General features: G+C 49.8%; 105 protein-coding genes and 3 pseudogenes (2 of these 108 only partly in view). 56 read left to right on the top strand and 52 right to left on the bottom strand.

The window, feature by feature from the left end:
- The 3 genes in view from AB3G37_RS09600 to AB3G37_RS09590 are tightly spaced (at most 4 nt apart) and all read left to right on the top strand, a layout consistent with a single transcriptional unit that may run on beyond the window.
- Window positions 1-624, top strand: the 3' portion of a protein-coding gene (locus AB3G37_RS09600; RefSeq protein WP_369790492.1) for an ABC transporter permease. 306 nt of this gene lie to the left of the window's left edge; the window shows 624 of its 930 coding nt (coding positions 307-930); the start codon falls outside the window, past its left edge; the stop codon is at window positions 622-624.
- 2 nt (window positions 625-626) lie between these two features.
- A complete protein-coding gene (locus AB3G37_RS09595; RefSeq protein WP_369790491.1) occupies window positions 627-1,490 on the top strand; it encodes an ABC transporter permease in 864 nt (287 codons plus the stop codon).
- 4 nt (window positions 1,491-1,494) lie between these two features.
- Complete coding sequence (locus tag AB3G37_RS09590; protein ID WP_369790490.1) at window positions 1,495-3,195, top strand: dipeptide ABC transporter ATP-binding protein; 1,701 nt, start codon at window positions 1,495-1,497, stop codon at window positions 3,193-3,195.
- On the opposite strand, the gene AB3G37_RS09585 is transcribed toward AB3G37_RS09590, so the two are convergent.
- Complete coding sequence (locus AB3G37_RS09585) at window positions 3,162-3,299, bottom strand: hypothetical protein (protein ID WP_369790489.1); 138 nt, start codon at window positions 3,297-3,299, stop codon at window positions 3,162-3,164. The two genes, AB3G37_RS09590 and AB3G37_RS09585, sit on opposite strands and share 34 nt — an antisense overlap.
- A gap of 167 nt (window positions 3,300-3,466) precedes the next feature.
- Here AB3G37_RS09585 and AB3G37_RS09580 point away from each other — a divergent pair, with 167 nt between their 5' ends.
- Both AB3G37_RS09580 and AB3G37_RS09575 read left to right on the top strand, forming a co-directional pair.
- Window positions 3,467-4,180, top strand: a complete 714-nt coding sequence (locus AB3G37_RS09580) for an SDR family oxidoreductase (RefSeq protein WP_369790488.1) — start codon at window positions 3,467-3,469, stop codon at window positions 4,178-4,180.
- Between the two features lie 14 nt (window positions 4,181-4,194).
- Window positions 4,195-4,287 (top strand): annotated as a pseudogene (locus tag AB3G37_RS09575) (hypothetical protein); the annotation flags it as partial.
- A 292-nt stretch (window positions 4,288-4,579) separates the two neighbouring features.
- On the opposite strand, the gene AB3G37_RS09570 reads toward AB3G37_RS09575, so the two are convergent.
- From AB3G37_RS09570 to AB3G37_RS09560, 3 genes are all read right to left on the bottom strand, one after another.
- Window positions 4,580-4,783, bottom strand: a complete 204-nt coding sequence (locus AB3G37_RS09570; protein ID WP_369790487.1) for an acyltransferase family protein — start codon at window positions 4,781-4,783, stop codon at window positions 4,580-4,582.
- A gap of 26 nt (window positions 4,784-4,809) precedes the next feature.
- Window positions 4,810-4,932: a hypothetical protein gene (locus tag AB3G37_RS09565; RefSeq protein ID WP_369790486.1), complete on the bottom strand. Its 123-nt coding sequence runs from the start codon at window positions 4,930-4,932 to the stop codon at window positions 4,810-4,812.
- Between the two features lie 225 nt (window positions 4,933-5,157).
- Window positions 5,158-5,982 (bottom strand): SDR family oxidoreductase, encoded by an 825-nt coding sequence (locus AB3G37_RS09560; RefSeq protein ID WP_369790485.1) that lies wholly within the window; start codon window positions 5,980-5,982, stop codon window positions 5,158-5,160.
- Window positions 5,983-6,094: 112 nt separating this feature from the next.
- Here AB3G37_RS09560 and AB3G37_RS09555 point away from each other — a divergent pair, with 112 nt between their 5' ends.
- Together AB3G37_RS09555 and AB3G37_RS09550 are read left to right on the top strand one after the other, a co-directional pair.
- Window positions 6,095-7,009 (top strand): LysR family transcriptional regulator, encoded by a 915-nt coding sequence (locus AB3G37_RS09555; protein ID WP_369790484.1) that lies wholly within the window; start codon window positions 6,095-6,097, stop codon window positions 7,007-7,009.
- A 66-nt stretch (window positions 7,010-7,075) separates the two neighbouring features.
- The gene (locus AB3G37_RS09550; RefSeq protein WP_369790483.1) at window positions 7,076-7,834 is read left to right on the top strand and encodes a helix-turn-helix transcriptional regulator; all 759 of its coding nucleotides are present in this window, start codon (window positions 7,076-7,078) and stop codon (window positions 7,832-7,834) included.
- Here AB3G37_RS09550 and AB3G37_RS09545 read toward each other — a convergent pair.
- The 3 genes from AB3G37_RS09545 to AB3G37_RS09535 are packed head-to-tail and all read right to left on the bottom strand — an operon-like array spanning window position 7,831 to window position 11,982.
- On the bottom strand, window positions 7,831-9,399 hold the full coding sequence (locus AB3G37_RS09545; protein ID WP_369790482.1) for an MDR family MFS transporter: 1,569 nt from the start codon (window positions 9,397-9,399) through the stop codon (window positions 7,831-7,833). The genes AB3G37_RS09550 and AB3G37_RS09545 overlap by 4 nt on opposite strands.
- Window positions 9,392-10,510: an HlyD family secretion protein gene (locus AB3G37_RS09540; protein WP_369790481.1), complete on the bottom strand. Its 1,119-nt coding sequence runs from the start codon at window positions 10,508-10,510 to the stop codon at window positions 9,392-9,394. The genes AB3G37_RS09545 and AB3G37_RS09540 overlap by 8 nt, the downstream gene beginning before the upstream one ends.
- Window positions 10,510-11,982, bottom strand: coding sequence for an efflux transporter outer membrane subunit (locus AB3G37_RS09535; RefSeq protein WP_369790480.1), 1,473 nt, complete (start codon window positions 11,980-11,982; stop codon window positions 10,510-10,512). Before AB3G37_RS09535 ends, AB3G37_RS09540 begins: the two co-directional genes overlap by 1 nt.
- A 214-nt stretch (window positions 11,983-12,196) precedes the next feature.
- On the opposite strand from AB3G37_RS09535, the gene AB3G37_RS09530 reads away from it, so the two are divergent.
- On the top strand, window positions 12,197-12,631 hold the full coding sequence (locus tag AB3G37_RS09530) for a GNAT family N-acetyltransferase (protein ID WP_369790479.1): 435 nt from the start codon (window positions 12,197-12,199) through the stop codon (window positions 12,629-12,631).
- On the opposite strand, the gene AB3G37_RS09525 is transcribed toward AB3G37_RS09530, so the two are convergent.
- Window positions 12,628-13,530: an AraC family transcriptional regulator gene (locus AB3G37_RS09525; RefSeq protein ID WP_369790478.1), complete on the bottom strand. Its 903-nt coding sequence runs from the start codon at window positions 13,528-13,530 to the stop codon at window positions 12,628-12,630. The genes AB3G37_RS09530 and AB3G37_RS09525 overlap by 4 nt on opposite strands.
- Before the next feature lie 97 nt (window positions 13,531-13,627).
- On the opposite strand from AB3G37_RS09525, the gene AB3G37_RS09520 reads away from it, so the two are divergent.
- From AB3G37_RS09520 to AB3G37_RS09510, 3 genes are all read left to right on the top strand, one after another.
- A complete protein-coding gene (locus AB3G37_RS09520) occupies window positions 13,628-14,377 on the top strand; it encodes an SDR family oxidoreductase (RefSeq protein ID WP_369790477.1) in 750 nt (249 codons plus the stop codon).
- A gap of 534 nt (window positions 14,378-14,911) precedes the next feature.
- On the top strand, window positions 14,912-15,115 hold the full coding sequence (locus AB3G37_RS09515) for a hypothetical protein (protein WP_369790476.1): 204 nt from the start codon (window positions 14,912-14,914) through the stop codon (window positions 15,113-15,115).
- Window positions 15,039-16,109 carry a TonB-dependent receptor domain-containing protein gene (locus AB3G37_RS09510; RefSeq protein WP_369790475.1) on the top strand — a complete coding sequence of 357 codons (1,071 nt, stop codon included), beginning with the start codon at window positions 15,039-15,041 and terminating at the stop codon, window positions 16,107-16,109. Before AB3G37_RS09515 ends, AB3G37_RS09510 begins: the two co-directional genes overlap by 77 nt.
- On the opposite strand, the gene AB3G37_RS09505 is transcribed toward AB3G37_RS09510, so the two are convergent.
- Entirely contained in the window at window positions 16,110-17,933 is a 1,824-nt protein-coding gene (locus AB3G37_RS09505; RefSeq protein WP_369790474.1) for a glycoside hydrolase family 15 protein, read from the bottom strand.
- 348 nt (window positions 17,934-18,281) lie between these two features.
- On the opposite strand from AB3G37_RS09505, the gene AB3G37_RS09500 reads away from it, so the two are divergent.
- Window positions 18,282-19,313, top strand: coding sequence for an isocitrate/isopropylmalate dehydrogenase family protein (locus AB3G37_RS09500; RefSeq protein WP_369790473.1), 1,032 nt, complete (start codon window positions 18,282-18,284; stop codon window positions 19,311-19,313).
- A gap of 360 nt (window positions 19,314-19,673) precedes the next feature.
- Window positions 19,674-21,413 (top strand): cytochrome c biogenesis protein DipZ, encoded by a 1,740-nt coding sequence (locus tag AB3G37_RS09495; protein WP_369790472.1) that lies wholly within the window; start codon window positions 19,674-19,676, stop codon window positions 21,411-21,413.
- Here AB3G37_RS09495 and AB3G37_RS09490 read toward each other — a convergent pair.
- Window positions 21,410-22,438 carry a Gfo/Idh/MocA family protein gene (locus AB3G37_RS09490; protein WP_369790471.1) on the bottom strand — a complete coding sequence of 343 codons (1,029 nt, stop codon included), beginning with the start codon at window positions 22,436-22,438 and terminating at the stop codon, window positions 21,410-21,412. The two genes, AB3G37_RS09495 and AB3G37_RS09490, sit on opposite strands and share 4 nt — an antisense overlap.
- A 203-nt stretch (window positions 22,439-22,641) precedes the next feature.
- Here AB3G37_RS09490 and AB3G37_RS09485 point away from each other — a divergent pair, with 203 nt between their 5' ends.
- Window positions 22,642-23,463, top strand: a complete 822-nt coding sequence (locus tag AB3G37_RS09485) for a sugar phosphate isomerase/epimerase family protein (protein WP_369790470.1) — start codon at window positions 22,642-22,644, stop codon at window positions 23,461-23,463.
- A 149-nt stretch (window positions 23,464-23,612) separates the two neighbouring features.
- Here the strand turns inward: AB3G37_RS09485 and AB3G37_RS09480 are convergent, their stop codons facing one another.
- The 3 genes from AB3G37_RS09480 to AB3G37_RS09470 are packed head-to-tail and all read right to left on the bottom strand — an operon-like array spanning window position 23,613 to window position 27,453.
- Complete coding sequence (locus AB3G37_RS09480; RefSeq protein ID WP_009635052.1) at window positions 23,613-24,923, bottom strand: c-type cytochrome; 1,311 nt, start codon at window positions 24,921-24,923, stop codon at window positions 23,613-23,615.
- A gap of 1 nt (window position 24,924) precedes the next feature.
- Window positions 24,925-26,697, bottom strand: coding sequence for a GMC family oxidoreductase (locus AB3G37_RS09475; protein WP_009635053.1), 1,773 nt, complete (start codon window positions 26,695-26,697; stop codon window positions 24,925-24,927).
- 36 nt (window positions 26,698-26,733) lie between these two features.
- Window positions 26,734-27,453 (bottom strand): gluconate 2-dehydrogenase subunit 3 family protein, encoded by a 720-nt coding sequence (locus AB3G37_RS09470; RefSeq protein WP_009635054.1) that lies wholly within the window; start codon window positions 27,451-27,453, stop codon window positions 26,734-26,736.
- Window positions 27,454-27,836: 383 nt separating this feature from the next.
- On the opposite strand from AB3G37_RS09470, the gene AB3G37_RS09465 reads away from it, so the two are divergent.
- Window positions 27,837-28,856 (top strand): LacI family DNA-binding transcriptional regulator, encoded by a 1,020-nt coding sequence (locus tag AB3G37_RS09465; protein ID WP_009635055.1) that lies wholly within the window; start codon window positions 27,837-27,839, stop codon window positions 28,854-28,856.
- Window positions 28,857-29,030: 174 nt separating this feature from the next.
- On the opposite strand, the gene AB3G37_RS09460 is transcribed toward AB3G37_RS09465, so the two are convergent.
- Window positions 29,031-31,178 carry a glycoside hydrolase family 3 C-terminal domain-containing protein gene (locus AB3G37_RS09460; RefSeq protein WP_369790469.1) on the bottom strand — a complete coding sequence of 716 codons (2,148 nt, stop codon included), beginning with the start codon at window positions 31,176-31,178 and terminating at the stop codon, window positions 29,031-29,033.
- A gap of 165 nt (window positions 31,179-31,343) precedes the next feature.
- Entirely contained in the window at window positions 31,344-32,207 is an 864-nt protein-coding gene (locus AB3G37_RS09455) for an oxidoreductase (protein ID WP_369790468.1), read from the bottom strand.
- 97 nt (window positions 32,208-32,304) lie between these two features.
- Between AB3G37_RS09455 and AB3G37_RS09450 the strand changes: the two genes are divergently transcribed.
- Entirely contained in the window at window positions 32,305-33,237 is a 933-nt protein-coding gene (locus AB3G37_RS09450) for a LysR family transcriptional regulator (protein ID WP_009635058.1), read from the top strand.
- 58 nt (window positions 33,238-33,295) lie between these two features.
- Here the strand turns inward: AB3G37_RS09450 and AB3G37_RS09445 are convergent, their stop codons facing one another.
- Window positions 33,296-34,018 carry a sulfite exporter TauE/SafE family protein gene (locus AB3G37_RS09445; protein WP_369790925.1) on the bottom strand — a complete coding sequence of 241 codons (723 nt, stop codon included), beginning with the start codon at window positions 34,016-34,018 and terminating at the stop codon, window positions 33,296-33,298.
- A gap of 105 nt (window positions 34,019-34,123) precedes the next feature.
- Between AB3G37_RS09445 and AB3G37_RS09440 the strand changes: the two genes are divergently transcribed.
- Window positions 34,124-35,029: a LysR substrate-binding domain-containing protein gene (locus AB3G37_RS09440; RefSeq protein WP_369790467.1), complete on the top strand. Its 906-nt coding sequence runs from the start codon at window positions 34,124-34,126 to the stop codon at window positions 35,027-35,029.
- On the opposite strand, the gene AB3G37_RS09435 is transcribed toward AB3G37_RS09440, so the two are convergent.
- Window positions 35,004-36,440 carry an amino acid permease gene (locus AB3G37_RS09435; RefSeq protein WP_369790466.1) on the bottom strand — a complete coding sequence of 479 codons (1,437 nt, stop codon included), beginning with the start codon at window positions 36,438-36,440 and terminating at the stop codon, window positions 35,004-35,006. The two genes, AB3G37_RS09440 and AB3G37_RS09435, sit on opposite strands and share 26 nt — an antisense overlap.
- Before the next feature lie 381 nt (window positions 36,441-36,821).
- On the opposite strand from AB3G37_RS09435, the gene AB3G37_RS09430 reads away from it, so the two are divergent.
- The 3 genes from AB3G37_RS09430 to AB3G37_RS09420 all read left to right on the top strand — a co-directional run bounded on the left by AB3G37_RS09430 (window position 36,822) and on the right by AB3G37_RS09420 (window position 39,438).
- Window positions 36,822-38,096 (top strand): Glu/Leu/Phe/Val dehydrogenase, encoded by a 1,275-nt coding sequence (locus AB3G37_RS09430; protein ID WP_369790465.1) that lies wholly within the window; start codon window positions 36,822-36,824, stop codon window positions 38,094-38,096.
- 226 nt (window positions 38,097-38,322) lie between these two features.
- Window positions 38,323-38,748: a cupin domain-containing protein gene (locus AB3G37_RS09425; protein ID WP_009635063.1), complete on the top strand. Its 426-nt coding sequence runs from the start codon at window positions 38,323-38,325 to the stop codon at window positions 38,746-38,748.
- A 381-nt stretch (window positions 38,749-39,129) separates the two neighbouring features.
- A complete protein-coding gene (locus tag AB3G37_RS09420; RefSeq protein ID WP_009635065.1) occupies window positions 39,130-39,438 on the top strand; it encodes a hypothetical protein in 309 nt (102 codons plus the stop codon).
- 77 nt (window positions 39,439-39,515) lie between these two features.
- Here the strand turns inward: AB3G37_RS09420 and AB3G37_RS09415 are convergent, their stop codons facing one another.
- Window positions 39,516-40,157, bottom strand: coding sequence for a glutathione S-transferase family protein (locus AB3G37_RS09415; protein ID WP_369790464.1), 642 nt, complete (start codon window positions 40,155-40,157; stop codon window positions 39,516-39,518).
- 132 nt (window positions 40,158-40,289) lie between these two features.
- Between AB3G37_RS09415 and AB3G37_RS09410 the strand changes: the two genes are divergently transcribed.
- Window positions 40,290-40,826, top strand: a complete 537-nt coding sequence (locus AB3G37_RS09410) for a GNAT family N-acetyltransferase (protein ID WP_369790463.1) — start codon at window positions 40,290-40,292, stop codon at window positions 40,824-40,826.
- Between the two features lie 26 nt (window positions 40,827-40,852).
- Here AB3G37_RS09410 and AB3G37_RS09405 read toward each other — a convergent pair whose 3' ends face one another.
- Both AB3G37_RS09405 and gcvA read right to left on the bottom strand, forming a co-directional pair.
- Window positions 40,853-41,155 (bottom strand): putative quinol monooxygenase, encoded by a 303-nt coding sequence (locus AB3G37_RS09405; protein WP_369790462.1) that lies wholly within the window; start codon window positions 41,153-41,155, stop codon window positions 40,853-40,855.
- Window positions 41,156-41,183: 28 nt separating this feature from the next.
- Window positions 41,184-42,077 (bottom strand): transcriptional regulator GcvA, encoded by an 894-nt coding sequence (gene gcvA / locus AB3G37_RS09400; protein ID WP_369790461.1) that lies wholly within the window; start codon window positions 42,075-42,077, stop codon window positions 41,184-41,186.
- A 138-nt stretch (window positions 42,078-42,215) separates the two neighbouring features.
- Between gcvA and AB3G37_RS09395 the strand changes: the two genes are divergently transcribed.
- Entirely contained in the window at window positions 42,216-43,130 is a 915-nt protein-coding gene (locus AB3G37_RS09395) for a DMT family transporter (protein WP_369790460.1), read from the top strand.
- Window positions 43,131-43,205: 75 nt separating this feature from the next.
- On the opposite strand, the gene AB3G37_RS09390 is transcribed toward AB3G37_RS09395, so the two are convergent.
- Window positions 43,206-44,036 (bottom strand): MBL fold metallo-hydrolase, encoded by an 831-nt coding sequence (locus tag AB3G37_RS09390; protein WP_369790459.1) that lies wholly within the window; start codon window positions 44,034-44,036, stop codon window positions 43,206-43,208.
- 150 nt (window positions 44,037-44,186) lie between these two features.
- The gene (locus AB3G37_RS09385; RefSeq protein ID WP_369790458.1) at window positions 44,187-45,125 is read right to left on the bottom strand and encodes a LysR family transcriptional regulator; all 939 of its coding nucleotides are present in this window, start codon (window positions 45,123-45,125) and stop codon (window positions 44,187-44,189) included.
- 22 nt (window positions 45,126-45,147) lie between these two features.
- Here AB3G37_RS09385 and AB3G37_RS09380 point away from each other — a divergent pair, with 22 nt between their 5' ends.
- Window positions 45,148-46,560 carry an MFS transporter gene (locus tag AB3G37_RS09380; RefSeq protein WP_369790457.1) on the top strand — a complete coding sequence of 471 codons (1,413 nt, stop codon included), beginning with the start codon at window positions 45,148-45,150 and terminating at the stop codon, window positions 46,558-46,560.
- Window positions 46,561-46,831: 271 nt separating this feature from the next.
- On the opposite strand, the gene AB3G37_RS09375 is transcribed toward AB3G37_RS09380, so the two are convergent.
- The 3 genes from AB3G37_RS09375 to hpxO form a co-directional block, all read right to left on the bottom strand.
- Window positions 46,832-47,611: a hypothetical protein gene (locus AB3G37_RS09375; RefSeq protein ID WP_369790456.1), complete on the bottom strand. Its 780-nt coding sequence runs from the start codon at window positions 47,609-47,611 to the stop codon at window positions 46,832-46,834.
- Window positions 47,611-47,808 carry a hypothetical protein gene (locus AB3G37_RS09370; RefSeq protein ID WP_009635075.1) on the bottom strand — a complete coding sequence of 66 codons (198 nt, stop codon included), beginning with the start codon at window positions 47,806-47,808 and terminating at the stop codon, window positions 47,611-47,613. The genes AB3G37_RS09375 and AB3G37_RS09370 overlap by 1 nt, the downstream gene beginning before the upstream one ends.
- A gap of 148 nt (window positions 47,809-47,956) precedes the next feature.
- Window positions 47,957-49,114: an FAD-dependent urate hydroxylase HpxO gene (hpxO, locus tag AB3G37_RS09365; RefSeq protein WP_369790455.1), complete on the bottom strand. Its 1,158-nt coding sequence runs from the start codon at window positions 49,112-49,114 to the stop codon at window positions 47,957-47,959.
- A 356-nt stretch (window positions 49,115-49,470) separates the two neighbouring features.
- Between hpxO and AB3G37_RS09360 the strand changes: the two genes are divergently transcribed.
- A complete protein-coding gene (locus AB3G37_RS09360) occupies window positions 49,471-50,646 on the top strand; it encodes a cupin domain-containing protein (protein WP_369790454.1) in 1,176 nt (391 codons plus the stop codon).
- Window positions 50,647-50,704: 58 nt separating this feature from the next.
- On the opposite strand, the gene AB3G37_RS09355 is transcribed toward AB3G37_RS09360, so the two are convergent.
- Window positions 50,705-51,307, bottom strand: coding sequence for a TetR/AcrR family transcriptional regulator (locus tag AB3G37_RS09355; protein ID WP_369790453.1), 603 nt, complete (start codon window positions 51,305-51,307; stop codon window positions 50,705-50,707).
- 152 nt (window positions 51,308-51,459) lie between these two features.
- On the opposite strand from AB3G37_RS09355, the gene AB3G37_RS09350 reads away from it, so the two are divergent.
- Window positions 51,460-51,852, top strand: coding sequence for a RidA family protein (locus tag AB3G37_RS09350; RefSeq protein WP_009635079.1), 393 nt, complete (start codon window positions 51,460-51,462; stop codon window positions 51,850-51,852).
- 119 nt (window positions 51,853-51,971) lie between these two features.
- On the opposite strand, the gene AB3G37_RS09345 is transcribed toward AB3G37_RS09350, so the two are convergent.
- Window positions 51,972-52,877 carry a DapH/DapD/GlmU-related protein gene (locus tag AB3G37_RS09345; RefSeq protein ID WP_369790452.1) on the bottom strand — a complete coding sequence of 302 codons (906 nt, stop codon included), beginning with the start codon at window positions 52,875-52,877 and terminating at the stop codon, window positions 51,972-51,974.
- Between the two features lie 427 nt (window positions 52,878-53,304).
- Here AB3G37_RS09345 and AB3G37_RS09340 point away from each other — a divergent pair, with 427 nt between their 5' ends.
- A complete protein-coding gene (locus tag AB3G37_RS09340; RefSeq protein WP_369790451.1) occupies window positions 53,305-53,895 on the top strand; it encodes a TetR/AcrR family transcriptional regulator in 591 nt (196 codons plus the stop codon).
- 26 nt (window positions 53,896-53,921) lie between these two features.
- Entirely contained in the window at window positions 53,922-54,818 is an 897-nt protein-coding gene (locus AB3G37_RS09335; RefSeq protein ID WP_369790924.1) for a DMT family transporter, read from the top strand.
- 82 nt (window positions 54,819-54,900) lie between these two features.
- Here the strand turns inward: AB3G37_RS09335 and AB3G37_RS09330 are convergent.
- Window positions 54,901-55,428: pseudogene (locus AB3G37_RS09330) on the bottom strand (GTP-binding protein); the annotation flags it as partial.
- 91 nt (window positions 55,429-55,519) lie between these two features.
- On the opposite strand from AB3G37_RS09330, the gene AB3G37_RS09325 reads away from it, so the two are divergent.
- Window positions 55,520-56,821: an IS4 family transposase gene (locus AB3G37_RS09325; protein WP_369790450.1), complete on the top strand. Its 1,302-nt coding sequence runs from the start codon at window positions 55,520-55,522 to the stop codon at window positions 56,819-56,821.
- Window positions 56,822-56,831: 10 nt separating this feature from the next.
- On the opposite strand, the pseudogene AB3G37_RS09320 reads toward AB3G37_RS09325, so the two are convergent.
- Window positions 56,832-57,545 (bottom strand): annotated as a pseudogene (locus AB3G37_RS09320) (GTP-binding protein); the annotation flags it as partial.
- 321 nt (window positions 57,546-57,866) lie between these two features.
- Between AB3G37_RS09320 and AB3G37_RS09315 the strand changes: the two are divergent.
- The gene (locus AB3G37_RS09315) at window positions 57,867-58,346 is read left to right on the top strand and encodes a heme-degrading domain-containing protein (protein ID WP_369790449.1); all 480 of its coding nucleotides are present in this window, start codon (window positions 57,867-57,869) and stop codon (window positions 58,344-58,346) included.
- Between the two features lie 19 nt (window positions 58,347-58,365).
- Window positions 58,366-59,262 (top strand): myo-inosose-2 dehydratase, encoded by an 897-nt coding sequence (gene iolE, locus AB3G37_RS09310; RefSeq protein ID WP_369790448.1) that lies wholly within the window; start codon window positions 58,366-58,368, stop codon window positions 59,260-59,262.
- A 104-nt stretch (window positions 59,263-59,366) separates the two neighbouring features.
- Here the strand turns inward: iolE and AB3G37_RS09305 are convergent, their stop codons facing one another.
- The 7 genes from AB3G37_RS09305 to ssuD form a co-directional block, all read right to left on the bottom strand.
- On the bottom strand, window positions 59,367-60,044 hold the full coding sequence (locus tag AB3G37_RS09305) for an HAD family hydrolase (RefSeq protein ID WP_369790447.1): 678 nt from the start codon (window positions 60,042-60,044) through the stop codon (window positions 59,367-59,369).
- A 144-nt stretch (window positions 60,045-60,188) separates the two neighbouring features.
- The gene (locus AB3G37_RS09300) at window positions 60,189-61,403 is read right to left on the bottom strand and encodes an acyl-CoA dehydrogenase family protein (RefSeq protein WP_369790446.1); all 1,215 of its coding nucleotides are present in this window, start codon (window positions 61,401-61,403) and stop codon (window positions 60,189-60,191) included.
- Window positions 61,396-62,859 carry an MFS transporter gene (locus tag AB3G37_RS09295; RefSeq protein WP_369790445.1) on the bottom strand — a complete coding sequence of 488 codons (1,464 nt, stop codon included), beginning with the start codon at window positions 62,857-62,859 and terminating at the stop codon, window positions 61,396-61,398. The genes AB3G37_RS09300 and AB3G37_RS09295 overlap by 8 nt, the downstream gene beginning before the upstream one ends.
- Before the next feature lie 240 nt (window positions 62,860-63,099).
- Window positions 63,100-64,500: an LLM class flavin-dependent oxidoreductase gene (locus AB3G37_RS09290; protein WP_369790444.1), complete on the bottom strand. Its 1,401-nt coding sequence runs from the start codon at window positions 64,498-64,500 to the stop codon at window positions 63,100-63,102.
- A gap of 97 nt (window positions 64,501-64,597) precedes the next feature.
- On the bottom strand, window positions 64,598-66,013 hold the full coding sequence (locus AB3G37_RS09285) for an FAD/NAD(P)-binding protein (RefSeq protein ID WP_369790443.1): 1,416 nt from the start codon (window positions 66,011-66,013) through the stop codon (window positions 64,598-64,600).
- Window positions 66,006-67,109 (bottom strand): dimethylsulfone monooxygenase SfnG, encoded by a 1,104-nt coding sequence (gene sfnG, locus AB3G37_RS09280; protein WP_369790442.1) that lies wholly within the window; start codon window positions 67,107-67,109, stop codon window positions 66,006-66,008. The genes AB3G37_RS09285 and sfnG overlap by 8 nt, the downstream gene beginning before the upstream one ends.
- A 10-nt stretch (window positions 67,110-67,119) precedes the next feature.
- Window positions 67,120-68,292: an FMNH2-dependent alkanesulfonate monooxygenase gene (gene ssuD, locus AB3G37_RS09275; RefSeq protein WP_369790441.1), complete on the bottom strand. Its 1,173-nt coding sequence runs from the start codon at window positions 68,290-68,292 to the stop codon at window positions 67,120-67,122.
- Window positions 68,293-68,568: 276 nt separating this feature from the next.
- Between ssuD and AB3G37_RS09270 the strand changes: the two genes are divergently transcribed.
- Together AB3G37_RS09270 and AB3G37_RS09265 are read left to right on the top strand one after the other, a co-directional pair.
- Complete coding sequence (locus AB3G37_RS09270; protein ID WP_369790440.1) at window positions 68,569-70,458, top strand: aliphatic sulfonate ABC transporter substrate-binding protein; 1,890 nt, start codon at window positions 68,569-68,571, stop codon at window positions 70,456-70,458.
- Window positions 70,459-70,563: 105 nt separating this feature from the next.
- Window positions 70,564-71,511: an aliphatic sulfonate ABC transporter substrate-binding protein gene (locus AB3G37_RS09265; RefSeq protein ID WP_369790439.1), complete on the top strand. Its 948-nt coding sequence runs from the start codon at window positions 70,564-70,566 to the stop codon at window positions 71,509-71,511.
- Between the two features lie 150 nt (window positions 71,512-71,661).
- Here AB3G37_RS09265 and AB3G37_RS09260 read toward each other — a convergent pair whose 3' ends face one another.
- Window positions 71,662-72,702, bottom strand: coding sequence for a PLP-dependent cysteine synthase family protein (locus tag AB3G37_RS09260; RefSeq protein WP_369790438.1), 1,041 nt, complete (start codon window positions 72,700-72,702; stop codon window positions 71,662-71,664).
- A 500-nt stretch (window positions 72,703-73,202) separates the two neighbouring features.
- Between AB3G37_RS09260 and AB3G37_RS09255 the strand changes: the two genes are divergently transcribed.
- On the top strand, window positions 73,203-74,525 hold the full coding sequence (locus AB3G37_RS09255; RefSeq protein ID WP_369790437.1) for a cation:proton antiporter: 1,323 nt from the start codon (window positions 73,203-73,205) through the stop codon (window positions 74,523-74,525).
- A gap of 3 nt (window positions 74,526-74,528) precedes the next feature.
- Complete coding sequence (locus tag AB3G37_RS09250) at window positions 74,529-74,747, top strand: hypothetical protein (RefSeq protein ID WP_369790436.1); 219 nt, start codon at window positions 74,529-74,531, stop codon at window positions 74,745-74,747.
- A gap of 129 nt (window positions 74,748-74,876) precedes the next feature.
- Here AB3G37_RS09250 and AB3G37_RS09245 read toward each other — a convergent pair whose 3' ends face one another.
- Window positions 74,877-75,998, bottom strand: a complete 1,122-nt coding sequence (locus tag AB3G37_RS09245; protein WP_369790435.1) for an NADH:flavin oxidoreductase — start codon at window positions 75,996-75,998, stop codon at window positions 74,877-74,879.
- A gap of 102 nt (window positions 75,999-76,100) precedes the next feature.
- On the opposite strand from AB3G37_RS09245, the gene AB3G37_RS09240 reads away from it, so the two are divergent.
- The 3 genes from AB3G37_RS09240 (at window position 76,101) to mntP (ending at window position 78,333) form a co-directional block, all read left to right on the top strand.
- A complete protein-coding gene (locus AB3G37_RS09240) occupies window positions 76,101-76,472 on the top strand; it encodes a helix-turn-helix domain-containing protein (protein ID WP_009635099.1) in 372 nt (123 codons plus the stop codon).
- A 177-nt stretch (window positions 76,473-76,649) separates the two neighbouring features.
- The gene (locus AB3G37_RS09235) at window positions 76,650-77,369 is read left to right on the top strand and encodes an SDR family oxidoreductase (protein WP_369790434.1); all 720 of its coding nucleotides are present in this window, start codon (window positions 76,650-76,652) and stop codon (window positions 77,367-77,369) included.
- Between the two features lie 391 nt (window positions 77,370-77,760).
- A complete protein-coding gene (gene mntP / locus AB3G37_RS09230) occupies window positions 77,761-78,333 on the top strand; it encodes a manganese efflux pump MntP (protein ID WP_369790433.1) in 573 nt (190 codons plus the stop codon).
- A gap of 31 nt (window positions 78,334-78,364) precedes the next feature.
- Here the strand turns inward: mntP and AB3G37_RS09225 are convergent, their stop codons facing one another.
- Window positions 78,365-78,985, bottom strand: a complete 621-nt coding sequence (locus tag AB3G37_RS09225; protein WP_369790432.1) for a TetR/AcrR family transcriptional regulator — start codon at window positions 78,983-78,985, stop codon at window positions 78,365-78,367.
- Window positions 78,986-79,116: 131 nt separating this feature from the next.
- Between AB3G37_RS09225 and AB3G37_RS09220 the strand changes: the two genes are divergently transcribed.
- Complete coding sequence (locus AB3G37_RS09220) at window positions 79,117-80,523, top strand: MFS transporter (protein WP_369790431.1); 1,407 nt, start codon at window positions 79,117-79,119, stop codon at window positions 80,521-80,523.
- Between the two features lie 51 nt (window positions 80,524-80,574).
- Here the strand turns inward: AB3G37_RS09220 and AB3G37_RS09215 are convergent, their stop codons facing one another.
- On the bottom strand, window positions 80,575-81,513 hold the full coding sequence (locus AB3G37_RS09215) for a LysR family transcriptional regulator (protein WP_369790430.1): 939 nt from the start codon (window positions 81,511-81,513) through the stop codon (window positions 80,575-80,577).
- A 125-nt stretch (window positions 81,514-81,638) separates the two neighbouring features.
- Between AB3G37_RS09215 and AB3G37_RS09210 the strand changes: the two genes are divergently transcribed.
- Complete coding sequence (locus AB3G37_RS09210; RefSeq protein WP_369790429.1) at window positions 81,639-82,253, top strand: ester cyclase; 615 nt, start codon at window positions 81,639-81,641, stop codon at window positions 82,251-82,253.
- Window positions 82,254-82,335: 82 nt separating this feature from the next.
- The gene (locus AB3G37_RS09205) at window positions 82,336-83,439 is read left to right on the top strand and encodes an alkene reductase (protein ID WP_369790428.1); all 1,104 of its coding nucleotides are present in this window, start codon (window positions 82,336-82,338) and stop codon (window positions 83,437-83,439) included.
- 82 nt (window positions 83,440-83,521) lie between these two features.
- Here the strand turns inward: AB3G37_RS09205 and AB3G37_RS09200 are convergent, their stop codons facing one another.
- From AB3G37_RS09200 to AB3G37_RS09175, 6 genes are all read right to left on the bottom strand, one after another.
- Window positions 83,522-88,111: an autotransporter outer membrane beta-barrel domain-containing protein gene (locus tag AB3G37_RS09200; protein ID WP_369790427.1), complete on the bottom strand. Its 4,590-nt coding sequence runs from the start codon at window positions 88,109-88,111 to the stop codon at window positions 83,522-83,524.
- Between the two features lie 299 nt (window positions 88,112-88,410).
- Window positions 88,411-88,740, bottom strand: coding sequence for an SDR family oxidoreductase (locus tag AB3G37_RS09195; protein ID WP_369790426.1), 330 nt, complete (start codon window positions 88,738-88,740; stop codon window positions 88,411-88,413).
- Window positions 88,741-88,802: 62 nt separating this feature from the next.
- The gene (locus tag AB3G37_RS09190) at window positions 88,803-89,828 is read right to left on the bottom strand and encodes an aldo/keto reductase (RefSeq protein WP_369790425.1); all 1,026 of its coding nucleotides are present in this window, start codon (window positions 89,826-89,828) and stop codon (window positions 88,803-88,805) included.
- A 166-nt stretch (window positions 89,829-89,994) separates the two neighbouring features.
- Complete coding sequence (locus AB3G37_RS09185; protein ID WP_369790424.1) at window positions 89,995-91,320, bottom strand: amidohydrolase family protein; 1,326 nt, start codon at window positions 91,318-91,320, stop codon at window positions 89,995-89,997.
- Window positions 91,321-91,428: 108 nt separating this feature from the next.
- A complete protein-coding gene (locus AB3G37_RS09180) occupies window positions 91,429-92,208 on the bottom strand; it encodes an alpha/beta fold hydrolase (protein WP_369790423.1) in 780 nt (259 codons plus the stop codon).
- A complete protein-coding gene (locus AB3G37_RS09175) occupies window positions 92,205-93,086 on the bottom strand; it encodes a fumarylacetoacetate hydrolase family protein (protein ID WP_369790422.1) in 882 nt (293 codons plus the stop codon). The genes AB3G37_RS09180 and AB3G37_RS09175 overlap by 4 nt, the downstream gene beginning before the upstream one ends.
- Before the next feature lie 179 nt (window positions 93,087-93,265).
- Here AB3G37_RS09175 and AB3G37_RS09170 point away from each other — a divergent pair, with 179 nt between their 5' ends.
- On the top strand, window positions 93,266-93,973 hold the full coding sequence (locus tag AB3G37_RS09170) for a FadR/GntR family transcriptional regulator (protein WP_369790421.1): 708 nt from the start codon (window positions 93,266-93,268) through the stop codon (window positions 93,971-93,973).
- A 151-nt stretch (window positions 93,974-94,124) separates the two neighbouring features.
- The gene (gene fhuA / locus AB3G37_RS09165) at window positions 94,125-96,293 is read left to right on the top strand and encodes a ferrichrome porin FhuA (RefSeq protein WP_369790420.1); all 2,169 of its coding nucleotides are present in this window, start codon (window positions 94,125-94,127) and stop codon (window positions 96,291-96,293) included.
- An 81-nt stretch (window positions 96,294-96,374) separates the two neighbouring features.
- Here fhuA and AB3G37_RS09160 read toward each other — a convergent pair whose 3' ends face one another.
- The 3 genes from AB3G37_RS09160 to AB3G37_RS09150 form a co-directional block, all read right to left on the bottom strand.
- Window positions 96,375-97,622 (bottom strand): hypothetical protein, encoded by a 1,248-nt coding sequence (locus AB3G37_RS09160; RefSeq protein WP_369790419.1) that lies wholly within the window; start codon window positions 97,620-97,622, stop codon window positions 96,375-96,377.
- 94 nt (window positions 97,623-97,716) lie between these two features.
- The gene (locus AB3G37_RS09155; protein ID WP_369790418.1) at window positions 97,717-98,433 is read right to left on the bottom strand and encodes an SDR family oxidoreductase; all 717 of its coding nucleotides are present in this window, start codon (window positions 98,431-98,433) and stop codon (window positions 97,717-97,719) included.
- Between the two features lie 32 nt (window positions 98,434-98,465).
- Window positions 98,466-99,650: an MFS transporter gene (locus AB3G37_RS09150; protein WP_369790417.1), complete on the bottom strand. Its 1,185-nt coding sequence runs from the start codon at window positions 99,648-99,650 to the stop codon at window positions 98,466-98,468.
- A gap of 104 nt (window positions 99,651-99,754) precedes the next feature.
- Here AB3G37_RS09150 and AB3G37_RS09145 point away from each other — a divergent pair, with 104 nt between their 5' ends.
- Window positions 99,755-100,651, top strand: coding sequence for a LysR family transcriptional regulator (locus tag AB3G37_RS09145; protein ID WP_369790416.1), 897 nt, complete (start codon window positions 99,755-99,757; stop codon window positions 100,649-100,651).
- Here the strand turns inward: AB3G37_RS09145 and AB3G37_RS09140 are convergent.
- Complete coding sequence (locus tag AB3G37_RS09140; protein ID WP_369790415.1) at window positions 100,648-101,862, bottom strand: MFS transporter; 1,215 nt, start codon at window positions 101,860-101,862, stop codon at window positions 100,648-100,650. The genes AB3G37_RS09145 and AB3G37_RS09140 overlap by 4 nt on opposite strands.
- Before the next feature lie 163 nt (window positions 101,863-102,025).
- On the opposite strand from AB3G37_RS09140, the gene AB3G37_RS09135 reads away from it, so the two are divergent.
- A complete protein-coding gene (locus AB3G37_RS09135) occupies window positions 102,026-102,655 on the top strand; it encodes a TetR/AcrR family transcriptional regulator (protein ID WP_369790414.1) in 630 nt (209 codons plus the stop codon).
- A 116-nt stretch (window positions 102,656-102,771) separates the two neighbouring features.
- Window positions 102,772-103,203 carry a Fur family transcriptional regulator gene (locus AB3G37_RS09130; RefSeq protein ID WP_369790413.1) on the top strand — a complete coding sequence of 144 codons (432 nt, stop codon included), beginning with the start codon at window positions 102,772-102,774 and terminating at the stop codon, window positions 103,201-103,203.
- Window positions 103,204-103,383: 180 nt separating this feature from the next.
- Here AB3G37_RS09130 and AB3G37_RS09125 read toward each other — a convergent pair whose 3' ends face one another.
- Entirely contained in the window at window positions 103,384-104,154 is a 771-nt protein-coding gene (locus AB3G37_RS09125; protein WP_369790412.1) for an aldo/keto reductase, read from the bottom strand.
- A 125-nt stretch (window positions 104,155-104,279) separates the two neighbouring features.
- On the opposite strand from AB3G37_RS09125, the gene AB3G37_RS09120 reads away from it, so the two are divergent.
- From AB3G37_RS09120 to AB3G37_RS09110, 3 genes are all read left to right on the top strand, one after another.
- Entirely contained in the window at window positions 104,280-104,681 is a 402-nt protein-coding gene (locus AB3G37_RS09120) for a carboxymuconolactone decarboxylase family protein (protein ID WP_369790411.1), read from the top strand.
- Window positions 104,682-104,887: 206 nt separating this feature from the next.
- A complete protein-coding gene (locus AB3G37_RS09115; protein WP_369790410.1) occupies window positions 104,888-105,316 on the top strand; it encodes a transcriptional repressor in 429 nt (142 codons plus the stop codon).
- 62 nt (window positions 105,317-105,378) lie between these two features.
- Window positions 105,379-106,062, top strand: coding sequence for a FadR/GntR family transcriptional regulator (locus AB3G37_RS09110; RefSeq protein WP_369790409.1), 684 nt, complete (start codon window positions 105,379-105,381; stop codon window positions 106,060-106,062).
- Between the two features lie 135 nt (window positions 106,063-106,197).
- Here the strand turns inward: AB3G37_RS09110 and AB3G37_RS09105 are convergent, their stop codons facing one another.
- Window positions 106,198-106,896 (bottom strand): FadR/GntR family transcriptional regulator, encoded by a 699-nt coding sequence (locus AB3G37_RS09105; RefSeq protein ID WP_369790408.1) that lies wholly within the window; start codon window positions 106,894-106,896, stop codon window positions 106,198-106,200.
- 467 nt (window positions 106,897-107,363) lie between these two features.
- Between AB3G37_RS09105 and AB3G37_RS09100 the strand changes: the two genes are divergently transcribed.
- The 8 genes from AB3G37_RS09100 to umuC form a co-directional block, all read left to right on the top strand.
- Entirely contained in the window at window positions 107,364-108,935 is a 1,572-nt protein-coding gene (locus AB3G37_RS09100) for an MFS transporter (protein WP_369790407.1), read from the top strand.
- 18 nt (window positions 108,936-108,953) lie between these two features.
- Entirely contained in the window at window positions 108,954-110,015 is a 1,062-nt protein-coding gene (locus tag AB3G37_RS09095) for an HlyD family secretion protein (protein ID WP_369790406.1), read from the top strand.
- The gene (locus AB3G37_RS09090; protein WP_369790405.1) at window positions 110,012-111,487 is read left to right on the top strand and encodes an efflux transporter outer membrane subunit; all 1,476 of its coding nucleotides are present in this window, start codon (window positions 110,012-110,014) and stop codon (window positions 111,485-111,487) included. Before AB3G37_RS09095 ends, AB3G37_RS09090 begins: the two co-directional genes overlap by 4 nt.
- 137 nt (window positions 111,488-111,624) lie before the next feature.
- Window positions 111,625-112,524 (top strand): LysR family transcriptional regulator, encoded by a 900-nt coding sequence (locus tag AB3G37_RS09085; RefSeq protein ID WP_369790404.1) that lies wholly within the window; start codon window positions 111,625-111,627, stop codon window positions 112,522-112,524.
- Window positions 112,525-112,606: 82 nt separating this feature from the next.
- Complete coding sequence (locus AB3G37_RS09080) at window positions 112,607-113,464, top strand: helix-turn-helix domain-containing protein (RefSeq protein WP_369790403.1); 858 nt, start codon at window positions 112,607-112,609, stop codon at window positions 113,462-113,464.
- 88 nt (window positions 113,465-113,552) lie between these two features.
- On the top strand, window positions 113,553-113,771 hold the full coding sequence (locus AB3G37_RS09075; protein WP_369790402.1) for a hypothetical protein: 219 nt from the start codon (window positions 113,553-113,555) through the stop codon (window positions 113,769-113,771).
- A gap of 280 nt (window positions 113,772-114,051) precedes the next feature.
- Window positions 114,052-114,474 (top strand): translesion error-prone DNA polymerase V autoproteolytic subunit, encoded by a 423-nt coding sequence (gene umuD / locus AB3G37_RS09070; RefSeq protein ID WP_009635109.1) that lies wholly within the window; start codon window positions 114,052-114,054, stop codon window positions 114,472-114,474.
- A protein-coding gene (gene umuC, locus AB3G37_RS09065) for a translesion error-prone DNA polymerase V subunit UmuC (RefSeq protein WP_369790401.1) crosses the window boundary here: on the top strand, window positions 114,474-114,782 show its 5' end (the start). It continues 960 nt past the right edge of the window; 309 of the gene's 1,269 nt are visible here — the first part of the coding sequence; it begins with the start codon at window positions 114,474-114,476; its stop codon lies off the right edge, out of view. Before umuD ends, umuC begins: the two co-directional genes overlap by 1 nt.

The raw sequence follows: 114,782 nt of genomic DNA, 5'->3' as shown, positions 1-114,782 counted from the left end.
TTAGCGGTTAGCGCTTTAGTGCTGGCTTTGGCACTGGCTGTTCTCAATGCATTAGCGACCGCAGGCCGCTGGCGCTATCTGAGAGCTTTCTTTGCAGGCTTCGAACTTTGCCTGCTGAGTACCCCGGTTTACTGGTTAGGTATCATTCTGCTTAGCGTTTTCAGCTTCCAGATGCACTGGTTCCCGGTTATGGGTAATGACGGCTGGCGCTCGCTGGTATTGCCGGTAATCACTCTCAGCCTGCCGCTGGCGGCGATCCTCAGCCAAATTTTACGCGATGGCCTGGAAGAGGCGCTGTCGCAGCCTTTCGCGCTGACTGTGCGCAGTCGCGGAGCTGGTGAAACGCGTCTGCGGGTGCGTCACGCACTGCGTCATGCTTCGCTGGCTGCTTCAACCTTGACTGGCACCATGCTGGCCAATGTACTCAGCGGCTCAATCTTGACTGAAACCGTGTTTGGTCGTGCCGGTATCGGCAAAATTACCCTACAAGCCATAGCCAGCCGTGATATGCCATTGGTGCTGGGCATCGTGATGCTCTCGGCTTTACTGTTTGTGATTATTAATCTTCTGGTTGACGCCGCCTATCTGGTGGTCGATCCGCGCTTGCGTAAAAGGACGCCTTAACGATGAGCAGCAATCCCTTGCTGGTGACCGCTGACCAGCCCCGCAAGTCCCGCAGCGGTAATCCGTGGTTGTTACCCAATACCCTGCTCCCGGCTGCTTTTGTGCTGCTGCTGATTATTACTGTTATTGCTCCGCAATGGTTTACACCGTTAAAGCCCGATGACATGGATATGGATGCGGTTCTTGCTACGCCGACCTTGCATCATTGGTTTGGGACCGATTCACTGGGTCGCGACGTGTTTTCCCGCGTCATTTACGGTTCGGCGCTGTCGCTAAGTATTGGTGTTGGGGCAACCCTGATTGCCTGCGTGGGCGGAACGGCACTGGGCCTGCTCTCGGCGCTGGCTCCGCTGGCAATTCGCCGCGTGCTGGTGCGCCTGCTGGATATTCTGTTGGCGTTTCCCGAGCTACTGCTGGCGCTGCTGGTGATCGCGGTACTGGGTCGCGGGCCGACCAATACTTTGATTGCGGTAGGTTTATCCGGTATTGCCAGCTATGCACGCTTGCTGCGCTCGCAGGTGTTGCAGGTCAAATTTTCTGGCTATGTCGAACACGCCGTAGCGCTGGGTGAAGCGCCGCTTAGCATAATCTTTCGCCATATTCTGCCGAATACGCTGCGCCCGTTGCTGATCCTCGCCACTATCGGTGTGGGTCAGTCAGTGCTGACCGCCTCTTCGCTAAGCTTCCTCGGCCTTGGCGTGGTGCCACCGACCGCCGAATGGGGCGCGCTACTGGCAGATGGTCGCGACTATCTTGATGTTGCGCCCTGGATAAGCCTGCTCCCGGCTACGGTGGTGGCGGTGTCAGTCATTGCGATTACCCTGCTGGGCCGTCGTTTGCAAACCATTCTGGCAAAAGGGGCCTAAAGCGATGACTCTTAATGAAAACACCATGACTGTTAATGAAAATACTGTCCCGACTCCGCTGCTGACAGTCAAAAATCTCAAGGTCGATTTCATGCAGGTCGATGGCAGCGTGGAGGCGGTTAAAAATATCTCTTTTCAGGTCAATCCCGGTGAAATTGTTGCGCTGGTGGGCGAATCGGGTTCGGGTAAATCAGTCACCGCCCGCACGCTGGTCGGCCTGGCTGGGTCCAACGCCCGCGTGCAGGCCAAGACGCTGTCATTGTGTGGGCACGACGGCAAATCGATCAATCTGCTGCAACAAAGCGCAGCCGAATGGCAGAAGATTCGCGGCCGCGAGATAGGTTTTGTGTTGCAGGATGCGCTGGTTTCTCTCGACCCGTTGCGCACCATTGGCCGCGAAGTCGCAGAGCCGATATTGATTCACCGCCTTCTTCCCCGTAGCAAAGTTTCCGCTCAGGTAGCGTCGCTGCTGCTACAGGTGGGTATTCCCGATCCGCATCACCGGATTAATCAATATCCGCATGAACTGTCCGGCGGATTGCGCCAGCGCGCGCTAATTGCCTCTGCGCTGGCGGGAGGGCCGCAGCTGTTAATTGCCGATGAACCGACCACCGCCCTCGACGTCACCGTGCAACAGCGTGTTTTAGAAGTATTCAAGAAGCTGGCCGAGGCCGGTCATGGCGTGTTGCTCATCACGCATGATCTGTCGGTGGTTGCTCAAGTTGCCGACCGCGTGGTGGTCATGCAGCACGGCGAAGGGGTAGAAAGCGGTCCGGCGGCGCAAGTGCTGGCGGCCCCGTCTCATCCTTATACCCAACGTTTGCTGGCAGCGATTCCTGGTGCCAAAACTCGCGGTCGCTGGCTCGGCGGCGAACCTCCGTTGCCCGATGCGGCGCTTTCTGCCCAAAAAGATGCGCATCAGCAACGCCGCGATAAAAACGTTGCCGCGCTGGACGTGCGTGAAGTATCGGTAGATTTTAGCCGCCCTGACGGCGTCAGGCACAACGCGGTCAGCGAGGTTTCTCTTCAGTTGGCATGGGGCGAAACGCTAGGCCTGGTGGGTGAGTCCGGCTCGGGCAAAACCACCCTCGGCAAAGTGGTGCTGGCCTTACAGACTGCTCAGCGCGGTGAAGTCTGGCTGGCCGGCAAACCCTGGAGTCGGTTGCGCGAATCTGAACGACGACCTTCACGCGGGCGTATTCAGACCATTACCCAAGATCCGCTAGGCTCGTTTGATCCCCAGTACACCGTAGAGCAGATTATCCAGCAGCCGTTGAAGCTGCGCGGCAAACTGTCTTCCTCGGCATTGCGAGCTCGAACGCTGGAGCTGGTAAAAGGGGTTGGATTAAATCCTGAACTATTAAAACGCCGCCCGCAGGCTTTGTCGGGTGGTCAACGGCAGCGTGTTTCGATTGCCCAGGCGTTGGCGTCGGAACCTGAAATTCTGGTTTGCGATGAGCCGGTTTCCGCGCTGGATGTCACTACTCAAGCGCAAGTCCTCGACTTGCTCACCGCCCTACAACGCAAGCTCGGATTGGCGATGCTGTTTATCTCACATGATTTAGGCGTGGTGGAACACATGAGCCACCGAATTGCGGTGATGAAAGACGGGAAAATAGTAGAAACGGGCACCACCGAAGAGATTATCGGCTCGCCGAAGCATCCTTACACTCAGTCGTTGCTCGCCAGCGTGATTACGGCCTGACCATGGGTCCCCGCCTTGCGTGAGGACCCTTGGTCGGTCGGATCGGTCGGATCGGTCGGATCGGTCGGCAAAATACGCCAGCGCTGAGCATTGCATAAGCCCATTAAGGGCACTACCAAGAAAAAATGTTTAGGATCTCAGTAAAATGCATAACGTAGAGAGATGAGAAGAGGTGTTTTGCATGAGTTATCTAAGCTTAGAATTAAATTGTCGTCGTCATTCGTTCTGCCCGCTGATAATTTGGCAAGATATTAATATATGGAGATAACCCATGAGTCATACATCGGCTTTACCGGTGGCAGTGGTCACCGGAGGCACTAGCGGTATTGGTTTGGCAATCGTCCATGACTTGGCAAAAGATCACCACGTCTATGCATTGGGCCGCAATAAAGACAGCCTGGTGGCGTTACGGCTGCTGCAAAATGTTGAGGCAGTAGAAATTGACCTGCTCGATTTCTCTGCCCAGCAAAAGCTGGTTGCCTCTCTGGCAAAAATTGATGTGCTGGTTCACGCGGCTGCAGTCTCCGAGCAAACCACCGTTGAGAAAGCCGCGCCGGATATCTGGCAAAAGCAGTTTTCGGTTAACGTTTTTGCCCCCGCAGAACTGACCCGCCTTGCACTGCCTACTCTGCGCGAACAACGCGGTCAGATTGTGTTTATCAACTCGGGATCTGGCACGCTGGCATTGCCGGGACATGCCGTTTACTCCGCCAGCAAATTTGCCCTCAATGCCCTTGCCCATGCTCTGCGTGGTGAAGAAAGTGACAACGGCGTTCGCGTTTCTACCGTCTCGCCCGGCCCTACCGATACGCCGATGAACAGAAAAAGCCGCGAACGCGCCGGGAACTTTGAGGCCATTAATCCGCTGGAGTACAGCACGCCAGAATCAGTTGCCAGCGCGGTGCGACTGGTGGTGAACGCCACTGAAGATACCCAGATTACTGACGTCAGTGTCAGACCGCGTCACGACAAAGCCAAACGTTAAGTGATGTAGCTAAACTGGCTGGCGTGTCGAAATGGACAGTATCACGCGCCTTCACGCCTGGTGCTTCGGTCTTGGGAAAGGCACAAAAGAAGGTGCTGGCCGCCGCCTAACTGGGATATCGCCCTAACCTGCTGGCGCGTGGTTATATGGTGCTGCTGGTAGCCGGGCATTATGACAGTCTGTTGAGTGCTAAAGCGGTGGAAGAATATTTGCAAAACACGCCCTCAGATGAACGAATAGCCCGTTCAAGCCCCCAAGTCTGAAAATGGCCAATGCCAACAGTCGCGATGCTGACAATGGCTAGCAAACAAACCGCCATCGATATAACGGCATCGCTAAACAAATGAGAAAAGGTAGACAGATATAATATTATCCAGGAGAAGATGAACATCATTGATTTCATAGATCGACTGCTAAGCCAGAGGTTACCCAATCGCTAAACCCTAGTCGGCCAAACATGCCACAACATATATAAACAGTGAAAATCAGGCAAATCGCCAAGCCGGGATAAATCCTAAAAAACCTTTTCTTGGCATATTCAATATTAGACTTTCTCCGTTCAAAATTTTGAGTAATGAGATACCCAGAGATTGAAAAGAACATATATACCGCAATAGAGCCTAATTAAGTTAACCGAAAAACTCCGGCTCAGCTCCTCCACTCAAAGAATGGTGGTGGTCAAAAATAACCATCAAAGCAGCTAAATGCCTGAGCACATCAAAACAGTTATCATGTAATGCATTATATTTCATGTGCATAGTTCATCACCTATTAGCCGTAAAAACAGCAAAAATCAACCCCCCTAGTAATATCAGGTTGAGCGCGATAAATAATAACACTCGTTCAATAGCAGCTTTTGATGTGGAAATATATAATAAATATCTCAAGTTAAATATATTAATGTATTCTTTTTGCCGGCAACTTAAAGGATACATAATAGTAAAAATTACTTTAGGTTGATGCTTTGACTCAATAAACTATTTATCAGTAGACAACGTCACCGCCTTTTGTGCTTCCAGTTGTTGTAATCGCCGACTTAACGCTTCACGAATCGAGCTATAGCTTGTACTGCCCAATGCCAGTCGGAAAGGCATAACGGGCGCATCAGCCGCCGCTATCATCGCGGCCACCGCCTTTACCGCGTCACCGCTAATAATAAAGTCGCCATTATCCACCGCTCTTCTAACCTCTCCAGCCGGAGTTTCGTCGTAGCAACGCAGGGTTTGAGCGCGATCTAATCCTTCGGCAAAGTTTGTTCCGGTCGGGCCAGGCTCAACCAGCATAAAATCGATCCCCCACGGCGCAACCTCCTGAGCCACCGACTCGACGAAGCCTTCAATTCCCCATTTTGTCGCATGGTAAAGGCTGAAATTGGGGTAAGCGATTTGCCCGCCCTCGGAAGAAACTTGCACCACACGGCCTCCTCCCTGCTGACGCAGGTAAGGGAGCACTGCGCGGATAAGCTGAATTGACCCGGTGAGATTGGTGGCAATCTGCCGTTCAAGTTGATCATCACTCACCTCTTCCGCCGCGCCAAAAAGCCCGTAACCTGCATTGCTAACCACCAGATCAATACGGCCAAAATGGTTAAACGCCTCTGCGACACTTTCCCGGATTGCTGTGGTATCGGTCACATCAAGTTTGAGGATGTGCAGTCGATCGCCAAACTTTTCGCGCAAATTATTCAGCATGTTCGGCTTGCGCAATGTCGCTACCACGCGGTCGCCGCGCTTAAGTAAACTCTCGGTAAGCAGGCGGCCAAGGCCGGTAGAGGTTCCGCTTATAAACCAGGTTTTGCTCATCTTTTTCACCTATTGGAGGTTATGACGTAAATAAATCATCGTTAAGTAATAGAGCCTACCCGCTGTTTACTGTTACGTTAATGACCTATAAATTGGATTAATAGGTGAAATAATGTCACCAATCAATAAACCGACTTTGAATGAGCTGCGGGCCTTTATTTGTGTGGCGGAACATCTCAGTTTTCGCCGCGCGGCCGACTTGCTGGGCGTAACGCGTTCCTCGCTAAGTCACGTAATAAGAACCCTTGAGACCACGCTGGGCGCACGTCTGCTGCATCGCACCACTCGCAGTGTCTCTCTCACCGAGGCGGGCAAACGGTTTCTTAAAAACCTTGAGCCGGTAATAAGTGGGCTAGATGCCGCATTCGAGAATGTGGCCGGTACGCCGGGTCACCTGATGGGGCGGCTGCGTATTAATGGCAACGAGGCGGGAGTCCGTTTTCTGCTGCGCACTATTGTCCCTGAGTTTATGCGCCGCTACCCGGCCATTGAGCTGGATCTGGTGGCGGAAGGATCACTGGTCGACGTGGTTGAACAAGGGTTTGATGCGGGCATAAGATTGGCCGAGGCAGTGCCTAAAGACATGGTGGCGGTTCGCCTTGAGCGCGAGGTGCGTTTTCTTGCCGTAGCTTCGCCTGATTATCTCACCAGCCACGGCACGCCCAGGGTGCCAGAAGAGCTTGCACAGCATCGTTGCATTCGTCAGCGGCTGCCCAGCGGCAAGCGCTATCGGTGGGAGTTTTCCAAAGAGGGTCAGGAAATCGCCCTCGACGTTCCGGGCATGTTGACGCTTGATAATATTCAGCTGATGCTCGAAGCGGCAATTGACGGGCTGGGTATTGCCTATTTGCCAGACAGTTATATGCGGGAAGACCTCCAACACGGCCGCCTGACAGCCGTGCTGGAGGACTGGTCTCCAGTCATTCCCGGCCTGTGCCTTTATTTTCCGCAGAACCGTCATATGCCTGCCAACCTGCGGGTATTTATCGATTTATTGCGTGAATTTCGCGGCACGCAAGGTGTCTAAATAGCGACAGTTAGCATACTATTGCAGCTTGATGGTCATATTTTTTCGCTTCAAGGACGAACAACAGTGGCACTGTCTTTTGAAAATGATTCCACCGCAATTCCGGTTATCGGGGTCGCCGCCGATTACGCCAGCGGTCATATTATTCCTGCCCACTCACACCAGCGCGCGCAGCTGCTTTACGCTATTGAAGGCGTGCTGGTCATTGAAACCGAGCTCGGCCGCTGGGTCGTTCCACCCAGCCGTGGCGTATGGCTGAAAGCCGGTATCAGCCACACGGTTCGCATGCGCGGAGCGGCTCGGATGCGCAGCATCTTTGTTAATCCCGATGCCATCCCGGGATTACCCGACAGCGACTGTGTTATCGATGTTTCGCCCCTGCTGCGCGAGCTTATTCTTGCCGCGACCAAAGTTGAAACTGACTATCAGGCGGAAAGTCGCGATGGCCGCCTGATGCGCTTTATCCTCGATGAGCTCTGCTCGCTGCCGATACTGCCCTTTAATCTTCCATGGCCACAGGATGCAAGGATTATCAGAGTTTGTCAGGCGCTGGTCGAGGAACCTGCCGATGGCCGTGCGGCAAGTGACTGGGCCGCAATGCTGGCGATGAGCGACAAAACCTTTCATCGTCAGTTTCAACGACAAACAGGCATAACCTTTGGTCGCTGGCGACAGCAGGCGCGTCTTCTGATGTCTCTTGAGTCACTGGCGCAGGGCATGCCTATTGTTCAGGTTGCCTTGCAGCACGGCTATGAAAGCCAAAGCGCCTTTGCCGCCGCCTTTAAACGCCAGTTCGGCCTCCCTCCTTCCGAATTTTATCTTTAATCCTCGTTTTTCCTGAGAATAAATCCGGCCAGCATGCAGACCAGCATTGCCAGCCCGGCGATATAAAAAGCGTCGCTGTATGACTGCAGCAGCGCATCGCGGCGCACCGTGTTATTTATTAAACCCAACGCCTGCTGTCGCAATTGCGCGGCACCTGCGCCATACAATGCGCTGGCGTAATCCAGATGACGATGCGCCAACAGATTAACCCACTCCACCAGCCGCTGTTGCGTCGCCTGAGCAAACAGCGTTACCGATTCGCCAATGCGTTGCGCGTGCCATTTTTCGCGCTCGACGACTATCTGGCTGGACAGCGCGATGCCGATAGCCCCGCCGACATTACGCACCATCGAAAACAGGCCTGAGGCAGAACCCAGCTGTTCTTTTTCCAGCCCCTGAATCGCCATCACGCCGAGTGCGACCACCACCAACGATTGACCAATACCGCGCACCACCAGCGAAGGCACAATCACGTTGTAGGCCGCGTTTGGGTTGAGATGAATGTTCATCAGACAGCCGAGGCCGGTGATGGCGAATCCGGCAATGATCGCCGTGCGCGCGCTGGTCCAGCGCATCAGGCGTGGGGTCGCAAACGACATAATAAATTGCACAATGCCGTAGGGGATCATCATCGCGCCAATCTGACTGGCGTTATAGCCGTGAACCTCGGCAAAATAATTTGGCACCAGAAAAACCACACCAAACACCACTGCACCAAAACAAAACTGCATCAGGCTGGCAAGCCCAAAATTATAGCGACCAAGCAGCCGCAGATTGATAAATGGCGTTTTGCTCTTCAGCTCGACATAGACGAAACCCGCCAGCCCCAGCACCGCCAGCAGCGTACAGTTGACGATAAATGATGACGAAAACCAGTCATTGCGCCCTCCCTCTTCCAGCATGATTTGCAGCGCCGAAAGGCCTATCGCCATGGTGATAATTCCCCACCAGTCGCCCTGCCTTAGCTTTTCCAGTTGTACCGGTTGCGGTTTAACCGACCAGCCAATGGCAGCCAGCAGCAGCAGGCCGGGCGGCACCTGTAAATAGAAAATCCAGCGCCACGAATAGGCGTCGGTGAGCCAGCCGCCAAGTGACGGCCCCGCCGCCTGCGCAACGTTATTAGCCACGGCAAACAGCGCCATGCCAAGTGCGTGCTTGTTGCTCGGCAGCTCCCCGACAATCAGCTGGAACGACAGCGGGATCAGTACTCCGCCAAACGCCCCCTGCAATGCGCGAGCAAAAATCATGCTCTGAATGTTGGGCGCCAGCGAGCAGGCAATCGAAAAAAACACAAATCCGGCAGTGCCCACCATCAGTACCCGACGCATGGAAAATATTGAAACCAGCCAGCCGGTGACTGGAATAATGATAATTTCTGCAACCAGATAGGCGGTGGTGATCCACGACCCTTCTTCAAACGTTGCCCCTAGCGAACCACGCACGTTGGGCAGCGAGGCATTGGTCACGTGTACGTTCATGCCCGCCATAAAGCAGCCAACTACGCTACCCAGAACCGCCACCCAGGTACGTAATGAAATTGCCGGTGCCGCTATTTGCCTAGCCATGGTGAGTATCCACCGTGACAATCACTGACATGCCGGGGCGAATTTCGCCGAGCCGCGCCTGCCCCTTGTTCAATCGAATACGCACCGGCATTCGTTGGACTATTTTGGTAAAATTGCCGGTGGCGTTGTCTGGAGGAAGTAGCGCAAACTGCGCGCCAGAGGCGGGCGCAAAGCTTTCAACCGTCCCATTGAAACGTTGGCCATCATAAGCATCTACAGTCACTTCAGCCGTTTGCCCGATGCGCATAAGATCAATCTGCGTTTCCTTGAAATTAGCAATCACATAGACACTGTCAGGCACCACGGCCAGCAACGGCGAGCCGACTTCTACATATTGGCCCACGCGCAAAGTTCGTTCCCCGGCAGTGCCCGCGATCGGGCTCTTAATCTGTGTACTGCCTAAATTGATGCGCGCCAGATTCAGCATCGCCTGCGCCTGCGATTGCAAAGCATCGGCTTTAACCAACTCGGCCTCCGCCGCCTGCCTGTCGCTTGCCAGCACCATCAGGGCCTGTTTGCTCATCAATGCCTGTGCCTGCGCCCGAGCAAGATTGGCCGCGGTTTTATTCATCTCCGCCTTTGCTGCTTCCAGCTGCTGCATACTACTGACATTCTGGCTCATCAGCCGTACTTGGCGACGCTCTTCCAATGCCGAACGTTCAGACTCTGCGCCAGCCGCCCGCACCGCTGCCTGAGCATCGTCAATACGACTTTTTTGCTGAATTTGACGAGCCTGAAGGCTGAATATCCGCGCCTGCTGCACGCTAAGTTCTGCTGCTGCGGCCCTGACAGCGGCGGCGGCCTGACAGACCTTGGCCTGATAGTCGCGAGTATCAATTTGTGCCAACACTTCACCGGCCCTTACCTGCTGATTGTCCTCAACATTAACTTCAGTCAGATAACCGGAAATACGCGGTGCCAAAGTCACAATATCGGCGCGCACGTAGGCATCATCGGTATCGATGAGCCATCGCCCAGTGGTCCACCAATAAATGCCCCACGCCAGCATAATCAGCGCAAGTAACACAATGGCGATAATGGTTCGGGGGCGCGGTTTAGCGCGATAAGGGGAAATAGCCCGTTGCTGAACAGGGGTTGGTTGTACGGTCATCAAAGATTTTCTCGTTTGGCAATAAGGGGAAACTGGGGATTAGCGCGTTGCGGTGTTGGCAATACCACGGCAGGAGCCTGTTGCCAGCCACCGCCGAGGGCTTTGAACAGCGATATCTGAGCATCAATGACCTGCGCATTAACCTGCGCCAGCTGGCTTTGCACGGCGATATCGCTACGCTGCGCGTCTAGATAGTCCAAAGCCGTGGTCGCCCCGGCTTGCCATGAATATTGGGCAAGCTGCAATGCCTGCTGACTGTTTTTATCGGCTTGAGTTAGCGCCTGCTGCTGTTGCTGAATCGCGTCGTAATCCGAGAGATTCTGCTGCACCTCTTTTAAAGCGCCAAGCAGCGTGCCGTCGAAGTTGGCCAGCGCTGCACTTTCCCGCGCGCCAGCCTGAGCAATGCGCGCCCTGGCCTGGCTGAGATCAGGAAACGACCACGAGACCAGCGGCCCGATGCTCCAAACAGAAGCGCCGCTTTTATCCCAACCATCGGGCTGAGGAGCGGAACTCAACACGCTGCTACCCAACGAGATACGCGGATAAAGGTCGGCCGTCGCAACGCCAATTCTTGCTGTAGCGGCAATCAGCTGCTGCTGAGCCTGTAAAACGTCAGGCCGTCGGCTTAACATCGCCATACCATTGGTTGCCTGCACCGCAGAGTGAGCCAACTGCGGTGGCGATTGACAGTCTGCGGCTGCCTGTGGGGGATCGTCTGGCAAATGCCCCATTAACACTGCCAGCTCCGCCAGCGTATTGCGTCGCGCAGCCTGCAAAAGCGGCAAACTGGCTCGGGTTTGCTCAACCTGTGCCTGAGCTCGCACCACGTCGAGGGTGACACCGGCCCCGGACTGGCGCAGCCGTTCAGCGATTTGCTGCCCGTGCTCGGCCATTTCCAGCGAACGCTGCGCTATGCCGATTTGCTGCGCGTAGCTACACGCATCTAGCCAGGCCCGCGAGGTCTCGGCAGCCACCACCACGCGGAGGCCATCCTCTGCCGCCTGCGCCGACTGTGCGTCCGCCTCGGCGGCCCGGCTCAGGGAGTGCAGACGACCGAAAAGATCGACTTCCCACTGCACGTCAATCCCGATTCCGTAACGCGAGCCGGTGCGAATGCCGCTCTGCTGCCGCGCCGCTGCGATTTGGTCATTGATTGTGCTGCCGTAGCCCGCGTTGGCAGAAAACGTCGTGCCGGGCAATCGCTCATCATCTGTCTCATTAAGCACTGCGCGAGCCTCAAGCAATTTTGCGGCAGCCACGCGCAGACTGCGGTTGTTGCTTAAAGCCTGCTCTACCGCCAGATTTAAATTGGAGTCTTGATACAGCTGCCACCATCGATCCGCCAAGGCAGATACCGGCGGCCTGAGGGCATTGAGTGTGACCGTTGCCTGCGGCGGCTGGTCAGGGCCTACGCTACAACTCGAAGATATTAAAGGGATTAAGGCTGCCAGTAGCCTTGTGTTGTTAGACATGAAAAGCACTCGCCAGTGAGAATGCGTCTAGGTTAATGATTAAACAATTGGCTTTATGTCGAGAATTCGACTTTCATTGTCTCTAAATGGACATATTGATAAGGCAGGCTAATCGAAGCATCATCAAGGGCTTATCAATGAGAACTGATTGACGCCTATCGACATAATGCAAACATGCCAGTCTGACTGGCCTTCAGCAAATTAAGGAATTGATATGGAAATTGATTATCGGAAAATAAATCCTGAGCAAATGGCCCAACTCTTTCCTATATTCGAAAAATACATGCGCGGGATAATCGAAAATTCAGTAGGTTGGGATGAGGCTTTTCAGAAAGAAGAATTTAGCTCGAAACTAAAACCAGAATGGTTTCGCTGGGTTTATGTCAATGGACAACAGGCCGGCTTGATATGTGTTCAGCAAAAACCCACCGAAATGTATCTTTATCTAATTATTTTATTTGAAGAATTTCAGGGTAAAGGACTGGCCAGGGCATTGATGCTCAATCTTAAGAGCAGCGCCGAAAGACAAAATCTCAATCTTGCGTGGTCATGTCTGAGCAATAACAAAAAGGCTTTGAGACTTTATGATTCAATGCCCAATGTCAGCAGGCGCACAGAGGGATTGTTCTATCGCTACGTTTGGCGCTAGAGATTAATACTTTGCGCGTAATGGGCCGGAGGAATGCCAACGTAGCGAGTAAACGCCACGCTGAAGGCGCTGGCTGAACCATAACCGACGCGCTCGGCCACCTCGGCGACGTTGCCCTCTTTGTACTGCAACATTTTTTTGGCGAGCGCCATTCGCCAGGCCAAAAGATATTCTATCGGCGCTACCCCGGTGGCCATCCTAAATCTCTCAAAGAAGGTTGAGCGAGACAGAGCCGCCTCTTTAGCCAACAACTCCACGGTCCATTTTTTTGCTGGAGCTTTATGGATTTGCCTGATGGCGGCGGCAAGACGCTCATCAGCAAGCCCGCGCAATAATCCCGCAGACGTGGCGATGGCGCTAGAAGATCTCAGCGCCTCGATAAGCATAACTTCAAGCAGTCGCGGCAAAATAACTTCTCGCGCCGGGCGTTTGTCGCGTGTCTCGTCCACAATCAGTTGCACCAGCGTAGACAGCCTGTTTTCTCCTCGAGCAAGCAGCAGCTGCGGTAAAAGCGAGACCAGTAGCGCAGCGTCGGGCGAAGCAAAATGGATGTGCCCGAGCAACACTTCAACTTCAGCTTTGCCCTCCTGCCTGCCCAGCCTGAAAACGCCTTCTGAGATCATTACCGGTAAAGTATTGAAATGAATAGACTCAGAGGGCGGCAAGCTCGACATACTGAAATCCCAGGCATCGGGAATCAGTACGAAATCGCCTTTCTGCAAGATCAGCGAAGGTTGGTTTAGGACCTCCAGACAGCAGCTGCCTTCGAGTATCACACAGTAAAACGGCCTGCCGGTTTCTGTACGATGCGCACGCCAAGTTCCCGCCGCGCTGACCTGCTTTGAAAAAGAAGCCTGCGGTTGAAGGAGGGTGACAACTTCGGCTAAAGGATCGCTCATAACTGGACTCCTGCTAATGATAACCGGACTTAGCATTATATTAAGTACAGATTGAGAAGACTATAGTTATCTCCTTACTTACTTTCCAGGAGTGATTATGAAAACTGTATTAATTACCGGATGTTCATCAGGATTTGGATTGGAAACAGCACGTTACTTCCTCGAACGCGATTGGAAAGTCATTGCCACCATGCGAACACCGCGTGAAGGTTTGCTGCCTTCTTCAGACAATCTGCGTATCTTGCCGCTGGATGTAACTAATGCGCAAAGCATTGAAAATGTTGTTAAAGAAGCGGGTGAGATTGATGTTTTGGTGAACAATGCCGGGATAGGGATTTTGAGCGCATTAGAAGGTACGTCAATGGATGTGGTGTTTGATATTTTCAACACCAATACCTTTGGCACCATTGCGCTAACACGGGCATTTATTCCCCAATTTACACAGCGAAAATCCGGCGTAGTGATTAATGTCACCTCAACCGTAACACTAAAATCTTTGCCGTTACTTTCGGTCTACGCCGCCAGCAAAGCGGCCGTGAATGCCTTCACCGAGTCTTTGGCACTGGAACTCGCCCCGTTTAATGTACGGGTTAATCTGGTGCTGCCTGGCATGGCCCCGCAAACCGCATTCGGTGAAAATGCGCAATCGCGAATGCAGGATGTTTTCCCGGGTGATTATGCTGAATACGCGCAAAATATCTTCGCCAGCATGCTTAAAACCGAGATAATAACTCATGCCGTTGATGTCGCCGAGGCAATTTGGCGGGCGGCCAACGACGACTCTGCCCCTATGCGAATCCCGGCCGGTGCCGACGCCGTTGCTCTCGCAGCATTAGTATCTGCTTGAAATCGAAGTCCATAGGAGTATTAAGATATTGCAAAGTATGAGGCTTAAAAGTAGCCAAGCTTGCGTTGCTTTAAATTTCTGATATTCAAGATCGACGTTGAATCAAAAATTAATACTTGCGGCGGTGGAAGCTTGCACCGCCGCCCTTCCAGATTGTTTACCTAATCCTCCCTTATATAGCGCAATATAGAACCCAATCAATTTTATAAAAATCATTTACAGCCCTATTAATCAAAATTAATTAAACCGAGTGAGTTGCATATCTATAATGCCCATAAATACTCCAATCTTAATATCTGTAAAATAATAATATTTATTTTCAGCCAAGTGAGATCTACAGTACAAAATAGCAAATGATAAATAATTACCGTTGGCACCAGCGACAGCGTATCGCTAAAATCCCCACCAGCCCCCAAAGATTTAACACTCTAATGAGTAATCAATCAGTTACTAACACTTTTTAAGGTGTGATCTTTTTTTTCGGCTATCAAAAAAACCAAGGCTGACTCTTTTCATTTTAAAAATGGATGAACAATGAAAAGTTATTTATTTAAATTATCATTATTAAGCACGGCAGTGATCTTATCACCTCAGTCTTTGGCTGCTATTAATTTGCCGGATAAAGAGCGCGAAATTGATAATGATGAACAGGTAATTACCAATGAACATGCCAATGAAAATGCAGCTGGATCGTCGAACCCGTGGTGGCCGAGGAATGGCAACCTGGCAATGGTCTGATTTCAAACTTGAGGGCGGTGCCGATGCGCAAATCAGCACTCATCGTAGCAAGCAGAAAACCGGCTGGGTGACTGATGCCAAATTCTATGACTATGGACTGTTCAGCGAACTCACCTGGACAGCAACGTCGCAAAGCCAGCTCATCAGCGGAGCGAGATACGATCGCGCGACGGCAGACAATCATTCGCCTAAAGGCCAGCCAAGGAGGCAATCGGCATTACCCGCTGGCTTTATACGCCTTGAGCATCGGCTGCCAGCGCTGCCATTAATGGTCTATGCCGGTGTCGGTTATACCGAGCGTTTCCCCGATTACTGGGAACTGTTTTCGCCGACTTATGGTGCAAACGACCATTCCAGCGCCTTCGATTCCGTTAAAACCGAGAAAACCACTCAGCTGGATATTGGGGCAATGTTTTCGGGCAAGCAGGTTGAGGGCTGGATATCAGCCTATGTTGGGCAGGTTAATGACTTTATTCTGTTTAGCTATGACCCAAAGAACCTGCGAGTTAGCCAGGCGGAAAACGTTAATGCGGCCATCGCCGGGGGTGAGGTCGGCGCTCGCTATAGCTTTACAGAAAACCTCTCAACCGAGGTTAGCGTCGCGTATGCCTGGGGAGAAAACAGATCCACGCACAGGGCGCTGCCGCAAATGCCACCTCTGGATGCACGGCTAGGGCTGGTCTGGCAGCAAGGTGCATGGAGCACCAGCGGACTGATCAGAATGGTCAGCCCCCAACACCGTATCTCGGTTAATCAGGGCAATGTGGTGGGCAAAGATTTTAGATCAAGTACAGGGTTTACAATTTTTTCCATCAACGGCGCATACGCGTTTGATAAGCAAATAAAATTCAGCGCCGGCATCGATAATATCTTTAACCGAACCTACAGCGAGCACCTTAATCTTGCCGGTAACAGCAGCTTTGGTTATTCATCAAACACGCCGATTAATGAGCCGGGTCGTGTAGGTTGGTTAAAGCTTAACGTGGAATTTTAGTTAATCAGGCAAAGGTAATTGAGATACTAAATGGGCGGCGCAAATCACCGTTAAATGGCTAAGCCCTTGCGGCATGTTACCGACACACTTCTTGGTGTGTACGTTATACATCTCGCCCATAATCCCGGCGCTTTTGCCACCACTTAACGTTTCGAGCAACGTTTCCAGCGTCGTTTCTGTCTCATCTTGCTCACCCAGGGTGGCCAGTGCAGAGGCCATCCAGAAAGCACAGGCGATAAAAGTATTTTCCTCTTTATCAACCCCGGAATAGCGGTAAATCATTTTGCTGTCGGTGCCCAACTCTTTCTGAATCGCCCGCAGGGTGCTGAGCATTCTTTGCGGCGATACTTCTTTGCCGTACTGATGCATCAGCGCCATGGAGGCATCAAGACCCGCAGAACCGGCCCAGAAAGTATAACTTTGGCGTTCTTCGGACCAGCAGTGAGTTTCGATCCAGTCGCGGATCCGGTCTCGTTCGCGCTCCCAGCGTCCAACCCACGTGGGTTCGATATGTTTGCCATGGGTCAGCTTTACGGCCTGATTCAATGCCAGCCAGCAACCCATCTTAGACTGCGTATAATGTTGGGATTCCGGAAGTTCCCAGATACCCGAATCCACCTGACGCCAACTGTCGGCGCAGTGGTTGGCTAACTGACCAAGCAGGCGCGAGGTTTCAAGATCCAACACGTGGCCTGCCTCGATAAACAGCACGGCAGTATCGAGCAAATCACCGTAATTGCTGAGCTGAAGTTGGGTGGCGGCATTGTTGCCCAATCTGACCGGCTGCTCTCCACGATATCCTTGTACCGGGATCATTTTCTCGTCAGGAACGGTTCCTCCATCGAGTTTAAAGCAGGTGCGCATTTCTCCACCGTTGGCATTTAATGCGTCAGCCAACCAGGAAAAAGCCGCCTGACAGTCATCCAGTGCTCCGATGTAAAGGAAAGATTTAATGATCATGCAGGCATCGCGCACCCAGGCAAACCGGTAGTCGTAATTTTTACCGCTGCCAATACCTTCCGGCAGGCTGCTGGTTGCCGCCGCGGCCAGTGCGCCAGAAGGTGAGTACCACAAAAATTTTAGCGCCAGCGCCGAACGCAATACGTGTGACTTGTATTTGCCTTCATAGTGCAGATTATCAACCCAGTCTTTCCAGGCGATATCGCTGGTTTCGATATGTTTGTCGATACGTTCCAGCGAGGGCACTGCCAGCGGTTTGTTTTCAGTTACCAGTAAAGCGGCCAGGTGACGTTCACCTGCCTTAACAATAAAGTTGGCATCGGCCCCATCATCACGACATGAAGAGAATTCGACCTCATCGCGCACACGCAGCATTAACATCAGCTTGCCCACGTGCCAGGTATTTCCCTGCGAAGTGTCATGGCTCCAGGGAGTTCGCGTGTCGGCAGCAGTCCCAATTCGCAGATGCAGGGCCACAGAAACCGAACCTTCAAGCCCCTCGATACGGCGGGCGAATTCGTTCCACGGCAGTCGCCCCGCCAAGGTGCTGTTAATCGATTCAGTTACTCTAATTCGACCATTGGCGGTTTCATAAATTGTTTCCAGCACATTGCTGTTCTCACGATATTGGCGCGACATACGATAAGGTTCATCGGGGACTATTTGAAAATACCCCCCTTTTTCTGCATCCAGCAATCGGTCAAACAATGGCGGTGAATCAAGGTGGGGCACACACCACCAGTCTGCGGAGCCGTCGGGTGCCAGCATTGAAACGGTGCGGCCTTCGCCAACAGCGGCATAATCGCCGAGACTGCAGAACCCGCCACTGTCACGGGGTTCACTCGGATAGTTTTGATTGGTCACGCTGTTTCCCCTCAGACAAGAATTTAAGTATCAAACTGTAAGTTGAAGCAAACCAAAAAAGTCCTTCTACTTAACTTAAGCCTAGCATCTGATTGAATAAAAACTTGAATGGGCAGAATTTCATCATCCGCAAACTTAAAATTAACAAATTAACAACATGGTAGAAATCCAAGGCCAAAAGCGACTAGAATAGCTTTTTTAGGTTCCAGGTAGTTTTCACACGACGACAGACGGATATGTTGGAAGGCAAACGCATAGCGCAGCCCACTGAATCCATTCAGGTGGTAAGTCGCCCTAACCTGGCCCTGTTTGAAGAGTTTCCCCTTTACCAGAAAAGAGAAAGTTACTATGACCCAACAAGACAAGAAAATTCCCGCCACGCTCATTCCAGGTGATGGCATTGGACCGGAAGTCGTTGAAGCTACAGTTAAAATCCTCGACGCTCTGGGTCAGCCGTTTGAGTGGGACGTGCAGCAGGCTGGCGTGGCTGGCGTTGAAGCTTCTGGTGATCCGCTGCCGCAGGCTACGTTGGACAGCATCCGCAAAAATCGTTTGGCATTGAAAGGTCCTTTAGCTACGCCAATTGGCGGTGGTTTCCGCTCTTCAAACGTCCGTCTGCGCGAAGAGTTCGAGCTGTATGCCAACGTTCGCCCCGCACGTACTTTGGTTCCGGGTCGTTTTGAAGATATCGATCTGGTGCTGTTCCGCGAAAATCTGGGCGGTTTCTATGTCTCCCACGAATATTACATTCCGGTTGGCGATGACCCTAAAGCGGTTGCCGTTTCTACCGGTATGAACACCCGTGAAGGCAGCAAGCGCATCGCACGCTACGCCTTCGAATACGCCATCAAGAATGGCCGCAAGAAAATTACCATCGTTCACAAAGCCAATATTCTGAAAGCCCTGACCGGTATTTTCCTGGAAGCGGCTCGTGAAGTGGCCAAAGAGTACGAAGGTCGCGTTGAAGTTGACGACATGATTGTTGATGCCTGTGCAATGCAGCTGGTTCTGAATCCATGGCGCTTCGACATGCTGCTGTGTACCAACCTGTTTGGTGACATTCTGTCGGATCAGATCGCCGGTCTGGTAGGCGGTCTGGGCATGGCTCCAGGCGCGAATATCGGTAAAGATGTCGCCATCTTCGAAGCGGTTCACGGCACAGCGCCGGATATCGCCGGTAAAGGTCTGGCTAACCCGATTTCCCTGCTGTTGGCCGCGGCCATGATGCTGGATCACGTTGGCCTGCAAGATAAAGCCACTCGTCTGCGTACCGCGATTTATGACGTATTGAACGAAGATAACGTCCGTACCGGTGACCTGAAAGGTTCTGCATCGACTAAAGAATTCACCGACGCGATTATCAAACGTCTGGCCGTTTAATTTCGATTGAGAAGCTATCCAGCCCGCCGCGTTAACCTTCACGCGGCGGGTTTTTTTATTCTAAAAAATCCTTCATTACTCCAAACCTGTACAGTTTTTGCAGTAGCCCACTGAAAATATGCAGATGAGGAATAACCGCCAAGGCACAATATCTTGCGCCTTATTGCTCGCGCCGTAAGAGCCGCCATTGGGTTATCGACCTTTATGACTCGGCTAGCCGCAGGCAAAAAATAACAGAATTGTTATAACCTTAAATAATCGTCATAACTCATGAATTTATGACCGAAAGGAACTAGTCTGATCATCGTTATATATATTTATATACAACGAATAAGCCGATTTCTCTTTTGAGGTTTTGCCATGTTGATCCTGATACTCGCTTACCTGGGTGGCATTCTGACGATTGCCAGCCCGTGCATTCTTCCCGTTCTGCCTTTCGTATTTGCTCGCTCGGACCAATCTTTTTTGCGTTCTGGCCTGCCTTTACTGGCAGGAATGGCGTTAACATTTACCCTGGTCGCAACGCTTGCAGCCGTTGGCGGCGGGTGGGTCGTGCAGGCTAACCAGTATGGTCGCTGGATTGCACTGGTACTGATGGCCTTTTTCGGCCTCACGCTGCTCTTTCCGCATTTTGGCGATCGGGTGATGCACCCGCTGGTCTCGGCCGGTAATAAAATGAGCGAAGCTGCGACTCGTGGTCAAAAATCTCAGGTGGGCACCTCTTTCCTGCTCGGCATTGCGACCGGGTTACTCTGGGCACCCTGTGCCGGTCCGATTCTGGGGCTGGTTCTCACCGGTGCTGCACTGCAGGGGGCCAACGTCGGGTCTTCGTTACTGCTGCTGGCCTACGCTGCCGGTGCCGTCACTTCTTTGATGCTCGCTCTGCTTATCGGCGGCAAAGTATTTACCGCCATGAAACGCTCGCTTGGAGCCGGTGAATGGGTCCGCAGAGGGATTGGCGCACTGATGCTGGTCGGCGTGGTCGCCATCGCGCTGGGCCTGGATACCGGTATTTTGACCCGCTTATCCAACCAAACCACCAGCGGTTTCGAGCAAACATTAGTCAATAAATTTGGCCTGAGCCGAACAGCAAACCAGGCGGCTCCACAATCTGATGAAACTGGCCTGCCCGCACTGGCCGACCTCGGCCCGATGCCTTCGTTAAATGGCGCGGTGCAATGGTTAAACTCCCCGCCGCTCACTGCCGAATCTCTAAAAGGCAAAGTAGTATTGGTCGATTTCTGGACCTATTCCTGCATCAACTGCCTGCGCGCGCTGCCTTACGTTAAAGCCTGGGCCGATAAATATCGTAGTCAGGGATTAGTGGTGATTGGCGTGCATGCGCCAGAGTTTGCCTTCGAGCGAGATATCAATAACGTGACCAGCGAAGCCAAAAAGTTGGGTGTCGATTATCCGATAGCTATTGATAACAACTACACCATTTGGCGCGCTTTTAATAATCAGTATTGGCCCGCGCATTACTTTATCGATGCCAAAGGAGAGATGCGCTATGAACACTTTGGCGAGAGCGAATATCCGCAGTCCGAACGAGTAATTCAGGAGTTACTCAAAGAGGCCGGGGCCAAAAATGTTAATACGTCGATTAGCCAGGTGCAGGCGAAAGGTGTTGAACAGGCGGCTGGAAACGAGGGCGATATTTCGCCGGAAACCTATCTCGGTTACATGCGCTCGCAGAATTTCGATTCAGAGATCAAAACCACCGACGCGCCAGCAGATTTTACCCTGCCAGATAAGCTGGCGCTCGATGAGTGGGGTCTTGCAGGCAACTGGACCATTAATGACGAGAAAATCACGCTTAACAAGAGCGGTGGCCGCATCACTTATCGATTCCATGCCCGTGACCTGCATCTGGTTTTAGGACCCCATCAGGCCGGTAAAAAGATCCGCTTCAAAGTCACTGTAGATGATAAAGCACCGGGCGATATGCACGGTTCCGACGTGTCTGCCGATGGCGAAGGCACAGTTTCCGACCAGCGGTTATATCAATTGATTCGCCTGCCGGACGCAAGCGGCGAACACACGCTCTCAATTCAGTTCCTTGATGACGGTGTCGACGCCTACGCCTTTACCTTTGGTTAAAGGTCGTTAAAAACGATGCCAAGCTCTCGGCGCACTTGGTCGAGAGTTTCCATTGTCAGCAAAGAGTCGGCAATCGGGCGAATTGGCGACTCAAGCAGGCCGTCGGCAACACAGGTTGCCAGATGTGCCGCCTGATAATGCAGGCTGTCGTAGGAATATTTCGGCTGTTCGTAAGTGATTTTCTGCTTGTCATTGTTGTAAACGTGGAAGTTGCCCGGCGCGTAGAACATGCCGTCAATAAAGATATAACCTTCACTACCGGCGATAACCGCAGTGCCGGGCGTGTGGCTAAACAGCGTAGTGTGCAACGAAGACTGATTACCGCCGGAGTGCCTAAGAACAATGGAGGCCTGACCATTAACCCCCGTTGGCGCAGTCTGCCCGGAGGCCAACACTTGCTCGGGTTTGCCTAATAGCTTGGTCGCCAGCGCTACCGGATAAGACCCGAGATCCATCAGCGTTCCGCCCGCCAGCTCAGGGCGCATGATGCGGTGATCCTGCTCGAAAAACTCTCCATGGTCGGCAATAATAGTGCGAACTTCTCCGATAGCCCCCTGCTCTATAACTTGGCGAATCACGTCAAATTTTGGTAAAAACGCCGTCCACATTGCCTCCATCAGGAATACCCGATGCTCCCGCGCGGCCTCTTGCAGGCCGCGAACCTGTTCGGCATTAATCGCCAGCGGTTTCTCGACCAGCACGTGTTTCCCGGCGCGAATAGCCTTTAACGCACAGGCGTAATGGGTCGGATGGGGTGTAGAAATGTAAACCACGTCAACCTGCGAGTCGGCAACCAGCTCTTCAACCGAGCCATAGGCGCTGGGGATTGCAAAACGGCGACCAAAACTTTCAGCCTTGTCTAACGAGCTGCCAGCAACTGCCTGAAAAATCTGGCGAGTGTTCTTTTGCACTGCGGCAACAAAACGTTCAGCAACCCAACCAGGTCCAATAACTCCCCAACGCAGGGCCGGTGCGGCTGAACCTACAGGCGTGCGGGCTTCGGGAAGGGTGTAATGAAATTTCATTGTTGCTCCTTAATCTTACGGGTATGGGTATACATATCATGACGATAGTAAAAATCGGCGCGGCATGCGAATGATGGCTTGATGTAAAACAATCAAAAATTTCATTTTGTATAAATTGAAACTTTTATTTTAAAAGCATAGCCTTTATCTACCTACGTTTTGCCCGATTTTAATAAAAAAGATAAATAAACAAGGAGTACCCGATGCAAAAGGCCCTACACGGAATATCGACCAATTATTGCAATATCCTCACCGATGCCAGAATCGCCAAAGAAACCGGCTACGAAAGCCTGGAACTGTTGAGCAGTAAACTGGTGCGTTATCTGGATAACGGTGGCACCACCAAAAAGCTCAAACAAACCTCAGACGGTTATGGATTATCCGTGGGCTGCGTTAATGCTCTGCTGGAAATCGAGCGTTATCAGGGCGATGCCAAGAAAACCATGCTGAAAGAGGCCACCCGTTTAACTCAGGCTGCGGCGGAACTGGATTGTCCTACAGTGCAAATTCTGGCTCTTGACGGTATCGACGACAAGCCGGAGGAACAGGTGATGGACATCATCACCGAGAACGTTGATGCGATTGCCAAAATCGGTCAGGACTACGGCGTTCGTTACCAGATTGAGGTGATTGCTTTCACCAAATTCCGCACGCTTGAGCAGGGGCTGGAAGTCATTCGTCGGGTCGGCAAAGACAACGTCGGCATGGTGATCGATTTCTGGCATCTGTATGCCTCAGGATCAAAACCTGAAGACATTGCCCGACTGGACAAAAACCTGATTTACGGCGTGCATTTCTGCGATGGCCGTTTGCCAAAACCGGGAGAAGCCTGGGACCAGTTAGTGCTGCGTAATTACATGCCGGGTGAAGGTGAAATTGATATTCAGGCTTGGTCAGACGCGGTAAAAGCCACCGGTTATGATGGACTGTGGTCAGCCGAGCTGTTTAGCCCTAACCGCTGGGAGTCTGATCTCTACGATATTGCCATTGAATGCCGCGAAAATATGGAAAAGTATATCGGCTGAATTTAGCAGCAAGGTCACGGACAAATCATTGCCTGATGTTAAGGCAATAAGAAACGTATCAGATCTTCCTCAGGAAATTATCAGGGCCTCATAAAAAAAGCAGGTTGCCCCATTCGGTGCAACCTGCTTTGTTTTTATCGGCTTAAAACTTACTGCGGTTGGATCTGCGCCTGAGCTTTCACCAGCTTACGCGCTTTGGTGACATCTTCCGCTGGCACGGCAGACGCCGCGTTGCCCCAAGAGTTGCGAATATAAGTCGCCACGGCGGCTGTCTGTTGATCCGACAGTTTCCAGGCAAAGCTTGGCATCGCGCCGCTGGTTGGATTACCGACAGTCACTGCACCACGACCACCCTGCAATACCGTCGTCAGGATAGATGAAGCATCAGGAGACATGATTGCCGGGTTGTCCGCCAGGCTGGCCGCCAGATGCGGGATCCCTTGACCATTGCTGTTATGACAGGCCGAACAGTTGGCTTCATAGACCGCGGCACCCATTTTCATTTGTGCATCGTCTGTAGCAATCGCTGCCGGTTTCTTGTTGTTCGAACCCGGTTGTGCCTTCAGATAGCTGGCAATCGCGTGCAGATCGGCATCGGTCAGATACTGCGTCGAGTTAGTCACCGCTTCAGCCATCGGACCAGATGCAACGGCTACGTGGTTGCTGCCCAGCTTGAGATATTGCACCACTTGATCTTCCGACCAGTTACCGATGCCGGTATAAGTGTTGCTGGTAATCTCAGGCGCGTACCAATCACCAAGATTGCTACCCTGCAGATACGCGCTGGTGTCGCCGCCGATGATATTTTTCGGCGTATGACAGGCGGCACAGTGCTCAAGACCTTCAACCAGATAAGCGCCGCGATTGTATTCGGCTGACTTGGCCATATCCGGCTTGAAACCTTCGTTTTTGAAGAACAGCAGGTTCCAACCCATCATCGCCATACGGATGTTATACGGGAACGGTAAATTGGTTTCGGCGACTTTATTGTTCACCGGTTTTACCGAACGCATGTACATCCACAGGTCGTGCATATCTTTATCGCTGACTTTAACGTAATCGTTGTAAGGCATTGCTGGATAAAGATTTTGACCCTCAATGCCCTTGCCATGTCTGACCGCGTTAAAGAATTGGCGTTCGGTCCAGTTACCAATACCGGTATCTGCATCCGGGGTAATATTGCTGGCTACAATACCGCCAAATGGCGTGCTGATTGAATAACCGCCCGAGTAAGCCTCTTTGCTTCCCGGTGCCGTGTGACAAGCCACACAGTCACCGGCAATCGCCACATATTTACCACGCGTAATCGCATCGGCATCGGCAGCGGTCAACGGCTGCTTCATTTGCGTGGAGTTGTCGGCAACATCATCCGCTGATGTATTGCCATTCTGATAAAGTAAAACGCCTGCTACAACGGCGGCAACAATTACGACGCCACCAACAACTTTTAACTTTTTCATATCATACCTTTACCAATGGGCCAGGATTCTTCAGATACTGTTCAAGAATGGCTTTCGCCGTCCACAGACTCAGTGCACCTATCGTTCCGGTCGGGTTATACCCGGCATTATTAGGGAATGACGATGCGCCCAAAACGAACAGGTTATGGGCATCCCAGCTTTGTTGATAACGGTTAAGCACGCTGGTTTTCGGGTCTTCACCCATGACGGCACCACCGATGGTGTGGTCACTGGCAAAGCTGTAAGGCGAGTAGGAAGTGGTGGTTGCATTGGTCCCCAGAACCAGTTTCGCGCCCATCGCTTTACCAATCTCGACGCTTCTGTCTTCAACAAACTTGGCAGAGCGACGGTCATTTTCGTTGTAATCGTAGGTCACGCGCAGCAGCGGATTGCCATTGCTGTCTTTGTATTCCGGGTCCAGATCGAGGTAGTAATCTTCGTGGGAATAGCTGGTGCCCTGACCAAAGATGAAGGTGCCGTTCTGGAAAGCGTGGGTATAGGCTTTTTTCCAGTCTTTGCCCCAGCGCGGAGTGTTCGGCGGCAGCGCATCGGCATTACCAATTGGACGAGCACCGCGCGCGACCACCAGAATGCCTGCCCCGCCGATAAAACCTTTACCGGTGTGGTCAAAGTTATCGCCGTTCCAGTCATCAACCTGCTGGGAAAGTGCGCCTGCGCCGATAAACTGGTTCAGGTATTCGTCTTCGAAGAACAAAGTAGCGCCCGAAACGGTCTGGAAGCTGTAAGCACGGCCCACTACGCCAGTCTTGCTCACCGGATCGTAAGGTTTGCCGATTTTCGATAGCAGCAGCATGCGCACGTTCTGCATTTGGAAAGCAGAGAGCACCACAATACCGGCAGGTTGTTCCCATTCCTGACCGTTACGGTCAATATAGGTCACGCCAGTCACGGTTTTGCCATCTTCAGCTTTATTGATACGCGTTACTGCAGATTCTGTTAGAACGGTAAAGTTCTCACGCTGCATCAGTGCAGGGATAACGCAGGCATTCGGGCTGGATTTCGAGAAGTTGCCGCAGCCGTAATACAGGCAGTAACCGCAATAGGTACAAGGCCCCATGCGCACACCGAGCGGGTTAACGTAGGCCTTGGAAGCCTGACCCGCCGGGACCATAAACGGATGCTGGCCCAAAGATTTTGCGGCATCGCGGAACAGGTCAGTCAAACGCATACCTTCCAGCGGTGGCAACGGATATTCGCTGCTGCGATTGCCTTCAAACGGGTTACCGTCTTCTACGACCTGACCATTGAGCTTGCCGGCTTTACCAGAAACACCGGCGATTTTTTCGAAACGATCGTAGAAAGGTTCCAACTCGTCATAAGTGACGCCCCAGTCCTGCAGGATCAACCCTTTTACAATCTGCTCTTTGCCGTAACGGGCGACGGTTTGAGTATAAGGTTGCAGGTCGAACGGCGTGAAACGCCAGGCCATGCCCGCCCAGTGGGTGCCAGAACCGCCCACGTTGTAACCCATTTCGTTAAGGTTCCAGTCACGGGATGGCAGCGCTTTCTGGGTGATATTATTGCGGAAAGTGGTGGTTTCAACTGCGGGCGGGAGCAGCATGCTGCGACGGGTATCCCAGCGCAGCTCATCGGTATCAATGGAAGGTGGAAAATCAGTGGCGGTTTCAAACCACGGGCCGCGCTCGACGGCAACCACATTCAGACCGGCACGGGTCAGCTCTTCGGCTATTAAAGACCCACACCAGCCCAGACCAACGATGACAACGTCAGCTTTAGGACGGACATTTTTCATATAAGGACTCTTGCTCAATCGAATCAGAATTTCAGCTTAAAGTGAGTTATCAATCAGGCTGGTTGGAATAATATTTAGCTTCTGGCCTTTTTTAGGGATCAGATCGCGGAAGTCATAGCGAGCACCCGGGAAACCGATCATTTTCCAGCTGGCCATATCTTTATTTCCGCCATAAATTGGGTCGGATAAAAAGCCTTCACGGACGTTCTGTAATAACAGCTCGAAGAAAACTTTAGTTTCAACATTCGGCCCTAAATCAAACTTGCCCGCTTCCATGGCGTGCAACACCTGATCCTGCTGATCGCCACTTAATTCGGCGAAATTCTTGCTGAACTGTTTTTGCGTGCTGGCGTCGAGCGCGGCCAAGCCTACGCGATAGCGCTCTGCTGGAGTCTGTGCTTCCTGAGGCCCCTGCTCAGCGGTGCCTTTAACAAAGCGACCAAGACGATAAGTGCTTGATGCCTTGCCAAAATCCCCAGCCAACTGGCGATCGACGAAAGTGGCACAACCGGCTTCTTTACCACTGACACTCAACTCGTCAGCAGGAATAAAACGTTCTGCTATGGCCCCAACGGTGTCGAATTCATGCTGAGTCAGGTATTGCAGGCCACCCTGGCGTGGCTGGGCAAGAGGACGGGTATCCACTTTGCCCGGTTCCCACGGCTGTCCACCTTTCACTTCCTGAGCTTTCGCCAACGGGATCGTCGTCGATACACCCAGCACAGCAATAGAGGATAAAAATTCTCTGCGCTTCATAAATGTCCCCTGCTTTAAATTATATGTTTACTGCAAATAACCAGAGAGTAATAAGAATTAGATATTTAAATAACACAGTCGGGCGACGATGTTTTTTGATTAATAAACAATTTCCGAAGGTCTAAATTAAACGTTTCGTATTGTTTTAATTATTTTTTCCATGAATGAAAACGAAGGAATGATAAACCCATTCAATTGGTGCTGGTACTGCTGGTTTGATGGTTTCCCCTCAAATACCAACATAATTACAACAAAAGTTAACAACCCTGTTCACTAAACCGACAAGATAAAAAAACAAGCGGTTTTACCCACAAGATGATTGCCAAACCCAAAGCGCTGATTAAACTGGCGGTGTTATCGTCATATCTTCGCAAGGAATTCGGATGAAAAAGCTGACCCTCGATACGCTGGCCAAAATGGCCGGAGTGGGTGTAGCCACAGTGGATAGAGTGTTGAACGAACGCGGTGGAGTGTCTCCGGAAACCACCCGCAAAGTCTTACGGGCGGCAAAAGAAGCAGGGTTAAATCGTACCTTGCCCGAGGAGCGGAAAAGCCCGTGGCAGGTTGAGGTCATCCTCAGCTCGAACGATACTTATTTTTTCCAAAAACTGGCGGTGGATTTCAGCGAGGTTGCCAGCTCGTTAGGCTATCGGCGTTTAACGTTACATCGCACGCTAATTTCTGAATCTCAGCCAGAAAAGCTGGCGCAACATATTATTAAATGCAGTGGCCAACGTGATGGCATTATTGTATTTGCGCAAAATCATCCGGCTATTTATGACGCCCTGGCACGGTGTAAAAAAAATGGCGTGCCGGTGATCACGCTAGTCACTGATCTTCCGGATGTTAAACGCCTGTGTCACGTAGGTATTAATCAGCTTCAGGCAGGCCGCACTGCCGGATTGTTAATGGCCAAAATGTTGCGTCAACCCGGAGAGGTACTGGTGGTCAGCGGGCGTTTTGACTTTATCGCCCACCAGCATCGAGTCGAGGGATTCAAGCAGGTTTTGCAGCAGAAATCCCCTGATATCAAGCTAAGAGAAGTGTTGGCGGGAGAAGATCACCGCGAAACGCTGCGCCGCCTGCTTGAACAAAATCTGGCACAGTCGCGAAACATCATTGGTATTTATAACACCGGTGACGTGAATACCGAGGTCAGCGAGGCACTGGCAAGGCACAAGCTGCAGGGGAAATGTCATTACATCACCCATGAACTTTACGACCTTACCCGGAAATTGCTTGAGAGCGATATTCTGTCATTTACATTGGATCAAAACGCGCGCCAGCACGCCCGTTTGGCTCTTAGCCTAATGTTAAGGGCGCTGGAGGATAACTTTCAGCCGGACATTTATTCCGACGGCAAGGTCGAATTCAAGGTGATGACGGCAGAGAATATGGATTGAGTAAAATCCATGCTCAATCTGTACACCTTAATAGTGTGCCGAAACGTTGCTTTGATTGATGATGGCGGGAATCCATCCGCAGTGAAAGTGAATACCGATAACCAATATCGCACAATAAAAAACCCGGCCATCGCCGGGTGTGACATTGGTTAATAATTTACGATCTAATATAAGCTAATAGCCAAATCGCCGTGGTTTGATAGCAATATTTGCCTGCAATATCGGTGCGCAGGCATTTTTGGCGGCGATAACCACATAATTTCCGCCCTCAATCCGCCACAATCCTTCGTCGCTATCCCAGTTGGCAATGACCCTTGGCTCAAGCCTTAATGTCAGGGTTTTACTTTCCCCGGCTTGCAAATCGACCCGTTCAAAAGCCGCCAGCCGTGGCACATAGCTTTTGCTGGCCGGATGAAGGTAGATCTGAGGAATTTCTGCGCCAGCGCGATCGCCGATGTTTTGCACCGTCAACGTGACATAAACACTCTCGCCGTCGGCGCGTACCTGAAGGTCGTTATAGGTAAATTCGGTATAAGACAGCCCAAAACCGAATGGAAATAATGGCGCTTGCCCAGTACGAGCATGCCAGCGATAACCAACGTCCGAGCCTTCGACATTATAATCGACATGAATTATGCCGCCCTTCACCGGACTGCCGGGTAATGAGGTCGTGGTGGCAGGATCAACCTGTTCAGGATGCGGCAACTGTTGCTCGCTGGCCGGGAAAGTCACCGGCAATTTACCGGACGGATTAACGCGGCCAAATAGCACCCCGGCGATCGCCTCGCCACCGCCCGACCCGGGATACCAGGCCTCAAGCACCGCGGGCACGTTATCGAGCCACGGCAGAGTAACGGGACCACCGGTCTCCAGCACCACGACGGTAAGCAAATTTTCAGCGGCAAGGCGCGAAATAAGATGATTTTTCTCGGCGTCTAATTCAAGCCCCTGTGCATCCAACGCCTCGGAACGCCATTCATCGGCAAAAACAATGACCGCATCGGCTTCACGAGCTAAACGCACGGCTTCGGCAACATCGTTTCCGTGGGCAAAAAGCACCTCCGCTGCGTTGGATTCTGCGCGAATTGCCCACAGCGGTGAGGATGGCTGGAATACTTTTTCAGTTTCGATGCCCATAAAATTGATGCCCGGCAAGCGCAGGCTACCCACCGGAGTGACCGCCGACGAGCCGCCACCGGCCAGCACGCCGTGGTCAGCGTGGCCACCGACTACCAGCAGTTTTTTAGCACCCTTTTTCAACGGTAGGCTGTGATTTTCATTCTTCAATAACACAATGCCCTGCTCTGCCTCGCGCTGGGCAGTCAAACGATGGGCCATATAATCAATAGGCCCAAACGGCGTTGCCGGATGCTCGACTGCACCCACCGCGAACAGACTGCGCAAAATGCGTCGCACCATTTCATCAATACGACCCTGTGAAACCTCACCGCGGGCAACCGCCTTGCGCAGCGGTTGATCAAACCAAACTTGCGAGTCAAGATTGCTGCCAGACTGCACATCAAGCCCGGCCAGCGCGGCTTTGGCAGCAGAATGAGTCGCGCCCCAATCGGACATCACCCAGCCGGGATACTGCCAGTCGCCCTTAAGCACTTTGTTGAGCAAAAAATCATTCTCGGACGCCCACTCACCGTTAATCAGGTTATAGCCGGGCATTACCGCTCCCGGTTGACCTATCTCATTGGCGATTTCAAAGGCCAGTAAATCCGACTCGCGCATTGCAGCTTCGTCCAGATCGGAACTGACCACCACGCGGCCGGTTTCCTGAGCGTTGACGGCAAAATGTTTGATGGTCGAAACCACGTGCTGCGACTGAATACCGCGCACAGAATGCCCAGCCATCACGCCAGTCAGTAAGGGGTCTTCGGAAAGATATTCGAAATTTCGCCCGCCTCTCGGCTCACGAATGAGATTAGCGCCGCCTGCCAGTTGGACATTGAATCCTTTGGCGAAAGCTTCGCGTCCGACTAATTCACCGGTTAATTGCGCCATTTGCGGGTTGAAAGTCGAGGCCAGTAACAGGCTTGAAGCCAGCGCGGTGGCGTTATCTCCGGGGCGAACATTGCCCAAAGCGGAGACCCCAAGACTGGCATCGCTCTGCTGCATAGCCGGAATGCCCAGTCGAGGAATGGCGGGATAATAGGCGGCAGAACCAATTGCGCCCTCGGGCAGCGGTTCATCGCCCATCGGGATCGCCATCGGCGCGGAAAGCCAGGAGAACTTTTCCTCTTCGGTCATCTCGTTAAGTACAATTTCTGCTTTCTGATCGGCGGTCAGGCCTTCATGTTGCCAACTGTATTTCACTTGCTTTCTCCTGTTGCTGCGGCGGCTTCCTGAATGGATTACCTCAATAAACAGTAGTTAACCTAGCAAATCACAGTAGCGGTAAAGCAACATAACGTGTTATTGGCATCAAACGCCTTGCCCTCGGAGCCAGAAGGCAAGAGCGTCAGGATGGGTAAACTCCTGCTAGCTTTTGGCTATCTGATTGAGTTTTTGCAGCGCATCTGCCGGAAGCGTTAACTGCGCGGCGGCCAGATTTTCCTGCAAATGCTGTGGCGATGAGGTGCCGGGGATAAGCAAAATATTGGGCGAGCGTTGCAGCAACCAGGCCAGAGCAACCTGCATCGGCGTAGCCTCCAAAGACGCGGCGACTTCAGTAAGCTGAGTATTTTGCAGCGGTGTAAAACCGCCCAGCGGGAAGAACGGCACCCAGGCAATCTCCTGTTCAGCCAACTTCTCAATCAGCTCGTCCCCCTGACGATTCGCCAGATTATAAAGGTTTTGCACACAGGCTATTGGGGTCATTTTTTGACCATCGCTGATTTGCCTGGCGGTAACGTTGCTAAGGCCAATATGACGAATTAGCCCCCTGTCCTTCAACTTGATTAAAGCTTCAAGCGGTGCTTCCAGCGATCCCTCGGCAGGCTCATGCACGCTAAACATGCTGCGCAAGTTAACCACATCCAACACATCCAGCCCGAGATTGCGCAAGTTATCTTCAACCGCACGCTCTAACTGTTCAGCACTGAAAGCCGGTAACCATCCGCCTTTGCTGTCACGAAATGCGCCTACTTTGGTGACAATAACCAGATCGTCTTTATAAGGATGAAGCGCCTTTTTGATTAACTGATTTGTAACGTGCGGGCCGTAAAAATCACTGGTATCAATATGACGAACGCCAGCCTGGAGTGCATCGCGCAGCACCTGAATGGCGCGAGCCTCATCGGCCGGTGGTCCGAAAACACCGGGTCCGGCCAATTGCATCGCGCCAAAACCGATACGTGGAACAGAACGATCGCCTAAACGGTAACTTTGAGTCAATTGGGACATGGAACATCTCCTGAGTGAGTGACCTGCTGATTGTATAGCCATCCCGACTGTGCAACTATCTGGGTAAATGACGACAAACTGTACGGGATAACGAACAATGGCTCTGGATATTGCATTACTGCATGCTGTAGTCGCGGTGGCAAAAGCGGGTGGTTTTCGCGAGGCGGCGCGCATCACCGGCAGTAACCCTTCTCGCCTCAGCGATGCGGTGCGCCGCGCTGAGCAGCAGCTGGGAGTCAGGTTATTTAATCGTACAACAAGAACCGTGGCGCTTACCGAGGTCGGACGGGCATTAATGGAACGCCTGATGCCTGCAATGAACGAGGTAGACGCGGCGCTCGACGTGGTCAATCGCTTTCGCGATACGCCTTCAGGCACTCTGCGGCTCAATGTTCCCGTCAGCGCCGCGCGGCTGGTATTGCCGTCAATAGTTCCTGCCTTTCTAAAACGTTACCCTGATATTCAGCTGGAAATCGTTGCCGAAAGTAACGTTCAGGATGTCTTCCGCGAAGGCTGCGATGCCGGTATTCGCTATGACGAATGCCTGGAGCAGGACGTGATCGCCCTACCGATTGGCGCTCGAAAACAGCGTTTTGCCGTCGCCGCCTCCCCCGACTATCTCAACACCTACGGCCGCCCACAGCATCCAGGTGAACTGTTACAGCATCGCTGTATTCGCGGGCGCTTTGCCAGTGGGGTGATCCCGGATTGGGAATTCGAGCATCTTGGTGAGGTGGTACGTATCCAACCGAACGGCCCTCTGATTGTCAGTATAGGCGCGGCGGTGGATCTTGCCGTCGCTACCGCCATTGCCGGCGGGGGTATTATTCAGCTGTTTGAGCAATGGCTGCAGCCAGCGCTTGAAAAGGGCGAGTTGGAAGCCGTTTTACCGCACTGGTGGCAACATTTTCCGGGGCCATATCTCTATTACCCCGACCGACGTCTGGTTCCGACTCCGCTTAAGGCGTTTATTGATTTTATTCGCGAAAATAATGATTCCCTCCGCGAGCATAACAACAACCAAGCTTGACGATGACCATGATCCTCAGCGCCATGCTTATCAAACCAAAACTGAGGTCGAAAACATATCAAGCACTTAAAAAATCATAAAGCAATGAAGCACCTGCCAAAAGCAACATGGCATCAATTAAAGAGTTAAAGGTCTTCTCACTCATTTTGATAACAAATTTTTTGCCGATAACCATGCCTGCAATCAAGGTGCTGCCTACCAGCAGACCACTAATAAACACTGGCCACGGCATCGCACCCAGAGTTTCAAAAGTGGTGGCTTTAGCGAGATAAATAGCAAATGAGGCGGCGGCTTCGGTGGACAGCAGCGCCCCTTTAACCAAACCATAACCGGCGAAAATTGGAATGGTCAGTGGCCCGGTTGAAAAAACCACGCCGGTCAGAAAGCCGACTATCGCCCCCGTCAGCGCCAGCTGCCAGCCGTATAGCGTCCAGTTACGAGCCTTGGCCCAGCGCCTAAGCGGGATAAGTAATAGGAAAAACAATCCAATACAAAGATTAGATAATCTGACTGGCATAATCCATAACGTGTTGGCACCTAGCACGGCGGCCGGAACACCGGGTAGCGAATAAAGCAGCAAAGCCTTAACGTTGATATCTTTACGCCAGAGAATCACCCGGGAAATATTACCCATAATCGCGGCAATCGCCATGATCGGCATCGCTGCCTTAGGGCCAAAATTAAATGCCAAAGCCGGTAATAACATTATTGATGCGCCAGTACCCACCACGCCGCTAATGACACCTGCGATAACACCGATTGCTATAATCACAAAATACATCATGCTATTGCCCTATTTCATCAGTCATGATTGTAATGATAACGGTTAGAAAAATGACTGACTCGTGATAAAACATCACAGGACTGTGATTAAAAAGGACAAGCCGTGCATTCACTCCCTCCTTTAGCAGCATTGAAAGCGTTTTTCGTTGCCTGCCACGCCGGTAGCTATACTGCCGCCGCAAGAGAACTCTACATTACTCACGGCGCTGTCAGCAGGCATATCCAGGTGGTGGAAAAATGGTTCGGCGTTAATTTGTTTATTAAACAGGGGCAGCGGCGAGTGCCGACACCCTATGCCCTGACGCTGGCGCGCGAGCTGGGCGGGGCTTTTGATACTTTGTCTGATATTGCGCTGCGCTATGGTAATGGCGGTCGTAATAATGTGTTCAACGTGAGTGTCCCGACTACGCTAAGCCTGAAATGGCTGCTGCCACGGTTAGATGATTTTTATGCCCGTTTTCCAGACGCCAATTTGCAAATCTCAACCGCTAATACTGAACAGCTGCACATTATTGGCCACTATGATCTGTTGATTCGCCGTGAAACCAGCGGCACAGAATATTCGGCGATTCCATTCCTGCAAGACCACCACTGCCTGATGGCCTCACCGGCATTGCTTAAGCGCCATGCCATTGAACGGCCAATAGATATTTTCAGCTGCCCGCGCATTGAAACCCTGACGCGTCCCGGCCAATGGAATCTGTGGCTCAAGGCTGCAGGGCTGGATAAATCAGCGGGTAACGGCATACGGCGCTACGATCATTTTCACGTTTCACTGCACGCGATGCTGGAGGGAATTGGGGTAGGATTGGGACCCATAAACACGCTTTCGCAGGAGATCTCCCGAGGTAATCTTCAACCGCTGTTTGCGAAAATAACTGTGGCTCCGAACCAGTATTATGCGCTGACGCCCGTGGGGGTTCAGAAAACCCTGCTTCACCGCGCCTTCGAAGACTGGCTGGTATCGCAGGGTCAGAGGGATATCAAGCTCGCTGATCTACCGCTTTGAGCACCTGTTCTTTTTTCTGTTTCACTTTCCAGAAAACAAACAGCAACACAAACCACAACGGCGAAGCACATAACGCCGCCAGCGTATCAGGGTCAAACAGCATGATTATGATAGTGAAAGCAAAGAACGCTAACGTCAGCCAGCTCATCACAATGCCAGCGGGCATTTTAAAGGTCGATTTCTCATGCAGATCAGGGCGCTTTTGGCGATAAACCAGATACGCCACCAGGATCATTGCCCAGCTGTAAATTACCAGAATGGCAGCCAGCGTTGAGACAATTGTAAACAGCGTCATGACGTTCGGTACCAAAAACAGCAATAAAGTGCCGCTCAACATGCAAAAACATGAGAAAAACAGACTGTGAATTGGAATAGACGTGGTTCTGGAAAGAATTCGGAATTGCCAATGCGCATGTTTCTCAATAGACAGCCCATAAAGCATGCGAGTACTGGAATAAACACCGCTATTTGCCGACGACATTGCAGAAGTTAGCGCCACGAAATTAATCACTGCCGCCGCCGCTGGTAAACCTGCCTTGGCGAACAACAGCACAAACGGGCTGGAATCAGGTGAAATTGCTGACCATGAAGTCACGGCAATAATTACCGTCATCGACAGCATATAGAAAATAATAATTCTTAAAGGCAGCGCATTTATCGCTTTCGGTAGGATTTTTTGCGGATTTTTGGTTTCTGCAGTCATTGTCCCCAGCAGCTCAATACCGGTATAAGAGAAAATTGCAATCTGAAAACCAGCCAGAAAACCGCTGATGCCGTGCGGCAGAAACACCGCTGGATCGGTAAGATTGTGCATCGAAGCGTGAACGCCGTCCGGGGATGTCCAACCGCTCGCTACCATCCATCCGCCGGTCAGGATCAATGCAATAATTGTCACTACTTTGATAAGCGCGAACCAGAATTCCGCTTCGCCGAACATTTTTACCGAAAGTAAATTGAACAGACACAGAATGCCAAGGGTAAATAAAGCCGGGATCCAGGCAGACATTTCCGGAAACCAGTACTGCATGTAACCGCCGCAAACCACCACGTCGGCAATACAGGTCACCACCCAGCTTAGCCAATAAGACCATCCAAGATAAAAGCTCGCTTTAGGCCCCAGATAATCGGCAACAAAATCGGCAAAAGAGCGGTAATCGAGCTTTGTGAGCAGCAGCTCGCCCATCGCTCTCATCACCATATACATAAAAAAGCCCACCAACATGTAGATGATGAGAATTGAAGTCCCTGATACAGCGATATTTTTTCCTGCCCCCATAAACAATCCGGTGCCAATGGCACCACCCAGAGCGATCATCTGAATATGGCGTTCGCTCAGTCCGCGCTGGAGTTTATCGGGGGCATCGAGCTTACCGGCAGGGGTTACCTGCCGTTCCGTTTTCTTATGGGTCATTGCATTTCCTTTAACCATGAAGTGAATGCCATGGAGCGGCCGATAGAGGGATGCATGCTGGCTTCAGCTATTAACAAAGTCAATACGTAAAAACACCATTTCATTCACTTTATGACTCATTTCAAAGTTCTGATAATTGAGGAAAAAATATTTTTTATGCACTTTAATGAATACAAAATGCATAGTAATTCACCCATAACCCTGTTGTAAATTGCTTAATTATTCACAAAACCAATGAAATGTTGCCCTAAAAAGGTGCACCCTTCCCGCGGCCCCTCCTCACTCTTTTTAAGAAAGCTGATAAACTCAAAACCGATTAGTTAAATGCACTCTTCTTCCACAGCTTCACAAAATAAATCACTTTATTTAAAAAGGCTCCATATGGAAAAGCTATCTTACGCGTCTGAAAGCAGTACATCTCCCTGGACTACCTACCTGCGCCAAATCGATCGCGTGGCACCTTATTTAGGCGAATTGTCCCGCTGGATAGATACCCTGCGTCATCCGAAACGCGCACTCATTGTTGATATTCCGTTGCAAATGGATGACGGCACTATTCGTCATTTCGAAGGCTATCGCGTGCAGCACAACCTTTCGCGCGGGCCTGGTAAAGGCGGCATCCGTTATCATCCAGACGTTGACCTCAACGAGGTAATGGCCCTTTCTGCATGGATGACCATAAAATGTGCGGCGGTTAACTTGCCCTACGGCGGTGCCAAAGGCGGCATTCGCGTCGATCCTTTCAAGCTGTCTGACGGCGAACTGGAAAGACTCACTCGTCGCTATACCAGCGAAATCGGCGTAATTATTGGCCCACAAAAAGATATTCCGGCACCGGACGTCGGCACCAATAGCAAAGTCATGGCCTGGATGATGGATACCTACTCCATGAATCATGGCACTACCATTACCGGCGTCGTGACCGGCAAACCTATCCACCTCGGCGGCTCCTTAGGCCGTGAAAAAGCCACGGGTCGCGGGGTGTTTGTTACCGGCCGCGAGGTGGCGCGCCGCGCAGGAATTGAAACCGAAGGTGCAAGAGTTGCCGTGCAGGGATTTGGAAACGTGGGAAGCGAAGCCGCGCGGCTTTTCGCAGAAACAGGCTCGCGTATCGTGGTGATCCAGGACCATACCGCAACTCTATTTAATGACCAGGGCATTGATATGGCCGCGCTCAGCGACTGGCAGATCAAGCACAAGCAAATCGCCGGCTTCCCGGGCGCTAAAGAAATCGACAGTGAAGCATTTTGGACCACCGAGATGGATATTCTTATCCCGGCGGCGCTCGAGGGCCAAATTACTCGCGAAAGAGCCGAAAAAATCTCCTGTAAACTGGTGCTTGAAGGGGCAAACGGCCCGACTTACCCAGAGGCAGACGATATTCTGACTTCACGCGGCGTGATTATTGTCCCCGACGTGGTTTGTAATGCGGGCGGCGTAACGGTCAGCTATTTTGAATGGGTACAGGACATGGCCAGCTTCTTCTGGAGCGAAGAAGAAATCAACGCGCGCATGGATAAAATCATGACCGATGCCATGGTTCACGTCTGGGAAAAAGCCAAAGATAAAGAGTGCTCGCTTCGCACCGCTGCCTATATTGTCGCCTGTGAACGCATTCTTATGGCGCGTAAAGATCGCGGTATTTATCCGGGTTAATTAAGTTATTTACTATAGAATGTTTAATAACTAGAAATAGCCATAGCCATAGCGTGAATTCAAAAATCGCCTCGAATAAATCAGGCGGTTTTTTTATCATGTCACTTTTTAGTAATGTATTTGGTAAGTTTTTCTGGCATAAGCTTAGTAGTATTACAAATACTGAAAAGACCAGAATACGAATGCGTTTCTGGATAATGGATTAATATAATAACTGGGTGAAATAATGCGTAAATTAACAACTGCTTTATTGTGTATGGCCACTATGTTACCTGCTGCCTGGGCAAACGCGCAGGTCATTACCAAAGAACAACAGCAGAAAGTCGAAAAGAAAGGTTTGGGCGGTGGCAAAGGAACGGTAGATGCTGCATTTGCTTTCACCCGAGACAAAGCCAAACCAGATCAGGCTATCAAAGAGCTGAGCTGGCTGACCATCAAACCGGGCGATTCCATTGGTTATCACCAGCATAAAGATAACGAAGATGCATATGTCATCATTTCGGGTACTGGAACCTTTAAAGACACCGACGGTAAAGATTATCCCGTTAAAGCGGGTGATATTACAATCGTGCGTAAAGGCGAATCCCACGGCCTGACTAACAGTGGCAAAGAGCCATTAGTGGTTGTCGATGTGATTGCCGCACAGCAATAAATATTGCTTTGGCCCCGGCTTTGCGGGGCCATAGAAAGCAATTAAATACCAATAGGCTGATAACCCTGCCATTCAGGCTGAAACGGTTTTCCGCCACTTCGATAGAAATGCTGTCTTGGAATGTAATTTTCAGGGTTAAGAAAGCACTTATCACGATTTTTAGTCCTACTTTGTTGAATGAAATCGCTGTTTAAAAATTTTATTTATTCACCACCCCAATTGAGTCGTGCAAAACAGCGCCTGGTGTCGACATATCAAGAGACGATGGCTTCAACAAATTTACGGTCCTTGTACACGAATTTACAAAAGGAACCTTAAAGTGTGCGCTACTCGTAAATTAAGAGCATCGCCACAAAAAGCCTCGTAAGGACAATCTGCTTTATGATCGATATTACTGACGCCACTCAACGTTCTACAGATAAAACTGACTTTCGTATTCGGTTGAATTTGATCAAAGAACTTCGTCAGTTTCCTAATGCATTAAGTCAGGGCCTTTTGCTAAGCATGCTGCAAAATGATTTCGTGTTTTCAGTAAGACTTGCCGCCTGGCAAGCCCTTGATGAAATGGGTATTGAACAAAAAAAACCGCAAATCATGCGCGATCGTCGTTTTATGGAGGTGTTTGGGAAATTCAAACATCAACTTATCCGCATGGGCGTCTGGTGTGATAGCTGGTCGTTTTTGAATTAACGTTTTCACTGTGATTCGGTATATTAAAGGGCCTCGGTATAAAAATACTCCGAACGTCAGAACAGCCCTTTAAGATTCTATTCTACCCGTAGATCTTCGTATGAAACCATGACGTGTTCTTTGAATGCAGAACGCTGCTTGAGTTGTTCATAGTAATTCTCAATGGCAGGAAAATTGGCTCGCTCAATAGCAATATCGTAATAACGATACAAAAGATGGCCAAACTGAATATCAGCCAGTGTAAAACCATTACCCGCCAGAAATTGATTGTTGCTGAGCTGTGCTTCGGCAATCTGCAAATTTTTATGTAAGACACTAAGCGCATCAGCGATGGCCTGTTGGTCTCTGTCTTTGCTCGCCGTTCTTACTACGCGCCAAAAAACAGGCCCAGTAAAACAGGCCGCCACGTTAATCTTCGCCCACTCAGCCCATTTATCGATATTGGCCCGTTTCTGAAGATCCTGAGGCCAAAACTCCTCAGATCCATAGCGGCTGGCAAGGTAGCGCAAAATGGCTCCAGTCTCCCAAATAGCGTCACCGTCTCCATCACGTAAAACCGGCACTGTGCCGTTTGGATTCATCGCCAGAAACTCAGGCGTATTATTACCACCAAACTTATGGCCAATATCATAACGTTCATAAGGCAGATTTAACTGCTCTACGCACCACATCAGCGCCTGCACGTTAGAAGAGGTTTTACGTCCCCAAATCTTGAGCATGTCATCTCCTGTAAATATTGTCTGATTGCCTAATCGATATCTTATGCTAATTTTTGTCCTGGCAATCTACTGAACCATAAACGTTTAGTGTGTATTTTAGGATCAACAAAAGCACAACTTAAAGGACTTGATGTGCAGCTAACATCTGAAAGACTTATTCTGCGTCCGATTCGGGCTAGCGATCTCGACGATTTATTTCGAATTTACGGCGATCCGGCGACTAATCAGTTTAATCCCGCAGGACCTTATCCAGACAAACATTACGCCGAGTCTGTTTTGACTGCCTGGTTAACACATTGGCATAAAAACGGTTTTGGCTGTTGGGCAATAACCTCTATCGACTCACCCGATAAAATCATCGGCTTTGGTGGATTGAGCATTCGCAATTTCAAGAATCTGACTATCAACAATTTAGGCTATCGATTTGCTACTGAAGCTTGGGGCAAAGGCCTTGCGACCGAGTTTTCACGTCGTGCGATTCAGTTCGGCTTCGAGAATTTGAGACTAAAACACATTTCTGCCACGGTCAGAGAAAATCATTTGGCGTCCCAGAGTGTGCTTATTAAATCGGGTTTGCGACTTTCAGGCAAAGTTAATGATGTGCCTAATGTCCCGGCAAGTCTGATGTTTACAATTAGCGCTGAAGAATACCGCACCGGATTAAACTAAAGTTAATCTTACGGTGCGGTGAGTTATTAGACGGCCACGCTTGAACCTAAGTGCAACACGGTTGCTGGACCTGCTCGGAAAGCGGGATTAAGTTTGCTGGCCGCCGCCATATGCGCGCTGGCCGCATGAGCTTCAAGCGCAGATTTAGAGGCCCAGCGCTCTAACAATACAAACTGATCGGCCTGCTCTGCGACGGGATAAAGCTCGTATTCAATACAGCCTTCTTCTTTTCTGACCAGCGGCGCAAGTTTCTCAAAAGCAGCAATTTGATCCTGACCACGGCCCGGCTGAGTAGTAATTAGCACCACCAGTTTAACTTCACTAGACATAAAATAGCTCCATTTTGACTTTTAATAATTAAGTTCTATCGGTTTCAAGCGTCGCTTTGGCCACGATCCAATCTCTAAACTTTCTTCCTAAACGGGTTAAAAGGGCAGACTCGTCGTAAACCAGAAAATAGCCGGTTCCCGCATTATTAGGGGTTGATATCAAGCTTAACAGCCGCCCTTGTGCCAACTCCTGCTCAATCAAAGATTCTCTAATCAAGGCGATACCTTTTGCTGCCAGCACTGCCTCAATTACGCCATTTGATTTCACAAAAACCGGACCACGGTCAGTATCGGCATCTTCTAAACCCATGGCTGTGAACCAAATTTTCCAGTCGAGACGATGCTCATCGTGCAGCAAAGTATAAGCCAGCAGGTCGCGAGGATCAGTAATAGCGTTAACCGAAGAAATTAGATTTGGACTACAAACGACAGAATAGTGATCGTTCAACAATAATTCTGACTCCAGACGTGGAAATTTTCCCCGGCCGTGCCGCACCGCGAAATCAACCCCTTCCGAGAGTAGGTCAACCACTCGGTTAGTCGTATTGATTTGCACTTCCACCCCCGGATTAAGTTGTTCAAACTCGGGAAGACGCGGAAGAAACCACTGGGTTGCAAAGCCGCTGGTACAGCTAATTGTCAGCTTATTATTGCACTTTTCATCTTTTAATCTTTGTGTCGCTTCCTCTATCTGCAAGAAAGCCGGCCTTATGGCGCTGAGGTAAATTCTCCCTTGCGGAGTTAACTCTAAATAACGCGGTCCACGAACGAACAGCCGCGCCTGGATCAAATCTTCAAGCTTGGCGATTTGCTGACTAATCGCTCCCGGAGTTACAAACAGTTCCTCAGCCGCTTTTTTCATACTCATATTCCTGGCCACAGCTTCGAAACACATCAGGGCGTGTAAAGGAGGAAGTTTCATAACCCGTCGTATCTTGAGTTTAGTTAATCTCAACTGTAGGCGAATTAATGGTTTGTTATCAAGCGCATTTCTGGCCTAAAGTCTCAACGATTTTAATAATCAATATCAATGGCCACACCTCTGAGAGGCGAGAAAAAGATGAAAGCAGCAGATTTTGTAAGATTGATACTTTTGGCAGCAATATGGGGAGCAAGTTTTCTGTTTATGCGCATCGCTGCCCCAGCCTTGGGTGCAATTAATACCGCCTTCTTTAGAGTGCTGTTTGGATTTATTGGTCTTGGATGCATTTTGCTGGTCATGCGTACCAAAATAAACTTTCAGGGAAAAACCACGACCTCATTACTGTTAGGCGTTATTAATTCTGGCTTTCCCTTCCTCATGTACAGTGTAGCGGCTCGATTATTACCGGCGGGTTATTCTGCAATCCTTAACGCAACTACGCCATTGATGGGCGCGCTGATCGGATTTTGTTTATTCAAAGAAAAACTGAGCGTTAAAAAATGGAGTGGCGTATTTCTCGGACTGATTGGCATTATGCTAGTGACCACTACGGATAAATTAAACTCAGCCAATAATGTGGTCTGGGGCGTATTGGCCTGCCTTATTGCTACCAGTTGCTACGGTTTTGCAGGTTTTCTTACCAGAAAGTGGATATCAGATAAAGGCGGACTGGATCCCAAGATTGTCGCCTTCGGCAGCCAAATGGGTGCAACCCTATTCTTATTGCCATTTTTTGGCTTTTCAATGGTCGTGAGCCCAGTCACTAATTGGTCAATTTTAGAAGTTTGGGCAAGCCTTTTAGCACTTGGATTTATTTGCACCGCCTTGGCCTATATTCTTTATTTCAAACTCATTACGGATATTGGCCCAATGCGCTCGCTTTCAGTCACCTTCCTGATTCCCCCTTTTGGTATTTTGTGGAGTTATCTAGTGCTCGGTGAACAGCTTAATCCAGCTTTTTATTACGGAGGTGCCGTGGTTGCCGTCGCTATCTGGCTAATTGTCAGCCCGGCTAAAAAAAGCGCGGTCCAATCTACTGGCGATCTCAGATAATAGCCAAAGGATTTACAATAACACCCCGACTATTTAACCGCAGGCGGGGTTAATTCATAACCACAAGAAAGCTATTTATTCCACAGGTTGCCAAACAAACTGGCCAGCTTGTTTATTAATATAACCCACAGAACTACCGGCAAAATGCGAGCTGAAATACAAGGTATGATTTTCGGCTGACTGTTCTAAAATTCGCTTACGAGTTGCAATAGCCAGAGGCTTATCTACACAAAATACCGAGACCAATTCTGGGTGAGGAAGTTGTTCGAGATTATGCATGACATCTCCGGCAAATAAGGCATTTTCCCCTTCATCGTTAAAACGAATCGACATATGGCCTGCACAATGCCCCGGCGTGGAAATATATTCGAATTTGCCGTCAATCACTCCACCGGCTGCGGGAATAAAATCTGCCAGACCTGCTTCAATTACCGGCAACACGCTGTCAACAAAGGCTGCATAACCCGGCACGGCTTTCCCCTCATCACTGAGGTTATATTGGTAACCCTCCTGCGGAAAGACATAGCGCGCATTAGGAAACGTAGGTTGCCATTTTCCGTCTTTATAATAGGTGTTCCAGCCCACGTGGTCGGTATGAATATGGGTCATCAAAACATAGTCAACATCTTCCGGTTTTACCCCTTGTTCTGCCAACCGCAGTAAAAAGGGTGAGTCCAAGTCGTTAAACAGCGGCGATGTGCGCTTTTTACCTTTGCCGATCCCTGTGTCGATTAAATAGATCTTCCCCCCATGCCTTACCAGCCAACCATGCACGCTGAGGATCAAATCTGAAGACTCTTTTTTCCAATCAGGGAATAGAAAATTGGAATTAAAAGCTAAATCGGTTTCATAAATTTTGCTGATCACTGCTTTTCCAAGCTTGTGACTAAGAGAATCTTTAGACATGACTATTCCTTTTGATGATTTACGATTGCAAAATAATGAAACCGATCAGAGGGATGAGTCAAGACATGTTCATAAAGTCGTTAGCACATCCCATTAATTGCTAATTCTGCACGGTGAAATATGCAGATAAGGATTAGAGAACTCAGAACATCAGGCCATTTGCTTAGCAATACCCGATATAAGAAAATCCATTACTGCGCGGATTTGCGGAGTATTCCTCAAGTCTTCATGAACCAAAATCCAAATTTCTCTGGAGAAAGGAATGGCCTCGGATATATCAGTTACTCGTTGCAATTCATTTTCGGCATCACCAATAAAGCAAGGCAGCCCCGCGATCCCAATTCCTGTTTTAGCCGCCTCGTACTGACTGATAATATCGCTAACCTCTGCCACAATCCTCCTTTCCCTTGCCGCTTCGAGCAGCCATTTTTGATGCGGCATATCGGCAAACTGTTCACTGTAGGCAATAAACTCCCAGCGGTCTGGAATCTTGGCATATTCGTAATCTTTGCTGGCATAGAGGGCAAAGGCCATGTCGCCTATTTTGCGAGCCACACTTCGAGGCTCAATGGGGCGAAACAGCCGCACGGCAATGTCCGCCTCTCGACGACTTAAAGAAACACTCTGTGCCTGACTGGCTATCGATAACTGAATATCTGGATATAACTGGCGGAAAGCAAACAACTTATTAGCCAAAAATTTGTACGCCAATACTGGCGGCATGCTGATGACTACTTTTCCAGCCAAAGGTAACTGAGCTGCACGAGCCGTTCTTTCAACCGCAAAAGCGTTCAGCTCGACTTGGCCCGCCAGCTCGGCAATCTGTTGCCCGAGGAGTGTCAATTGGCATGAGCGCGGCAATCTGTCAACCAGTCGCACCTGCAAACTTTCTTCAAGCAGATTTAATCGACGACTCACCGTGGCATGATCGACCTTTAAAGCACGAGCCGCGCCGGACAAACTTCCTTGCTGCGCCACCGCAAGAAAATAGCGTAAATCTTCCCAGTCAAACATCTGTGCATTTTTCCCAGTATAGTGTGTGCATATACCAAATATCTGCACATCTGAATACGACTTATGATAGCTCAATCTTCATTAAAAGGAGCTTTCAATGGAAAGTCATTCAACCCGACAGCTTAAGTTTATCCAGCTTGCTGCCTGCTTAGGATTTGTCGTAGTCCTACTCGATGTCAGCGTAGTCAATGTCGCCCTGCAGGCATTAAGCCGCCAATTTATTGCACGTATTACTGACCTGCAATGGGTAGTCAACGCTTATTCATTAGTCTTTGCTGCACTATTACTCACAGCGGGTGCTCTAGGGGATCGTCTGGGTGCAAAGCGGGTATTTATGCTGGGATTCGCAATATTCACCTTGGGTTCAGTTTGCTGCGGATTAGCGCCGAGCCTGCCAATATTAATTGTGGCGCGCATTTTACAAGGGTTCGGAGCCGCGCTGTTAGTTCCCGCCTCTTTATCTCTTATTCGTCAGGTATTTGTCGATGCCGAAGCCCGCAGTCGTGCCGTCGGTTGGTGGGCAGCTGGCGGCGGTATTGCACTGGCAGCGGGTCCGGTTATTGGCGGTTTCCTGATTTCAGCCATTGGCTGGCGCAGCATATTTCTCGTTAATTTGCCAATTGGGTTGATTGGCTTGTGGATTGCTGGCCGCTTTGCACCAACCTCACCCGTTCAATCCGGGAAAAGCCTGGATATTGCGGGACAAATAACCGGGGCAGTCACCCTGGCCAGCCTGACCATTGCCTTAACTGAAGCCAGCAGTTTCGGATGGGATGACCCTATTATTTATGCATCAAGTGGCTGCTTTATCCTGCTTGGTATCTTATTTGTTTGGCTTGAGGGAAGAAACCCGAAGGCAATGCTGCCGTTGAGCCTATTTTCTAATAAGACTTTGAGTAGCTCAACGCTAATCGGCTTACTCGCCAATTTAACTTTTTACGGCATGGTATTCACTTTCAGTCTCTATTTTCAATTTATCAGAGAATACCCGCCGCTGAAAACCGGGCTGGCTTTTTTGCCGATGATGGGAATTATGGTGTTTGCCAATATTGCAGCAGGCCGTTATGCAACACGCGTTGGCGCCAGAAATATGGCGGCAACGGGTTTGGCCCTCTCTGCTTTAGGATATTTACTTATTCTACCGGGCCTCTCCTCCGGCTCATACGAGCTGATGTCGATTCCGATGTTAATTGCCGGTGGCGGTATCGCGCTAACGATACCCACTATCACTAATGCAACTTTGGCAGCAGTAGCAGGAACTCAGGCTGGTATTGCCTCTGGACTGCTTAACGCGTCAAGACAAGTAGGCGGCGTTATTGGCGTGGCACTGTTCGGATTTTTGGTACGCTTTAGGGAAAGTGGTCTCTTTCTACAAGGAATGAACCACGCATTGGAGCTTTCATCGCTATTACTGTTACTCGCATGTGTGTTGGCTTTCAGGCATCTGGCACCCCGAGAAATTTCTGTTCGCGAGAAACTGATTCCAGATGCGCTGAGCAAAAAGCGTTAATGACAGCTGGGCTTACTTTTAGTTTAACGTCATTGTCTGGGCCTTTCTCAATGCCTAAACAAGCTCGTTCCTGCGCCACTCTTAAAGAAGCCTTTGCTGTGGATCGGTGGCCATTGCCCCACACTAATGATCATTTAAACCTAACCATTGCGGATAAGCGGCCAGAATCCAAATTGCTCTCAATAGAGAGCACAATTAAACACTGCAACGCCGGTTCAGATATTTGGCAATGGGCCAGTAGCGAAACAAAAGTTGCAGAAACTGATCTAAATTACTTATTTTGCGCCTGTTCAGCAGATTCCTTAATCGCCAAAGCGCTGGCACTCGCAGAATCAAATAACGAGAGACTTTCAATCTGTTCTACCATAATGACCTTGCGAAAATCCATCGCTGAGCGCGGAGAAGAATCCAGCGTAATTCCATGCTCGTCATACCAGGCACTGTAATTATGCTCAATGCATAAATTCAACATTTTTCCTTCCCGGTAACCACTCAGCATTGGAATAAGTACTACATTGGCGGTAGCGCTATTTTCAAATGAAGCGGTGTGTATCATACCAATATAAATTCTTCGCGACTTGAGTGTAATCCACGCTAAATGTCCTTCTTCCATACACTGAAATAGTAGCCCTTCAACCCCATTAGAGTGAGTCAGCCGTTTATACAGCTCTTTGCGCCCAGAACTATTTAATCGTGCACTTCCTGCCCAGTTTGAGCGATATAGGCAAAATAGTACTGCCAAAGTCAGCATGATCACCACCGGAGCCTGGATCCCCAGAAAACTCCAGTTCATAAAGTCCATTTGCATGTGGTGGTAATGGTCAGCCAGTGAATACGAGGTAGCATTCAGAATGGTTGAGGCAACCAAAAGTGCCAGCCAAATCAAAGCAGTAGCTAGTAGACCTTGCAGCACAAAAATACAGCCATACAGCGCCACTAAAAAATAAACGTCCCAGCCAAAAGTACGTTTGAATTTAAATCGGGTAGATAAATCGCGACTGGTGTACCAGTAGCCGCAGACCATCAATACCATAAATACCGCCGTGCCCATTAAACCCTCCTTAGCTCTTGAACATGCCGGGCAAAATCCTCGTGAACCTCTTTACTGTGGATATTTACCGACGCAACACCGTCCTCATTAATGATAATACGCTCGCCTTCTTCAATCGCTTCCTCAACATCACGCGTGCTTAAAACCTGTAATAGTGATTCCGGGCTGGAAAATATAGAAAATATAAATTTACGCATCGCGTCCTCCATAAAAGAGTTTAAGCATGGCAGGCGATATCCTATCTATCCATAGGATATTTGGTAGTTTGGACGTTATCAGGCCTAATAAGTAAAAGAGGCATATCTTTCGACATGCCTCAGTTTGAAAGGAGTTATAGGAACGGAATTACTCGAGCGGACCGCCAAGAATGGTGTCGCACATACCTGCCAGAATTTTTTCACCGGTTTCGTGTTTCAAATCCTCATACCATTCCTGGGTCACAGCCATCTCTTTACCATGGGTTACGTCGCAGCGTTTACGCGCTTTGAGGACTAAATCTTTCACTCGTGGCGCACGTTTTTCCTGATAACGCAGCAAAGCATCTTCGATGCCCAAGGAATTAGTTTGCAGAATGGTTGCCAGCACAACCGCATCTTCCATTGCTGCACATCCCCCCTGGCCAATGTCCGGCGTGGTGCTGTGAGCAGAATCGCCAAGCAGCGCAATGCGCCCTTTCACCAATTTCTCAAACGGTTCAATATCGTGAATTTCAACACGGTTGGTGGTTTCAGGATTAATTTGCGCAATAAGCTTTTGTACCGGCTCTGCCCAGCCTGCGAAGTAGTGCCGAAGGTCTTCGCGCAAGGTACTGCGGTCCTGTTCGAGTCCTTTTGGCAAGGGCACATCGAAGAAGAAATAGAAACGATTGCCGCTAACCGGCATCAGTGAAACGCGTTTGCCTTCACCTACAAAAGTCGTCCACTGGTCGGCCGGGGCAATGCTTTCGTCGATTTCGACCAGCCCATTCCAGTTAACGTAACCTGCGTAACGGCGCTCGGTAGCATAGCCCAGCACCTGCTTGCGGACCACGGAATGCGTGCCATCGGCGGCGATCAGCAAGTCGCCGGTAGCCGAAGTTCCGTCATCAAACCAAGCGGTTACGCTGTCGGCAGACTCTTCGACATGAGTTACTCGCTTACCAAATTGCACGTCGTTGCGACCATAAGTGTCGAGCAATAATGCCTGTAATTCCGCACGCGCTACCGGATAAGGCTGTTCGCCAACGCTCTGGATTAGCGGGTCCATGCTAAAGCGCGTCATGGTCTGGCCTTGCTGATATTCGTTGTACGCCATATAACGCATCTGACCACCCAGTTCACGAATAGCGTCCTTCATGCCCAGATAATTCAGACATTTAACGCCATTCGGCCAGATAGAAATGGCTGCACCCACCGGTTTAATTTCTTTTACTGCTTCAAAAACCGCAGTCTCGATGCCAAACCGCTTCAGCGCAATCGCTGCACACGTACCACCAATACCACCACCAATCACGATCGCTTTCATTTTGCTCTCCTTGAAGTCTTACAAGGTAAAAAGCAATTTCTATACCAGAATTGTAAAACTCAGGCTTTTGCCCGCCGAGCCTTGTATACAATCGCTGTATACAATTTTAATTGAAACTTTTGTTACAGAACTGAAAGTGACGCACTATAAAAAGGCACAATCATAGAGCAATGAACCACTCCGGTGCGCAGTAGCACCAATCTCAAACAGTGGTTATATTTCATGCCCTAAAATAAACATTGTTCGCGATTTATTTAACGTTATTGCTGATTTGAAACATCACAACATTAAGAAATACACTATTTTTGCGTGAATTATGAGCCTCTATTACTCTTATTTTTTTAAGGAGATAATGCATGTTAACACGTCGTGATATGTTAAAAATGTCTGCCGCTGGAGCGGCAACGGTAGGATTAACCAGTGCTATGATCGGCAAAGCATCGGCAGATGAAGATCGCAACATTGTCCCGCCGACCACTTATCAGCCCGCTAAAGGCGCAAAGAGCATTTATAAATATAAGTTCACCGATAGCGAAAAACGCACCTTGCCGGGAGGCTGGGCGCGCGAGGCAACTGTCAAACAATTCCCTATTTCTGAAGGTATTGCAGCGGTAGACATGACGCTGGCTGCCGGTTCTGTGCGCGAACTTCACTGGCATGCCATCGCCGCCGAATGGGCTTTTATGCTATCGGGTAAAGCCCGCATTACTATTATCGATCCCGAAGGCACTTCTGAAGTCGCTGAATTTGGCCCAGGAGATGTCTGGTATTTTCCAAAAGGCTATGGCCATTCTATTCAAGCAATGGAAGGCGGAGCGCACTTTATTCTGGCCTTCGATAATGGACATTTCTCCGAGTTTGGCACCTTCAGCATCACCGACTGGATCGCCCACACACCTAAGGAAGTCTTAAGTAAAAGCACTAATTTACCCGCGTCGATATTCTCGAAAGCCAAACAGGGTGAAGCCTACATTGTTACCGGTCGAGTCCCTCCGGCTTTACCTTTAGCGCGCAACAACGGTGGACTCGATAACTCCCCATTAAAACATCATTATCCGATGATGAGCCTTCCACCGTTCTTTTCGAGCGAAAACGGCAGCGTGCATATTGTTTCTTCAAAAGAGTTTCCGGTTTCTAAAACCATTACCGGCGTGATTGAAATCATGAAGCCTGGCGCAGTGCGTGAAATGCACTGGCACCCTAACGCCAATGAATGGCAATACTACATTTCGGGTAAAGGCCGAATGACCGTATTTAGCTCCCACGGTCATGCCGAAACAGAAGAGTTTGATGCCACCGATGTCGGCTATGTTCCGCAAGGATTCGGACACTATATCGAAAATATAGGCGACGAAGACTTGAAGGTGCTGGTCGTGCTGGATAGCGGGATTTATCAGGATATTTCTCTTTCCGACTGGCTGGCGAAAACACCGGCCAACGTGCTGGCCGATAACTTCCTCAACAATGAGTCAGACTGGGCCGCACGTCCGGCAGAGAAGCTGGTCATTTCAAAAGGCGCAGAAAAGGCCTGATTAATTACCTCAACCAACAATAGCCCGTCTTGATGCGGGCTATTGTTTGCAGACAAGTCTACTTTATGACTGGGTTTTTCAGCAATCCATCCGCCAGATTTAGAAAGACATCAATCGTGCGAGCCAAAACGCCAAGCGGATTTTCCGCAGCGGCAATCCACAGGGCAGCGTTTAGCGCAGCACCGTTTAACAGGCGAGCAGCAGCTTCGGCATCGACGTTTTTAAGCGTACCATTATCGATCAGAGTTTGAATCGTTATCGCAGCCCGACGCAAACAGGCGTTCTGGTTCGGCCAAGTAGACGGGTCGCCCAATACTGCTGCGCCATCAAGCAGCATAACTCTTTGGATTTCAGGCTCTAAAGCCATTTTGATGTAGGCAATATTCTCTGCAACAAAGCCTGACCAAAGATCTTCTGCCTGCTCTTGAACCACGCGAAGCCGCTCCAGCATTTCGGCATCCATCTGATTGATCACCGCCTGCAGCAATCCTTTTTTATCACCGAAATTATGGTAGAGCGCGCCTCGTGTCAGTCCGGCCTCGGCGGTGAGTTCATCCATCGATGCGGCGGCATAGCCTTTTTCTGCAAACGCTTTTCGTGCTGCCTTGATAAGTCTGGCGCGAGTCTCCTCAGCCTTTTGATCGCGTCGTGTCGCCACCATTTTCCTCTCCATCAAAAAAATACGCTTCGTATATTATTTGACATACGAGGCGTATGTGAGATATCAATACATACGCGGCGTATGTTAACGCTTACCTCAGCTATTCCGCAAAGTTTATCTGAGTCCTTAATCATGCACTAACGGGAGCAAGAATGAGCCAACGCGATGCGATTTTCCCTGCTGGCAGGCAGGCACTCTACGAAATTAATCAGTATTCAGCAGCTATTCGAAGCAGAGATCTGTTGTTCGTTTCTGGCCAGGTGGGCAGCCGTGAAGATGGATCGCCAGAACCGGACTTTGGCAGGCAGGTGCAGCTTGCTTTCGATAATTTAAACGCTGTTTTAGAGGCTGCAGGGTGTACGTTTGACGATATTGTTGACGTGACCACTTTCCATACCGATCCTGAAAAACAGTGGGAAACGCTTAACGCGGTGAGATTAAAGGCGATCGGCAAGCCACCCTACCCTAATTGGACGGCGGTGGGGGTAAACTGGTTGGCAGGTTTTGATTTTGAAATTAAAGCGATTGCCCGCATCCCAGGCTAACAAGCGGCGCTGTTCAGGACCCGGCCAGAACGACCGGATCCTGCGTGACTATCAGCGGCAGTAAATTAACCTAGTTCATATGACGAGAAGAATTAGGTTTCTTGACTCGCAGCGCTGAATTAATCGTTATTATGCAGAGCGCTGTTAACCCCACCCCAAACTGAGGAGTCGGTGGTCAGTGCTTCAACCGCGCCAGTTTTGCTGTTTCTTCTGAACAGGATATTATTTTTTCCTGACAGATTGCGCGCATATTCGTGAGTTCCGTCTGGCAGCAGCACTTTGGTACCGGCGGTAACATAAAGGCCAGCTTCAACGATGCTGTTGTCGCCCAGCGAAATTCCGATACCGGCGTTGGCACCCAGCAGAGAGTCTTTGCCGATTGAGTTAACGGTTTTGCCGCCGCCTGACAGGGTTCCCATAATCGAAGCACCGGCACCGACATCACTGCCTTCGCCCACGGTCACTCCCGGGGTGATGCGGCCTTCGACCATGCTCTTGCCCAATGTACCGGCGTTAAAGTTGACGAAACCTTCGTGCATCACGGTAGTCCCTTCGGATAGGTAAGCCCCCAGACGGATACGATCGCCGTCGGCGACGCGCACGCCGCTTGGGATCACGTAATCCAGCATGCGTGGGAATTTATCTACCGAATACACCACCAGCTGATGATAGTCATCTGCAACGTGGCTTCTTAATTTTTCTACCAGCTGTGGAAATACCGGGCCAGCCGAGGTCCATGCTACGTTTGGAAGTTGCTCGAAAATACCCTGCAAGTTAATGCTGTTAGGTTTTACTTTTCTTTTCGACAGCCACTGCAGGCGCAGGTAAGCATCTTCGGTAGAAACGATCGGCTGATCGAGATCGACAGAAATCGAGAATTTCTCCTGACGAACAATGCCGTGTTTCTCGGCCAGACAGCTACGTTTGCTGGTCACATCATCAGGGTAAAACGCTTCTACAGTTTTGCCTGACGCCACGTCGACATATCTAAGCCCTTCGACTTCTACAATCTGCTTATTACTCATAATTATTCCAAAATCAGTAGTTAGCCGATTAAGATGCCACGCATGACGTTAGGTTTAAAATTATAATTACTAATAAAGTTAGACGATTTATTAATGAGGTGTTTTCAAGCAAGACTCTGGTATCGAGGATTCCAGGCAGTAACGCGTAGACTTTGTGCGAATTACGCCCGAAGATTCACTATCGATCCCCTCTCCGTAGTAATGCGCTTCCATCTGGCTAAAAATTCCGAACATCGCATCTGACCCATTTTTTCACAAACTCTGACCAATAATGTCAACCCCCGCCCCCTGATTTTTTCCTGATTTAACGATGAGTTAACCCTGATTTATCCTTAATCACCAAATCTCGTCCTCGTCTGAACCTTGACGCCGAAACACAAGTAGGTAGACTGGGCTACCTATTCACTAAGAATTTGCAGGTTTAGGTATGAAAAGCAGCAAATCGGAACCACAACAAAGCGCCCGCGACCGCCTTTTAGGGGCCGCGCAGATACTTTTTTATAATGATGGGATTGCTGGTACGGGTATAGATGCGGTGGTAAAACGCGCCGGTGTCGCCAAGAAAAGTCTCTACAACAACTTCGCCTCCAAGGCGGAATTAGTTGAAACCTATCTGCAAATTCGTCATCAAGAATGGTTGTCGCTTTATGAAGCAAGACTGCAGCAGGCAAAAACCTCTAAAGAAGGGGTTCTGGCCGTTTTTCTTGCCTATCAGGATCACGCCGAGCACGCCTATGAACGCGGATTCAGGGGCTGCGGATTATTAAACGCCGCCGCTGAGTTGCCTGCGGATGCCCCCGGCAGACAGGCGGTTCGACGCCATAAAGAGCAGGTGGAGTCTATTCTTGCAGAACATTTGCTTGGCCTTACAGCTGGAGATAAGACGAAAGCCCTTGATACCGCTCGTCTATTTTCATTTGTGCTTGAAGGTGCCATGTCCCGCGCCGGCCTTGAAGGTAACGGAGAATGTGTTCGACAGGCATCAAAAATGGCCAACGCCATGATGGAGGCGATGTGAGACTTGGCACTCAGGCAGGCGGCGTGATGGCCGTACTTTTTGCCGCAATATTATGGGGAACGACCGGCACCGCGGCCACCTTTGCCCCAAAAGTTAGCCCGCTGGCAATTGGGGCGGTGGCAATGGGCCTGGGTGGCCTGCTTCAGGCACTGATTGCGCTTAAAGGTATCCTCCGGCATCGTGCCAAGTTAAAGCAAAACTTCCGTTTATTGCTTATCGGTGCAATCGCTGTCGCAGTTTATCCGCTGGCCTTTTATGCCTCTATGCATCTTGCCGGAGTCACCGTTGGCACAGTGATCTCAATTGGTTCCGCCCCGCTTTTCTCGGCATTAATCGAATATTTCTTTAGTGGTTCAAGACTGACAAAACGTTGGTTATCGGGCGCTACGCTGGGCATTGTCGGCATGCTATTGTTATGTCTGGCAAAAAATACTAATCATGTTGATACAAGCTCCTCCGCAGACGTTTTGAACGGTGTATTACTAGGCTTGCTGGCCGGGCTAACCTATGCACTTTACTCTTGGGCGGCACATCAAATCATGCGCAAAGGTATTCCATCAAAAACGGCGATGGGTGCCACATTCGGAATCGGCGGTTTAATGCTGATGCCGGTACTGCTGCTGACCGGTGCCTCACTTGTTGAGTCATGGAACAACGCAGCGGTCGGGTTATATATGGCACTGGTGCCGATGTTTATCGGCTATGTCTGTTTTGGCTTTGGACTGGCAAGGATCCCCGCCAGCATGGCAACGACTCTGACTTTGCTGGAACCGGTAGTGGCCGCCGTTCTGGCGGTGTTTATCGTCGGAGAAAGAATATCTGCGCAAGGCTGGCTGGGCATCGCAATGGTAGGAGCCTGTCTAATCATTATCAGCATGCCGGCAAAAAATCCAAAACTGCAATTAAGCCGATCCTCTCATTAAACGGCCACGGGCTGCACTCTATGCAGCCCGGCCAAAATGACTCGGCATAGCCGTACTGTGGATACTGGCTAACTAATGTCGATTATGCTTCATCCCAGGCGTGCAAAGGGTCGTGATATTTTTCCCAGGCGATGGGTCCCTCCAGCATTTCCAAGTCGTTCAACAGGCAGTTATCGAGATCCCGACGCAGTCCGGCCTCGTCCATGTCAATGCCGATAAACACTAATTCCTGTCGCGCATCACCTATGCCTTCAATCCAATATTCGAGGATAAATTGCAGCGTTTCAGGATCTTCAGGCCAGCGTTCACGCGGCACACTAGCCCACCACATGCCGGCCTTATGTTGTCTTGCCACACCACCGGCCTGCGACCATGACCCAGCAAAACTTGGTCGTGTCGCCAGCCAGAAAAATCCTTTGGAACGCACCACGCCCTGCAATTTATTCTCAATGACCGCGGCAAAACGCTGAGGATGGAAAGGCCGACGCGCTCGATAAACGAAATGGCCAATGCCGTATTCTTCGCTTTCCGGGGTATGCTCACCGCGCAGTTCCTTTAACCAACCCGGTGCCTGAGCTGCCTGTTCAAAGTCGAAAAGCCCCGTATTAAGCTAACACCGATCGGTTAAGCAAAATGATCAGTTGAACGATCCGGCAGGTGTATCACAATAAGCCTCATCATTTTCTGATGGGGCTTTTTCTATGCTTTCTACCTGGCTTGACGAAACTCAAACTTGGGCTGAACCCGACTCTCTTTCCTCTTTTCAGCGTGCTATCCCTCTGGAGTGGATCTCTCAAGTCCTTCACTCCACAGATAAAGCCAGTATAAGAAAGCGTAAATTTCCTGCTGAACTCGTCGTCTGGTTAATTATCGGTATGGGACTTTACCGTGATCGGCCCATCACGGATGTCGTGACAAAACTCGATCTGGTTCTGGGCGACACGCTGGCAGCCAGCTCCATTGCTCAGGCCCGCCAGCGGCTCAGTGATGCACCGCTTGAGGCATTATTTAACTTGACTGCACATCATTGGACGCAGCAGGAAGACAAAGATGATCTGTGGTGCGGACTACGGTTGTTTGCCGTGGACGGCACACTTTTTCGCACGCCCGACACGCCGGAGGTGGCGGAGCATTTTGAGTATATAAAGTATCGCCCGGACAGGCATACCGAATACCCGATGGTCCGGCTGTGCGCGTTGATGTCATTGCGCAGCCGGTTAATGCACGATGTTAAGTTCGGCCCGGCCAATAGGGGAGAAGTCAGTTATGCAAAGCAGCTATCCCCGCAACCCTGCAGCCTGACACTGTTTGACCGTTGTTATTTATCAGCAGAATTACTGATTAACTGGCAGCGGGAGCAGCCTGAAGCACACTGGTTAGTGCCTGTGAAAGGGAATACAAAATATCGGATAGTTAAAACGTTCAGCGAAGGCGATCATCTGGTGGAAATGCAGGTGTCATCCCATGCCCGTAAACAGGATAACGGGCTGCCGGAGGTCTGGCAGGCAAGGCTGATAGAATGTGACGAGGGCAGTGATTACAAAGGATTTATCACGTCGCTGACGGAGGTGGAGCGTTATCCTGCGGCGTCGTTGCGATATGTCTATCAGGAGCGCTGGGGTATAGAAAACGGCTACGGTGAACTAAAGCAGTTCCAGTTGAATACGGCGACTTTACTGCGAAGCCAGAAGGTAACCGGGATTTATCAGGAAGTGTGGGGCCTGCTGACCGCGTATAACCTGATAAGGCTGGAAATGAGCCAGATAGCCAAAGAAGCGAAAGTCTCACCGTTACGGATAAGCTTCGTGATGGCCATGCGACTGATAAGAGATGAGTTAATCTGGTGTTCACTTGGAAAGCCGGGAACGATCCCAACAAAGCTGCGAAAAATGCGTGAAGATGTGAAGCAGTTCATCCTGCCGGAAAAAAGAAAACGGCCCAAAGAAAGGACCGTTCGCATATCAAAAACCCAGTATCCCGTTCACTCAAAACATCTTAAGTGAACGGTGTTACCGTATTAAGCACCTTTTCCAGCGGCACCTTTCCAAAAGAAGCAACCTCAATTTTTGCCCGTGGATTCAGGCTATGCAGAATGGCAAACAGCTTTTCTTGCTGCTCGGTAGCAATAAGATCGATTTTGTTCAGCACTAACACGTCGCAAAATTCAATTTGCTCAATCAATAAATCGACCACGGTGCGTTCATCTAATTCCCCTAATGATTCGCCGCGCTCCTGCAAAGGCGTGTCAGATTCGTAGTCTTTTAAAAAGTTGTAGGCATCAACTACCGTGACCATCGTGTCCAGACGAGCAATGTCGGACAGGCTTTGCCCCTGATCATCGGCAAAAGTAAATGTTTCCGCGACCGGCAGCGGTTCAGAAATGCCGGTTGACTCAATAACCAGGTGCTCGAAGCGCCCCGCTTTGGCCAGTCGATTGACCTCAATCAGCAAATCTTCACGCAGCGTGCAGCAGATACAACCATTGCTCATCTCTACCAGTTTTTCATCGGTGCGGGAAAGCTCGGCACCACCTGCCCTGACCAGGGCGGCATCAATATTCACTTCTGACATATCATTAACGATCACCGCGACGCGCAATCCCTGTCGATTATTCAGAATATGATTGAGTAAAGTGGTCTTGCCAGCACCTAAAAAGCCGGATAACACGGTAACGGGTAAGCGCATATCTCGATGGTGGGAAGCCGGGGTAACAGATTGAATCGGCATCAGATGACCTCTTATCGGTGATTAAATATCTTGCTATATTTATTATGTTATAACATAACAATAATTTAATCGCGCAATAAAATTGAGTCTATCCATCCCATTACATCATCGGGTGTTAAGTGATGATTATCACAAATATGCAACTTCATTGCGGTAATCATCCAGTCTGACAAGTCATATTTTCTGATTATTTTCAATAAAATCAAATGCAAATAAAAAATAGTTCATTTATTTCATTTTAAATTGAAATTGAAACTTTCATGCCTTTCGCTTAGCCTCTTGCTTATGATCTTTTCGCTGTTTAATTCAGGAGTTATTAAAATGAGTCAACTTCTCACCCTCGACGTTTTGCTTGAGCAAGAGCGCGAATACCGTTTCAACAATCTTGATTTCGATTTTAATTCCGCCTGGGCAATTGGTAATGCCATTCATCAACGCGCCTCAGAAGCCAATGCTCCGGTTGCTATCGAGGTGTTTGCTTTCGGCCAGCCTCTTTTTTTATCAGCCTTGCCAGGTTCAAGCGCCGATAATCTGGAATGGATGAAGCGAAAAAGAAATACCGTGCTGCGACTCGCCCATTCCTCTTTATTTGCGGGTCTGAACTACGAACAATCCGGCACGCGCATGGAACATCACACCTTTATCAATCAGGCAGAGTATTGCGATCACGGCGGTAGTTTTCCATTACTGACAAAATCCGGGGCTGTTTTTGGCGCGGTAAGCGTCAGCGGGCTGCCTTCCGAGGACGACCATGCGCTGGTGATCCACGGGATTAGTGACTATCTGAACAGCAAAAAGTAACTTTTCCAGGGACTGAACCATGAACCGCGAATTTGTAAAACTGGCGATAGCGCCAATCGGCTGGACCAACGATGACATGCCCGAACTGGGCATCGAAAATAGCTTTCAGCAGTGTATTAGTGAAATGGCACTCGCCGGATTTACCGGAAGCGAGGTCGGCAGCAAATATCCCCGCAATCCTGCTGTGCTTAAACCGGCATTGGCGCTTCGCGGCTTAGAAATCTGCAATGCGTGGTTCAGCACCTTTTTTGCCGACGGTCGCGGCGAGCAAACGATACAAGAATTTCGAGAAACTTTGGATTTCCTGCACAGCATGGGCGCTAAAGTAATTGGTTGTTCCGAGCAAAGCGGCAGTATTCAGGGGTTACCTCAGCCAGTTTATGGCGTGAAACCTGTTTTCAACGAGCTTGAGTGGCAGCGGGTTGCCGACGGTTATAACCACTTGGCAGAGTTGGCTTCTGAAAAGGGCATTTCGGTTTGTTTGCACCACCATATGGGAACGGGTATTCAAACCCCGGAAGAGATTGACCAGTTTATGGGCGTGGTGAACCAAAATGTTTATCTGCTGTTCGACACCGGCCACGTTTACGCCTCAGAACTGAATCAGCAAGCGGTGGTTAATGTGTTGGAAAAACATCTTGGCCGCATCCGCCACGTACACCTTAAAGACTGTCGTACCGCAGTGTTGAGTCGGGTGAAGCAGGATAACATTTCTTTTATGGGCGGCGTCTGTCAGGGAATGTTTACCGTGCCCGGCGACGGCGATATCGACTTTGCGCCAATATTTTCATTGCTGGAAAAAAGCGGTTACCGAGGGTGGATGGTAGTCGAGGCCGAGCAAGACCCGGCAATTGCCAATCCGTTGGAATACGCCCTCAAAGCCCGCCAATTTATCCGCGAAAATACCGGCCTTTAGAAATAAAACGGGTTGCCAAGGCAACCCTTTTTCTAGTTGTGAACGTGTATAAACGGCCTTGGGTAAATTTTCTGAAATTTGCTGTACCTCTTTCCCCTTCACGCTCAATGAATTAAATGCTCACCCTGTTTTCTCAATTCATTAAAGTCGGTAAAAACCGTTGCACCGAGGTCGGTAAGCAGTTTGGCTTTTGCGCCAACGCCGATGCCGATAAACGCCACGTCGAGATTTTCTGCTGTCTTGAGATCCCAAACACCATCGCCAATGGAAATAATCTTTTGACCGGCAGGCAAAGAATATTTCTCCGTTGCCTGTTTAATGGCGTTAATCAGCAAATCTTCCCGAATTTGGTATTCAGAAGCCGTCACCAAAATGGCATCGCGTAAATCAATATCTAGCGCAGCCAGCTTTTTCTCGGCGCCGTACCGTAAACTGCCGGTGGCATAGACGACTTTCCAACCCTGTTCATTTAACCAATGAATAAAAGAAGCCGCACCGGCGATCTCGGCAAAAGGTTTTTTCGCTAATTGTTGATCCAATTCGCGTATATAACGCGTTTCTAACTCTGCCAGATCACTCAATGAGGTAAATTTCGCCTCGGCCCACGCCTGCACGAATATCGCACTGTCGGTATGATGCAGATAGTTTGCCCAATCAGTTCTCAGCGCCGGAAAGTTAAAAGACCGTAGAGCGTTTTCAAACGCAATTTGGTGCTGGGGAATACTGTCAGTCAGGGTACCGTCGATGTCGAAGACTACAATACCGGTTTTTTTGTCTGTCATTAAATGGATCCCTAAGATAAGCCAATAACAAAGCTGAACAGTTGATTCTGCTGATTTATAGTAAGACTAAATTCACCACATCGCGTATTTTTCTGTGCCACCGGATGGCGTGTCGGCGATATAAACCTGAGTTATCTTGACGCCTTATTCGCCGTTGCCGATTTGCCAGATAAAGGTCGGATCGCTGCCGTTAACTTCCCAGTCACCGACGTTACGAGTTTTGTAGATCACCGGATTATGCGACGCGACGGTGCGCGCGTTACGCCAATGCCTGTCCAGCGCTTTACTGGTACGAGTATCAGAAGCCCCCAAAGCATTGAACAGCTCAGTAGCCGCGCGTGGAATAAGTTCGCTGGCGATCACCTGAGCCTTGGCTGCATCAAGCTCGGCCTGCACGTTTGCCTGTTGAATTGCTGCTTCATCTTTACTTTCATGCAGCTCAAAAGCCAGCTGTAACGCATGGGTAGCCTGCTGCACTGTGGCTTCAACCGCGTAGGCCCAGCTGGAAATCTGCCCCACAACCTGCAACACCTGCACGTCTTGTTTCACCTGCCGAGCATTGCCGTGGCTGTAAATACGTTTGCGATTGCCGACTGCCAGTGCTGCATCACGAGTGACCGCACGGCCAATTCCGGCCAGCGTTGACAATAAAACGTGCTGATAAAACGCGGTCTGATAACGGAAACGCTCGCTGAAGTCATAGACGTGCGACGCCTCCACCGCGGCCTGTTCAAAACGCGTGCTGCCGCTGCCGGTCAGGCGCTGGCCGAAACCGTCCCAGTCATCGTCGAGCTTGACTCCGCTCTGATGAGTGTTGACCAGTGCAATCACATCGCGGCCGTTGTCGGCGCGCTGGGCGTAAACATCAATCCAGTCGGCATACAGTGAGCCAGTGCTGTAAAACTTGTGCCCGTTGAGCAGCCAGCCATTATCTGCCGGTGTGACCTTTGTTATTACTTCGCCCAACTTCAGATTGCCGATTTCTGTCCAACCGCTGCCCACCAGCTCGCCGTCGGCAAAGCGGCGGAACCAGCGCTGCCTTGCTTCGCTGTCGGGCTGATTCAGGCGATCTTCAACAAAAGCAAAGTGCGCGCGTAAAGCCTGTGGCAGGTTGGAATCAGCCTCGGCGAGCTCGGTTAACAACTGAAACAGCTGCGGTAACGTGACGCCAAAACCGCCTTGACTCACCGGAATTCGTAAGGTGCCGAAACCAGCCTCTTTCAGCCAGCGAATTGGCTCGACCGCCAGCACCCGATTGCGCTCGCGTTCCACCGCGCCTTCGGCGATGCGGGCAAAAATCGGCCGGAAACGGGCAGCGATCTGTTGATAATCAGGGGTAGCGTGATGTTGTTCAGACATGTGGTTCTCCATTTTCGGTATGGTCGTCAATATCGCGGCGGGTTGGCTCAAAGCGCACCACCAACAGGAAGGCAATAGGCAGCAGCGCGCTCAGAGAGACAATCCAGAACATGTTGGTGCCAAAAGTGGCCTGCAAAATTGGCAAGATAAACAGTGCCAGCGCACTGCCGATACCTGATAAGGATCGGCTGAAACCGACGCCGGTTGCGCGGATATGAGTTGGGTAAGACAGGGACGGATAAATCATGATCTGCGCGCCTGGGCCAAAACCTTCGGCAAACAACCACAGACCTAGCATCAGGATGGCGAAAACAATGCCAATAAGCGCCGTCGGATGGCCAATCAGTGCCAGCGCAACCAGAGCAATAAACTGCAAGGCAAAACCGGCAATAGCAACGTGACGAGACGGGAATTTCCACGCCAGGCGCATACCCAGCAGGCCGCCGGTAAAGGCAAACAGCGCGTTCAGCCCCAGCGACGCAGAGATAGTTTCAAACACCCCGGCGCCGAGAAACTGCGCCAGAATCGATGGCAGGAAAAAGGCAATTGCGGTGTATTCGAAAGATACACAGACATTCATCACTCCGGCAACGATAGTGCGTTCGCGATAAGGTTTCTGGAACAGCACGCGGAAGCTGACTTTTGGCGGCGTCTGTTTGACCTGTTTGGCAATCGCCTCTTTATCTTCATGCGCCTGGATGCCATAAGAATCGCGCAGAATACGCGCTGCGCCACTCAAATCCCCCTGATTGGCCGCCCACAGCGGTGATTCATTCATAAATTTGCTGCGCACCGCGATGATCAACAACGCAGGCACTGCGCCAAACAGCAGTGACGCACGCCAAAGCCAGTCGATATGCTCTTTCGGCAGCAAGAAATACAAACCAAAGATGATTAGAAAACACACCGAGGACGCGGCGTACCACATCGGGCACCAGGCCGCTACGCGCGAAGCTTTGTTGGCTTTGCCGGTAAATTTCGAGAATTCGGCCAGATAGGCCATCGCCACCGGCAAGTCGATGCCGACGCCGACTCCCATCAGGAAACGGGCGCCGATTAATACCCAAACATTAGGTGCCAGACCGGCGGCGATAGCAGAAACCACGAAGAACAGCATGTCAGCCATAAAGACGGAATAGCGCCCGTATTTGTCCGTCAGCCAGCCTCCGAGTAGGTTGCCGACAATGGTGCCGAGCATAATCGAGGAAGCAACAAAGCCGGTGAGCGTTGGGGTCAGGCTGAAATCTTTAACCACATCGTCGATGCCATAGGACAGCGTAGTCAAGTCATAGGCGTCTAAAAACACGCCGCCCAGCGCCAGAAAAACTATCCAGCGGGCATAGCTGTTTTTACTGTCACTGGTGTTGATCAGCTGAGCCACGTCGCTGACTGAACCTATTGGTGTTGAATGCAATGGCGGCACATCGATGCCGTCATCAATATTAATGGTGCTCATAAAACCCTCTGTTTTTTTAATCATGTGAAGAGAAGTGTTGGCAAACAGGTGCAACCGCTTTTAACAAGTACTAAGAAGCAGTTATAAAGGGCTTTACGGGGGATAACAAACAACAAATATTGATAATAAATTCATTAAAATCAATAAGTTGAAAGAATTAATTAATAGCAATGCAAAAGCCGGGCAAGCATGGAGCCGACCCGGTTGCGAACCAGAAAACAGGTTAAAACTTACCTTTCATTAGCTTTGCACAGGCTGGGTTTCCTGCTCTGTGTTGCGGCGATAACCCGCGCCCGGATGCGGTGCCTGCAAACGGTCACCCTGATTAAACAATTTTTCACGCAGCGTGCCCGTCTGGTAATCCTGCTTGTAAACGCCACGTTTTTGTAGCTCGGGCACCAGCAAGTCAACTACGTCGGTAAAGGTTTCATGCGTCACCGCATAGGCCAGATTAAAACCGTCAACATCGGTCTCTTCGACCCAGCTTTGCAGCTCGTCGGCCACTGTTGCGGCACTTCCGACAATCAGTGGACCAAAGCCGCCAATGCCGACCCAGTCTGCCAATGCCTGCACGGTCCACTGGCGGTCAGGATCGGCGGTCGAGAAGGTTTCAACTGCCGACTGAATGGCGTTGGTGTGCAGATGTTTTAGCACCTGATCCGGCTGATATTGCCCAAAGTCGATGCCGGTCCAGCCGGAGATCAGCGCCAGTGCGCCCTCGTAGCTGACATAACTTTTATAATCCAGCCACTTGGCCTGTGCCTGCTGGTCGGTTTCGCCGACGATCACTGTTTGCAGATTGAAAATCAGTACCTTGCGCGGATCGCGCCCAGCCTCTGCGGCACGACGACGAATATCCGCCACCGTTTTCTTCAGCAGCACTTTTGACGGCACGGCAACGAACACGCACTCGGCATGTTCGGCGGCGAACTGCTTGCCGCGACTGGAAGCCCCTGCCTGATAAAGAACCGGCGTGCGCTGCGGTGACGGCTCACAAAGGTGAATTCCCGGCACCTGGAAGAAGGTTCCCTGATGATTAATCGGGTGGATTTTACCTGGATCACTGAACACCCGACGCTCGCGGTCGCGTAAGATTGCACCCTCTTCCCAGCTCCCCTCCAGCAGCTTGTAGACCACCTGTAAATATTCGTCGGCGTAGTCATAGCGTGCGTCATGATCGGCCTGCGCCTGATAGCCAATATTGCGCGCGCCGCTTTCCAAATACGAAGTCACGATATTCCAGCCAATGCGCCCCTTGGTCAGATGATCCAAGGTCGACAGGCGACGGGCAAACGGATAAGGATGTTCAAACGACAACGACGCCGTCAGGCCGAATCCAAGATGCTCGGTAACCAGCGCCATCGGGGTAATCAGCGCCAACGGATCATTGACCGGCACCTGAGTGGCGTTGCGAATGGCCGCGTCGTTGTTACCATCCAGCACGTCGTACACCCCCAGCACGTCGGCGATAAACAGGCCGTCGAATTTTCCGCGCTCCAGCAATCGTGCCAAATCGGTCCAATATTCCAAATCTTTATACTGCCATGAGCGGTCGCGCGGATGTGCCCACAGACCCGGTGACTGGTGACCGACACAGTTCATATCAAAAGCGTTTAAGCGAATTTCACGTTGCGATGACATAGCGTACTCCCTGGATAACCGGGTCTCTGCAGGCTGCCCGGATCACAATAGTTATCTGAATAAATCAGGAAAAACTCACAAAAAAATCAGGAAAATATCAGAAGATTTTCGGTGAAGTTGGACATCGCTCAACCGGCTGGCTAGCGTGGATGTCCAGCAATTGACGAGCCACCGTTTCAGCATGTTCGGCAACCTGCGGCAGACCCATCAGCTCGCCAAAACGGCCACGCGCCGATGGACCCACCACGTAAAGATGCGGGTTGGCCTCGTTGTCGAGATTTAAGGTCTGCGAATCAGCATTGACAGCGATGCCCAGCGCCAGCGGATCGGCCTGAATCAGCCCCTGCGTCGCCAGTTGGTTAAGCAACGCATCGGTTTTTAGCAAGGTGCCGTGAGCCGGTCCGGTAGTGACTACCAGCTTATCGACGAGCAAAATCTTCGGTTCGCCGCCTCGTGGCTGCAGAGTCAGCCGCAAAGCATTACCTTCGGCTTTGGCACTCAGCAGACGAGCCGCCTGAAGCTGCAAACGCCCTTCACTGTGCAGCTGTTCAATCACCGCGCTGACCTGCGGTGCAATGCGGTAGCGGTGCACGTCCCACCACGGGCGGAGGTGGCGCAAAAAACGGCGCTGCTCGTTTAGGGAAAGTTGCTGCCACAGCTGTTGGCCGTGAAGGCGAATGTCATCCAGTACCAGCTGCCAAGGCAGGTTTTGCTCCGCCGCCTGCGCCACCTCCTGGCGGACCCGTCGCAACCAGCCGCGCGCGGTGCTGGCTTGTTGTTGCTGATAATTCAACGGGCGCGGTTCAAAAGAACCGCCGAGATTCGGGCGCGGCAGCTGGCCACGGCGGGAAAATGCCACCACCGGCCCCTGATGACCCAATCGATTTAGCGAAGCCACTACGTCAGACATGGTTAAACCGCTGCCGATGATCGCCACGCGATCCTGTTCTGCAACACGGTCCAAAGCATCAACCTCCCACGGATTGGCAATCACTGCCGGGTGATCTTTTAATGCTTCAAGCGCGCCGGGCAATGCCGGTGGAGGGTGGCTGATTGCCAGCACCACCTCATCAGCCTGGTAACGCTGGCCGGAAGCGGTGATCACTGTGTCGCCCTCCAGCGCCACCGCCGGCTCGCGGACGTGGGTCAACTCGACAGGAGAAGACGCTGCCGCGCGGGAAAGCTGTTCGGCGATATAAACACCAAACTGGCCGCGCTGCGGATAGACTTTGCCGTCGTGCCAGCGGGCCGCAGTATCTTCATTAAAAGCCTCGGTGGTTCGATACCAGCGATCAAAATCGCCCTCTTCGGCTGCTGAAAGCTGCATCCGCTCGGCTGGCACATTGATGCGATGCGCCGGATCCTGCGTGCCATAGGCCACGCCGCGCGCCAGCTGTTCACGGGGTTCTATCACCGTAACTTTCAGTCCACTAGCGCCGTTGCGCAGCAGGTGTACTGCCAGCGCGGTACCAGAAAAACCGCCGCCGACGATGACGATACGCCGGTCAGCCATGCGCCAGCTCCCGCTGCTGCTGGCGTTCCAATTCACGAACCCGCGGGATAACCTCGCGGCCAAAGAACTCGACCTCCTCATGGAAGTGCAGGAAGCCCAGCAGCATCAGACTGACGCCGGTATTTTTCAGTGCAATGATGCGCTCGGCAATTTGCTGCGGTGTACCAATCAGATTGGTTTTAAAGCCATCGTTATATTGGACTAAATCTTCAAGGGTGGATTTTGCCCAGTTACCTTCACCTTCAGGCGAAGCATTTCCGGCATTTTTTGCCTCATGGGCAAAGCCTTTTACCGCTTCGGGATTGGCCTGAGCCACAATTTCCTGCAATACCTGCTGCGCCTGCTGTTCGGTATCGCGGGCAATGACAAAACCGTTAACGCCTACCTTGACCTGATGCTGATTAGCAGCTGCTTTCAGCTGAATATCTTCAACCTGCTGGCGGATGCCTTCTACACTATTGCCATTGGTGAAATACCAGTCGGAGACACGAGCGGCCATGTCGCGAGCCGCGCGTGAACTGCCACCCTGGAAGATTTCTGGCAGCGGATTAAGCGGTTTTGGCTTCATCACATAGTCACGATAGCGGTAGAAATCACCGGCAAAATTAAACGTTTCCTCCTGCCAAATACCGCGAAGGCAGCGGATAAACTCTTCGGATCGCAGGTAGCGTTCTTCGTGGTCCAACCACGGCTCGCCAATCGCCTTAAACTCACCGCGAAACCAGCCGCTGACGATATTTACCGCGATGCGGGCATGGGTTAGATGGCTGATAGTGGCGATTTGTTTGGCCGCCAATGTAGGATTCCACGGACCGGGCAGCAGTGCGGCAATCACTTTCAGCTTTTCGGTAGCACCGAGTAGCCCCTGAGAAAAACTCACGGACTCATGCTGATTGTCAGCCCCGTAACCGGCGGTAAAACGAATTTGCGTCAGTGCGTAATCGAACCCGGCACGTTCGGCGATTTGCGCCAGCTTGCGGTTGTAGTCGAAATCCCAGCTGGTGCGCTGTTCAATATTGCTGATCACCAGCCCGCCAGAAACGTTTGGCACCCAATAGGCAAACTGAATAGGTTGATCGATTGATTGTTGGCTCATGAATAGTTCCTTAGCTGGCGCTGGTTTGTTTCACCGGACGGCGATCGCCACCGATGGTTTCGCCGAACGGCCCGGTATTCACCGTGCGCTGCTTTTTTTCGGCGTTAAAGGCCAGTGGCAGCAGCGGCATCACCAGTTCGGCAAAGCGATGAGCCTCTTCGAGGTGCGGATAACCAGAGAAGATAAAGTTCTCGATGCCCAGCGCCTGATACTCACGAATACGCTCGGCGACCTGCTGCGGATTACCCACAAGCGCCGTCCCCGCGCCGCCGCGAACCAGCCCGACACCGGCCCACAGGTTTGGCGCAATACGCAGTCCGTCGAGAGAACCGCCGTGCAGGGCGCTCATACGTGCCTGCCCGGTGGAATCCATGCGCGCAAAAATTTTCTGCGCGGCGGCGATAGTGTCTTCATCAAGATGAGCAATTAAACGGTCAGCGGCTGCCCAGGCTTCCTCTTCGGTTTCACGCACAATAACGTGCAAACGAATGCCGTAATTCAGTTTACGACCACGCGCGGTGGCACGTCTGCGCACCACTTCAAGCTTCTCTTTAACCTGCTCCACCGGTTCACCCCAGGTCAGGTAGGTGTCGATCTGATTAGCCGCCACGTCGATGGCCTCGTCAGAAGACCCTCCGAAATACAGCGGTGGGCCATCTTCCTGAACCGGCGGAAACAGCACTTCAGCGCCCTCGACATGAATATGTTCGCCGTGGTAATCAACTTTTTCGCCCTTCAGCAGGCGGGAATAAACGTCAAGGAATTCGCGCGTCACCTGATAACGCTCGGCGTGGCTGAGGAAAATACCGTCGCCTTTGTTTTCTACCGGATCGCCGCCGGTCACCACGTTGATAAGCAAGCGGCCTTCTGACAGTCGATCCAGCGTTGCCGCCATGCGTGCCGCCAGCGTCGGCGGTTGCAGTCCCGGACGCACCGCGACCAGATAACGCAGTTTTTTGGTAATCGGTGCCAATGCCGAGGCTACCAGCCAGGAATCTTCACAGCTTTTACCGGTTGGAATGAGCACGCCGTAGTAGCCGAGACTATCGGCAGCTAATGCAACTTGTTGTAAATAAGGTAAATCTACCGGACGGCCACCCTCAGTGGTTCCCAGATAACGCCCGTCTCCATGGGTCGGTAGAAACCAGAATACGTTGATGTTGTCCTGTACTGAGTCGCTCATTATCACTTTCCTATATAACGATATCTTAATTTATTAGATACAAAACATCCGTTTGGTTATAAAGGTTAAAGCAGGAAGTATGCCAAGACGGTAAAAATTTAAAATCAATAAATATCAATGCGTTAAAAATTATGCATGTCCAAAAATTTGTTGCAAATGCAACAGCCGCTGCCACCACGCTGCCGCATTTGCAACAAATCTCAATTTTGCCGTCTCGCTCAACGGCCAGTACAACGGTATTGTTTCTTACCGTTTACCAACCCGCTGGAGTGAAAGATGCAGAATCACGGCCCTACTTTGATCGATCCCGCGTCGCTCGCCTTTCAAAGCGTGCTTGACCGCCTCGCCCCTACCGACGCCACTGTGCTGATTGTAGGGGAAACCGGAACCGGCAAAGAGGTGGTGGCCCGTTATCTGCATCACCACAGCCCGCGCAGGCAGCAGCCATTTTTGGCAGTGAACTGCGGTGCGCTCACGGAAAGCCTGGCGGAGTCGGAACTGTTTGGTCATGAAAAAGGCGCATTTACCGGCGCACGCGATCGCCATCAGGGTTGGTTTGAAGCCGCCGAGGGCGGAACGCTGCTGCTGGATGAAATAGGCGAGCTGAGTTTACCTTTGCAGGTCAAACTGTTACGAGTGTTGCAGGAACGTGAGGTAACCCGGGTTGGCTCGCACCGCGCCGTGAAGGTCAATGTGCGGGTAATTGCTGCGACTCACGTTGATTTAGCGCAGGCGATCCGCGAACGCCGTTTCCGGGAAGATCTCTATTATCGTCTCAATGTTGCAGCCGTAACCCTGCCGCCGCTGCGCCAGCGTCGTGAAGATATTCCACTGCTGGCAGAGCACTTTCTGCGGCTGTATGCCCGTCGTCTCGGCCGCCCTCAGCTACAACTTAGCGACGAGACGATGGCTGCCTTGATGGAATATCCGTGGCCGGGCAATATTCGCGAGCTGGAAAATACCCTGCACAATGCCGTGCTGCTCAGCCGCGAAACGATCATTTCTCCACGCCAACTGCGTCTCAGCTCGGTGAGCGCAGACACTTTACCCGCCAGTGAACAGGCGCTGGACGACTTTATCCGTCAGCATCTGCAAAGCGGCAATCAGCAGATTTATCAACGAGTCACCGATGCACTGGTGCGCAATGCCTTTGAAATCAGCGGCAGCAATCAGCTGCAAACCGCGTCGCTGCTGGGGATCAGTCGTCACACACTGCGCACGCATCTGGGGCATCTCGGTTTAATCAAACCGCGACGCAGCCTCAGTGGCAACGGCCTGCGCAGTCACCGCAATCGCGCGCCCCATGAACGCGAGCTGCGGATTGGCTATCAAAGATTTGGCAATCTCGGGATTCTCAAGGCGCGACAATCGCTGGAACAGCAGTTCGCGGGCCGCGGGATTAGCGTGCTGTGGAGTGAATTCCCCGCCGGTCCTCAATTACTGCATGCATTGAGCAACGGCGAGATTGATTTCGGCACCACTGGCGAAGTTCCGCCGCTGTTTGCACAGGCCAGTGATAATCGGGTGCTGTATGTCGCCTGGGAACCTGCGGCACCGCAAAGCGTGGCGCTGCTGGTCGCGAATGAAAGCCCCATCGTAAATATCAGCGATCTGCGGGGTAAACGTATCGCAGTAAATAAAGGTTCCAACGTTCATTATCTGCTGGTGCAGATTCTCGACGAGGCAGGCCTGACGCTTGACGACGTGAGAGTCGTGTATTCGCCGCCTAAATATCCGCTGACGCCCAGCGATCACCACGCCGTTGATGCCTGGATGATGTGGGACCCGCTGCTCAGCGACGCCGAACGCTGCGGGCAACTGCGCGTTATCGCCAACGGCAGCGGGCGGGTGAACAATCATCAGTTTTATCTGGCGCACCGCGAATTTGCCACCCATTCAGGCGATCTGCTGCATCAGTTGATGGACGCGCTGGTGCAGACCGGGCGTTATATCGATGCCAACCGAAACGAGGCGGCCAGCCTGCTCTCCGCCGAGCTTGGACTGGCCACAGATTCGCTAAATCTTGCGCTGGCGCGCCGCAGTCATCAAACCCAGAGAATGGGTTTAGGGATTATCCGCGACCAGCAAGCCATCGCCGATCGTTTCTATGCGCTGGGATTAATTGCGCGTGCTATTAACGTTCGCGATGCGGTCTGGGCCGAGTAAAGCTTTCATCTAAGTTATGACTTTATTCTATTAAGCGCTTATTACGAATTTTGTTATATTTTTTCCACTACCGATCTTTCAGCTATAAGCTCAGGAAAACAATTAATGAAAATTTTAGTGCGTAGTGTGCTGTCTGCGGCAGTGCTTTTAGGTTCGATACCCTCGGCTAGTGCCGAGGCGTTGCCAAAAGTGGTCAATATTGGCTATCAAAAAGCCAATATTTTCGCGCTGCTGAAATATCGCGGCACGCTGGATGCCGATTTCAAGAAACAGGGTATTGCGGTTAAGTGGGTGGAATTCACCGCGGGTCCACAAATGCTTGAAGGCCTCAACGTCGGAAGTATTGACCTCGCGGCAACCGGTGATGCACCCCCAGTGATTGCCCAGGCGGCGAAGGCCGATCTGGTGTATCTGGCGCACTCTCCTGCCAGTCCGAAAACAGAAGCTATCGTGGTACCCGCAAATTCGACCATCAAAACTGTGGCCGATCTTAAGGGAAAACGCGTGGCGCTGAATAAAGGTTCTGACGTCAACTATTTGCTGGTCGCTGCGTTGGAGAAAGCCGGTCTGAGTTATAAAGACATTACCCCAGTATACCTGGCCCCAAGCGATGCCCGCGCCGCCTTCCAACGCGGAGCCATTGATGCGTGGGCTATCTGGGACCCGTTCCTGGCTGAAGTGGAAACCCATGCCAACGCCCGAGAAGTGACCAACGCCGTGGATTTGGTGCCACATTACACTTTCTTCCTGTCGAGCAGAAAATTTGCCGAAACTTATCCGCAAACCGCGTTGAAATTAATTGACGAGCTAAAGTCCACCAGCGACTGGGCAAACGCGCATCCTGATGAAACGGCAGAAATCCAGTCTACATCCACCGGTCTGGACAAGAAGATCTGGGCAAAAGCACTGGCGAGAATGCCGTTCGGCGCGGAGCGAATGACGCCGGAAGTGTTTAAACAACAGCAGATCATCGCCGATAAATTCAAGAGCACCGGACTACTACCGGTAAGTGTTGACGTAAATACTGCGACTTGGTCTCTGGATAAGCAGTAACTCTTTACTAAAATTCCATTGCGAAATTCTTCACTACAATGCTGCCCCGCTTTGTATTACCGCAGGGGCAGCATCTTCGCCATCAAAATAGCATCGGGTTAATACAATAAATTCTTTGGCATAATTTACTGGCAAACGCTAGTAGAATTCTTAGGCGCTGACACGGCTTTTGCGCAGGGCGTCGATTTTTATTTGCTCAACGCTGAGCGTGCTATCAAACAGGCCGGTCGACAGATAAGTCAAGCCACTGTCGGCAAGAATAGTGACAATACGCTTACCTTTATTTTCCGGGCGACGAGCCACCACTCGCGCAGCAAACAGTACTGCACCGGAAGATTCGCCAATCAAAATGCCATCGGTTGTTGCCACTTCACGAGCCGCCTGCACCGCCTGCCAACTTTCGATGGCGATAGCTTCGTCGAACAATTCTCTGTCCAACGTTAACGGCACCCGCTCCGGTAAAACGTGGCTAAAAGCATGAACACCGGTAATTTCTTTGGCCTCAGGATTGTCACGGTCAGGAATAGAATTCACGCCGGGTTCCACGGCAATCAGTTTGATATCCGGGTTAAGCTGCCTGAGATATTTCCCCGCCCCTGAAAGCGTACCGCCGGTACCCACCGAGGCGATAACAATATCTACCTGCCCGCCGGTTTGCTGCCAGATTTCAGGCCCCGTGTTGCGATAATGCGCCAAAGGGTTAGCCGGATTTTCCAATTGGTAGGTGAAAAAAATGTTCGGCTCTTTACGGATCACATTATCCGCCAGCCATTTGGCGGCGGCTACAAAATCGCCGTCGCTGTTTTCGAGTATTTTATCAAACCCCGGTACGTGACTGAATGGAATAATTTCGGCCCCAAACGCGCTGAGAATAGCAAAACGCTCATCGCTGAGTTTATCGTGTAAATAAACGCGAAATTTATAACCTTTTGCTGCGGCAATTGCCGCCAATCCAATCCCGGTATTCCCACTGGTTGTATCTACCAGCGTCACGCCGGGTTTTAATTTACCCGTGCGTTCGGCTTCTTCAATCATGGCCAGTGCAATACGATCTTTGATGCTGTGATTTGGATTGAAATACTCCAGTTTGGCAAGCAGGTCGACGTCCAAATTAAACCGCTCACTAAATCGATTAAGCCTTAATAATGGCGTATTGCCTACCAACTCGGTAATAGCATTGTGGATAGTCATGCTCAACTCCAAAATAATAATCAGACAAAAGGGATATCGGCACTCGGCAATTAAAGCATTTTGGTAAATGATTCCATCAATCCTGGGTCTCCACGGCATCGAGGATAAGCAAACGAGAGTGATTGATCTAAGTACCAGACAGCGCAGTGCGTTTATGTTTTAAATCAAATATTCCGCTTTTTGCGATAAAGGTAAATGCTCAATAACGGCAAAGCTAACGCTAAAAATGAATAAGCCAAGAGTGCAAATTCAAATGCACAAATGTTATTTTGACTCCCCACTAAACTTGCCACAATTAACGACTAATCAACGTTGATTTGAGAATTATTTTTTCCTGCCCGATTAGCAATATAACAAAAGCTCTGCTAGCTTTATTAGTCTTTTCCCCTGTGTTCTAAGCAACTTTGCCCGCCGCGTGCGGGTATTTTTTTGTCTGTACTATAATCAATATGCTAAGCCTTTATTTTTGCTATTTTTTAACCAGTTATTTCAGGGGAATCATGAACTATCTCGCATGGACAGCAGCAACAGGTGGGCTGCTACTGCTGATGTCACTTTCATTCGGTTGGATAAATCGTACTCCAATCCCCATTTTCGGCATTTATCTGCTGGTCGGAATTCTGTGTGGACCGTGGGGATTTGATGTTTTACGCCTGGACGTGTTAGCGCATTCAACTATTGTCAGCCGCGTAACTGAAATTGCCATTGCCACTTCACTATTTATAACCGGATTAAAAATTCGCCTGCCTTTAAGAGCCAGCATCTGGAAAATCGGTTTCCGGCTGGCCGGGCCGGGGATGATTTTAACCGTGCTCGGTATTATGATTATCGCGCATTATCTCACCGGAATTTCATGGCCAATATCTCTGGCCTTAGCTGCGGTAATTGCCCCCACTGACCCAGTGCTTGCCAGCCTTATTGCCATCAATGATTCGCGCGACGACGATAGTTTGCGGCTTGCCCTCTCAAGCGAAGCCGGGCTGAACGATGGTACTGCCCTGCCTTTACTGATGCTGGCGCTGCTTTGGCATAACGCCGACGGCGCGTTAAGCAGCATGCAATGGCTACACTGGTTCGCGGTTGACGTTCTGTGGGCCTTGGTCATTGGACTGGGTATAGGTTACGGGCTTGGCAGGCTAATCGGGCTCATCTCAACCCACTGGCGGCACGTACAGGGTGAGGTCGCACCGAGTGATTTTATCGCGCTGTCGCTTATTTGCCTAAGCTTCGCGCTGGCTATTTCCGTAGAAGCCTCAGGTTTCCTTGCCGCCTTTGCTGCAGGTGTTGGCCTGCGTAGCGCCGAGCTGAGAGTACAGCAAAAAAATCCCACTGCGGAAGATGAGGATGACAACCCTCCCGCCGAAATGATGATCAATCCGCATACGCGACATTCAATGGAAATTGAGCACCGAACGCCGCTAAAGTCTGTCGGACTCGTCATTGGCGATGCCCTGTCTTTCGGGGAAACCATTGAACGGCTGTTCGCAGCGGCTATTGTGATCGTATTAGGCGTTACGCTTGCTCAGCATTGGGACCCAATGGGGTTGGTGCTGGCATTTGCGATTTTTTGTATCGTCCGACCTTTAGCTGTTTATATCTCGACCTGGGGATCTTCTTATTCAAAACAGCAGCGTTTACTCTTTGGTTGGCTCGGGATAAGGGGTATTGGCAGCATAAATTATATTGCTTACGCCTATGCCAATGGTCTGCAAGGCCATGAAGCGATTATGATGACCAATCTGGCAATTACTATCATTACCGCCAGTGTGTTAGTCCACGGAATAACGGTAACACCATTGCTTAAATTTTGGAGCAGAAAATAACCAATGATGATATTTAACGTATTTGGTCGCTATCTTGGCGTGAAACGCGTCGAGCAAAGCTGGCAGGTCTTTCGCGTCGATATGTCTGAACGAAAGTATTCGCGACTGTACGAGATAATCATTCCTGAATATCTCGAAGAATACGAGATCGCGGGCTGGCTAGGGGATATATACCACGAAGCCGCCAGCCCGCAGCATCCTGATGTCTGGCGAGTTGAGTAATATGGGTATTCTGGCCCATTCCCCCGCCGCAACCTTGACGGAGCTGGCATTTTTATCCCGCACGCTTATCACGTACTTTCGGCATAAACGCGCCTCGGCCAAATAAGCTGCGTGACAAACAAGCGCTGATTAAACCAGTTCGGCCAACGCGGCGGCGGTAAAATCTTTCAACTCAGCGTGATTGCCAGTGCGGATTTTAGTCACCCACTGCGGGTCACTCAACAGTGCACGGCCCACGGCAATCAGGTCAAACTCGTTGCGTTCGAGGCGGGCGATCAGATTCTCGATGCTGGCCGGATGGGAAGTTTCACCGGCAAAAGCGCTCATAAAATCGCCCGCCAAGCCCACTGAACCCACGCTAATCGTTGCCGCTCCGGTGAGTTTTTTTGCCCAACCCGCGAAATTTAAACCCTGCTCCCCGTCAATTTCAGGAAACTCGGGTTCCCAAAAACGGCGCTGCGAGCAGTGAAGAATATCGACACCGGCCTCAACCAAAGGTAATAACCAGTCGGTCATTTCTGTAATCGTAGGGGCAAGGCGTACCGTAAAGTCCTGCTGCTTCCACTGGCTTACGCGCAAAATCAGCGGAAAATCAGGCCCGACGGCTTCGCGCATGGTTTTCACCACTTCGGCGGCAAAACGAGCTCGCTGTTTCAGCGTCGCGCCGCCGTAGTTGTCAGTACGCAGGTTAGTGCCAGACCAGAAGAATTGGTCGATCAAGTAACCGTGCGCGCCGTGGATCTCAGCCACGTCAAAACCTAGACGTTTTGCATCGGACGCAGCCTGGGCAAATGCGGAAATAGTGTCTGCAATCGCCTCTTCGCTCATGGCATCACCGCGCGGTTGATCGGGCGCGACAAGTGCCGATGGACTCTCTACCGGCGCATCGGGAACCCAATCCGACAGAAAACTGGCAACCGATCCCGTATGCCAAAGCTGTGGCCCTATCTTGCCACCGGCAGCATGAACATCGGCAGCTACTTTTTTCCAGCCAGCCAGTGCCTGCTCTCCGTGGAAGAAAGGAATATTGGCTTCGTTTCGTGAGGCAGGTCGGTTGATGACCGTGCCCTCAGTCAGAATCAGCCCAACTTCCCCCTCGGCACGGCGCTGGTAATAAGCCGCGATCTCTTGCCCGGGAATACCTTGCGTCGCAAAAGATCGCGTCATGGGTGCCATCACGATTCGGTTCTTTAATGTCAGGTTTTTCAAATGAAAAGGCTGGAACAGTATGTCTACATTGGAAGTGGTCACAGGCTAATACTCCGTTAGGGTTAGTAGCCTTGATAGTATATTGTGTATACTAGGTGTCAATTAGGCACTTAAAAGCTACCAGGTATACTCAAGGAAACTACCATGTCTGACGAACATCCCATTCTTATTCGCGCAAGCTGCCCGCATAGATTATTGCTGGACCAAATTGCCGATAAATGGTCAGTGCTGATACTCGCCATTCTGTGCCAGCAACCACGGCGTTTCAACGTGCTAAAGCGCGAACTGGAAGGCATCACGCAAAAAGCGCTAACCCAGAGTCTGAGAAAATTACAGCGCAACGGCATTATTGAACGTCATGTCATTGATACTTCGCCGATCGCCGTTGAATACGAGATAACGCCGCTTGGCCGCACGCTGAAAGTTCCTTTCGAGGCCCTGTTCAACTGGACTCAAGATAATTTGCCCGCAGTCGAGCGCGCACGGCAGGAATATGACAGTAAGCTCGAAAGCTGAGATTGTTTTTCCACTCAATGCCTTATCACTCATTTATTGCCAAGTTCGCTGCGCCGCATTGCCTGGGATAGCCGTATTATTCTGTTTTCCTGAATAGAGCTTCAACTTTCACCTCCATTATCAAAGCGGATTTGAAAGCGTAAAGTTGTTGAATACTCTCAACGACAGGAAAAAATCATGAGCCAACAACGTACATTAATCATCGGCGGCGCTTCAGGTATTGGCTACTCAGTTGCACAACTGCTGACCTCACGCGGAGATGCGATCGTTTTAGCTGGCCGCAATACGCAAAAACTTCAGCAAGCCGCTAAACAGTTGTCGGAGAAATCCTCAATCGACACTCTGACCTTAGATATTGCCAATGAGCAAGAACTGCGTGACTTAGCGAAAACCTTAGGCCCGGTTGACAATATCGTGGTGACGGCAGGGTCACAGGCACCGGGTGGCCCTCTCAGCTCAGTAGATCTTTCTGCGGCGAAACAGGCATTTGAAACCAAGTTCTGGGGCAGTCTGGCAATTGCTCAACACCTTGGCGGCTTGCTAAAGCCCGGCGGGACGCTGACCTTTACCAGTGGTTTTCTGGCTCGTCGAACAGTGGCAGGCACGATAGTAAAAACTGCGATGAACGCCGCTCTTGAGTCCGCGGTTAAAATCCTCGCTAAAGAATTATCGCCATTGAGGGTGAATGCCGTCAGTCCCGGGCTAACCGATACCGAAGCCTATTCGGCGATGGCTCCTGAAGCCCGCCAGCAAATGCTGGAAAAAGCTGCGGCCGCACTACCGGCGCAAAGATGGGGACGAGCAGAGGATGTGGCCAATGGCTATCTGTTTGTCATCGATAACCCGTTTGTTACCGGTTCCGTAATTGATATCGAGGGCGGCGCGCTGATTAACTGATCGCCCTCTCCATTATTCCATCCCACAACTCAGCTTTGTGGGATGTTTCGACCCGTCGCAAATCTTTTTTCAAAGACCCTAACTTTTGTAATTGTACAAAAGTGTTTTAACCCTGCAAAGGCTGTGGCATAAGGGTTGAAGCATATCCGCCTAATCTTTCCCGCTCTCTTGATTAAGTTTCTATATTTACTCAATGTTTTCATTTGTCTGCTGATGATTTTTTAACACTATTGTGGATGTTTTGCCCAAGTATAGCCTGTGCTAAGACTCTTACCACTTGCTATAAGTACATGAAAAATATGGTTTTTTTATTTTCTTTTTTATGGCAGACTAGCCGCCTCTTTAAATTAATAGCCTTTCTTCTCTATTAAAGGCATCACTGGTCTGTTTTATGAACACTTACGCAATCTTGATTTTAGCTTTTGGCATGTCAATGGACGCCTTTGCTGCCGCCATCGGTAAGGGAGCCTCATTGCATCGTCCTCCGTTAAGAGAAGCGCTGCGTACCGGTTTAATTTTCGGTGTTATCGAAGCCATTACGCCGATTATTGGTTGGGGCATCGGCCTCGCCGCCAGTAAGTTCATCATGAGCTGGGACCACTGGGTGGCTTTCATCCTGCTGCTGATTTTAGGCGTGCGCATGATTACCGAAGCTTTTAAGAAAGATAAAGTCGAAGAGGCGGATATTCCGAGCCGACACGGCTTCTGGCTATTAGTGACTACCGCGATCGCCACCAGCCTGGATGCGATGGCCGTGGGCGTAGGTCTGGCCTTCCTGCAGGTCAACATTCTGGTAATGGCGCTAACTATCGGTGCAGCCACCACCATCATGGCGACGGCAGGCATGCTGCTTGGCCGTTTCCTCGGTGGCGCTATCGGTAAATGGGCTGAAGTGCTCGGCGGCCTAGTGCTGATAGGCATCGGCACTTCTATCCTGGTTGAGCATCTTGGTTTGTTGAAGTGATCCAAGAAAAGAATCTGCATAACCGAATCGCCTACAGTTCACGATCCTCGGCAGTGTGAGTCGCCATTACGCTGCCGATAATAAATTCGTTAGCCTTTACCAGTGACTGATAGTCGGGACTAACCTTACCGTACACCCGCATTCCCTCCAGCATCATAAAAATCGTTTCGGCCATGACAGCAGCTTCAATATCGGTTCTGAAAATTTTCATCTGCTGACCCAGTAGTAGGATATTCAGCAGGTTTTCTTTAATCTCATTAAATTTGTTGCGCACTTTCACTTTAACTTCATCATCTCCAGGCAAAAGTTCACTGGCTGCTGCGATAGTAAAACAGCCCCGCTCTCCTTCAGCGCCCGTTGAAAGCAATGCTCCGTACTCAAGGGTTTCCCGCAAAGCAGCCTCGGGTGATTTTTTCTGCGCCCGTGTTCGTAAACGCCCTAAACCTTGCTCCATATATTGCGAAAGTGCAGCAAAAAAAATGCTTCGTTTATCGGGATAAAGCTTGTAAATACTTGCGCTTGCAAGCCCCGACGCTTTCATTAGGTCGCTTATTGAGGTGGTCTGATAGCCCTTCGTCCAGAAGCAGTCTAGTGCGATGTCAAGAAAGTCATTTGGGTCGAACTCTCTAGGTCTACCGAGATTTTTTTTCATAATTGACCTCAATGCCCAGTGTATACAATGTGGAAATCATTGTAGATTAACCACTCCACAAATCAATTATTCTAGGCTATTATCCTTAAATCACGCGGCAAACATGAATAAAGTCATTTAGAAGAGAGCCTATGCATTCTGGTGAAAACCTCAAAATTGATACTTTGTTTCCCACCAAGGTATTTATTAACGCGTTGATTACCGCGCTGGGCTATGTTGTTGTTCAGCTGGATGTGACCATCGTGAATGTTGCGCTCCCCACTTTTTCTCGTGTTTTCGACGCTGATATCTCAATCTTGCAGTGGATACCAGATGCCTATGTAATAGTCTTTGCTGCTTTGCTACTGGCTGCAGGAGGGTTAAGCGACAAATATGGCAGTAAAAATATCAACCTGGCCGGGATAGGTCTTTTTTTGTTGGCCTCTTTGCTATGCGCTTTATCTCCCTCTCTAAATCTCATGATTTTGGGGCGAGTTTTTCAAGGGATTGGCGCGGCACTTATCGTCCCCTCATCTCTATCATTACTGACAGGCGCATGTGGCGATAACTCGTCTTTACGGCGTAAAGCCATTGGTTGGTGGAGCGCTATCGGAGGAGTGATTAGCGCAGCTGGACCATTTTTTGGCGGTCTAATCCTCAAGCATATTTCGTGGCATGCTCTATTTCTGCTAAATATCCCGATTTGTATGGTCGGAATAATTTTAACAATGTTTTATGTTCATGAACCGGCAACGCCACGAATGCGCAATATCGATCACAAAGGCATTCTGCTTTTTGTGATAACCAGTTTTTCGCTGATTTATCTTTTAATTCAGTTTGGAAAAAGTTATGCCTTCACTCAGACATTATTGCTGTGTCTGGGAATATTTGCATTTGCATGCATTATGCTGATTGTACATATCAAAAATAGTGTAAACGCCTTTTTACCCCTTAGCTTATTAAGAAACCGGATTTTCTCTCTCAGCCTTTTATTAGGCGCAATCATGAATTTGGCTTTTTACGGCTCAATCTTCCTGTTGACTGTGTACTTTCAGGTATACCGTGGTTTTTCTCCGCTAATGACCGGCTTGGCCCTGCTGACGTTTGCCGTTATTGCATTAGCCAATACCGCCAGTAGCGCTATCTCTGAACGAATAGGAGTTCGCCTGACTATTGTCATCGGTTTGCTTATCGCGACGATAAACTATTCCAGCCTTGCCTTGCTGACCTATACCGACGCATCTTATAAAACTTTTGTTGGATTCCTGTTTCTAATGACGCTCGGCGGCGGAATTGCGACACCGGCTATCATCGCCTCCTGCCTGTATCAAGCTCCTCCCAATAAAGCGGCTACTGCTTCCGCAGCTATTAATGCAATGCGCCAAACTGGCGCTGCTGTGGGTGTTGCTCTGCTAGGAATACTGGTAACAGGAACTCATTTTTCTATCAATATCGGTGCAAGTGTCGGATTTGCCATTGCTGCCGTGATAATGTTTTGTGCTGCGCTAGTCGTATTTAAAAGTTTTATCATGCCCACTGCAATTCCAGACGATGCTTGAAGACGGGTCATCCTGAGTATTAATAAAACGCCGCAACGTATTTCACACTCTTTAAATATACCCTTTGCTCAACAGCAGCGATTCCAATGCCGTATTCTCATCGGCAAAGCGCGCGATCAAAAAGTCCAGCAACGCGCGGACCCTTGGGGCCATGTAACGGCTACGCTGATACATGGCGTGAACGGGTAATTCCGGCGTTCGCCACTCGGGCATGACGATACACAGCCTGTCGGCACGTAAATCTTCTTGTATATCCCACAGCGATTTCATCGCAATACCCTTGCCTTCAACTGCCCATTCACGGGCGACGGCACCATCGTTGGTCTCTCTGGCCAGCGCGGAAGGCACCACGTAAGTTTCTGAAAGTTGACCTTGGGTAAAACGCCATTCGTTGGCGATTCCATTGGTTGAACAAAGAACAATACACTGGAATTTGTCCAATTCGCCGGGATTGGCGGGTACGCCATGGGTCGCGATAAAACTCGGCGATGCGCACAAAACCCGGCGATTGGGCGCTAATTTGCGGGCGACCATTGAGCTATCGGGCGGCACGTCAAATCGAATGGCCAAATCAAGATCGTCCTGCAGCAAATTAGACAGCGAATCGGCCAGCACCAAAGCGAACTGGACTTGGGGATAAAGCTCCCCAAACTCATCTAACCATTTTTTCAGCATCCGCCTGCCGAAGTCCGAGGTGGCGGCAATCCTGATTTTCCCCATCACCGCAGTGCGACCGGCCAGCAGCGCGGCGCGAGCATCATCCAGCGCGGCAAGGGCCTGTATGCAATGCGCAAGATACAGGCTCCCTTCTTCCGTCAGGCGCAACTGCCGCGTGGTTCGTTCAAATAGCCGGGTATTAAGCTCTGCCTCAAGCTTGACCAATCGCGCGCTTGCTGCTGCGGGAGATAACCCCAGCCTCCTTCCCGCTGCGGATAAACCGCCCAAATTGGCAGTTTCTACAAATAGCCGAATGTCACCGAGATTGTCCACGATTTTTCCAAATATTTTGATAATCCATCAAATGTTAGCCCAATTATCAAACCCATGCCATTTCGGCACAATGGCCTTACTTTATCGAACCATCAAAACAACATTACTTGAGTACGGAGTCAATCATGTCAACACAGTTCCCTGCTTTCAAAAAAAGCTTCAAAGCGTTAACTAGCGCGATGATTGCTGCGGGCTTTACCACGGCGCTTTTCGCAACATTTCCTGCCGTCGCCATCGGTGCTACAGGGTCAAACCTCAGCGCCCAGGGTCAGGACAATCTTGTTCGCCCCGACACGCTAATCGTTGACTCCGGATTGTCCAAACAACAGGCCCGCGAGCAAATTCTGGCGGCACGTCGCTACGACACATTCTGGACTAACGGCGATGAGGCATTGGCTCGCAGCGCGCTGGCATCTGACTTTATGGACCGGACATTACCCCCTGGACGTCCGCAAGGTGTTGAATGCCCTTTGATCGCATCGAAAGGATTCAGAGCCGCCGTGCCCGATCTTCACTGTGAGGTTGAGCAGATGATGGTAGTAGGTAATCGAGTGGTATCACACCTGCGGTTCAGCGGTCATTTCACCGGTATCTTCAATGGAGTTAAAGGAAAAGGACAATCCGTGAACTTTATAGCTACTGATATCTATCGGATAAATAATGGGAAAATTGTCGAAAACTGGCATTTGGAAGACAACCTGACCTTCCTGCAACAGGTTGGGCTAGTGGCTAAACACTAATGGCGCAGTGCCGACAATATGGGTCTGCAGACAAGAAAGTCTGCGACTCATCAGCCAATCATTAACTGGAGAATTTTCAATTATGCAGAACAGCTCACGCCTTTTTACGCCCACAGTTATCGGCAATAATACCCTGCCGCACCGTATCGTTATGGCTCCCATGACTCGTGCGCGCAGTACGCAGCCGGGAGACGTGCCGAATGAAATGAATGCTCGCTACTATGCCCAACGAGCCTCGGCGGCATTGATAGTCACCGAAGCGACGCAGATATCACCGCAGGGAAAAGGCTATTCCTTTACTCCAGGCATTTACAGTGCCGAACAGGTTGCAGGATGGCGACAGGTAACTGATGCAGTCCATGCAGCCGGTGGGCGGATATTCCTTCAACTTTGGCACGTTGGCCGTATGTCGCACGCTGATTTTCATGATGGCAGGCTTCCTGTTGCGCCCTCTGCCGTTCCATTCGAAGGACAAATCTGGAAGGTTGATCCTGTGACCGGCAAAGGTGCCATGACCGACTGCCCGACCCCGCGAGCTTTGACACGCGAAGAGATCGCTGGCGTTGTCGATGATTTTTGCAACGGCGCACGTAATGCAATCGCCGCCGGATTTGATGGCGTAGAGATTCACGGTGCCAATGGTTATCTGGTTGACCAGTTTTTACGCACCACATCCAATGTGCGCACCGACGAGTACGGCGGTTCTCGTGAAAATCGGCTGCGCTTTTTGAAGAATGTCGTTAATGCCGTTGTCGATGAAGTGGGTGCAGAGCGAACTGCAATCCGTCTTGCGCCGTTTCTCACCGCTCGTGGAATGGATTGCCCGGATATTTTGCCAACAATTCTCGATGCCTCCGCTTTCCTGCAAGAAAAAGGGATTGCCTATATGCACCTTGTCGAAGCAGATTGGGACGACGCGCCTCAGTTTACTGAAACTTTCCGTAAGGATATTCGCGAAAGATTTACGCGCCCTATTATTGTTGCAGGCAAATACGATAAAGACCGCGCAGAATGGGTACTCGAAAATGGCTATGCCGATCTGGTGGCATTTGGTCGCTCTTTTATTGCCAATCCAGATTATCCACATCGTCTGGCGCAAAATCTTCCACTGGCAGATTTCGAAGGCAGTACGCTTTTCGGCGGCACAGAGCATGGCTATACCGATTATCCCGGCAGTCAAAAGTAAATAAGACTATTGGATCACAGATAAAACCTGGCTATAGCTTTTCAGTAAAATATATTCAGTTGGTAGTCTTTTTTAAGTCAGGCTACCAACTGTATTTAACCCCAACCATTGCCTCGGTATTGGTATAACCTTTGTTTCCGATTTGCTGACCGACATTGCCCCAGGCAGTAAGATTTTGAGTAAGTTGCCCCTCAACACCGGTTTTTACCTCGCCAATGTTATTCGCGCCATCCTGGCTAACCCTTGCGCCATTCATTTCAGTGCTGAAGTTACGAGTATTGTGTAGCCAGTTTAGTTCAATGAAGGGTTCAAACTCGCGGCTTTTGCCGTCATCAATTTTACTGTGCCCTTTCAGGAATAGCCGGGTGCCAAGTCGGGTCTGGATATTGCCATTGCCATCGGTGTTGATTAAGGTGCCGTTGCTTTCGGTGTGATTATTTGCTTTAACGTCCATCCATGTTATTTGCGCCTGCGGCTGAATATATACCGTATTCAGGCTCTGCTTGCTGGAGTAAAACTCACCGATTTTCCAGGTATATCCCGTTTCCAGAGAGGCACTAAATCCGTTTGAGTTATATTTCTCTTGCGGCAAATCTTCGCCATTGACCTTATTTTTGAACCAATTGTATTGCAACCAACTATCCAGATATAACCCCGTCTTATTAACATCATTGGCATACCATGTGCCATACACGCCTACGCTGTAACCGCTAACCTGCCCTTTAGAAGTATTACCCGTAACGCCAGAGTGAGTGTTACTTTGGTTATTACCGTACCCTGCCATCAAACCAATATGTCCGCGATCCAGACCATTGTTACTCCATTGGGCTACGTCACCACCTAACATAACGACATACTGATTAGAGGTGGTCTTCAGTGAACCAATATTTGAGCGCCAGCCATTGTGGGTGCCAACTTGACGTAGCCACAGGCTGGTCACCCGTTTCTCCCCCGTCAGGGCATCGGTATATTGAGTTTCTCCCAATCGGTCGTGCAGACGGGTATTAAACATGGTGTTGGCCGCTGCCAGGTTCTCGATATAACTGCCGGCTTCCGGGCGCAGCATGATGTCAGAAGATGGCGCAACAGTGGCCGGATTGTCTGGAACCGTCGGGCTTGTTGGAGTATCTGGATTGGCAGGGTTATCCGGGGTCGTCGGATTTGACGGGCTCGTTGGTGTAGTTGGTGTAGTTGGTGTAGTTGGTGTAGTTGGTGTAGTTGGTGTAGTAGGAATAGTTGGATTTGAAGGATTGGCCGGAGTTGTAGGATCCACCGGAGTGACCGTGCCAACCGGCTCGCTGGCGCTGTTGGTCAGATACCAGTTACTTTGATTATTGAGCGCGCCCCGCGCCAGTCGATAGTCATAAGCACCCGCAACAATACGTCCATCCTGCAAGAAATTACCGTCAGAACTGCCGCCAACGTTAATCAACTCAATCCCGTTTAAGGTTCTTGCGCCACTGCCTCCCGCATTTTCTACGCTCACCAGTGTGGTACCGCTGGTATTACCGCGAATTGACATGTGATCGGTCGCGGAATTATCACCGCCCAATGCAGTATTGAAGGCTATAGTTCCATTATTACCTATGTAATTTCCATTAATCGTTAGCGTGTTTCCGGCCTGAATATTACTGCCTGTTTGCCCAAGCTGAATTATTCCGCCGTTAGTGAGACTACCGCCAATAGTCAGAGAGTCGCTGGTTGCTGACGCGGTCTGAATTTCCGCCAGAGTAGTCATATTCTGCGAGGTAGAATTACTGCCCACCTGCAACACTCCAAGGTTATTTACATCCCCCGCCACCGCACCATTACCCGCCAAAAAACCCTGATTAATATTAATTACAGATGTTGCCAGCGTCAGCGGCTGGTTGCGGCTACCAAAATTAATGCCTCCCTGATTAATATCCGTAATGCCGGTATAAGCACTGCTGGGCGCGGTCAACGTCACGACTCCAACCCCTTCTTTAACCAGATTACCTTCCCCCATAACACTATTATTGAGCGTCCAGTCAGTATCGGTTATCAAGTTTAGCGTGCCGCTATCATTAACCGCCGCGCTGCCAAGATGCTGAGCTTCACTTGCTGTCAGTTGGCTGCTGGGGTCAATATTAAAAATACCGCTGAAGAGAGCATTATCACCCGCCAAAACAATCTGACTGCCATTCAGATTAACAGTACCACTATTGCTTAAACTGTTTTGCAATGAGCCATTGGCGCTAGTCAGAATAAGCTTACCTGCGTTATCAATAGCACCGCTTCCCAGCCCGGCCGCATTATTCAAGCTGATCGTTGCATCATTAAGTATTTGAGTATTAGCGGCCAGAGAAGTGTTTTCGCCATTAATTTCCAGAGTACCGTCATTTAATGTGAGGCTACCATCACCCAGCAAATGCCCATTGATGATTCCTCCCTGATCGATTGTCAGGCTCCCGCCATTTATCGCAATTTGTGAATCTTCTGCAGCATCGACACGCCCTGTAGTCTGGGCATAGCCATTCATATTCAGTGTGGTATCAGCGGCTAATTGCAACAGTGAGGTGTTGCCCAGTACGTGATTGTTATTCATCAATAAGTTGCCACTACGAACCTCAGTGATACCGGTGTAATCATTATCCTGATTGGACAGTGACACGGTGCCATTAGCATTGTTTTCAATAGCCAAATCACCGCTGCCAGTCACTTTCGCGCTCAAGTCGGCGGCATTTCCACTGGCACCGGCACTGTTGAGAAGCAGTGCATTGTCACCATTACCCTGAAGATCAACCTGTTTCAAAGCGTAGCCAATATACAGGCCATCCTGATTTTCCCCGGTTGTTAGACGCCAGTCCCATGTCCCCAGAGCAACAAGTGAACCATTTTGCAGTATTCCGTCAGTCACACTGTCGGTAATCACATTACCGTTTGCGTCGACGAGTGCCAGGCTACCGGCATTGCCTGTTACCGTGCCATCTGAACCAGCCAGTCTGATCGTTGTCGTTTTATCATCTTGTGATAACAATGGAATATTATTATCGGCGGCTGGCGTTTCATTAATCATATTATCAACGCCAACTTTCACCGTACCGCTTGCGGTGAGGTTGAGGTCACGCCCGGTTTGAATAGTGTTTTCAGCCCGTGTATTGCCCGGTGCGACACTGCCAAAATCAACAGTTCCCCCATCAAAGGCCAGGCCACCAATATGTTGCACGCCATTACCCACGGTTGTGATGCTGCCCGCTCCAGCCCTTAGTGTTGCCTGATTCAGTGCCTGAGTATTGAGACCACTAAGAATAAAAGTACTGTTACCCAATACCAGCGTGCCAGCAAAAGAGTCACCGGCATTATTACTGTCAAAGCTAAAAGCGTTACCGCCGGTATTGGTGCTGACTGTCCCGTTGCCGCTCAGATGGCTTTTAAAAGCGGTTGCACCACTATTTTGAATAGCCAGCGTGCTGGTCCCGTCTATGTCATATCCTGTATTAATATTGTCGTCAGCTGCATCGCCCAAGGGTAATGACTTATTATTGAGGGTTAAAGTAGAGTTATTGGTGAGATTAATATGTTCAATACCGCGCAGGATATTGGCATTACTGTAGACGTACTGGCTGTTATTCATGACCAATATATCATTGCCGCTTCCGCCATCAATTAAGGGAGAAGTTGCAGCCGTGGCCGCATCGAGATTAGTGAATTCAATACGGTCGTTATCAGCCTCCATCAGCACATTACCCAAGATGCTGCCATTCTCCCAATGGAAAGTATCATCCCCGGTACTCATCCTGATTTCACCTTTTACAATGCCACCGGTCACGCTAACGCTGTCCGCGCCGCCGCTCACGCTGATATTTCCACCGACCGTGCTATTGCCGCTGATAATAATGGTGTCATTACCAAAGCCAGTAACCAAATTACCTGTAATTTCACCGCCGGACATATCAAATATATTATTATCCAGCTTCATATTAACGCGGCCAATTTTACCTCCGGTCATTTTGGCCACGTCTCCGTCTTCGAAAGCATTGACGATGGTGCCACCGGTCATGGTGAAGGTATCGCGGTTATCACCCTGCTGCAGCGAGCCTAATGTTCCGCCGCTCATAACAAAATCGTCTATTCCGCTGCCCTGAGAAAGCGTATCTGTAATAGTGCCATTACTGATAATCGCTTTATCGGCACCGTTGCCTTGGTCCACGTTGCCAGTAATCGTACCCCCCGTCAGGATCAAGGTGTCATTCCCTGCCCCAAAGGTCACTGCATTACCGCTGGCATTGCCTCTAATCGTTCCGCTGTTGATAAGCTGATTATTACCACTTCCGTTGAACAGCACCCCAGGCCCGGTTGTTCCTATTATTGAGCCACTGTTATTCAATACGCTGCTTCCCTCGCGCAGCAATACGCCGGTGGTTCCTGTTAATTGCCCGGCATTGGTAATTTGACTGCCATTGCCTAATGAAATCGCTGCTGCCCCGCTCACATTTAGCACGCTGCCCGAGGTTATATTGACGCTGACGCCCGTGACACCATTAGCGCTGATCACTGCCGTAGAGCCAGGGTTTGGGCTGCTGGTATCACAGAGTACAGATTGTCCTAAGCCCGGTTGATAATTATTACAGGCGGCAAAGGCCTCGTTACCAGAGGTGAAAGCAAGATAAATACAGGTGGAAATTAAAGAAAATTTGCCGATTAATTTCATGTTAATCCTCGTATTTTTAATACGCAGGCATCGTTTCCCCAAAAGCATGGATCGAAGAATTTTATGAAGGACGCCTTTGCCAGTGTTATAGGTATTTTTTGAGCGTTAACAATGCGTAGACAAGAAATAACGTGAAGTGGTTAAAACAGCTAAATCAAGAAGGAGGTAAGCATTAATATTATTTTAGGTAAAACTTTAGTAAAAAATGTAACAAATAAATCAGATCAAGGCCGCAAATTTGCTTATTGCTTGCCTATTGATGGGGAAAAATTCTGGATCACGCGCCTATTATAGAGCTCTCAACTCATATACCAGCCGCCGTTAACATTAATGGTTTGCCCGGTGATATATCCATTTCTTACTAGTATCATGACAGTATCAACCACTTCTTCAGGCTGTCCAAATCGGCCGACAGGAATAAGATCGGGTTTAGTATTTGGATTATTCAGTATCATATCCGTTTCTATCAGCGCTGGGGCAACAGCATTGACGGTAATACCGGAACCTGCCAGTAAATTGGAATAGCAATGCATTAATCCAATCTGGCCAGCCTTGCTGGCGGCATAATGTGGACCGATTACGCCACCGGTTTGCGCCGGTAACCAGTGCCACTTTCCCTTTAATATCATCCATAGGTCACCTCGAAATTGCATAATTATTATGGCCACTCAAGGTAGCCATATTGTTTACATCAGATTTTAGGATTGCGCTCAACGTAAGTCATCAGCTGATGCCAGTAAGGATAGACTCGGTCCTTGTCACTGACGATATTCAGCCTTTGCATCTGATCTGCACTGAGTTCGAAATCAGAGGATTCAAGGTTTTGTGCCAGCTGTTCACTGTTTCTTGCACCGATAATCACACTTGAAACTGTCGGACGTTGCAGCACCCAGCGAAGTGCAACTTGAGAGACATTTTTACCTGTCTCGGCGGCGACAGTTTCGAGTACGTCAATTACGTCATAAAACTGTGCTTCAGGCAGGCTGTGGCCGTAAGGTTTAAGCGTGGCAGAGCGGCTGCCTTCCGGTGCTGTTTTATTTCGGCTTATTTTACCGCTCAAGCGACCGCCGGCCAATGGGCTCCAGACGATGGTGCCGATGTTTTCTTCCAAAGCCAGGGGCATCAGCTCCCACTCGTACTCTCGGCCAAGCAGAGAATAGTAAGCCTGATGGGCAACGTATTTTGACCAACCGTGACGCTCGGAAATAGATAATGATTTCATTAACTGCCAACCGGAGAAATTCGAGCAGCCTATGTAACGGACCTTGCCCGCGGTAACCAAATCCTCCAGAGCGCGCACAGTTTCCTCAATCGGCGTTTTGGCATCGAAGGAGTGCATCTGCCAGATATCGATATGATCAGTTTTCAAGCGGCGCAGCGAGTCTTCACAGGCTTTAATTAAATGATAGCGTGAAGTGCCTACATCATTAATGCCTTCGCCAGTTCGAAATGCTGCCTTGGTAGAGATCAAGATATTATTACGGTTTCCCTCAATTGCCTCCCCCAGAATCTCTTCCGCTCTGCCACCGGAGTAAGCATCGGAAGAATCAACCAAGTTCACGCCTTTATCGATGCATAGACCCAGCAGCGACTTGGCTTCTTTAACATCAGTGGCGCCCCAGGCTTTAAAAAACTCATTGCCGCCGCCGAAAGTGGCCGTCCCAAAACTTAGCTCAGAAACAAGAAGACCGCTGTTACCCAGTAAATTATATTTCATGCTACCTCCAGATGGTTAAGGTGACTTGCCAGGAACACGATAATGGACTGGACAGTACAGTTCAACTTTTTAATTTTTTACTTAAATTTAAAGCCCCGAGTTGGGGCTTTAAGCTTGAGGGAATCCACCTGAGGCTGGGAGATTCTGTGGTGGCAATCGCCTAAAATCAGTGATGAATCACTGGATCTGCACTTTTTCTTTTCGCCCCTGTTGCAAAAGTCATATCTGGAGTTTGTATGCCGAGGTTATTTTTATGAATTACCCCATCCTTCATGACCAATGCAATATTTTCTGGATGCTGAAGAACTCTTATGTCAGCCACTGGATTACCGGTCACTAAAATAATATCGGCCAGATACCCCTCCTTTATCTGACCCAGCTCATGCCCTTGCATCATCAATTCGCCGCCATAGCGAGTGGCAGCCACAAGAGCCTCGGTGGTTGTCATCCCAAGATAAGTAGTGAAATATTCAAGATCATGCGCATTCGTGCCGTGCGGCATCCAGGCAAAACCGTAATCTCCACCTGGAAGAACACGAATACCCCGTTTGTGCATTTTTTGCAGAGTCTCGACTGCTACTTCCAGCTCTCTTTTATATCCCATCTTCTCGGCAATCTCGGGAGTAATACCATATTCCGATGCGTTGTAAGTGGTACGGATCAGCCATGCAAGGCCTGGTGCAACAAAATGTTTATCCTTGTTGGCTTCAAGCATGTCCAGCGCCTCTTCATCGGCAAAGCTGGCGTGATAAACCATTTCGATACCATAGCGAACACACTGCTTTACTGACTCGCTTGAGCGGGCATGTGCCGCAACCCTTTTGCCAAAGCGCTTGGCCTCCGACACCAACATCGCCACCTCTTCTTCTGAAAACGGCGACATTTCAGCAGGAATACCGGCAATATATTCCCCTGAGAGATTTATTTTCAGATGGTCAACACCGTATTTTACAAACTGGCGCACCGACTTGCGGATTTCTTCAGGACCGCAGCAAATACTGCCAAAGTTAAGCTCGGGAAAAGGCAAGTGCGGCAAGGAGTTATCGCCCAGTGCCCCAATGGTGCTAACCTCCTGACTGCCGGCTAAATATCTGGGCCCCGGAAACTGTCCGGAATTAATGGCGTTGCGTAATACCACATCAAGACGTGGTTTCGCAGCCGCGGCACCAATGCAGGAAGTCCATCCCATATCCAGATAACGCCTGGCGACGCCGACACACCAAAGAATGTGTTCTTCTGGAGGCATCATCTGAATCGCCGCCAAAGAGGGCTGGTCATTCCATGAAAAATGCGTGTGAGCCTCGGTCATCCCCGGCATCAAAAATGCCCCTTTGCCGTCAATGACGACTGCATCGACATCGGCCAGCCTTGCATTACCTTTTATGACTTTTCGGATGCGATTATTTTCGACCAGCACGCCACCTTTGTAAGCTTTATCTCCACTGCCATCGAAAATGGTGACATTGGTGAATACAACTTTGTTGTTATCCATTTGCTTGCTCCAATTTCTTGTAGGGTCAGACCGACATATCACTCATGTCAGTACAGGTTAGATGTTTTTTAGCACACTCTACTTTGGAGGATGCCTTATTGTTTTGGGCTAATTATTATAAAAATTAATGAGTTGAATAAGACATTCGTCCGGCTTTTCAAAAGTGGTCCAGTGCCCGCAGCCCTCTAGAATTTTCACGCTGGGCTTGTCCAGGCGATTCGCCATCGTTTGCACTTGCTCAGGAGACCCAACGCCATCCTCTTGCCCCGTTACCAGCAATACTGGAACCGCGATTTTTTCAATCTGCGCGGGTTGTGCATTAGCCAGTGCCTCACAGCTTTGGGCATAACCTTCCGGCGTTTGACGCATTACGCTTTCACGAATCAAAGCGACGACGGCAGGTTTGGAATCTTTGGTTTCTTCGCTGGTAGCGCCCTTTATTATGGCGTCGGCAATTTCCTGTAGCCCTTTGACTCCCTGTTCACGGCACAATTTCGCTCTGCCATGAATCCCCGGTCGTCCGGCGTCTGGCGGGGCTAGCAGCGGGCCAAACAGCGCTAGCGTTTTCACTCTTGAGGGGTTTTTCACTGCAAAATGCTGAGCAATAATCGTCCCCATGGAGTGAGCTACGATATGCACGCTGTCGATATCCAAGGCATCAAGGACGCGCTCAACGCTAGCGACATAAGATTCAATTGAGAGTAAATCTGCCGGCAAGGCGGAGCGCGCGCTTCCGGGCAGGTCGATGCGTAAAAGATTGAAACTGGCAAAGGCTGGTAATAATGGTGTCCAGATATTAGAGGATCCGCCTAGTCCATGAATACACAGCAGCGCTTCACCTTTGCCTTGGGTTTCAATGACCATTCCGTCGATGATTTGTGTACTCACTCTCCCACCTCGTTCTCTAATGCACCAATGCCCTCGATTTCGATACGCACGACATCCCCAGTCTGTAAAAACTTGGGTGGTGTGAAACCAATGCCTACGCCTGCCGGAGTACCGGTAGCGATGATATCGCCGGGTTTAAGTTCAATACCGGCAGAAAGTGTTTCAATCAGGGTAGGAACATCGAAGACTAAATCACCCAGATTTGAGTTCTGGCGCAGCTCTCCATTCACCCAGCACTGAATTTTTGAGGAAGACAGATCAACCTCGTCAGCTGTCGAGATCCACGGCCCAATTGGACCAAAGCCGTCGAGGGATTTACCGATAAACCACTGCCGATGGTTTTTCTGCAGGTCACGAGCCGTCACGTCGTTGATTACTGTGTATCCCCAAACATGCTTTAACGCCTCTGCCTTAGTAATCCCCTTACCGCCTTTTCCAATAATTACAGCCAGTTCCGCCTCATAGTCCAACTGGCTGGTCACATTGGAATGACGTGGGATCACAGCATGATTTGCGATCAGGGTTTCTGGCGTTTTGCTGAACACCACGGCAAACTCCGGTGCTATTTCCCCCTCTTTGGCGCTGTGATCGAATCCTGACTTACTGAACTCAGCCGCATGCTCGTGGTAGTTCTTGCCAACACAAAAAACGTTACGTTTTGCCTGAAGCGGAACTTCTACAGAAACTTCCTCAAGGGAGTAGCCCTGCGAGGTGGGGTTGATATCATGTTTTACCCTTTCCCAATCTTGTACCAATTGGCTCATGTCACCCATAAAACCAGAGATTATCTCTGCTAGAGGCCAGTAGCGCTCACCGCTATTGTCAATAAGAGCAACAAAACTGGTTTCATTATTGTGCTTTAAGGTAGCAAATTTCATATTATTGGTTCTCCAATGGTACATTTATGGTTCACATTTACATCTAATGTAGCGCAAATTAAGTACCAATCAACCCAATTTTTAAGACTTGTTGAGCTGGCTCATACTTTTTGCGTAGTAGTACCAATTGGTATATATTTATTTTTAACAACTTTTATCAAACAGGATTATCAAAAATAATGAGCAAAATCATGGCTCAAAAATCGGTACGGGCCGACGGTGCGCGCAGGCTTGCAGCCTATTTGGTTGAAGAAATCGAAAGTGGACGTTTGCACGCTGGCCATAAGCTTCCGGCCGAGCGCGAACTATGTGAATCTTTCGAAGCATCGAGAGGCTCCGTGCGACGTGTTTTATCCAACCTCAAAGAAATTGGCCTGATCACCCAAGCGGTGGGCAGCGGTACCTTCGTGGCGGATAACGTAGCCGAATTATTGCCCGCGACAGTTAACAGACTCCCTGAGATCCAGGTGAGTCCAGCAGAGTTGATGGCAGCAAGGTTACTCATCGAGCCACAAATGCCGTCTCTCATTGTTCGTCACGCTACCGCAGCAGATTTTGAACGTATGGATGAATGTCTCACTCAGTCCGAACAGGCCATGACTATCGAAGACTTCGAATATTGGGACGGGGAACTGCACAAGGTTTTCGCTATTGCTACCCATAATAATTTCTTCCTAAAAGTCCTTGAGCTGGCAAATCAGATACGGGATCAGGGGGAATGGGGGCGGTTAAAAAGAAAATCACTGACCCCGGAGCGCAGAAAGAAATACGAGGAACAGCATCGTGCGATGGTTATTGCGCTGAGAGACCGCGACGAGGTTCTTTCCAGACAGCTCGTCACCGAGCATTTAAATCAGGTTCAACTTAACCTTTTTAGCCAGAGTTAATTTCCTGTTACTGCCAGTACTTCACCCTTCCGAGTAAAAAAAACCGCTCGTTAATGATTATCATTGTCATTTAAAAACATAGGATGATAGGATTTACATCTTCGAAATGATGATGCTAACTTCCCTTGTTTGATTTCTGGCTGAGACCAAAATGATATCTAAAAGTATAAAATTCCCCCATCAACCGCTGGCTCTATTGATAGCTTCTGCTTTGGCTTCGTTGTCCTTTTCAGCAACATCAGCAGAAAAATCAGCAAATACTCAGACTGATGACACAATTACCGTGTCGGCAAACGCCCCGCAGGAAAGTGCCTGGGGCCCAGTGGGGTCCTACGTGGCCAAACAGAGTGCTACAGGGACTAAAACCGATACGCCTTTGGTGAAAACACCGCAGTCAATCTCCGTCGTCACTCGCGAACAGATGGATTTGCTGCAACCCGCTTCAGTCAAGGATGCCTTTAGTTATACGCCGGGAGTGATGGTTGATAACCGCGGCTCTTCCAATGCCTATGACTCAGTCAATATTCGAGGTTTTAGCCAGATTGGCACCAATATCTACCTGGATGGACTCACGTTACCGGGCGATAACTATTCAAACTTCCAGATTGATCCTTACCTGCTCGAACGCGCCGAGCTAATGCGCGGGCCGGTATCGGTGCTGTATGGCAAGAGTGATCCGGGTGGCATTATTTCACTGGTCAGCAAGCGCCCGACCACTGAGACGATTCATGAGGTTCAGTTCAAGACTGGAACTGACGGTTTTTATCAGACCGGTTTCGATTTTGGTGGAGATGTTAACAACGACGATAGATACACCTACCGACTCACTGGCGTAGCACGCGATACTAACCAGATGCAAACCGGCGAGTCGTCGAAAAGCTATGCAATAGCTCCGGCTTTTACCTGGCATCCTGATGACAAGACTACTTTTACGTTTTTGAGTGATTTTCAAAATCAGCCGGATACCGGCTACTACGGCTGGTTGCCAGAACAAGGCACAGTGCGAGATGGCGCAGGCGGCAAGCTCTCAAGACATTTTAACGACGGCGAACCCGGATTTAACAAGCTTTCACGTAAGCAAAAACTGGTTGGTTATGCTTTCAGTCACACTTTTGACGATGTCTGGACAGTACGTCAGAACCTGCATTACGGCACGATTGGCACTGATTATCGCAGCATCTATGGCGCAGGAGTGTCGGCAACAGATCCTACCCAGCTAAGCCGTGGAGTAATGAACGACAGAGAACACCTGTCAACTTTCGCCGTCGACACGCAGTTACAGGCGAAATACGACACCGGCACAGTCGCTCACACCACCCTGTTGGGTATCGATTATCAGCATCTGCGCAATGACATTAAGTATCAAAGCGGTAGCGCATCCAATCTAAGTCTGATTAATCCGCAATACGGCAATCAGAATGTGACTTATACAGGCTCTGCAAGCCTGCTCGATCGTCAGGAGCAAACCGGGCTTTATGCTCAGGATCAGGCACAGTGGAATAAATGGATGTTTACACTCGGCGGTCGCTATGACTGGGCCACCACAGAAAGCACCAATCGTCTGAATGATAATTCCGTCTCAAAACAAAAAGATGGCGAGTTTACCTGGCGTGGTGGTGTGAATTATCTGTTCGACAGCGGCTTTGCCCCGTATGCCAGTTATAGCGAATCTTTCGAACCCACCAGTGGTAGTGATTTTAGCGGCAACACTTTTCAGGCATCTCGCGCCAAACAGTATGAAACAGGCATTAAATACGCGCCAAACAATGCCCTTATCAGCGGCAGCATTGCGGTTTATCAGCTGACCAAAGACAAGAACCTGAGCACCGATCCAGACCACACCCTGTTCTCGGTCCAGACTGGCGAAATTCGCTCACGCGGACTTGAGTTTGAGACCAAGGCAGCAGTTAACGAGAATATTAACCTGCTCGCCTCCTTTACCTACACCGATGCCAAATACACCAAGGATGAAAGCTACAAGGGCAACAGGCCGTATGAAATTCCAAAATATATGGCTTCGCTTTGGAGCGATTACACTTTCTATGAAACGGCACTCAGTGGTCTGACCTTAGGCGCCGGGGTACGCTACGTGGGGACTTCTTACGGCGATGACGCCAACACGTTCAAAGTTGACCCTTATACTATTTGGGATGCAGCAATTAAATACGATCTGGGTCGTTTTGGCATGCCGGGTTCCAGTCTGGCGGTTAACGTGAACAACCTGTTCGACAAGAAGTATGTCTCAAGCTGCTATGCAACTTACGCCTGTTACTGGGGCGCAGAACGTCAGGTAACAGCAACGGCAACCTTTAGCTTCTAAACTGGCTGAAGGGCATAAAAAAGCGGTGGCATCCTCAAGGAGCCACCGCTTTTTATTGTCTTAACATTCGTAGTCATTAAATTATCGGGCAATTTTTCTCACGTCGCCTTTCAATATCAGACTAAAAATAAACAGAACTGCCATACAGCACAGATAAAATATGCCCCAACTCACATGGTTAAGCAGAGTTGGCACTGCCATCAGGATCAATGTCACCAATAACCGGCTTCCGCCGCATAGCACCGCATAATCAGTGGCCGATTGATCAGTAGCCGCCCATTTCAGGATCAGCGCATAAATAATCACCGATAAAGCACTGCAAGCCATGCCCTGCACGACAGCCCAAAAGATCACTGAACCCGTCAAATGACGATCGATACTCAATACTGTGCCCAATGCTGCAACAGCCGAGATACCCACCAGGAGAAATAATGTTTTAACCGGTGAAAATCGTGCGAGTAATGGCACAATCGCCACAGCGGCCAAAGTATTAAGAACGGGAGACAGCGTGCCCAAAGTCCAGCCAATGTGCTCGAGAGGAACCCCCATTTTCACCAGAATCGGGCGCTGGAAGTAAAACAGCGCGATAATTGCCGTTGTAGTAACAGACAGCATCCCCAGCTGCTTCAAGGCGCCCGGGCGGCGGAAAGTTGCCACGATACTGGCTCTTTTTGCCGCCGCTGCGCGCGGTTTGTCCGCACGAGTCAGCGTCAGTACCGGCAATATGGTCAATAGTGGCAGTGCTGCCGTGACCAGAAATACCCCTTTCCAACCCAGGCTGCCAAACATTCCCAGCAACACACCGCCGCCGATAAAGCCGCCCAACGCCAGAGCACCGACCTTCAAGGCTGCAGCAATGGCGCGATAACGGCTACCGATAATATCTACGGCCAGAGCGTCCAACGCCAAATCCATGGTGGCTACCGCGAAGCAAATCATCAGGCCCAGTGTGAACAAGCCAGCGGCGGGCAAATTGGAACCAAAAGCGACGACGATCAACAACAGCGAGCTAATAATCTGGCAAAGGGCAATCCAGCCAATGCGATAGCTCAGCCACGGTAAAGGTCGGCTATCAATAATCGGCGCCCACAGGAAGGTCAGACCAAAGGGAATATACAGAGCAATAACCCAACCCATAGATTGCAGGTTAACGCCGCGGGTCATCAGAATTGGCGGCACGCTGTATTCAAGCAGGCCAAAACAAACGCCAAAGGAAATATAGAGCAGACCGACAGAAAACAGGACCCAAAATGAAGAAACTGAAGAAACTGAAGAATTAACAGCGTGGGCTGTGGAATGCACAGAGGTTACGTCGTGTTGTGTACTCATTTTACACCAGACCAAAGAAAACATGGGATCAATCCTATCATCCCATGTTTATTTTGCAATGAGAATAATTGTTGTTCTCAAAGTTACAGGGGGATTACATCAGGCTACCACCGCCGTTGACGTGGATCGTTTCACCCGTCAGATAAGGGTTTTGCAAAGCAAACAGGGTTGCATCGGCCAGATCCGCAGGGGCACCCACCTTACGGGCAGGCAAAGACGTTTCCAGGCTGGCGAAGAAAGCTTTACGGTCTTCTTCTGGCATAAATGCCCAACCTTCGGTGTCCACAACGCCCGGAGAAATGCTGTTAAAGCGAATGGGAGCCAGTTCAACGGCCAGCGCTTTGACCAGACCTTCAACACCCGCATTCAGTGCAGAAACCATCGAAGTGCCAGGAGCAGGACGGTCGGCCGCCAGACCAGAGAACAGCACAACCGAGCCGCCCGGTTTGATATTTTTCAGGCCGTATTTTACCAGGTTGATAGGTCCCCAGAATTTACCCGCCAGCATGCGGTCAATCGCGCCGGTATCCATTTCTGCCAGCGGTGCATAGGTCAGGTCAGCCGCTGTGGAAACGAAATAATCAAATTCGCCTACCTGCTCAAAACCATTTTTAGCAGACTCTGTATCGCCGATATCGCACTGAACATAGGTAGCTGGCGATGACAGACGCTTTTCTGCATTGGCCAGTTTTTCAGCCGAGCGGCCTAACAAAGTCACTTTCGCACCTTTTAGCTGCGCCTGACGCGCAATTTCAAAGCCAATACCTGTGCTACCACCCGCGATAACAATATGCTTATCTTTTAAATCCATGATTTATTCCTCTCTAAGACGATGTGAAAGACTTAACTGCTGTATTGATTGTCCATTTTAACGACCGATGCCTGACGCAGAGCAAAAGCAAGCAGAGCAGCGAGTATCAGCGGTAACAACCCCACGAACATTGGCGCTGATGGCGAATAATGGCTGGCAATCCCGCCAAGAATTGAACCGACGGCGATCCCGACATTGAAAGCAGCAATATTCATCCCCGATGCTACTTCCGGGCTAGCGACAGGATTACCCTGTGCCGTGATAAATACGGTTTTTTGCATGATAGGAACGGCACCAAACGAAGCGATACCCCAGATTGCCATGACTACAGACATCGCCACCGTCGAGGAGGACAACATTGATGCACCAAGCAAGGCCAGGCCAATGCCAATAATCACCGCTATCGCAGCTGTTCGGCTACCCATGGCATCAACGAATCGCCCACCCAGGGCATTGCCGATAGCCGCCGCCACGCCATAAATTGCAAACATGCCGGTGATGCCCGAAGCGCTGAGATGAGTATTATCGGCCAGCAGCACTGAGATATAGGTAAAACCGGTAAACGATCCTGCATAAGTCAGCGCGGTAATAACCACAGGATGCAGGATTTGGCGATCGGTCAGCGTTGACCACACAGATACCGAAGGCTTACTGGAATCGTCTCCCTTAATCGTCACTTTCGGGGTAAAGAACAGAATCGCCATAGCCGCCACGATGCTGATGCCGCCGAGAGTAAAGAAAACATCCTGCCAGGCGAAATGACTGCCCGCCAAAGTCCCCAAAGGCACGCCCAGCATCAGAGCCACGGTAAGACCCGCAAAAACAGTGGCAATTGCCCCGCCGCTTTTTTCCTGGCTCACTGCCGAGGCGGCAGTCGATGATGCCAAGGCAATCACCACACCGTGCATCAGTCCAGCGACAAAGCGGGTAAGCAACAACACAGCAATGCTTGATGTCAACGCGGTACCGATATTGCCTGCGGCAAAGACCAGCATGCAGATAGCGAGAACGGTTTTACGAGGTGATTTAGCTAACAGCGCGCTTAGCGTAGGTGCGCCGATGCTGACCCCGATGGCATAAATCCCGATCATCATGCCAACAGAACTCACGTTTAGATGGGTTCCTGCGGCAATTGCCGGTACCAGGCTGACGGCGACAAACTCAGCCAGACCCAGAGCGAAAGTACATATACTCAATGCAAATAAGGCTAACGACATAACATGCTCCCGTGTTGAGACGTACATCATAAATACTTGTCGAATGAATGATAATTGGGTTAAATGGCAAATCACTTTTGCAATACTGCAATAATAGGGAATGAATGAGCTCACTTAGAGGCATGCTGGAATTTGTCGCGGTAGTGGAATGCGGCACTTTTACTGGGGCTGCAAAACAGCTTGATGTCTCGGTTTCACACATCAGCCGCCAGATTGCCGATTTGGAAAGCCGGCTGACGACTCAGCTGTTCGTGCGCACCACGCGGCAGATGCAGTTGACCGAGTCAGGAAAGCGGTTGTTCGATCACTGTGATCCTTTAATGCAAGAATTAATGCGCGCACAGGAAACGCTATTAGCCGAGCATGATGCGCTGGAAGGTTTACTGAGAGTAAGTCTGGCGGGCAAGTTGGCAGAGGAGCAGCTAATTCCGCTGCTAAGCCGTTTCTGCCATGACAATCCACAGATTCAGCTTGAGGTTGATGTTTCGTCTAGAAATGTTGACCTGATCGCCGAAGGTTACCATCTGGCAATCCGCATGGGGCCGCTTGAGAGCACCAACTCGCTGATATCCAAAAGGCTTATTTCTGTTCCAATGGTCTTGCTTGCCAGTCCGCTATTGCTAACACAGCTTGGCTCACTGCATTCTCCTGCCGATTTGCCCGAGCATCTTTGCCTGCCGCTGGCCCACCAGCCCTGGAACTTTATTCGCGATAAAAAGCAGATTCAGGTGTCGCCACAGGGTCGCTTCAAGACCAACAGCGGCGGCGCGGCGGTGCAGGCCGCCATCGACGGAATTGGAATTATTAATGTGCTGGCCTACTATGCCACCGAGCCGGTCGAGAGCGGTAAGCTGGTTCGCCTGCTGCCAGAATGGCAATCCGCGGAAAAGACGCATTTTTATATTGTCTATCCCGCCGGTCGCCATATGCTGGTCAGAGTCAGGCGACTCATCGACTTTCTACAAAGCAGTGTCGAAAACAGGCTGAGTTTTACGGTCTAATCACCTGCTCTCTTTTTTTCTGCCGGGCTCATTGCCAACAGAATAATCAGCGCAAATGCCAATAGAACACCTGAGAATATGCATACTGCCGTCCAACCATGGTTGGCCCAAATATAAGACCCTATCGCTGCGCCAATAGCGCCCCCGAAAAAGGTAAAGACCATATATACAGTGTTCAGACGGGCACGGTACTCTGCGGGTAATTTAAAAATACGCGCCTGATTCGAAATCTGGCCACTTTGCAAGCCAAAGTCCAATAGATTGACACCGACAACCAACGCTGCAATTACATAGGCATGCGGCAATGCAAACAGCAGGAATGCGGCAAACACCGCAAAGATCGAAATAATGTTAATCTTTTTAACGCCGTAACGATCGCTGAGTTTACCCATTCTCGGCGCGAGCAATGCTCCCGGCGCTCCCCATAGCCCAAACAGGCCGATTGCCGCCAAACCCATATGAAACTTGTCTGAAGATAAATAGTAGGCAAGCGTGGCCCAGAACGCCGAGAAGGCTCCAAATACTAAAAAGCCTAACAAGGCTGATAATACCAGCGCCGGGAATTTGACCAGCATGCCAGGCATGGAGCTAATCAGTCCAACATAGCGTTTCCAGGTCAGGCCCTTATTTTCAACCTCTGGCAGCATACGAGTGAGAATAATCAGCAGCAAAGCATTCAGAATTGCCGCGAAGATATAGGAGGCGCGCCAGGTATGGGCCAAATCGGCCAAAAAACCTGACAGCGTTCTTGAGAGCAAAATCCCCATGATCAAACCGGTTTGCACTGTGCCAATCACAACTCCAGTCTTACCCTCTTGCGCCAAAGAAACGGCGAGCGGGATTAAAACCTGCGGAATTACTGTAAACATGGTCAGCAGCAAACTCGCGGCCACCAGCCACTGTAAAGAAGGCGCCAAGGCACAGGCTATTAAGGCAATGGTGGTACAGATGAGTAAAATAGTGCTGAGCTTGCGGCCTGACAAACTATCGGCACAAGGAACCAGAAACATGATGCCGATGGCATAGCCAACCTGAGCCATGGTGGTCACCAGGCTCGCAGTTTCCGGCGACGCATGAAAACTTTGGGCAATTTCATTAAGTATTGGCTGACTTAAATAAACGTTGGCGACGGTTATCCCGCAGGCGATTGCGATAAGAATTAGCAGGCCTTTGGAAATCCCGGTATGACTTTTTTCTGGTTGTGATGTCATCGGTGATGCCTCTGGTTCAATTAGTGGGCTATACCCAGGGTTGAGAATAGCCTTGGGGTGCCCAATCGTGTTTAAATAGGAAAATGAATTAGCAAGTTGGGCTGTACTGTACAGTCCAAGCGTGGAGTTGTAATCCATTTTTTGCTAACGCAAGACTTAGGCCTTGATTTTAATAGGAATTAACTTAATGGTGACGCCACAATCTTCTCGCACTGAAATCTTGAAAGCTGCGAGAGACGCTTTCCTTGAACATGGCTATCAGGGAACGAGCATGGGCATGGTTGCACAAAAATCCGGACTTGCTCGCAGCACCGTTTATAACCAGTTTGTGAGCAAAGAAGCGTTATTTCAAGCGACTGTAGAATTCGTCTGGATTGACTTTGCTGTGATAAGCATCACACAAGATCCCAAAGCGCTCAATGACGTTGAAATTGGCTTAACCTTGCTTGGCCGTTCAGTGACTGAATTTTGGGCACCTGACACCGCCGTTGCCTTTATGCGCATGGTTATCAGTGAAGGCCCCCGCTTTCCCGGTTTGGCGGCAAGCTTTTTTGAGGCGGGTAAAGCCCCAGCCCTCAACGCCGTTGCACAATATCTGCAAGCCATGTCGGCCAAAGGACTGCGTAAAATCGAAAATCCCCAGCGCGCCGCACGCCAGTTTCTTGGGCTCATCAACGAGCCTCTGCTGTGGGCACGCGTTATCGGCGTCGAAGATGTTCCACCGCAAAAAGAAAGATTCGAGGTCGTTGATGAAGCGGTGCAGTGTTTCCTAAGTCATTATCGGAAAAAATAATCCTTTAATCCAAAAGGTTAAAAGACTCAGATAATAACGACAACTATTCTCATTGCCAATATAAACATGGGATGATAGGATTTATGTAATTCAATACCCTGTACGCCGAGGTCCCAATGGCAACCGCTAGCTACATAAAGCTCGATAAAGGCAAAACAACGTTTAATGAGAGAAAGCTCGTTGAGTTTTTTGAGAAAAATAAAGGCAAACATTACACGGCAAAGGAGCTTTTTCAGGAAATCTCCCAAACTGATCATTCTGTTTCTTCACCTTCGATCTACCGATTGCTCAAAATCCTTGAGAGCAAAAAGAAAATTCAGCGCATGGCCACTCACGATGGTGCCAGTGTCTATGAAATGACGGATGGCAAACAGCACGATCATCTGATTTGCTCACGCTGCTCTAAAACTGTTCCACTTTATGAAAAAAGAATCGATAGTTTTCTGGATAAAATTGCAGAAGAAAATAACACCAAAATCGAAAATAGAAATCTGGTGATCTATGTCAGTTGTCTGGGACAGAATTGCTCTATCGATAAAAATCTCTAAACGATTTATAATAAAGAGCTTATTGATTGCGCCACCTTTCTAAAACAAAGGTGGCTTTTTATTTATACGGCCGGTGGATTACGATCCCAATACGTTCTGTGCTGATGCCAAGTATACGATATCGCATTTAAATCACCTGTATTAACTTGCTTAACTATCTATTTTCTTGAGCTTATTTGATTAAATAACACCGAGAATTTCGATATCTTCCTGCGAGATTGAGAATTCTGTCACGATTAAATTCTCATTTAGGCGGTCAAAGCTGCTGGCCTTGGGAATAACGACGACTCCCTGCTGAATTAACCAGCGCAGCGCTATTTGAGCAGGCGTTTTATTGTATTTATCTGCCATGTCACGGAGGATTTTAATCTCAGAAATACCGCCATTTTTCAATGGTGAATAAGCCGTAATCACCAGATTATGTAGATGTGCATAATTAATAATATCTCTTGGCACACTACCGTAATGGCACCTGACCTGATTACATACAATGCCGCTATCGAGAAAATCCAAGGCATCTTCCATTTGCGAAACAGAGAAGTTACTCACTCCGCCAGCGCGAACTTTGCCGCTGTCAATCAAATTCGCCATCGCGCTTAAGGTTTCCTCAACCGGAATCAGATCATTAGGCCAGTGCAGCAATAACAAATCGACGTAATCGGTGTCCAGCTTACGTAATGATATTTCAAAGGCTTTGATAAAATCTTTAGACTGGAAATTGTGAGGCCAGATTTTGGTGGTAATAAAAAGCTCTCGACGATCGATACCTGCAACCTTTATTGCTTTCCCAATCTCTAACTCATTGCCGTACATTTCTGCAGTATCAATATGGCGATAACCCAGGTCGATAGCAGTGCTAACAGTGCTGATACATTTTCTGCCATTCATCCTCCAGGTACCCAGTCCCAGCGTCGGCATAAAGGCACCTGTTTTAAGTTTTATTCTGGTCATTTTGCCCTCACTTATTTATTGACTTAAACATCTTCTTAGTAATGTAAATCGGACTGAACTGTACAGTCCGATTAGATTGGTATACTGTAATTCCGGTCTCAACCTTTCGCTATGGAGAATGTCAAATGACCAGTAAATTTGAAAATGGCTCAACTCGCCTGCAAGCCGGCGCTAAAAAATTTGAAGAAGTCACTGGGGGATCTGCCGCTGCTTTCGTTGAAAGCTTTAACGATGTTGCCCCGGATTTTGGCCCCTACATTTTAGAGTGGGAATTTGGCGATCTGTACAATCGCCCGGGACTCGACTTACGCACCCGTGAAATCGTTATTATTGCCTCATGCGCTACTCTTGGCAGCGTGGGCTTTGGTGCTTTGAAAATGCACATTGCCTGTGCATTAAAAGCGGGAGTCACTCGTCAGGAAATCGTTGAAATCCTGATGCAACTCTCCTTTAGCGCCGGCCTGCCAACTGCTATTGGCGCTTTGGGCGTTGCTCGCGAAGCTTTCAACGAGATTGACGCAGCATAACCGTTTTACGTATCTATGCCTGAGAATGAACTCAGGCATTTTCCTGACGCTGTCGGTTCTATGCGCTAACTAAAATCTTGCGACTCAAGGTAAAGTCTCACTTGCTCATTGTCAATACAAACATAGGATGATAGGATAAATACTTCTAGATTTTATCTTACCAAGGTCTAAGACCCTGTAAGTCCTTGCTATGTTTGAGGTCTATTATGTTTGAACTACCACAATCCTCTCGTCGATCACCAAGCAGCGAACAATGGGTCCTTGATGTATTCAAAAATCATCCGGGTCAGCATCTTGCAGCCAGTGATATTTATCGACTGCTAAAAAAGCAAAGAAAAATCCTCTCTGAAGCCACTATCTACCGTGCGATCAATAAGCTGGAAATAATGAAATCCATTTATTGCCGCCCATCTACCTCTCGTGAACGCATGTTTGAATACATCAGCCCAGATGCAAAAAATCATGTCTTCTGCATTGGCTGTTCCACTTCATTCCCGCTCGATAGCGACAAGGTTGCACAACTTCTGCCCGTGTTGGTTCCCGATAGCACTGCTCTTGCGTGTGGCCATGAACTTGTCATCTATGTAAATTGTCACGGCGACGACTGTTCGGCAAAAAGAAAGACTCGCAGCTAAGGATTGTTGGTACAATGTTAGGATGATAGGATCAGAGTAAATCCCCTTAAGGAATTCTGACTGTGGCCTCTCCCCTCTCTATTGTTCGCCAGCCCCTGGTTGATATCGTCATTGACAGATTACGCACTCTTATAACTGACAAAACCTGGCCTGTTGGCGAAAAGATCCCCAACGAAGCCGAGCTTTCACAGCTGTTTGACGTAGGCCGCAACACCGTACGTGAGGCCATTCGAGTACTGTCGCATTCAGGTATGCTCGAAGTTCTGCAGGGTGATGGTACTTACGTTCGCAGCGAGATAGACCCCTCAGAGGTCATGCGCCAGATAAGTACGTCAGGATTACGGGAACACTTTGAGCTGCAATTTATGCTCGAATCGCACGCTGCAAGCCATGCCGCGACCCGCAGTACCCCGTCAGACCTTCGCAAGATCCAAAAAGCATTGAAAAACCGTGGCGAAATTAATGATTCCTCGTCAATCGAAGAGTTTATTAGCCGTGATATGCTTTTCCATAATGCCATCATCGAGGCAACGCACAATGAAGCCATGAAGGCGCTTTATCGCTATTTTAGCCTTTCGGTACAGCAGAACCTGCATCATGTGCTGTCATTAAAAGATCTGCCAGAGCCCAATTTAGCTGCCCACCAGAAGCTCTTTGACGCCATTGCAGCAGGTGACGCGGAAGGTGCTCAGAATGCGGTAAAAAGTATGTTGCAGCCAATGATTAACAAGCTTTCTGAGCTTTGATTATTTTTCGATTTGAGGTTTTATGGGAGAGTTGCCAACTTCTCCCTATTTATCGTCAGTAATTCTAGCGGTGCCCACGTTTCTACGGCAACTACTGCTCTCTCCCTAGCCATTTTCCCGCTTGCTGAATCGTCTTTACTCATTCATCAAATGCGTAGTCAGCATTACAATCATGGGTGCCCACATGCGTTTTACTGCATTTTCAGCCGATTCAGGATCATTGGATTCAATGGCAAAAAATACTTCCTGATGCGCATAAAGATCTGGCTCAGGCAAGTCAATAATCGATAGCGCAGTACTCGTATGCTGCCTGACTGAAATACTGAAATAGCGGTATAAAGCATGCATCGCCGTATTGTTTGAGGCCTGAACGATTGCATTGTGTAATACCATGTCTCTATCCAGGAATAAATCCATCGGCATGGAAGGATCATATTCTCCACGCATCAATAAGGCGTCTTTGATACGACGTAAGTCTTCATCGGTTCTTCTGCTGGCGGCATATTTGGCGGCCTCAGATTCGATCATGCAACGAAGTTCAAAATGCTCGCGTAATCCACCCTTATCTATTTCCCGCATCACTTCTGAGGGATCAATAATACTGCGGACATAGGTGCCATCGCCTTGCCTCACTTCCAGCATACCGGAATGCGATAACACGCGAATGGCCTCACGGATAGTATTGCGCCCGACGTTGAAAAGCTCGGTAAGCTCTGCTTCACTCGGTACTTTTTCCCCAATCGGCCACGTCTTGTCCGTTACCAGATGGCGAATTGTTTCTATAACCGTTGTTACCAAGGGCTGACGTGTTACCGCTGTTGATGGTTTACCCATATTGATCTGCCTGCCTGAACTCAAAAAAAAGCCACATCAACCTAAGCTGATGTGGCGAGAAGGATTGGGAGCAGCACCTGACGAACAACCACCCAACTTACCATCTATCTTACGAAATAGACTGCCTAAAAAAACTTACTATTGATGTTAGGATGAAACTTTTGGGGTAGTGTCTGTTAACAACTCCGCCCACAAAATCAATCCTATCATCCTATGTTTAAATGTGCAATAGTCACTTCCCTTCGCTGGCAGATTACGGCCAATGAAGGATATCGTCGTTCTTTCATACGAACCACTCATAGATTGAACAACACTATCTCAAATTCCATTTTTTGCATTTAGCAGATATCGAAATGTCACTTCTATACCTCCGAGCAATTACTTAAGCTCTGCGCCCTTCACAAGTCAGAGTATTTTGAAATGTATCGGTTTATAACTAAAAGTTTACATAAATTTAACGGAATCAAATGGTGAACGTTTTGATTCCCCCTCTTAATACAACAGTGGTAACAGTAACATCGACGACTGCACCCGCACCTGTAGCTCCGGCAACGCCAGCCCCTTTTGGTATCCGGATTGCTACCGGGCTTGTCGGTGTGCTGCTCGCAGTACTGGTTTCAGGATTTAACGAAAATGTGACCAAATTTGCCATGCCGGATATCCGTGGTGCCATGGGATTTAGCTATGACCAGGCTTCATGGTTACTGGCTATCTATTCTGCAACCTCCGTTTCGGCAATGGCCTTTGCTCCATGGTGCGCAGGGACATTTACACTGCGTCGTTTTGCACTTATTGCAATCGGTACTTTCATGGTTTTGGGGATTTTTTGCCCCTTTGCTCCCAACTACACATCAATGGTTATCCTGCGCATTTTTCAGGGTTTTGCCGGTGGCGCGTTGCCTCCACTGTTGATGTCGGTCGCATTACGATTTTTGCCACCGGGAATCAAGCTTTATGGCCTTGGCGGCTATGCACTGACAGCAACTTTTGGCCCTAGTTTTGGCCTGCCGCTGGCGGCATGGAGCGTTGAGTATCTGGGTTGGAAATTTGCATTCTGGCAAATCATCCCATGGTCTCTGGCTGCTATGGCATTTGTTGCCTGGGGCCTGCCTCAAGACCCGATGAAGCTAGAACGCCTCAAGCAATTTAACTGGCGCGGACTGCTGCTGGGTATGCCTGCGTTAATCATGATTGTGCTGGGCCTCGAGCAAGGTCAGCGGCTGAACTGGTTCGACGATCAGCTCATCTGTTTCCTGATCGGTGGAGGGGTATTGCTGTTTGTCCTCTTTATTATCAATGAATGGTTCCAGCCACTGCCGTTCTTCAAGATTCAAATGCTTGAAAGGCGCAACCTGACCTTTGCTCTTATCGTTTTGGGTGGAGTGCTATTTGTTCTGTTGGGTGTGATTATCATTCCGTCAAACTTTCTTTCGGAAGTTCAAGGCTATAGACCGTTACAAACGGCTCCGGTCATGCTCTGGGTCGCAGTGCCGCAGCTGATCGCCTTGCCTCTGGTCGTTGCGTTGATGAATAACCGTTTCGTTGATTGCCGTGTCGTTCTGGGAACCGGGCTAGGCCTGCTGGGAGTAGCCTGCTTTATAGGCTCGCACCTTACTCAAGTCTGGAATCGTGACGACTTCTTTCTGATGCAGATGATCCAGGTTATTGCCCAACCGATGGCGGTCATTCCCCTGCTGATGTTCGCAACTGGCGGTTTGGCACCGACCGATGGCCCGTTTGCATCGTCATGGTTCAATACCGTCAAGGGCTTTGCCGCCGTTGCCGCAGGCAGCTTCCTTGAGACGGTCAACGTACATCGCGAACGTTTTCATTCGAATGTTTTAGTTGATCAGTATGGCAATAACCCAATGGCCAGCAATGGCGTACCTATGGCCGAAATGGCTGAGCGCCTCCATAAGCAAGCCGTCGTACTGACTTCATCTGATCTCTACCTTTATATGGGTGGCGTTGCGTTGCTTATGATCTTGCTTATCCCTGTCATGCCAACCCGCATCTTCCCACCACGTGCCGTATCTTGAATAATTGGAAATTAAAAAATGAGCGAAAAAACGACGATAAAAAAACCTCTCTGGGCTGTTGCGATTGCTGTATTTGCCATCGTCATATTTATCCTCGGGCGTTGGATTTTTGGAACAAACACACTGCAAACGACCAATGATGCCTACATCAACGCCGACTTTACCTTGGTCGCTCCCAAGATCTCAGGATTTGTCGAGCAAATCCTCGTCGAGGATAACCAGCATGTTAAAGCAGGTCAGGTACTGGCACGAATTGATGCAAAAGACTACGAAGCAGACCTTGCGGCCGCTAATGCCGCAGTAGCTATTGCCCACGCCAATGCCGACGACGCAAGTGCTGCACTGGTACGCCAGCAAGCACTGATTGCGCAGGCTAAATCGGTTGTAGACGGCGATGTCTCTCAAGTTGCCTTTTCACGACAGGAGCTGGCTCGTTATCAGAACCTTGCCAAACAGGGCGCTGGCACTTTGCAAAATTATCAGCTGGCGCAAAGCCGCTTACAGACCTCGCTGGCTAAAGAAGCCGAACACCGTGCAGCGATTAAAGCCGTTATCGATCAGCTTAACGTGATCAATGCGAAGCGCGAGGCAGCATTGGCTGAAGTATCACACGCACAGGCGATGCAACAGAGAGCCAATCTGAACCTTTCCTACACCACGTTGATTGCTCCGTTTGACGGTACTGTAGGGCGTCGCAGCGTGCGCGTTGGGGCTTATGTCAAACCTGGCGATCTGCTGATGGCCGTAGTCCCACTGACTCAGTCCTACATCGTTGCCAATTTCCAGGAAAGCCAGCTTACTCATGTACATCCAGGCCAGCCCGCGACCGTTGAAGTGGATACTTTCCCGAACGTGTCTTTCCAGGGCCATGTAGAAAGTATTGCCCCTGCGACCGGCGTTACCTTCTCGGCCATTGCACCTGATAACGCTACCGGCAACTTTACCAAGGTAGTTCAGCGTATTCCGGTAAAAATTATCCTTGATCCTAAACAGCCAATGACCGAGCAGCTGCGTGTTGGTATGTCTGTTGAAGCCAGCATTGATACTGATAGCAAGAATGCCAAGGTGAGCCCGCTATGAAACCGAGTATTATTGCTGTGATAATCAGTGCATCCAGCCTGTCAGGTTTGGCTGGCTGTACCGTTGGGCCGGATTTTCACGCTCCAAAGCCAAATCTGCCCGCGCATTGGAACCAACACGATGCCCCTGAAAACCAGAGCAAAACTGTCAGTAACAATATAGATTCCAAATGGTGGACATCCTTTGGCGATCCGCAACTTTCGGCGCTATTGAAAGATGCTCAAGCCAATAACCTGAGTCTAAAAGAAGCGGCCAATCACGTCGAACAGAGTCTTGCAGTAAGGTCTACCGTTACCGCTGACAGGCTGCCGAGTCTCGGCGCCACTGGCGGCTATAGCTATGCGCGAAATTCTTCACAGGGGCTGACTGACATCTCCGGCCATGACGGTAAAAGCGACTACAGCGTCTGGGACAGCGGCCTTAATGCCAGCTGGGAGCTTGACCTGTGGGGCCGTGTCAGGCGTTCTGTAGAAGTGGCGAATGCCAACGTACAAATTTCGGAAGAAGATCAGCATGCCGCACTGGTTTCTATTTTGTCCGAGACAGCACGCGACTATATCCAGCTGAGAGGAACTCAAAATAGCCTCAAAATTACGCAGCAGAATCTGGATATTGCTCAACACAGCCTGGACTTGACCAAAGCACGGATGAGTCAGGGCGTGGCGACCAATCTGGAGGTTTCACAGGAAGCTGCATTGGTTGAATCTATTGAGGCTCGGATCCCGCCGCTGCAACAGCAGGAAAGTGTGTTGATCAATGCGCTGAGTTTCCTGATTGGCCGAGAACCAGGCGCGCTCAACGCAGAGCTTGGGACTATCAAAGATATCCCGGCCGGACCCGCAAACGTTCCTGTCGGCATTCCAAGCGAGCTGGCTCAGCGACGCCCTGATATTCGCCGTGCCGAGGCCACTCTGCATGCAGCTACAGCAGGTATAGGCATTGCCAAAGCGAACTTCTATCCAGGCATTACGCTTTCGGGTGATGTTGGTTTCCAGTCGATGCAGCTGTCTAATATGGGTGGCTGGGCTTCCCACAGCTTTGCTTTTGGACCAGGTATTAATCTGCCGCTTTTCGAAGGAGGACGACTGACAGGCGCGCTGAAACTTAGCGAAAATCGCCAGAAAGACGCCGCCATTGCCTATCAGCGCACGGTTCTTGCTGCATGGCACGAGGTGGATAACGATCTGAGTGGCTATCAGGCCGAGCAACGCCGCCACCAGAGTCTGGTAAACGCAGTAAAAGATAGCCAAAACGCGTTGGCCAGCGCCGAGGATCAATATAAGCAAGGCTCCGTTGACTTCGTCAACGTGCTAACGGTACAAAACGCATTGCTGGAAAATCAGGCTGCGCTGATCCAAAGCACTGCGGAGGTTTCATTAACGCTGGTCAATCTATATCAAGCATTGGGCGGCGGCTGGGAACAAGGGACAGGGGTAACTGCCCCTCTAACCGCAGCGGCGATTAAAAAATAACAAGACCGGCGCCATGCTGATAGCGGCATGGCGCCAATGGGCGGTCGCTGAATATCATTGCGGCAGTTTAGTTTTGAAAATCAGCTTAATAACCAGATACTTCTGTCATCGTATCTTGAATGGGATATTTATTTATCATGAAAAAAATGGATCTTAATCTGCTGGTTGCACTGCATTTTTTAATTGAAGAATGCTCTGTTGCCGGTGCTGCTCATCGTATGAATATGAGTGCTCCAGCTATGAGTCGAACACTCGCGCGAATACGATTAGTGGTTGAAGATCCCATTTTGGTCCGTACGCAACATAGCATGATCCCAACTCCCAAGGCTTTGCAGATTCAGGAGCAAGTTAGAGGTATCGTCGAACTTAGCCAGGCTTTTTTCGCGCAAATTCGCGGCTTTGACCTGAGTGCGATGAGCAGGACTTTCAGCATCCGCGCCAATGACCTTTTTATCGGTGCCTATGGTGTGAAACTTGTCGAAATACTCAAGCAACACTCACCGAATTCCGTACTAAGATTTGTTCCAGAGAGTGATTTAGATCATGACCCTCTTAATGCGGGCAGTATCGATTTAGTGATCAGCTCTTCTCGAAAATTCGGTGCAGACATTAAAGTACAAAATCTGTTCAGCAGCTCTTTTGTAGGGATAGCCCGTGAAGATCATCCAATTTTTGATGCGGAAATTACCCCCGAACGTTTTGTTACTTATGACCACATCAGCGTTTCACGCCGCGGCCGCTCCGCAGGCCCCATTGATACTGCATTAGCAGAGTTGTCAATCAAGCGACGTGTCACCTATATAACCCCAACGTTTCATACTGCATTGTTTGCTTTGGGAAAATCAGATCTAATCCTTCCTGTTATGCCGACGGCCATGCTGGAAAACATTGAGCAACTCGGCCTAAAACTTAGGCCCTTTACTCTCCCAATTCCGATATCAAACGTGATGATAGTCCAGGCCTGGCACCCGAGACTTGAATATGATGAAGCACATCGCTGGTTACGTCGGATACTAAAAGAACTCACTGCTGACTGAATTCAGGGATCGCTTACAAGCAAACTTGCATTTCTATTCAATTTTTAATACAGCTGATAAAGCGTAGATTGGTTAAAACTATATGCGTCACGATGACTTTTACTACGACTTGTGTTCATGGATTGAAAACAAGCTGGAAGCACCACTGAGTTTACATGAAATAGCCAAGAAAGCGGGCTACAGCAAATGGTATTTACAGCGACAATTTAAATCAAAAATGGGCGTCACTTTAGGTAAATACATTCACAATAGGCGTATTACCCGTGCAGCGCTTGCATTGCGATACAGTAGTTTAAAAATTTCGGAAATTTTCACACTTTCAGGTTTTGATTCTCAACAATCTTTCACTCGTGCTTTTAAAAGACACTTTGGCATTACTCCTGCTGTTTATAGCCATCACGAGTACACTCAATTTAAAGGTTTCCAAAAGTTAATTGTTCATCCCTTTACTTGTAGTCATAATCATTTTTTAACTAAAAGAAAAAGCCCTTTAATCAATGCTACGTTGGCTGTTAGAACAAATATCGAAACGTTGATAAATATTAACCAATCTCTGGAGAATGGTCGCGCCCTGATAACAGAATTCCTCATTAACACTAGCGAACGAAAAAAATTCACCATGATTGCGAATATTGCCCGTGAAGACGTTCGCAGCCACTCAATTTTACAAGAGTTGAGTTTATCGGCATATGACGATCCCAGACTGTTGGAAACCGATGACACAGTAGAATGTTTAACATTCCCTTTCAGTGGCAGTGCTGGTGAATTTTTATTTTTCAGGAGCTATGTTTATTATAATTTGGTGCCTGAGATTGATATATCCATAAAAGGAACTACCGATTTTTTTGAAGGTGAAATATGCAACAGTGGCAATGAAACTTTGATTCAAGGTTGTCTTTATATACCTGTTGGCACATCAGAAAATAGCCTTAATAACTAAAAAAGCCTATCAACAATAGCTTTTATTGACTCTATAAAATATCCCCACACCCAAATAACAGGTTTATGGGCGATCTACTGAGGTATCTATGGTTTTATCTCCATTACAAAAATCTATTATCGATTTTTGCTGCGAAAAATTTAAAAATCGCCATGGCCGAATTTGCTTTATTGATTGGTTTCCAGCCGAGTGGTCTAAAGTTGAAATTAATATCGCCTTAGAGGACATGCGGCATCAGGGTATTATTTACTCAACATCGTATGAAGAGAGCGGATTTGAAGACGGCTTTGTGCTGAATATGCCTTAAATACACATCAAAATTAACCTAAAACTTACAATATCGAACAAACATGGTGCGCTGAAATTCGGCGGCTGAACACATGCATCAGCTCCGGCACAGTCATTTACAACGGTAAAGCGCAGGGATCGACTTTCTAAGCACGGATTTTACTTTCTAAAAAATAAACTCTGTTATTTTAACGGCACTTAACCAGCTTTACCGTTTTGACGCTGTTCGTCCTGCTTCCCAAAGCTCCTAAAGCATGATTATACTGTATGCATAAACAGTATAGCTATGGAGCGCCATTATGAATTTTTCGCGAGCGGCAATTTCACCAGAAGAGCTTAATCTGCCCCTTTATCAAGAGCTGGTGCAGGCCGGTTTTCCCAGCCCGGCGCAGGACTATATCGAGAAGGGTATCGATCTCAATAAGTTATGCGTTAGTCATCCGGCGGCAACCTACTTTGTAACCGCAACAGGCTTGTCGATGGTTGATGCCGGGATCTACGAAGGATCAATGCTGGTGGTAGACAGAAGCCTGACGGCTAAACACGGCGATATTGTCATCGCCTGCGTGGCGGGGGAATATACAGTGAAACGCTTTTGTACCCACCCTTTCATAAAACTCGAACCGATGAATCCCAATTTTCCGACAATTATTCCCCGCGACGGCGGCGATGAACTGGAAATCTTTGGTGTTGTGACCTTTAGCATTAACGGTTTTCAATAATGTTTGCCCTTGCCGACGTTAACTCCTTTTATGCCAGCTGCGAGGCGGCATTTCGCCCTGATCTAAAGGGTCGCCCAATCGTGGTGTTATCCAATAATGATGGCTGTGTGATCGCCAGAAATAAGGAGGCAAAAGTGGCGGGGATAAAAATGGGTGCGCCGTATTTTAAAGTTCGCCGCGAATGCGAACAGCATAACGCCGTGATTTTCAGCAGCAATTACGCGCTATACGCCGATATGTCCTATCGCGTTATGACAGTTCTTGAAGAGATGGCACCCGCCTTTGAGATTTACTCGATCGACGAAGCA

The sequence above is a fragment of the Rouxiella sp. WC2420 genome (assembly GCF_041200025.1).
Classification (GTDB): domain Bacteria; phylum Pseudomonadota; class Gammaproteobacteria; order Enterobacterales; family Enterobacteriaceae; genus Rouxiella.
Note: the sequence above shows the minus strand (reverse complement) of the source record. Positions and strands in the feature narration are given on the sequence as shown.

Bases quoted from the DNA above. Each gene is read 5' to 3' on its own strand.
- AB3G37_RS09350 (WP_009635079.1), top strand. From the start codon at position 51,460: ATGAGCCAACGCGATGCGATTTTCCCTGCTGGCAGGCAGGCACTCTAC.
- AB3G37_RS09175 (WP_369790422.1), bottom strand. From the start codon at position 93,086: ATGAAATTTGCTACCTTAAAGCACAATAATGAAACCAGTTTTGTTGCT.
- AB3G37_RS09170 (WP_369790421.1), top strand. From the start codon at position 93,266: ATGAGCAAAATCATGGCTCAAAAATCGGTACGGGCCGACGGTGCGCGC.
- AB3G37_RS09545 (WP_369790482.1), bottom strand. From the start codon at position 9,399: ATGGCTAGGCAAATAGCGGCACCGGCAATTTCATTACGTACCTGGGTG.
- AB3G37_RS09210 (WP_369790429.1), top strand. From the start codon at position 81,639: ATGTCAACACAGTTCCCTGCTTTCAAAAAAAGCTTCAAAGCGTTAACT.
- hpxO (WP_369790455.1), bottom strand. From the start codon at position 49,114: ATGAAAGCGATCGTGATTGGTGGTGGTATTGGTGGTACGTGTGCAGCG.
- AB3G37_RS09200 (WP_369790427.1), bottom strand. From the start codon at position 88,111: ATGAAATTAATCGGCAAATTTTCTTTAATTTCCACCTGTATTTATCTT.
- gcvA (WP_369790461.1), bottom strand. From the start codon at position 42,077: ATGAAACTTCCTCCTTTACACGCCCTGATGTGTTTCGAAGCTGTGGCC.
- AB3G37_RS09510 (WP_369790475.1), top strand. From the start codon at position 15,039: ATGAACATGCCAATGAAAATGCAGCTGGATCGTCGAACCCGTGGTGGC.
- AB3G37_RS09115 (WP_369790410.1), top strand. From the start codon at position 104,888: ATGTTTGAACTACCACAATCCTCTCGTCGATCACCAAGCAGCGAACAA.
- AB3G37_RS09380 (WP_369790457.1), top strand. From the start codon at position 45,148: ATGGAAAGTCATTCAACCCGACAGCTTAAGTTTATCCAGCTTGCTGCC.
- AB3G37_RS09515 (WP_369790476.1), top strand. From the start codon at position 14,912: ATGAAAAGTTATTTATTTAAATTATCATTATTAAGCACGGCAGTGATC.
- AB3G37_RS09430 (WP_369790465.1), top strand. From the start codon at position 36,822: ATGGAAAAGCTATCTTACGCGTCTGAAAGCAGTACATCTCCCTGGACT.
- AB3G37_RS09270 (WP_369790440.1), top strand. From the start codon at position 68,569: ATGCAGAATCACGGCCCTACTTTGATCGATCCCGCGTCGCTCGCCTTT.
- AB3G37_RS09240 (WP_009635099.1), top strand. From the start codon at position 76,101: ATGTCTGACGAACATCCCATTCTTATTCGCGCAAGCTGCCCGCATAGA.
- AB3G37_RS09435 (WP_369790466.1), bottom strand. From the start codon at position 36,440: ATGACCCATAAGAAAACGGAACGGCAGGTAACCCCTGCCGGTAAGCTC.
- AB3G37_RS09075 (WP_369790402.1), top strand. From the start codon at position 113,553: ATGGTTTTATCTCCATTACAAAAATCTATTATCGATTTTTGCTGCGAA.
- AB3G37_RS09220 (WP_369790431.1), top strand. From the start codon at position 79,117: ATGCATTCTGGTGAAAACCTCAAAATTGATACTTTGTTTCCCACCAAG.
- AB3G37_RS09370 (WP_009635075.1), bottom strand. From the start codon at position 47,808: ATGCGTAAATTTATATTTTCTATATTTTCCAGCCCGGAATCACTATTA.
- AB3G37_RS09560 (WP_369790485.1), bottom strand. From the start codon at position 5,982: ATGAGCAAAACCTGGTTTATAAGCGGAACCTCTACCGGCCTTGGCCGC.
- sfnG (WP_369790442.1), bottom strand. From the start codon at position 67,109: ATGAGCCAACAATCAATCGATCAACCTATTCAGTTTGCCTATTGGGTG.
- AB3G37_RS09420 (WP_009635065.1), top strand. From the start codon at position 39,130: ATGATCGATATTACTGACGCCACTCAACGTTCTACAGATAAAACTGAC.
- AB3G37_RS09205 (WP_369790428.1), top strand. From the start codon at position 82,336: ATGCAGAACAGCTCACGCCTTTTTACGCCCACAGTTATCGGCAATAAT.
- AB3G37_RS09315 (WP_369790449.1), top strand. From the start codon at position 57,867: ATGAGTCAACTTCTCACCCTCGACGTTTTGCTTGAGCAAGAGCGCGAA.
- umuD (WP_009635109.1), top strand. From the start codon at position 114,052: ATGAATTTTTCGCGAGCGGCAATTTCACCAGAAGAGCTTAATCTGCCC.
- mntP (WP_369790433.1), top strand. From the start codon at position 77,761: ATGAACACTTACGCAATCTTGATTTTAGCTTTTGGCATGTCAATGGAC.
- AB3G37_RS09530 (WP_369790479.1), top strand. From the start codon at position 12,197: ATGGAAATTGATTATCGGAAAATAAATCCTGAGCAAATGGCCCAACTC.
- AB3G37_RS09540 (WP_369790481.1), bottom strand. From the start codon at position 10,510: ATGACCGTACAACCAACCCCTGTTCAGCAACGGGCTATTTCCCCTTAT.
- fhuA (WP_369790420.1), top strand. From the start codon at position 94,125: ATGATATCTAAAAGTATAAAATTCCCCCATCAACCGCTGGCTCTATTG.
- AB3G37_RS09490 (WP_369790471.1), bottom strand. From the start codon at position 22,438: ATGAAATTTCATTACACCCTTCCCGAAGCCCGCACGCCTGTAGGTTCA.
- AB3G37_RS09265 (WP_369790439.1), top strand. From the start codon at position 70,564: ATGAAAATTTTAGTGCGTAGTGTGCTGTCTGCGGCAGTGCTTTTAGGT.
- AB3G37_RS09595 (WP_369790491.1), top strand. From the start codon at position 627: ATGAGCAGCAATCCCTTGCTGGTGACCGCTGACCAGCCCCGCAAGTCC.
- AB3G37_RS09565 (WP_369790486.1), bottom strand. From the start codon at position 4,932: ATGAAATATAATGCATTACATGATAACTGTTTTGATGTGCTCAGGCAT.
- AB3G37_RS09425 (WP_009635063.1), top strand. From the start codon at position 38,323: ATGCGTAAATTAACAACTGCTTTATTGTGTATGGCCACTATGTTACCT.
- AB3G37_RS09590 (WP_369790490.1), top strand. From the start codon at position 1,495: ATGACTCTTAATGAAAACACCATGACTGTTAATGAAAATACTGTCCCG.
- AB3G37_RS09185 (WP_369790424.1), bottom strand. From the start codon at position 91,320: ATGGATAACAACAAAGTTGTATTCACCAATGTCACCATTTTCGATGGC.
- AB3G37_RS09360 (WP_369790454.1), top strand. From the start codon at position 49,471: ATGTTAACACGTCGTGATATGTTAAAAATGTCTGCCGCTGGAGCGGCA.
- AB3G37_RS09250 (WP_369790436.1), top strand. From the start codon at position 74,529: ATGATGATATTTAACGTATTTGGTCGCTATCTTGGCGTGAAACGCGTC.
- AB3G37_RS09345 (WP_369790452.1), bottom strand. From the start codon at position 52,877: ATGAGTAATAAGCAGATTGTAGAAGTCGAAGGGCTTAGATATGTCGAC.
- AB3G37_RS09295 (WP_369790445.1), bottom strand. From the start codon at position 62,859: ATGAGCACCATTAATATTGATGACGGCATCGATGTGCCGCCATTGCAT.
- AB3G37_RS09285 (WP_369790443.1), bottom strand. From the start codon at position 66,013: ATGGCTGACCGGCGTATCGTCATCGTCGGCGGCGGTTTTTCTGGTACC.
- AB3G37_RS09085 (WP_369790404.1), top strand. From the start codon at position 111,625: ATGAAAAAAATGGATCTTAATCTGCTGGTTGCACTGCATTTTTTAATT.
- iolE (WP_369790448.1), top strand. From the start codon at position 58,366: ATGAACCGCGAATTTGTAAAACTGGCGATAGCGCCAATCGGCTGGACC.
- AB3G37_RS09395 (WP_369790460.1), top strand. From the start codon at position 42,216: ATGAAAGCAGCAGATTTTGTAAGATTGATACTTTTGGCAGCAATATGG.
- AB3G37_RS09455 (WP_369790468.1), bottom strand. From the start codon at position 32,207: ATGTCCCAATTGACTCAAAGTTACCGTTTAGGCGATCGTTCTGTTCCA.
- AB3G37_RS09485 (WP_369790470.1), top strand. From the start codon at position 22,642: ATGCAAAAGGCCCTACACGGAATATCGACCAATTATTGCAATATCCTC.
- AB3G37_RS09570 (WP_369790487.1), bottom strand. From the start codon at position 4,783: ATGTTCTTTTCAATCTCTGGGTATCTCATTACTCAAAATTTTGAACGG.
- AB3G37_RS09255 (WP_369790437.1), top strand. From the start codon at position 73,203: ATGAACTATCTCGCATGGACAGCAGCAACAGGTGGGCTGCTACTGCTG.
- AB3G37_RS09465 (WP_009635055.1), top strand. From the start codon at position 27,837: ATGAAAAAGCTGACCCTCGATACGCTGGCCAAAATGGCCGGAGTGGGT.
- AB3G37_RS09150 (WP_369790417.1), bottom strand. From the start codon at position 99,650: ATGTCGTTAGCCTTATTTGCATTGAGTATATGTACTTTCGCTCTGGGT.
- AB3G37_RS09415 (WP_369790464.1), bottom strand. From the start codon at position 40,157: ATGCTCAAGATTTGGGGACGTAAAACCTCTTCTAACGTGCAGGCGCTG.
- AB3G37_RS09495 (WP_369790472.1), top strand. From the start codon at position 19,674: ATGTTGATCCTGATACTCGCTTACCTGGGTGGCATTCTGACGATTGCC.
- AB3G37_RS09325 (WP_369790450.1), top strand. From the start codon at position 55,520: ATGCTTTCTACCTGGCTTGACGAAACTCAAACTTGGGCTGAACCCGAC.
- AB3G37_RS09155 (WP_369790418.1), bottom strand. From the start codon at position 98,433: ATGGATTTAAAAGATAAGCATATTGTTATCGCGGGTGGTAGCACAGGT.
- AB3G37_RS09100 (WP_369790407.1), top strand. From the start codon at position 107,364: ATGGTGAACGTTTTGATTCCCCCTCTTAATACAACAGTGGTAACAGTA.
- AB3G37_RS09390 (WP_369790459.1), bottom strand. From the start codon at position 44,036: ATGTCTAAAGATTCTCTTAGTCACAAGCTTGGAAAAGCAGTGATCAGC.
- AB3G37_RS09375 (WP_369790456.1), bottom strand. From the start codon at position 47,611: ATGGGCACGGCGGTATTTATGGTATTGATGGTCTGCGGCTACTGGTAC.
- AB3G37_RS09585 (WP_369790489.1), bottom strand. From the start codon at position 3,299: ATGGGCTTATGCAATGCTCAGCGCTGGCGTATTTTGCCGACCGATCCG.
- AB3G37_RS09225 (WP_369790432.1), bottom strand. From the start codon at position 78,985: ATGAAAAAAAATCTCGGTAGACCTAGAGAGTTCGACCCAAATGACTTT.
- AB3G37_RS09190 (WP_369790425.1), bottom strand. From the start codon at position 89,828: ATGAAATATAATTTACTGGGTAACAGCGGTCTTCTTGTTTCTGAGCTA.
- AB3G37_RS09520 (WP_369790477.1), top strand. From the start codon at position 13,628: ATGAAAACTGTATTAATTACCGGATGTTCATCAGGATTTGGATTGGAA.
- AB3G37_RS09355 (WP_369790453.1), bottom strand. From the start codon at position 51,307: ATGGTGGCGACACGACGCGATCAAAAGGCTGAGGAGACTCGCGCCAGA.
- AB3G37_RS09445 (WP_369790925.1), bottom strand. From the start codon at position 34,018: ATGTATTTTGTGATTATAGCAATCGGTGTTATCGCAGGTGTCATTAGC.
- AB3G37_RS09195 (WP_369790426.1), bottom strand. From the start codon at position 88,740: ATGATATTAAAGGGAAAGTGGCACTGGTTACCGGCGCAAACCGGTGGC.
- AB3G37_RS09405 (WP_369790462.1), bottom strand. From the start codon at position 41,155: ATGTCTAGTGAAGTTAAACTGGTGGTGCTAATTACTACTCAGCCGGGC.
- AB3G37_RS09535 (WP_369790480.1), bottom strand. From the start codon at position 11,982: ATGTCTAACAACACAAGGCTACTGGCAGCCTTAATCCCTTTAATATCT.
- AB3G37_RS09500 (WP_369790473.1), top strand. From the start codon at position 18,282: ATGACCCAACAAGACAAGAAAATTCCCGCCACGCTCATTCCAGGTGAT.
- AB3G37_RS09335 (WP_369790924.1), top strand. From the start codon at position 53,922: ATGGCCGTACTTTTTGCCGCAATATTATGGGGAACGACCGGCACCGCG.
- AB3G37_RS09095 (WP_369790406.1), top strand. From the start codon at position 108,954: ATGAGCGAAAAAACGACGATAAAAAAACCTCTCTGGGCTGTTGCGATT.
- AB3G37_RS09475 (WP_009635053.1), bottom strand. From the start codon at position 26,697: ATGAAAAATGTCCGTCCTAAAGCTGACGTTGTCATCGTTGGTCTGGGC.
- AB3G37_RS09450 (WP_009635058.1), top strand. From the start codon at position 32,305: ATGGCTCTGGATATTGCATTACTGCATGCTGTAGTCGCGGTGGCAAAA.
- AB3G37_RS09235 (WP_369790434.1), top strand. From the start codon at position 76,650: ATGAGCCAACAACGTACATTAATCATCGGCGGCGCTTCAGGTATTGGC.
- AB3G37_RS09480 (WP_009635052.1), bottom strand. From the start codon at position 24,923: ATGAAAAAGTTAAAAGTTGTTGGTGGCGTCGTAATTGTTGCCGCCGTT.
- ssuD (WP_369790441.1), bottom strand. From the start codon at position 68,292: ATGAGCGACTCAGTACAGGACAACATCAACGTATTCTGGTTTCTACCG.
- AB3G37_RS09290 (WP_369790444.1), bottom strand. From the start codon at position 64,500: ATGTCATCGCAACGTGAAATTCGCTTAAACGCTTTTGATATGAACTGT.
- AB3G37_RS09260 (WP_369790438.1), bottom strand. From the start codon at position 72,702: ATGACTATCCACAATGCTATTACCGAGTTGGTAGGCAATACGCCATTA.
- AB3G37_RS09525 (WP_369790478.1), bottom strand. From the start codon at position 13,530: ATGAGCGATCCTTTAGCCGAAGTTGTCACCCTCCTTCAACCGCAGGCT.
- AB3G37_RS09470 (WP_009635054.1), bottom strand. From the start codon at position 27,453: ATGAAGCGCAGAGAATTTTTATCCTCTATTGCTGTGCTGGGTGTATCG.
- AB3G37_RS09305 (WP_369790447.1), bottom strand. From the start codon at position 60,044: ATGACAGACAAAAAAACCGGTATTGTAGTCTTCGACATCGACGGTACC.
- AB3G37_RS09080 (WP_369790403.1), top strand. From the start codon at position 112,607: ATGCGTCACGATGACTTTTACTACGACTTGTGTTCATGGATTGAAAAC.
- AB3G37_RS09145 (WP_369790416.1), top strand. From the start codon at position 99,755: ATGAGCTCACTTAGAGGCATGCTGGAATTTGTCGCGGTAGTGGAATGC.
- AB3G37_RS09160 (WP_369790419.1), bottom strand. From the start codon at position 97,622: ATGAGTACACAACACGACGTAACCTCTGTGCATTCCACAGCCCACGCT.
- AB3G37_RS09555 (WP_369790484.1), top strand. From the start codon at position 6,095: ATGTCACCAATCAATAAACCGACTTTGAATGAGCTGCGGGCCTTTATT.
- AB3G37_RS09300 (WP_369790446.1), bottom strand. From the start codon at position 61,403: ATGTCTGAACAACATCACGCTACCCCTGATTATCAACAGATCGCTGCC.
- AB3G37_RS09090 (WP_369790405.1), top strand. From the start codon at position 110,012: ATGAAACCGAGTATTATTGCTGTGATAATCAGTGCATCCAGCCTGTCA.
- AB3G37_RS09340 (WP_369790451.1), top strand. From the start codon at position 53,305: ATGAAAAGCAGCAAATCGGAACCACAACAAAGCGCCCGCGACCGCCTT.
- AB3G37_RS09140 (WP_369790415.1), bottom strand. From the start codon at position 101,862: ATGACATCACAACCAGAAAAAAGTCATACCGGGATTTCCAAAGGCCTG.
- AB3G37_RS09120 (WP_369790411.1), top strand. From the start codon at position 104,280: ATGACCAGTAAATTTGAAAATGGCTCAACTCGCCTGCAAGCCGGCGCT.
- AB3G37_RS09105 (WP_369790408.1), bottom strand. From the start codon at position 106,896: ATGGGTAAACCATCAACAGCGGTAACACGTCAGCCCTTGGTAACAACG.
- AB3G37_RS09125 (WP_369790412.1), bottom strand. From the start codon at position 104,154: ATGACCAGAATAAAACTTAAAACAGGTGCCTTTATGCCGACGCTGGGA.
- AB3G37_RS09130 (WP_369790413.1), top strand. From the start codon at position 102,772: ATGGCAACCGCTAGCTACATAAAGCTCGATAAAGGCAAAACAACGTTT.
- AB3G37_RS09580 (WP_369790488.1), top strand. From the start codon at position 3,467: ATGAGTCATACATCGGCTTTACCGGTGGCAGTGGTCACCGGAGGCACT.